Annotated in this window: 109 protein-coding genes, 1 tRNA gene and 2 pseudogenes (2 of these 112 cut by a window edge); 68 read left to right on the top strand and 44 right to left on the bottom strand. The window is 63.1% G+C overall.

Going from position 1 to position 112,910, the window contains the following annotated elements:
- The 6 genes from clpX to HNQ40_RS14080 form a co-directional block, all read right to left on the bottom strand.
- On the bottom strand, positions 1-685 hold the 5' portion of the coding sequence (gene clpX / locus HNQ40_RS14055) for an ATP-dependent Clp protease ATP-binding subunit ClpX (RefSeq protein ID WP_184678463.1). 674 nt of this gene lie to the left of the window's left edge; only the first 685 of its 1,359 coding nucleotides appear in the window; its start codon is at positions 683-685; the stop codon falls past the left edge of the window.
- Between the two features lie 261 nt (positions 686-946).
- On the bottom strand, positions 947-1,510 hold the full coding sequence (locus tag HNQ40_RS14060; RefSeq protein ID WP_184678465.1) for an SHOCT domain-containing protein: 564 nt from the start codon (positions 1,508-1,510) through the stop codon (positions 947-949).
- Positions 1,511-1,515: 5 nt separating this feature from the next.
- Positions 1,516-2,916, bottom strand: a complete 1,401-nt coding sequence (gene tig, locus HNQ40_RS14065) for a trigger factor (RefSeq protein ID WP_184678466.1) — start codon at positions 2,914-2,916, stop codon at positions 1,516-1,518.
- 192 nt (positions 2,917-3,108) lie between these two features.
- A complete protein-coding gene (locus HNQ40_RS14070) occupies positions 3,109-4,047 on the bottom strand; it encodes a putative 2-dehydropantoate 2-reductase (RefSeq protein WP_184678468.1) in 939 nt (312 codons plus the stop codon).
- A 34-nt stretch (positions 4,048-4,081) separates the two neighbouring features.
- On the bottom strand, positions 4,082-4,813 hold the full coding sequence (locus tag HNQ40_RS14075; protein ID WP_184678469.1) for an outer membrane protein: 732 nt from the start codon (positions 4,811-4,813) through the stop codon (positions 4,082-4,084).
- 162 nt (positions 4,814-4,975) lie between these two features.
- The gene (locus tag HNQ40_RS14080) at positions 4,976-5,848 is read right to left on the bottom strand and encodes a PEP-CTERM sorting domain-containing protein (RefSeq protein WP_184678470.1); all 873 of its coding nucleotides are present in this window, start codon (positions 5,846-5,848) and stop codon (positions 4,976-4,978) included.
- Between the two features lie 458 nt (positions 5,849-6,306).
- Here HNQ40_RS14080 and HNQ40_RS14085 point away from each other — a divergent pair, with 458 nt between their 5' ends.
- Positions 6,307-7,113, top strand: coding sequence for an Fpg/Nei family DNA glycosylase (locus HNQ40_RS14085; RefSeq protein ID WP_184678471.1), 807 nt, complete (start codon positions 6,307-6,309; stop codon positions 7,111-7,113).
- Between the two features lie 23 nt (positions 7,114-7,136).
- On the opposite strand, the gene HNQ40_RS14090 is transcribed toward HNQ40_RS14085, so the two are convergent.
- Positions 7,137-8,255, bottom strand: a complete 1,119-nt coding sequence (locus tag HNQ40_RS14090) for a hypothetical protein (protein WP_184678472.1) — start codon at positions 8,253-8,255, stop codon at positions 7,137-7,139.
- A gap of 147 nt (positions 8,256-8,402) precedes the next feature.
- On the opposite strand from HNQ40_RS14090, the gene HNQ40_RS14095 reads away from it, so the two are divergent.
- A tRNA-Arg gene (locus tag HNQ40_RS14095) sits at positions 8,403-8,476 on the top strand.
- Between the two features lie 34 nt (positions 8,477-8,510).
- Here the strand turns inward: HNQ40_RS14095 and xylA are convergent.
- Together xylA and HNQ40_RS14105 are read right to left on the bottom strand one after the other, a co-directional pair.
- Positions 8,511-9,848: a xylose isomerase gene (gene xylA, locus HNQ40_RS14100; RefSeq protein WP_184678473.1), complete on the bottom strand. Its 1,338-nt coding sequence runs from the start codon at positions 9,846-9,848 to the stop codon at positions 8,511-8,513.
- Between the two features lie 65 nt (positions 9,849-9,913).
- Positions 9,914-11,395, bottom strand: a complete 1,482-nt coding sequence (locus tag HNQ40_RS14105) for a xylulokinase (RefSeq protein ID WP_184678474.1) — start codon at positions 11,393-11,395, stop codon at positions 9,914-9,916.
- Between the two features lie 139 nt (positions 11,396-11,534).
- Here HNQ40_RS14105 and HNQ40_RS14110 point away from each other — a divergent pair, with 139 nt between their 5' ends.
- Positions 11,535-12,449, top strand: coding sequence for an AraC family transcriptional regulator (locus tag HNQ40_RS14110; RefSeq protein ID WP_184678475.1), 915 nt, complete (start codon positions 11,535-11,537; stop codon positions 12,447-12,449).
- Here HNQ40_RS14110 and HNQ40_RS14115 read toward each other — a convergent pair.
- A complete protein-coding gene (locus tag HNQ40_RS14115; protein ID WP_184678476.1) occupies positions 12,434-13,573 on the bottom strand; it encodes a glycerate kinase in 1,140 nt (379 codons plus the stop codon). The genes HNQ40_RS14110 and HNQ40_RS14115 overlap by 16 nt on opposite strands.
- Positions 13,574-13,628: 55 nt before the next feature.
- Here HNQ40_RS14115 and recN point away from each other — a divergent pair, with 55 nt between their 5' ends.
- Positions 13,629-15,377, top strand: coding sequence for a DNA repair protein RecN (gene recN, locus HNQ40_RS14120; RefSeq protein ID WP_184678477.1), 1,749 nt, complete (start codon positions 13,629-13,631; stop codon positions 15,375-15,377).
- 3 nt (positions 15,378-15,380) lie between these two features.
- On the opposite strand, the gene HNQ40_RS14125 is transcribed toward recN, so the two are convergent.
- The 5 genes from HNQ40_RS14125 to HNQ40_RS14145 all read right to left on the bottom strand — a co-directional run bounded on the left by HNQ40_RS14125 (position 15,381) and on the right by HNQ40_RS14145 (position 21,320).
- On the bottom strand, positions 15,381-16,505 hold the full coding sequence (locus tag HNQ40_RS14125; RefSeq protein WP_221435538.1) for an adenylyltransferase/cytidyltransferase family protein: 1,125 nt from the start codon (positions 16,503-16,505) through the stop codon (positions 15,381-15,383).
- A 124-nt stretch (positions 16,506-16,629) separates the two neighbouring features.
- A complete protein-coding gene (locus HNQ40_RS14130) occupies positions 16,630-17,202 on the bottom strand; it encodes an NADH-quinone oxidoreductase subunit B (protein ID WP_184678479.1) in 573 nt (190 codons plus the stop codon).
- An 84-nt stretch (positions 17,203-17,286) separates the two neighbouring features.
- On the bottom strand, positions 17,287-19,005 hold the full coding sequence (locus HNQ40_RS14135; RefSeq protein ID WP_184678480.1) for a sensor histidine kinase: 1,719 nt from the start codon (positions 19,003-19,005) through the stop codon (positions 17,287-17,289).
- Positions 19,006-19,047: 42 nt separating this feature from the next.
- The gene (locus HNQ40_RS14140) at positions 19,048-19,518 is read right to left on the bottom strand and encodes a GtrA family protein (RefSeq protein WP_184678481.1); all 471 of its coding nucleotides are present in this window, start codon (positions 19,516-19,518) and stop codon (positions 19,048-19,050) included.
- The gene (locus HNQ40_RS14145) at positions 19,515-21,320 is read right to left on the bottom strand and encodes a hypothetical protein (protein ID WP_184678482.1); all 1,806 of its coding nucleotides are present in this window, start codon (positions 21,318-21,320) and stop codon (positions 19,515-19,517) included. Before HNQ40_RS14145 ends, HNQ40_RS14140 begins: the two co-directional genes overlap by 4 nt.
- A gap of 267 nt (positions 21,321-21,587) precedes the next feature.
- Here HNQ40_RS14145 and HNQ40_RS14150 point away from each other — a divergent pair, with 267 nt between their 5' ends.
- The gene (locus HNQ40_RS14150) at positions 21,588-22,571 is read left to right on the top strand and encodes a glycosyltransferase family 2 protein (protein ID WP_184679257.1); all 984 of its coding nucleotides are present in this window, start codon (positions 21,588-21,590) and stop codon (positions 22,569-22,571) included.
- 11 nt (positions 22,572-22,582) lie between these two features.
- Here the strand turns inward: HNQ40_RS14150 and HNQ40_RS14155 are convergent, their stop codons facing one another.
- From HNQ40_RS14155 to HNQ40_RS14170, 4 genes are all read right to left on the bottom strand, one after another.
- On the bottom strand, positions 22,583-23,032 hold the full coding sequence (locus HNQ40_RS14155) for a YhcH/YjgK/YiaL family protein (protein WP_184678483.1): 450 nt from the start codon (positions 23,030-23,032) through the stop codon (positions 22,583-22,585).
- Between the two features lie 24 nt (positions 23,033-23,056).
- On the bottom strand, positions 23,057-23,854 hold the full coding sequence (locus HNQ40_RS14160; RefSeq protein ID WP_184678484.1) for an AAA family ATPase: 798 nt from the start codon (positions 23,852-23,854) through the stop codon (positions 23,057-23,059).
- Positions 23,855-23,857: 3 nt separating this feature from the next.
- Positions 23,858-24,469, bottom strand: a complete 612-nt coding sequence (gene ilvN / locus HNQ40_RS14165; protein ID WP_246402877.1) for an acetolactate synthase small subunit — start codon at positions 24,467-24,469, stop codon at positions 23,858-23,860.
- Between the two features lie 360 nt (positions 24,470-24,829).
- Positions 24,830-26,581, bottom strand: a complete 1,752-nt coding sequence (locus tag HNQ40_RS14170) for a S26 family signal peptidase (protein WP_184678485.1) — start codon at positions 26,579-26,581, stop codon at positions 24,830-24,832.
- A gap of 127 nt (positions 26,582-26,708) precedes the next feature.
- Here HNQ40_RS14170 and HNQ40_RS14175 point away from each other — a divergent pair, with 127 nt between their 5' ends.
- Both HNQ40_RS14175 and HNQ40_RS14180 read left to right on the top strand, forming a co-directional pair.
- On the top strand, positions 26,709-28,037 hold the full coding sequence (locus HNQ40_RS14175; RefSeq protein WP_221435541.1) for a complex I subunit 1/NuoH family protein: 1,329 nt from the start codon (positions 26,709-26,711) through the stop codon (positions 28,035-28,037).
- Positions 28,038-28,153: 116 nt separating this feature from the next.
- Positions 28,154-28,504, top strand: a complete 351-nt coding sequence (locus tag HNQ40_RS14180) for a DUF3467 domain-containing protein (RefSeq protein ID WP_184678487.1) — start codon at positions 28,154-28,156, stop codon at positions 28,502-28,504.
- Between the two features lie 62 nt (positions 28,505-28,566).
- Here the strand turns inward: HNQ40_RS14180 and HNQ40_RS14185 are convergent, their stop codons facing one another.
- The gene (locus HNQ40_RS14185) at positions 28,567-29,769 is read right to left on the bottom strand and encodes a ZIP family metal transporter (RefSeq protein ID WP_184678488.1); all 1,203 of its coding nucleotides are present in this window, start codon (positions 29,767-29,769) and stop codon (positions 28,567-28,569) included.
- Positions 29,770-29,877: 108 nt separating this feature from the next.
- Here HNQ40_RS14185 and HNQ40_RS14190 point away from each other — a divergent pair, with 108 nt between their 5' ends.
- The 4 genes from HNQ40_RS14190 to pgl all read left to right on the top strand — a co-directional run bounded on the left by HNQ40_RS14190 (position 29,878) and on the right by pgl (position 35,255).
- Positions 29,878-32,001 (top strand): tRNA uridine-5-carboxymethylaminomethyl modification enzyme MnmG/GidA, encoded by a 2,124-nt coding sequence (locus HNQ40_RS14190; RefSeq protein WP_184678489.1) that lies wholly within the window; start codon positions 29,878-29,880, stop codon positions 31,999-32,001.
- Positions 32,002-32,073: 72 nt separating this feature from the next.
- On the top strand, positions 32,074-33,600 hold the full coding sequence (gene zwf, locus HNQ40_RS14195; protein WP_184678490.1) for a glucose-6-phosphate dehydrogenase: 1,527 nt from the start codon (positions 32,074-32,076) through the stop codon (positions 33,598-33,600).
- A gap of 74 nt (positions 33,601-33,674) precedes the next feature.
- Entirely contained in the window at positions 33,675-34,382 is a 708-nt protein-coding gene (locus tag HNQ40_RS14200) for a hypothetical protein (protein ID WP_184678491.1), read from the top strand.
- 117 nt (positions 34,383-34,499) lie between these two features.
- Positions 34,500-35,255 (top strand): 6-phosphogluconolactonase, encoded by a 756-nt coding sequence (gene pgl / locus HNQ40_RS14205; RefSeq protein ID WP_184678492.1) that lies wholly within the window; start codon positions 34,500-34,502, stop codon positions 35,253-35,255.
- A 78-nt stretch (positions 35,256-35,333) separates the two neighbouring features.
- On the opposite strand, the gene HNQ40_RS14210 is transcribed toward pgl, so the two are convergent.
- The 4 genes from HNQ40_RS14210 to HNQ40_RS14225 all read right to left on the bottom strand — a co-directional run bounded on the left by HNQ40_RS14210 (position 35,334) and on the right by HNQ40_RS14225 (position 39,741).
- Positions 35,334-36,110, bottom strand: a complete 777-nt coding sequence (locus tag HNQ40_RS14210; RefSeq protein ID WP_221435542.1) for a PEP-CTERM sorting domain-containing protein — start codon at positions 36,108-36,110, stop codon at positions 35,334-35,336.
- Between the two features lie 186 nt (positions 36,111-36,296).
- The gene (locus HNQ40_RS14215; RefSeq protein WP_184678494.1) at positions 36,297-37,538 is read right to left on the bottom strand and encodes a lysophospholipid acyltransferase family protein; all 1,242 of its coding nucleotides are present in this window, start codon (positions 37,536-37,538) and stop codon (positions 36,297-36,299) included.
- A 41-nt stretch (positions 37,539-37,579) separates the two neighbouring features.
- On the bottom strand, positions 37,580-38,464 hold the full coding sequence (locus tag HNQ40_RS14220) for a class I SAM-dependent methyltransferase (RefSeq protein ID WP_184678495.1): 885 nt from the start codon (positions 38,462-38,464) through the stop codon (positions 37,580-37,582).
- Positions 38,461-39,741 (bottom strand): esterase/lipase family protein, encoded by a 1,281-nt coding sequence (locus HNQ40_RS14225; RefSeq protein WP_184678496.1) that lies wholly within the window; start codon positions 39,739-39,741, stop codon positions 38,461-38,463. Before HNQ40_RS14225 ends, HNQ40_RS14220 begins: the two co-directional genes overlap by 4 nt.
- A 201-nt stretch (positions 39,742-39,942) precedes the next feature.
- Here HNQ40_RS14225 and ilvC point away from each other — a divergent pair, with 201 nt between their 5' ends.
- Entirely contained in the window at positions 39,943-40,965 is a 1,023-nt protein-coding gene (gene ilvC / locus HNQ40_RS14230; protein WP_184679259.1) for a ketol-acid reductoisomerase, read from the top strand.
- Here the strand turns inward: ilvC and HNQ40_RS14235 are convergent.
- Both HNQ40_RS14235 and HNQ40_RS14240 read right to left on the bottom strand, forming a co-directional pair.
- Complete coding sequence (locus tag HNQ40_RS14235) at positions 40,962-41,681, bottom strand: hypothetical protein (protein ID WP_221435544.1); 720 nt, start codon at positions 41,679-41,681, stop codon at positions 40,962-40,964. The two genes, ilvC and HNQ40_RS14235, sit on opposite strands and share 4 nt — an antisense overlap.
- 23 nt (positions 41,682-41,704) lie before the next feature.
- Positions 41,705-42,865 carry a 6-phosphofructokinase gene (locus HNQ40_RS14240; RefSeq protein WP_184678498.1) on the bottom strand — a complete coding sequence of 387 codons (1,161 nt, stop codon included), beginning with the start codon at positions 42,863-42,865 and terminating at the stop codon, positions 41,705-41,707.
- Positions 42,866-43,077: 212 nt separating this feature from the next.
- On the opposite strand from HNQ40_RS14240, the gene HNQ40_RS14245 reads away from it, so the two are divergent.
- Entirely contained in the window at positions 43,078-45,024 is a 1,947-nt protein-coding gene (locus HNQ40_RS14245) for a CRTAC1 family protein (protein ID WP_184678499.1), read from the top strand.
- Between the two features lie 134 nt (positions 45,025-45,158).
- On the opposite strand, the pseudogene HNQ40_RS18745 reads toward HNQ40_RS14245, so the two are convergent.
- Positions 45,159-45,245, bottom strand: a pseudogene (locus tag HNQ40_RS18745) (YqaE/Pmp3 family membrane protein); the annotation flags it as partial.
- A 203-nt stretch (positions 45,246-45,448) separates the two neighbouring features.
- Here HNQ40_RS18745 and HNQ40_RS14255 point away from each other — a divergent pair.
- A complete protein-coding gene (locus tag HNQ40_RS14255) occupies positions 45,449-46,843 on the top strand; it encodes a sulfatase family protein (protein ID WP_184678500.1) in 1,395 nt (464 codons plus the stop codon).
- Between the two features lie 149 nt (positions 46,844-46,992).
- Entirely contained in the window at positions 46,993-48,591 is a 1,599-nt protein-coding gene (locus HNQ40_RS14260; protein WP_184678501.1) for a sulfatase, read from the top strand.
- 9 nt (positions 48,592-48,600) lie between these two features.
- Here HNQ40_RS14260 and HNQ40_RS14265 read toward each other — a convergent pair whose 3' ends face one another.
- Positions 48,601-49,278, bottom strand: a complete 678-nt coding sequence (locus tag HNQ40_RS14265) for a hypothetical protein (protein WP_184678502.1) — start codon at positions 49,276-49,278, stop codon at positions 48,601-48,603.
- Positions 49,279-50,097: 819 nt separating this feature from the next.
- Here HNQ40_RS14265 and HNQ40_RS14270 point away from each other — a divergent pair.
- The 3 genes from HNQ40_RS14270 (at position 50,098) to HNQ40_RS14280 (ending at position 53,370) form a co-directional block, all read left to right on the top strand.
- Positions 50,098-51,201, top strand: coding sequence for an inorganic phosphate transporter (locus HNQ40_RS14270; protein ID WP_246403266.1), 1,104 nt, complete (start codon positions 50,098-50,100; stop codon positions 51,199-51,201).
- 18 nt (positions 51,202-51,219) lie between these two features.
- The gene (locus HNQ40_RS14275; protein ID WP_184678504.1) at positions 51,220-52,047 is read left to right on the top strand and encodes an MIP/aquaporin family protein; all 828 of its coding nucleotides are present in this window, start codon (positions 51,220-51,222) and stop codon (positions 52,045-52,047) included.
- A 78-nt stretch (positions 52,048-52,125) separates the two neighbouring features.
- The gene (locus tag HNQ40_RS14280; protein ID WP_184678505.1) at positions 52,126-53,370 is read left to right on the top strand and encodes a methyltransferase domain-containing protein; all 1,245 of its coding nucleotides are present in this window, start codon (positions 52,126-52,128) and stop codon (positions 53,368-53,370) included.
- A 42-nt stretch (positions 53,371-53,412) separates the two neighbouring features.
- On the opposite strand, the gene HNQ40_RS14285 is transcribed toward HNQ40_RS14280, so the two are convergent.
- Entirely contained in the window at positions 53,413-54,096 is a 684-nt protein-coding gene (locus HNQ40_RS14285; protein WP_184678506.1) for a TetR/AcrR family transcriptional regulator, read from the bottom strand.
- 121 nt (positions 54,097-54,217) lie between these two features.
- On the opposite strand from HNQ40_RS14285, the gene HNQ40_RS14290 reads away from it, so the two are divergent.
- Positions 54,218-55,036 (top strand): SDR family oxidoreductase, encoded by an 819-nt coding sequence (locus HNQ40_RS14290; RefSeq protein WP_184678507.1) that lies wholly within the window; start codon positions 54,218-54,220, stop codon positions 55,034-55,036.
- Between the two features lie 51 nt (positions 55,037-55,087).
- Positions 55,088-56,155: an NAD-dependent epimerase/dehydratase family protein gene (locus HNQ40_RS14295; protein ID WP_184678508.1), complete on the top strand. Its 1,068-nt coding sequence runs from the start codon at positions 55,088-55,090 to the stop codon at positions 56,153-56,155.
- 32 nt (positions 56,156-56,187) lie between these two features.
- Here HNQ40_RS14295 and HNQ40_RS14300 read toward each other — a convergent pair whose 3' ends face one another.
- The 9 genes from HNQ40_RS14300 to HNQ40_RS14340 form a co-directional block, all read right to left on the bottom strand.
- Positions 56,188-57,525: a sulfatase family protein gene (locus HNQ40_RS14300; RefSeq protein WP_184678509.1), complete on the bottom strand. Its 1,338-nt coding sequence runs from the start codon at positions 57,523-57,525 to the stop codon at positions 56,188-56,190.
- Between the two features lie 49 nt (positions 57,526-57,574).
- The gene (locus tag HNQ40_RS14305) at positions 57,575-58,240 is read right to left on the bottom strand and encodes a TPM domain-containing protein (protein WP_221435545.1); all 666 of its coding nucleotides are present in this window, start codon (positions 58,238-58,240) and stop codon (positions 57,575-57,577) included.
- A gap of 12 nt (positions 58,241-58,252) precedes the next feature.
- Positions 58,253-59,068, bottom strand: a complete 816-nt coding sequence (locus HNQ40_RS14310; protein ID WP_184678511.1) for a TPM domain-containing protein — start codon at positions 59,066-59,068, stop codon at positions 58,253-58,255.
- A 64-nt stretch (positions 59,069-59,132) separates the two neighbouring features.
- A complete protein-coding gene (locus HNQ40_RS14315) occupies positions 59,133-60,761 on the bottom strand; it encodes a Na/Pi cotransporter family protein (protein WP_184678512.1) in 1,629 nt (542 codons plus the stop codon).
- 227 nt (positions 60,762-60,988) lie between these two features.
- Positions 60,989-61,594 carry an IMP cyclohydrolase gene (locus HNQ40_RS14320; protein WP_184678513.1) on the bottom strand — a complete coding sequence of 202 codons (606 nt, stop codon included), beginning with the start codon at positions 61,592-61,594 and terminating at the stop codon, positions 60,989-60,991.
- 55 nt (positions 61,595-61,649) lie between these two features.
- On the bottom strand, positions 61,650-62,768 hold the full coding sequence (locus HNQ40_RS14325) for a PQQ-binding-like beta-propeller repeat protein (protein ID WP_184678514.1): 1,119 nt from the start codon (positions 62,766-62,768) through the stop codon (positions 61,650-61,652).
- A gap of 181 nt (positions 62,769-62,949) precedes the next feature.
- On the bottom strand, positions 62,950-64,002 hold the full coding sequence (locus HNQ40_RS14330) for a transaldolase family protein (RefSeq protein WP_184678515.1): 1,053 nt from the start codon (positions 64,000-64,002) through the stop codon (positions 62,950-62,952).
- 48 nt (positions 64,003-64,050) lie between these two features.
- Complete coding sequence (locus HNQ40_RS14335) at positions 64,051-64,668, bottom strand: thioredoxin family protein (RefSeq protein WP_184678516.1); 618 nt, start codon at positions 64,666-64,668, stop codon at positions 64,051-64,053.
- Positions 64,669-64,746: 78 nt separating this feature from the next.
- Positions 64,747-66,000 carry a serine/threonine protein kinase gene (locus HNQ40_RS14340; protein WP_184678517.1) on the bottom strand — a complete coding sequence of 418 codons (1,254 nt, stop codon included), beginning with the start codon at positions 65,998-66,000 and terminating at the stop codon, positions 64,747-64,749.
- 290 nt (positions 66,001-66,290) lie between these two features.
- On the opposite strand from HNQ40_RS14340, the gene HNQ40_RS14345 reads away from it, so the two are divergent.
- The 33 genes and pseudogenes from HNQ40_RS14345 (at position 66,291) to HNQ40_RS14505 (ending at position 89,327) form a co-directional block, all read left to right on the top strand.
- Positions 66,291-67,313 (top strand): polyprenyl synthetase family protein, encoded by a 1,023-nt coding sequence (locus tag HNQ40_RS14345; RefSeq protein ID WP_184678518.1) that lies wholly within the window; start codon positions 66,291-66,293, stop codon positions 67,311-67,313.
- 214 nt (positions 67,314-67,527) lie between these two features.
- Positions 67,528-69,225 (top strand): response regulator, encoded by a 1,698-nt coding sequence (locus HNQ40_RS14350; protein ID WP_184678519.1) that lies wholly within the window; start codon positions 67,528-67,530, stop codon positions 69,223-69,225.
- 173 nt (positions 69,226-69,398) lie between these two features.
- Positions 69,399-70,667, top strand: coding sequence for a transcription antitermination factor NusB (locus HNQ40_RS14355; protein WP_184678520.1), 1,269 nt, complete (start codon positions 69,399-69,401; stop codon positions 70,665-70,667).
- A gap of 62 nt (positions 70,668-70,729) precedes the next feature.
- Positions 70,730-71,152: a bifunctional nuclease family protein gene (locus HNQ40_RS14360; RefSeq protein WP_184678521.1), complete on the top strand. Its 423-nt coding sequence runs from the start codon at positions 70,730-70,732 to the stop codon at positions 71,150-71,152.
- A 198-nt stretch (positions 71,153-71,350) separates the two neighbouring features.
- Entirely contained in the window at positions 71,351-71,659 is a 309-nt protein-coding gene (rpsJ, locus tag HNQ40_RS14365; RefSeq protein ID WP_184678522.1) for a 30S ribosomal protein S10, read from the top strand.
- Between the two features lie 103 nt (positions 71,660-71,762).
- Positions 71,763-72,446 carry a 50S ribosomal protein L3 gene (gene rplC / locus HNQ40_RS14370; protein ID WP_184678523.1) on the top strand — a complete coding sequence of 228 codons (684 nt, stop codon included), beginning with the start codon at positions 71,763-71,765 and terminating at the stop codon, positions 72,444-72,446.
- A gap of 224 nt (positions 72,447-72,670) precedes the next feature.
- Positions 72,671-73,330, top strand: coding sequence for a 50S ribosomal protein L4 (gene rplD, locus HNQ40_RS14375; protein ID WP_184678524.1), 660 nt, complete (start codon positions 72,671-72,673; stop codon positions 73,328-73,330).
- A gap of 4 nt (positions 73,331-73,334) precedes the next feature.
- Complete coding sequence (rplW, locus tag HNQ40_RS14380) at positions 73,335-73,622, top strand: 50S ribosomal protein L23 (RefSeq protein WP_184678525.1); 288 nt, start codon at positions 73,335-73,337, stop codon at positions 73,620-73,622.
- A gap of 70 nt (positions 73,623-73,692) precedes the next feature.
- Positions 73,693-74,550: a 50S ribosomal protein L2 gene (rplB, locus tag HNQ40_RS14385; RefSeq protein ID WP_184678526.1), complete on the top strand. Its 858-nt coding sequence runs from the start codon at positions 73,693-73,695 to the stop codon at positions 74,548-74,550.
- Positions 74,551-74,607: 57 nt separating this feature from the next.
- The gene (gene rpsS, locus HNQ40_RS14390; protein WP_184678527.1) at positions 74,608-74,898 is read left to right on the top strand and encodes a 30S ribosomal protein S19; all 291 of its coding nucleotides are present in this window, start codon (positions 74,608-74,610) and stop codon (positions 74,896-74,898) included.
- Positions 74,899-74,947: 49 nt separating this feature from the next.
- A complete protein-coding gene (gene rplV, locus HNQ40_RS14395) occupies positions 74,948-75,277 on the top strand; it encodes a 50S ribosomal protein L22 (protein WP_184678528.1) in 330 nt (109 codons plus the stop codon).
- An 80-nt stretch (positions 75,278-75,357) separates the two neighbouring features.
- Positions 75,358-76,065 carry a 30S ribosomal protein S3 gene (rpsC, locus tag HNQ40_RS14400; RefSeq protein ID WP_184678529.1) on the top strand — a complete coding sequence of 236 codons (708 nt, stop codon included), beginning with the start codon at positions 75,358-75,360 and terminating at the stop codon, positions 76,063-76,065.
- A 68-nt stretch (positions 76,066-76,133) separates the two neighbouring features.
- Positions 76,134-76,553: a 50S ribosomal protein L16 gene (gene rplP, locus HNQ40_RS14405; protein WP_184678530.1), complete on the top strand. Its 420-nt coding sequence runs from the start codon at positions 76,134-76,136 to the stop codon at positions 76,551-76,553.
- 47 nt (positions 76,554-76,600) lie between these two features.
- Positions 76,601-76,810 carry a 50S ribosomal protein L29 gene (gene rpmC, locus HNQ40_RS14410; protein ID WP_184678531.1) on the top strand — a complete coding sequence of 70 codons (210 nt, stop codon included), beginning with the start codon at positions 76,601-76,603 and terminating at the stop codon, positions 76,808-76,810.
- A gap of 3 nt (positions 76,811-76,813) precedes the next feature.
- Positions 76,814-77,158, top strand: a complete 345-nt coding sequence (gene rpsQ, locus HNQ40_RS14415; protein ID WP_184678532.1) for a 30S ribosomal protein S17 — start codon at positions 76,814-76,816, stop codon at positions 77,156-77,158.
- 70 nt (positions 77,159-77,228) lie between these two features.
- The gene (gene rplN / locus HNQ40_RS14420) at positions 77,229-77,615 is read left to right on the top strand and encodes a 50S ribosomal protein L14 (protein ID WP_184678533.1); all 387 of its coding nucleotides are present in this window, start codon (positions 77,229-77,231) and stop codon (positions 77,613-77,615) included.
- Positions 77,616-77,644: 29 nt separating this feature from the next.
- Positions 77,645-77,995 carry a 50S ribosomal protein L24 gene (gene rplX / locus HNQ40_RS14425; protein WP_184678534.1) on the top strand — a complete coding sequence of 117 codons (351 nt, stop codon included), beginning with the start codon at positions 77,645-77,647 and terminating at the stop codon, positions 77,993-77,995.
- Positions 77,996-78,053: 58 nt separating this feature from the next.
- On the top strand, positions 78,054-78,626 hold the full coding sequence (gene rplE, locus HNQ40_RS14430; protein WP_184678535.1) for a 50S ribosomal protein L5: 573 nt from the start codon (positions 78,054-78,056) through the stop codon (positions 78,624-78,626).
- Positions 78,627-78,677: 51 nt separating this feature from the next.
- Complete coding sequence (gene rpsN, locus HNQ40_RS14435; protein WP_184678536.1) at positions 78,678-78,947, top strand: 30S ribosomal protein S14; 270 nt, start codon at positions 78,678-78,680, stop codon at positions 78,945-78,947.
- 108 nt (positions 78,948-79,055) lie between these two features.
- Positions 79,056-79,454 carry a 30S ribosomal protein S8 gene (gene rpsH / locus HNQ40_RS14440; RefSeq protein ID WP_184678537.1) on the top strand — a complete coding sequence of 133 codons (399 nt, stop codon included), beginning with the start codon at positions 79,056-79,058 and terminating at the stop codon, positions 79,452-79,454.
- Between the two features lie 71 nt (positions 79,455-79,525).
- The gene (gene rplF / locus HNQ40_RS14445) at positions 79,526-80,077 is read left to right on the top strand and encodes a 50S ribosomal protein L6 (RefSeq protein WP_184678538.1); all 552 of its coding nucleotides are present in this window, start codon (positions 79,526-79,528) and stop codon (positions 80,075-80,077) included.
- Positions 80,078-80,151: 74 nt separating this feature from the next.
- Positions 80,152-80,508, top strand: coding sequence for a 50S ribosomal protein L18 (gene rplR / locus HNQ40_RS14450; protein ID WP_184678539.1), 357 nt, complete (start codon positions 80,152-80,154; stop codon positions 80,506-80,508).
- Between the two features lie 103 nt (positions 80,509-80,611).
- Positions 80,612-81,100: pseudogene (gene rpsE / locus HNQ40_RS14455) on the top strand (30S ribosomal protein S5); the annotation flags it as partial.
- Positions 81,101-81,460: 360 nt separating this feature from the next.
- Positions 81,461-81,955, top strand: a complete 495-nt coding sequence (gene rplO / locus HNQ40_RS14460) for a 50S ribosomal protein L15 (RefSeq protein WP_184678541.1) — start codon at positions 81,461-81,463, stop codon at positions 81,953-81,955.
- Positions 81,956-82,011: 56 nt separating this feature from the next.
- Positions 82,012-83,442, top strand: a complete 1,431-nt coding sequence (gene secY / locus HNQ40_RS14465; protein WP_184678542.1) for a preprotein translocase subunit SecY — start codon at positions 82,012-82,014, stop codon at positions 83,440-83,442.
- Positions 83,443-83,563: 121 nt separating this feature from the next.
- Positions 83,564-84,352, top strand: a complete 789-nt coding sequence (gene map / locus HNQ40_RS14470; RefSeq protein WP_221435546.1) for a type I methionyl aminopeptidase — start codon at positions 83,564-83,566, stop codon at positions 84,350-84,352.
- A gap of 51 nt (positions 84,353-84,403) precedes the next feature.
- Complete coding sequence (gene infA, locus HNQ40_RS14475; RefSeq protein WP_221435633.1) at positions 84,404-84,604, top strand: translation initiation factor IF-1; 201 nt, start codon at positions 84,404-84,406, stop codon at positions 84,602-84,604.
- Between the two features lie 80 nt (positions 84,605-84,684).
- Positions 84,685-84,798 (top strand): 50S ribosomal protein L36, encoded by a 114-nt coding sequence (rpmJ, locus tag HNQ40_RS14480; protein ID WP_184678544.1) that lies wholly within the window; start codon positions 84,685-84,687, stop codon positions 84,796-84,798.
- A gap of 133 nt (positions 84,799-84,931) precedes the next feature.
- Positions 84,932-85,315, top strand: a complete 384-nt coding sequence (rpsM, locus tag HNQ40_RS14485) for a 30S ribosomal protein S13 (RefSeq protein WP_184678545.1) — start codon at positions 84,932-84,934, stop codon at positions 85,313-85,315.
- 183 nt (positions 85,316-85,498) lie between these two features.
- The gene (rpsK, locus tag HNQ40_RS14490; RefSeq protein WP_184678546.1) at positions 85,499-85,876 is read left to right on the top strand and encodes a 30S ribosomal protein S11; all 378 of its coding nucleotides are present in this window, start codon (positions 85,499-85,501) and stop codon (positions 85,874-85,876) included.
- Between the two features lie 199 nt (positions 85,877-86,075).
- Entirely contained in the window at positions 86,076-87,071 is a 996-nt protein-coding gene (locus HNQ40_RS14495) for a DNA-directed RNA polymerase subunit alpha (RefSeq protein WP_184678547.1), read from the top strand.
- Positions 87,072-87,255: 184 nt separating this feature from the next.
- Complete coding sequence (rplQ, locus tag HNQ40_RS18750) at positions 87,256-87,927, top strand: 50S ribosomal protein L17 (RefSeq protein WP_184678548.1); 672 nt, start codon at positions 87,256-87,258, stop codon at positions 87,925-87,927.
- Positions 87,928-88,082: 155 nt separating this feature from the next.
- Entirely contained in the window at positions 88,083-89,327 is a 1,245-nt protein-coding gene (locus HNQ40_RS14505; RefSeq protein WP_184678549.1) for an NnrS family protein, read from the top strand.
- Positions 89,328-89,375: 48 nt separating this feature from the next.
- Here the strand turns inward: HNQ40_RS14505 and HNQ40_RS14510 are convergent, their stop codons facing one another.
- From HNQ40_RS14510 to HNQ40_RS14520, 3 genes are all read right to left on the bottom strand, one after another.
- Positions 89,376-90,842, bottom strand: coding sequence for a sulfatase (locus HNQ40_RS14510; protein ID WP_184678550.1), 1,467 nt, complete (start codon positions 90,840-90,842; stop codon positions 89,376-89,378).
- 95 nt (positions 90,843-90,937) lie between these two features.
- Positions 90,938-92,110 (bottom strand): aminofutalosine synthase MqnE, encoded by a 1,173-nt coding sequence (gene mqnE / locus HNQ40_RS14515; protein ID WP_221435547.1) that lies wholly within the window; start codon positions 92,108-92,110, stop codon positions 90,938-90,940.
- A 9-nt stretch (positions 92,111-92,119) separates the two neighbouring features.
- Positions 92,120-92,398 (bottom strand): hypothetical protein, encoded by a 279-nt coding sequence (locus HNQ40_RS14520; protein ID WP_184678552.1) that lies wholly within the window; start codon positions 92,396-92,398, stop codon positions 92,120-92,122.
- Positions 92,399-92,412: 14 nt separating this feature from the next.
- Between HNQ40_RS14520 and HNQ40_RS14525 the strand changes: the two genes are divergently transcribed.
- The 5 genes from HNQ40_RS14525 (at position 92,413) to HNQ40_RS14545 (ending at position 95,707) form a co-directional block, all read left to right on the top strand.
- Complete coding sequence (locus tag HNQ40_RS14525) at positions 92,413-92,709, top strand: hypothetical protein (protein WP_184678553.1); 297 nt, start codon at positions 92,413-92,415, stop codon at positions 92,707-92,709.
- A 35-nt stretch (positions 92,710-92,744) separates the two neighbouring features.
- Positions 92,745-93,140 carry a holo-ACP synthase gene (gene acpS, locus HNQ40_RS14530; protein ID WP_184678554.1) on the top strand — a complete coding sequence of 132 codons (396 nt, stop codon included), beginning with the start codon at positions 92,745-92,747 and terminating at the stop codon, positions 93,138-93,140.
- A gap of 127 nt (positions 93,141-93,267) precedes the next feature.
- The gene (locus tag HNQ40_RS14535; RefSeq protein WP_184678555.1) at positions 93,268-94,137 is read left to right on the top strand and encodes a hypothetical protein; all 870 of its coding nucleotides are present in this window, start codon (positions 93,268-93,270) and stop codon (positions 94,135-94,137) included.
- Between the two features lie 23 nt (positions 94,138-94,160).
- Positions 94,161-94,361: a small basic protein gene (locus HNQ40_RS14540; protein ID WP_184678556.1), complete on the top strand. Its 201-nt coding sequence runs from the start codon at positions 94,161-94,163 to the stop codon at positions 94,359-94,361.
- A gap of 191 nt (positions 94,362-94,552) precedes the next feature.
- On the top strand, positions 94,553-95,707 hold the full coding sequence (locus tag HNQ40_RS14545; RefSeq protein WP_184678557.1) for a pyridoxal phosphate-dependent aminotransferase: 1,155 nt from the start codon (positions 94,553-94,555) through the stop codon (positions 95,705-95,707).
- On the opposite strand, the gene HNQ40_RS18400 is transcribed toward HNQ40_RS14545, so the two are convergent.
- Positions 95,704-96,495, bottom strand: coding sequence for a type II secretion system protein (locus HNQ40_RS18400; RefSeq protein ID WP_184678558.1), 792 nt, complete (start codon positions 96,493-96,495; stop codon positions 95,704-95,706). The genes HNQ40_RS14545 and HNQ40_RS18400 overlap by 4 nt on opposite strands.
- 156 nt (positions 96,496-96,651) lie before the next feature.
- Here HNQ40_RS18400 and HNQ40_RS14555 point away from each other — a divergent pair, with 156 nt between their 5' ends.
- Positions 96,652-98,997: a thioredoxin domain-containing protein gene (locus HNQ40_RS14555; RefSeq protein ID WP_184678559.1), complete on the top strand. Its 2,346-nt coding sequence runs from the start codon at positions 96,652-96,654 to the stop codon at positions 98,995-98,997.
- 40 nt (positions 98,998-99,037) lie between these two features.
- Positions 99,038-99,838 carry a TatD family hydrolase gene (locus HNQ40_RS14560; RefSeq protein ID WP_184678560.1) on the top strand — a complete coding sequence of 267 codons (801 nt, stop codon included), beginning with the start codon at positions 99,038-99,040 and terminating at the stop codon, positions 99,836-99,838.
- Between the two features lie 61 nt (positions 99,839-99,899).
- Here HNQ40_RS14560 and HNQ40_RS14565 read toward each other — a convergent pair whose 3' ends face one another.
- The gene (locus HNQ40_RS14565; protein ID WP_184678561.1) at positions 99,900-100,316 is read right to left on the bottom strand and encodes a PilZ domain-containing protein; all 417 of its coding nucleotides are present in this window, start codon (positions 100,314-100,316) and stop codon (positions 99,900-99,902) included.
- 140 nt (positions 100,317-100,456) lie between these two features.
- Here HNQ40_RS14565 and HNQ40_RS14570 point away from each other — a divergent pair, with 140 nt between their 5' ends.
- Complete coding sequence (locus HNQ40_RS14570; RefSeq protein ID WP_184678562.1) at positions 100,457-101,998, top strand: polysaccharide biosynthesis protein; 1,542 nt, start codon at positions 100,457-100,459, stop codon at positions 101,996-101,998.
- Here the strand turns inward: HNQ40_RS14570 and HNQ40_RS14575 are convergent.
- Entirely contained in the window at positions 101,940-103,385 is a 1,446-nt protein-coding gene (locus HNQ40_RS14575) for an alpha/beta hydrolase (RefSeq protein WP_184678563.1), read from the bottom strand. The two genes, HNQ40_RS14570 and HNQ40_RS14575, sit on opposite strands and share 59 nt — an antisense overlap.
- Positions 103,386-103,417: 32 nt before the next feature.
- Here HNQ40_RS14575 and rph point away from each other — a divergent pair, with 32 nt between their 5' ends.
- The 7 genes from rph to HNQ40_RS14610 all read left to right on the top strand — a co-directional run.
- Positions 103,418-104,188: a ribonuclease PH gene (gene rph, locus HNQ40_RS14580; RefSeq protein WP_246402879.1), complete on the top strand. Its 771-nt coding sequence runs from the start codon at positions 103,418-103,420 to the stop codon at positions 104,186-104,188.
- On the top strand, positions 104,185-105,717 hold the full coding sequence (locus tag HNQ40_RS14585) for a PQQ-dependent sugar dehydrogenase (RefSeq protein ID WP_184678565.1): 1,533 nt from the start codon (positions 104,185-104,187) through the stop codon (positions 105,715-105,717). Before rph ends, HNQ40_RS14585 begins: the two co-directional genes overlap by 4 nt.
- A 54-nt stretch (positions 105,718-105,771) precedes the next feature.
- Complete coding sequence (locus HNQ40_RS14590) at positions 105,772-107,433, top strand: LptF/LptG family permease (RefSeq protein ID WP_184678566.1); 1,662 nt, start codon at positions 105,772-105,774, stop codon at positions 107,431-107,433.
- 46 nt (positions 107,434-107,479) lie between these two features.
- The gene (locus HNQ40_RS14595) at positions 107,480-108,622 is read left to right on the top strand and encodes an LptF/LptG family permease (RefSeq protein ID WP_184678567.1); all 1,143 of its coding nucleotides are present in this window, start codon (positions 107,480-107,482) and stop codon (positions 108,620-108,622) included.
- A 139-nt stretch (positions 108,623-108,761) separates the two neighbouring features.
- Positions 108,762-109,580, top strand: coding sequence for a tryptophan synthase subunit alpha (gene trpA, locus HNQ40_RS14600; protein ID WP_184678568.1), 819 nt, complete (start codon positions 108,762-108,764; stop codon positions 109,578-109,580).
- A gap of 155 nt (positions 109,581-109,735) precedes the next feature.
- Complete coding sequence (locus tag HNQ40_RS14605) at positions 109,736-112,084, top strand: hypothetical protein (protein WP_184678569.1); 2,349 nt, start codon at positions 109,736-109,738, stop codon at positions 112,082-112,084.
- A gap of 44 nt (positions 112,085-112,128) precedes the next feature.
- Positions 112,129-112,910, top strand: partial view of a hypothetical protein gene (locus HNQ40_RS14610; RefSeq protein ID WP_184678570.1) — the 5' portion only. The gene runs 541 nt beyond the window's last position; only the first 782 of its 1,323 coding nucleotides appear in the window; it begins with the start codon at positions 112,129-112,131; the stop codon falls past the right edge of the window.

Here is a 112,910-nt window from a genome sequence, read left to right on the forward strand (position 1 = left end):
TGACGTTCTGCGAGGTCTTGCCGATCTTGTCGATTTCATCGATGTAGATGATGCCGCGCTGGGCGGCTTCGAGGTCGTAGTCGGCCGACTGCAAAAGCTTGAGCAGCAGGTTCTCGACGTCTTCGCCGACGTAGCCCGCTTCGGTGAGCGTGGTGGCGTCGCCGATGGCGAAGGGCACGTTGAGCGTGCGGGCCAGAGTCTTGGCCAGCAAGGTCTTGCCGGTGCCGGTGGGGCCCAGGAGCAAGACGTTGGACTTGTCCAGCTCGACCGGGGTGTCTTTCTCGGCCGCGGTCAGTCGCTTGTAGTGGTTGTGCACCGCCACGGACATCGCCCGCTTGGCGAGGTCTTGGCCGATGACGTATTGGTCGAGGAATTCCTTGAGCTGACGCGGCGAGGGGATGCTGCTGAAGCTCGGCCGGCCGGAGTGCACGCGGCGGCGTTCCTGCTTGAAGATGTTCTGGCACAGTTCGGTGCAGTTGGCGCAGATGTAGACGTCGTTGGGGCCTTCGACCATGGGGCCGACTTCCCGCGACGACTTGCCGCAGAACGAGCAGGTGGTCACGCGTCGGCCCTTGAAGCCGCCGTCGCCGGAGCCGCCTGTTTTGCCGAGGGCATCGCCGCCGAAGGTTTCTTCACCTTCGTTGCCATCGTTGCCGCCTCGACCACCGTTCTTATTGTTGGACATATGAACTCTCTAACATCCGTTGGTTCGACGGACCAGCCGACGAAAACTGAAATCTGGCCGGGGGAGCGAGCGGGTCGGCCCGGGCCGTGGAATCGGACGGGGATAGCCCGTCATGGTGAAAATCGTCCAGATCGAGAGGCACCCTTAGGAGCGGTTTGCAGGTCGATCCGAGTTTGTTGCTTTCGCGGCAGGGCTAAGCCAAATAACGTCTCACCAGCCCCAATTATAGCCGCGGCATCTGTTTGAGGAAGTCCGCCGTGGTTACCAATGCTTCGGCGGTTTGGGCAGCGGAGGCGGCTCGTCCGGCGGCGGGGGCTCGTCGTCGGGGTCGTCGTTTTTATCGGCAGGCGGCTCGTCGGAAGGTGGGGCGGGCGGCTCTGCTTTATCGGGCGAGGTCGCTTGGGTCAGGTCGCCGAGGTCCGTGATCTCGGGCTCATCGCCTTCGGGGACGCTGTCGGCGTCCAATTTGGCCTTGGCTTTGGCGATCATTTTTCGCTTGGCGAACTCGAATTCGTCGTCGCTGATCTGCCCTTGGGCGTGCATGTCGCGGAGGTCGGCCAGAGTAAAACCCATCGGGTTGCCCGTGCCGGCATCCTCGTCCATCGAATTCAATCGCTTGCGGAGAATGAAAAACGCGAGCCCGAGAACGATCGCAGCACCCAGCAGCACCGAGCTCCAGAACAACACCTGCCCGGAGTTTTCGGCGAATGGGTTGCCCCCGGGCGCCTGGCCCAACGACCGACCCGCCCAACCGAGACAGACACCCGCCGCTGCGGCGTACCGCAACGGGGCCATCGAGTTCAGCCGGGCGGGGCGATGGACCATGGGGATCACTCCCCGTCCTTGGCTTCCACTTCGGTCACCGAGGCCTGCTCGATGATCTTGTCGAGCGTCTTCTGCTCACGGATCGAGAGGTAGAGCTGTTCGAGCTCGCCACGCTGACGCATCTCGTTACGCAGCTTCTCGGGGCGGCGTTGCTGCTGCATCGCCATCATCGCGATACGGCCGTTGATCTCGTTCTCGGTGACTTCGACTTCCAGCTCCTTGGCGGCCTTGTCGAGGACGAAGAAGGTCTTGAGCTGACGCACGGCCTCGGCTTCGCCCTGGGTGCGGGCCTCGGCGAGTTCTTCTTCGATCTCCTCGGGCTGCTTGCCGGAGTAGAGCAGTTCCATCTGCTGACGCTGCAGGGTCCGCTCGATCTGACGGCCCTTGAGGCCCTCGGGCAGGTCAAGCTCGACGGCTTCGACGATCTGCTCGGTGGCCTGCTTGTGCATGTCGGCCTGCTGGGTCTGCTCGTTACGCTGCTCGAGCATGGTCTTGACGCGTTCCTTGAGCTCGTCTTCGGTCTGCATGCCGAACTGCGGGAGCAGGTCTTCGACGGCCGCGGGCTCGAGGCGGTGGACGTGGGTCAGGGCCATCACGAGGGTGATCGGCTGGCCCTTGATGCCTTCGTTTTCGTGGCCTTCGGGGCCGGTCATCGAGATCGACACGGTGTCGCCGACCTTCTTGCCCGCGAGCTGCTTGCCCATATCGTCGACGAGGATGCCCGCGACGTGGCCCTTGAATTCCTTGTCTTCGCCGTGCACCAAGGTGTAGGCGGCGGGGTGCTCGTGCACGACTTCGGCGTCGTCACCGGCGTTTTCACCGGCCAGGACCTTGACGTCCGACTGCACGTAGTCGCCTTCAGCGACGGTGGCGTCTTCCACGGCCGACATCTGGCCGTAACGCTCACGGTACTGCTCGATCTCGGCGTCGACGTCGGCGTCGGTCACGTCGAAGGTCTTCTTCTCGACCTTGATGCCATCGAACTTGGGAAGCTCGAAGTCGGGGGTGACTTCGACTTCAACGGTGTAGGTCAGCGAGCCCGACTCGGGCACTTCCAGTTCATCGATGTCTTTCACGTCCGGCTCGCCGATGACGTCGAGGCCTTCATCTTCGAGGGCCTGGTGGTACGACTCGCTCAGGAGCTGGTTCTTCACGTCGCCCTGGATCGATTCGGCGAAGCGCTTTTCGAGCAGCCGACGGGGGGCACGGCCCTTGCGGAAGCCGGGGAGCACCGCGTCGTTGCTGAGGTTGGTATAGGTGTCTTCGATCTTGCCCTTGATGCGGGACTCGGGCAGCTCGATGGTCAGACGCTTCAGGGCCGGGCCCGCGTCTTCGACTTTCACGGTCTGCTCGGGGCGGGCTTCTTCGGCATCAGGGGCGTCAACGACAGCGGATTCATCGGCCATGGCGATTCAATCTTTCTATGGGTGTTGGCGTTCGCCAACGGGTTGCAGTGAAAGGCACGGGAGTGCAACAGTGCGTCTGACTGGCGGATTGAAGGTTCCGCGAGCGATCCACCGACCCGCGCCAGGCTCGCTCCCGTGGGGCGGCCGGTATCTCGGTGGAGCACAGCATTATGCGAATATCTGAGGGTAAAGTCAATCGTTCGCGGCTTTTCGGAGCCCCGAATAGACCTCTTCGATGTGGGGGATTGCTTGACCGGCGGCCTTGGCGGCTTGGCACGGATCGCCAACGATCGCCTCGATCTCCATCGCTCGTCCCGCCTCGTAGTCCAGCATCATGCTGGTCTTGTAGGGCTCCATCTTCGCGGTGTAGTCGAGCATCTTCTGGATGAAGGCGTCTTCGATCACCTTGCCGTCCACCGCGAGGGCGGCGGCCTGGACCTCGTGCATGAGGGCTTCGATCCGTCGGCGGGTGCCCGGGTCGGCCATCATGACATCGGTGGTCTGATTCAGCACCACCGACAGTCCGTTGTAGGGGATGTTCCAGACGAGCTTCTTCCAGCGGGACAGCCGCAGGTCGTCCACGTTGATGGTCTCGATGCCAGCGGCGTTGAAGTCCTCCACGACGCCGGGGAAGTGCCGGGCGGCGAGGGAGTTGGCGGCCTCGGGCTGATACACGCCCATGTGGATGTGCCCGTAGTCGAGGTGCTGGATGTGCCCCGGTCCGATCTTGTTGGAGCAGAGAAAGCAGAGCCCGCCGAGCACCCGGTCTTCTCCCACCAGGGCCGCCGCGTCCGTTTCGGGGTGCAGCCCGTTCTGCAGCACCAACACCACGCCATCCGGCTTAACGCAGTTGGCCAGCAACTCGGGCAGTTGCTCGTTTTGCGTGGTCTTCAGGCACACCACTGCGACGTCGCACGCGGGCAGGTCCGCGGGGTCGCCGTAGGCTTGGACCTGATCTGCGGATAATGTGAAATCGCCGCGGATTGACTCGACGGTCATCCCGTGGTCACGGACGTGCTCGTAATCGCTGCGCAGCAGAAAGTGGGTGTCGAACCCGGCTTTGGCGAGCAGGCCGCCGTAGTACCCCCCGAGGGCGCCGGTGCCGAGGATAGCGTAGGTGTTTTTCGACATGAACCAAAGCGTCGCGGTGAAGGCTCAAGGTTCGTTAAAAGTCGAAACGTACCCCGACCTCAAAAGTGTTGATGTGGTGTTCACGGAAAATCAGGCCTGACGCGATATCGCCATTACCGCTTTCCGTAAAGCCGCGGAAGCGGTAGCCGCCCGTGAGCGTGACGTTGTCTGCAACCCGGTAGCTTAGGCCAGCCATGAGCTGGTAGGTGAAAGTCGTGAACGTATCGTCGATGGAGTCAATCGCGGCGGTGGTGGTGATGCCGTCGATCGTGACCGAGTTGATGAGCGTAGAGTCGAGGTCGGCGTCGGATTGGACGACACTGAAGCCGATCCCACCCCCGAGATACAGATTAAAGTCTTTGGACCCGAGGGGGATGTCGTAATAGATATTGCCCAGGCCAGAGAGATACGTGATGTCGCCGTCGGCATTGATATCGAAGGCGAGAAACTTCACATCGGTATAGTCGGTACGGAAGTAGTTGGCTTCAAATTCGAGTCGCCAATTATTCAGGTACACCCCAAAAATTCCCGAGTAGGTGAAGTCTTCATCAAAGGCAAACTCCAACTCATTGGATGAGCCGATGATGTCGTTACTGGTGATGTCATACTCGAGCTGCCAGCCCACTAGGCCACCGACGTACAAGCCATGCCGTGGCTCAAACATGAAGTCTTCAAAATCCTCGAGATCGTCGGCCAATGCAACAGGGCCTGCGGTGAGTGCGAGGAGGAGAACGAGCCTTGGGATCAACTTCAGGATGACATTCATGGGGGGAATTTAATTAGGAGAAAAACTGATAGGTAAAATGTCGAATATAGCGGCGACCCAGGTGCGTTGCCTTGAGGGGCAAAGAATCGCCAGTTTCGTTTGGAGTGAGTGTGTGGTCTCTTGTCAGCCCAGGACCCAGAACTTATCGCTCAGGTGATTACTTCAGTTGGGATGTGTGGCATCGACAGCGGAATGCACGTTAGGCCGTCGGCGACGGCGCACGGTCAGAGCCCCAGCCGTGAGGGCGAAAATGGCCGCCGATGTGGGTTCGGGGCTGACCATCACGTTGTCGATAAGCAACGCACTGTTGACGATGGTGTCGCTGACATCCACCACGCCGAAACCGAAGGTGTGGACGCCGGGGTCGAGATTAACCATAAAGGTTTGGTAAGGGATCACGCCATCGAACCCGGTGGTAAAGGAAAGCATGGTGAAGAGGCTGGTATCTTCCAGGTTACCAAGCAGGAACAATTCGCCGTTAAGGGCGAAGAATGCGGTGTCGCTGAAATCGCTGGGTTGATCCAGTTCATCGGTAATGAATGCGTAATCAAAACTCAGCGTGGTGGGGGCAAGCACCTCGATGGTTTGCCGAGCCGCCGAACCCTCGGTTGCGCCCTCGGATTGGTTGTCGAGGTCGGTGACGCCGACGAAAGCATCGATGTCGCCCGGGTTCAAGCCGAGAAACACGTCCAACACGATGTCGACGGAAACGGTCGCGGTGTAGGGGTTTTCGAGGAAGTTATCGACGGTGCCGGTAGTTTCGAGAAACAGTTGTTGTGTACCTTCGGTCGGGCTCAACAGGGCGCTGCCGCCGACAGTGCCGGTGACATTTGCTTCTCCCGTGGTCGAGAAATTACCGATGCCTGTCTCGAATCCGCCCAGCATGATTCCCACGCCAGTGGGGATTCCCAAGTCTTGGGTCGGCACAACAATTGGCAGGAGTTGTGCCTGCGAAGTTGAAGCAGTTGCGAGCACGATTGCTGTGGCAGCAAGCGAATACACTTTACGCCCTAGATACCCTGTGGAAAAATTCATTTTTGCTGGAGCCCGTGAATGAAAGTCAGAAAGAAAGTGCCTCGGAAGGGAACACCCCATCAAATGCTGACTATAAGATAACTGGGACCCACTTAATGTCAACGAGTTAATACATTTAGCATTAAACAGGTGTCAATTGGTCGCAGTTTTGGGGCAAATTAGCTGTAGTGCTCTTGAGCAAGATGAACTATTTGTTGCAGACTTGGGCATTGGCGATTCCATCGGTCTTGTACTTCGCGAAGAAGGTAAGCCCATCGCTTTTTTGATCGGTACGGTCCTTGGTGCGAGTTCTGCGCCATGATCTATGCCGACAGTACTGTACCTGTTGCCTAGAGTTGTCTGGCTGGTGCTTGTACATCGGAGTCGGTGATGTGCAGCATAGATGGATCACTCGTCCATCTAATTAGCAAACCTCGATAGCCCTGTTAATTGGGGCGATCCAAGAGAACTGACCCGTCATGCCCGAATTGCCCGAAGTTGAATGTTGGGGTCGCCGAGTCGCGGAAAAGCATTGCCTGGGGCGGTCGATCCGTTCGGTCTACGCCAAGCCGGACGAACGCATCGTGATCGACGGCGTTACCCCACGGAAGCTCGCTTCGGCGCTCAAGGGGCGGACCGTCGAGGCCTGCCACCGGCGTGGCAAACAGATGTGGTGGACGTTGTCGGGGACCGGGGGGAGCCTGCTTTGGCACTTTGGGATGACTGGGGGGTTTTGCAGTTATGGGAAAAAGACCGATCGGCCCAAGTTTCTCAAAGTTGAGCTGCAGCTTGATGATGGCCGGTACTTCGGTTTTACCGACCCGCGGAGGTTCGGGCGTATCCGATTGGCCGCCGACCCGCTGAACGAGCCGCCGCTGTCCGAGCTCGGCCCCGATGCCCTGCTGGATCTGCCCGGCCTGGCGTGGTGGACGCAGGAATTGGCCCGGCGGAAAACCGCGATCAAGGCTTTACTGCTCAATCAATCCTTCCTGGCCGGGGTGGGCAATTGGATCGCGGATGAAGTCTGCTATCAGAGCAAGATCGCGCCGCAGCGGTTGGCCCGGGACCTTTCGCCCGCTGAGGTCAAACGGCTCCGGGCCAAGCTCAAACACGTCTTGCAGAAAGCCTGCGATTGGGAGGCGGACTACCGGCGGTTCCCCAAGACTTGGCTGTTCCACCACCGCTGGGGCAAAAACGAAGACGCCCTGACCGGCCGCGGGGAGGAGATCGAGTTCGACACAGTCGGCGGGCGGACCACCGCATGGGTGCCCAAGGTTCAGGTCTGAAAAGCCAGCTACTTGGATACGGCTCAGTCTTCGATTTCGCCGGGGGCCACGCCCTGGGGGTTGGATTCAACCTGGCGTTTGTCGCCCGCGGCGTATTCGCCGCCGAACCGGATCGTGGCGAGTTCGCGGGAGCAAACCAGGTCGACCCGGCGTGTGCGGGTGACCTCGATGGTCGGCGGGGTGTCGCCGGGCAGATTCAGCGACAGGTGCGTGCCGCAGATCAGCGTCGCGTCGGGCTGGGCGAACACTTCCTTGGCGTGCAGGCTGCGGAGAACGATGAGGTCCGGCCCGGTGCAGGTCAGGGTGAATCGGCCCTTGACCCACGACGCGGTGAACCCTTCGTGTTCGCTCTCGCCGTCGATCGTGAGCTGATGGGTATCGATCGGGTCGTGCTCGACGTTGAAGATGGCCAGGAACTTGTCCGAGTAGTCGACGAGGTACCCCGGGATGTCGAGCTTCTCCCCCGCGGGGGCGTTGGGGTACTGCACCTCCGCCACGACGGGTTGGCCGATGTGGCGTTCGAGTAGTGGCTCGTATGCGTTGGCGGCGGCGCCGAGCAGGTCATCGCCGAGTTCCTGGACGTGTCCCTGGTTGCTGGAGATGGAATCGTTTTGCGTGTGCTGGGCGATCTGCCCGATGAACGCGGTCAGGGCTTTGCTGAACGCGTCACGGAACGTGTTGACGAGGTTTTGGAAGCCGCGCCGGGTTTTGCGGATCGGCCCGGGCCGGAAGCTGCGGCGGATCTGCTTCATCCGGCGACGCGATTCACGGTGGCTCAGCCCCTCAGCGATCCGCGCCACCGCCACGCAATCCTCCATCTGCTTGGGGTAGATCAACGCGCTGGTTTTCTCAATCCCATGAGAGCTTTCGTAGGACGCATCGAACACCAGCTCGAGCCCCTTGGAATACACGATCAAATCGCCCCACATCGATCGGCCGTTCTTGTTCAGGTAGGTCGCGTGGTAGCGGTTCAGCAGCTTCAGGCACTTGTCCTTGCGCCACTGATTCACCAGCACGCTGACCAGCGCGACCAGGAAGATCAGGACGATCGTCAGCCCGAACGCCTGTTCGATGATCAGGTGCCACCACGGAGTCTTCTCCGCTTCCTGTGCTAAAAGTACGACCCCGATACCAGTGTTCATGCTCCGTTTGTAGAACACCGCCGCATCGGCGTCAACGCGGCGTCTGCCGGTCTGCATTGACCCTGCCCGGGCACCCACGGATAATGCTCAGTCAAACCAAAACCCCGCGAGAGCTTTGAATACTCTCACGGGGTTGAAGTTGGGGCTGCCCGCGTAGCTCAGTTGGATAGAGCACGGCTTTCCTAAAGCCAAGGTCGCAGGTTCGAATCCTGCCGTGGGCATTTCGGGATCGCGATCCGAAAAACGTTTCCGTGATCAGATGAACCGGTTCAGGATCGACTCGAACAGTTCCTGCTTGCCGCTGATCTGCGCGGGTTCGCCCAGGGCCGCGCCGAGGTCGGCGAGTTGGGGCAGGGACAGGTCGCCCGATTCGAACTTCGCGCCGTCGCCGCTGTCGAAGCTGGCGTAACGCGTTTGGCGGAGCTTCTTGTAGTCCGAGTTTTCGAGGATGGCTTCGGCGGTGATCGCGGCACGGGCGAAGGCGTCCATGCCCGCGACGTGGGCGATGAACAGGTCTTCGAGGTCGGTCGAGTTGCGGCGGGTCTTGGCGTCGAAGTTGATGCCGCCGCCCTGGAGGCCGCCCGCTTCGAGGAAGACGAGCATGCACTCGGTAAGTTCGTAGAGGTCGACGGGGAACTGGTCGGTGTCCCAACCGTTCTGGTAGTCGCCGCGGTTGGCGTCGAGGCTGCCCAGCAGACCGGCACCCGCTGCGACGGCCATCTCGTGTTGCATGGTGTGGCCCGCGAGGGTGGCGTGGTTGAACTCGAGGTTGAGCTTGAAGTCACCCAGGAGATCGTGCTCGCGGAGGAAGCCGATGACGGTCGCCGAGTCGAAGTCGTATTGGTGCTTGCTGGGCTCGCAGGGCTTGGGCTCGATGAAGAACGTGCCGGTGAAGCCCTGGCTGCGGGCGTAGTCCTTGGCCATGTGCAGGAAGCGGGCGAAGTGGTCTTGTTCGCGCTTCATGTCGGTGTTGAGCAGCGACATGTAGCCCTCACGGCCGCCCCAGAAGACGTAGTTCTCGCCGCCGAGCGCGATGGTCGCGTCGAGCGCCCCCTTGAGCTGGGCTCCGGCGTAGGCGACAGTGCCGAAGTCGGGGTTGGTCGAGGCGCCGTTCATGTAGCGCGGGTTGCTGAACAGGTTGGCGGTGCCCCAGAGCAGCTTCACGCCGGACTCGGCCTGCTTGCCCTTGAGGTATTCCACGATCGTCGACAGCCGGTTCTGCGATTCGGCGAGTGTCGGGCCTTCCTGCACGAGGTCGAAGTCGTGGAAGCAGTAGTAGGGCACGCCGAGCTTGGTGATGAACTCAAACGCGGCGTCGGCTTTGGCCTTCGCGGCGGTTTCCCAATCGCCCGAAGCGAGCGCGGCGTCCCAGGAAAAATCTTTCGTGCCCGGCCCAAACGGGTCGGCTCCCGTGCCACAGAAGCTGTGCCAGTACGCCACGGCAAACTTGAAGAGTTCCTTCATTGGCTTCCCGGCGACGACGCGGTTCTCGTCGTACCAGCGGTAGGCCAGCGGGTTGTTCGAGTCGGTGCCTTCGAAGGCGATTTTCTCGATGCCGGGGAAGTAGGTTGTGTCGCCGAGGGTGACGCTCATGGAGGAGTCCTTTGGAGAGTTGAGGTGTGAGGTTTGAGGGGTGAGTCTTGAGAAGAGCGGGCTTGTTAGAGCAGAGCCTGCAAATACTCCGACCAGCGCGTGTACGCGTCGCGGGTCTGTGTTTGTTCGTCTGAGTTTGGATCGGTCCCGCCGACACGTTCGAGGTTGGCGAAGGCGTCTTCGGGGGAGGCGTAGATGCCCGCTCCGATGCCCGCGCCGCGGGCGGCACCGACCGCGCCGTCGGTTTCGTAAAGCTCGATCTGGCAGTCGGCAATGTTGGCCAGCGTTTGGCGGAACAGCGGGCTGAGGAACAGGTTGGCCCGGCCGGCCCGGATGACGCCGAGGTCCACGCCGGTCTCGCGCAGGATGTCCATGCCGTAGGCAAAGGAGAAGGCGATGCCCTCCTGCACCGCGCGGGCGATGTGCTCGCGGCCGTGCCGGTTGAAATCCGCAAAGCCCAGGTGACCGCCGACCTCGGCGTTGCCCAGCATGCGTTCAGCTCCATTGCCAAAGGGCAGCACACTCAAGCCGTCGCTGCCGACCGGGGCTTGCTCGGCCAGGTCGTTGAGTTGCACGTAGTCGAGATCGCCGCCCACCATACGCTTACCCCAGGCGTTGGCGATGCCCGTGCCGTTGATGCAAAGCAAGAGGCCCAGCCGCGGGTCGTCGTCGGCGTGGTTCACGTGGGCGAAGCTGTTGATGCGCGACTGCGGGTCGTACTTCACGGTGTCCGCTACGCCGTAGACCACGCCGGAGGTCCCCGCCGTTGCTGCGATCTCCCCGGCGTTTAGCACATTCAGAGACAGCGCGTTATTCGGCTGATCGCCCGCTCGGTAGGTCACGGGCGTGCCCGCGCTGAGCCCAAACAGCTCGGCGGATTGAGCGGTCAGCTCGCCCTGCAAGCCAAACGTCTGCACTCGATCCGCCAGCATGTTTTCGGGCACGCCGTAGTGATCGAGCAAAACGCTTGCGGGTTGCTTGTCTTGGAAGTCCCACAGCATGCCCTCAGACAAGCCGGACACGGTGGTCACCGTCTGCCCGGTCAGGCGAGATGCGAGGTAGTCGCCCGGCAGGCAGACCTTGTCGATCTGTTCGAAAAGCTCCGGCTGGTTTTGCTGTACCCAGCGCAGCTTCGAGGCTGTGAAGTTGCCCGGCGAGTTGAGCAGCCGCGGCAAACACGTCTCGGAACCCAGCGCTTCAAACGCGTCGTTTCCGATCTCCACCGCTCGGCTGTCGCACCAGATAATGCTGGGCCGAAGCGATTGGCCCGCTTTGTCCAAGCAGACCAGCCCGTGCATCTGGTAGGCGACCCCGACGGCCTTGACGTCACCGGCGGCGATTCCCGCGGTGCTCATTGCGCTGCCCACCGCCCGCCGCGCCGCGTCCCACCACGTCTCGGGGTCCTGCTCGGCCCAGCCGGGCTGAGACGCATCGATCGCCATCTCGGTGGGGGGGTACTGACCGGTCGCGAGGATCTGGCCGGTGTCTGCCTGCACCAGCGCTGCTTTGACGGACGAACTGCCGAGATCGATACCGAGTAGAACCATGGTCGGGGCCGTGAGGGAGATGAAGGAAGCTGATCATGAATAGCGCATCACGCGCTACGGGTTAGAGCCATGGTATTGTGCCACATGGCTTCATGGAAACCTTGACGATCCGGGCAATTGGTAGCACGATAGGCGCATCATGTCGGTGCAAGCCCAAGGCCGCCACTATTTCAACCCCCAAGCCTGCCCCGTCGGCGGGGTGCGCGTCGCTGCGCCCAAAGCCACCGGACGCAAGAAGGCCGCCCACCCACACGACCTCACCGAGGTTGAGCACGACCACGACTTCAACGAGCTGGTCATCGTCACGGCCGGCCGAGCGCTGCATCACCTCAAGGGGTTTACGTACCCCATCGCGATGGGCGACGTGTTCTTGCTTCAGCGCGAAGACCGCCACTACTACAGCGACCGCGACGGGCTGGAGCTGATCAACATCATGTACGACCCGGCCTTGCTGGAGATGCCCACCGATGAGCTCCGGCAGATCCCCGGGTTCAACGCGATGTTCCTCTTCGAGCCGATGTACCGTCGGCAGCACCGCTTCGAAAGCCGCTTGCACCTGGCCCCCGTCGACCTCCAAAGCACGACACGCCTGGCGTCCACCATCCTCGACGAGGTCGAGCAGCAACGCCCCGGCTACGCCATCGCCGCCAAGACCAAGCTCTTCGAACTCATGATTGCGCTGTCCCGTCAGTACGACCGCACCGAGACGACCGAGGGGCAATCGCTGCTCCGGTTGGGCAGCGTGATCGGCGAGTTGGAGAACAGCTACGACCAGCCGTGGACCCTCGAAGACATGGCCGAGGCCGCCCACCTCTCGCCGAGCCAACTCGTGCGTGTCTTCCGCAAAGCCACGGGGCAGACACCGCTGAACTACCTGATCCAACTGCGCATCCGCCAAGCGACCAGGCTGCTCGAAGACAGCGACCTGAACATCACCCAGATCGCGCACCAGGTGGGCTTTACCGACAGCAATTATTTTTCGCGTCAGTTCCGCCGGTGCATGGACGCCACGCCCACGCGGTACCGCCGGGCCCATAACTACCTAGCCCGTTGAGCGATCCAATCACGCACGACTGATTCGGTCTTTTCGGCCAAGAGTATTGAGGCGTGTTGCATGGCGTAGTGGATGGGGTGCCCGGACGAAATGGCGTGACAAGCGTGCAGTTCACGCTCGTGCAGCGGGGCGGTGTCGCCTTCGATGGCCCCCGCCAGCGCGATCGTTGGTACGCCCCGTTGCTTTGCGGTTTGCGCAACGCCCGTGACCGCCTTCCCGGAGAGCGACTGGGCGTCGAGACGTCCCTCGCCGGTCAGGCAGAGGTCACACGATGCGACACGTTGGGCGAATCCGGTTGCGTCTAAAACAAGATCAATGCCCGGCAACAGAGTCGCTCCTGCAAAAGCGATCAATCCCGCGCCGAGCCCGCCCGCGGCGCCAGCGCCGGGGATGTGCTCGACGTCGATGTCCAGTTGTTCGCGGATGAGTCGCGTCAGGTGTTGCAGACCATCGTCGAGGACCATGACCTGATCGGGCGTTGCTCCTTTCTGCGGGCCGTACACCGCCGAGGCACCGCTGGGTCCGGTGAGCGGGTTGGTCACGTCGCAAGCGGCCTGGATGACAACGCCGGACATGTTCGGCATGACATGGTCGATGTCGATGCGTGCGATCTGTGCGAGCAGACCGCCGCACATCGGCCCGGGTATGAGCAGACCGTTACTGTCGTAGAAGCAGACCCCCAAGGCTTGGGCCATCCCCGTACCGCCGTCGTTGCTGGCGCTACCCCCCAGGCCCACCAGGATGCGTTGGCTCCCACGGTCTAGTGCCTCAGCGATCAAGTGGCCCGTGCCTAGCGTGGTGGTCCGCAGTGGGTTGCGTTGAGACTCGGCCAGTCGCTCCAGGCCCGACGCGGCGGCCATCTCGATCAATGCGGTGTGCTCGGATAGCGTCGCCCACCTCGCCTCAACCGCCTGGCCCCGCGGGCCTGCGACTGTCGTTTCGTGTTGGTGGAATTGATCTGCCGACCCGAACGCCGACACGAACCCCTCGCCCCCGTCGGCCACCGGACAGCGGTCGATTTCGATCGTCGGATCGACGCGGGCAATCCCCACGGCCATGGCGTCCGCGGCGGCCCGGGCCGATAACGATTCCTTGAAACTGTCCGGGGCTAGCATGATCCGCATCGCGTGGTATGCTACCTCAAACGAAACCCAAACATTAACCGAGCGAGGTGCACGGATGCTCCGCGAATTGCATATCTCCAACCTGGCGGTGATCGAAGACGCAACGGTCGAGTTCGAGCCCGGGCTCAACGTCTTCACCGGGCAGACCGGGGCGGGGAAATCACTGGTGATCGGGGCGTTTGAAGCCCTGATCGGCCTCCGCAAAGCCACCGACATGATCCGCCCCGGGGCCGACGAGGCCCGGATCTCCGGCGTGTTCGAGGCCGACACCCCGGCCTTGGCCGCGGCCCTCACCGCGGCGCTCGACCAGACCATCGAGCCGGGCGACGAGATGCTCATCACCCGCAAGCTCTTCGCGTCCGGCCGATCGTCGCTCTCCGTCAACGGCCAGCCCGCCACCGCGGCGATGATGCGCCGCGCCGCCGACCTGCTCGTCGACATCCACGGCCAGTACGACCATCAGTTCCTGCTCAAGCCCTCCAACCAACTCACCATCCTTGACGCCTTTGCGGGCTGCGTGGCACAGCGTGAGAAGTTCGCCGTGGCCTTCGCCGAGCGGCGTGAGCTGCGGATGGAAAAAGAAGAACTCGCCGCCTCGGCCACGCTCCGTCGGCAGCAGCTCGAACTGTACGAATTCCAGGCCGAGGAGATCGATACGGCCGAGCTCCAGCTGGGCGAGTTCCCCGAGTTGCAGGCCCGCGAGACGGTGCTCGGCAACGTGCAGAAGATCAAGGGCGAGGCGAGCGCCGCGCACAGTGCGCTCTACGACGCCGAGGGTTCGGTGACCGAGCGGCTGCAGGCGATCACGCACCTCATGATCGATCTGGCCGAGCTCGACCCCGGGCTCGCCGAGGTGACCGATCAGGTCCGCACCTGCACGCTCAGCCTTCAGGAAGCCGCGTTTGAACTGGGACGCTACGTCGATCGACTCGAGCACAACCCCGAGGAAGCCGCGGAGGTGGCCGAGCGGTTGAACACCATCAACCGCCTCGTCCAGAAGTACGGCGACGGCGTGCCCTCGCCCGACCCCGTCGAGTCGGTCCTGAACTTCCGCGACGAACTCGGCGAACAACTCGACCACCTACGCAGCCAGAACCACGACCAGTCCCGCATTGACGAACGCATCGCTCAACTCGACAAGCAACTCGCCCAGCTCGGCGAAAAGCTCACGCTCGCCCGGCGGAAAGCCGCGAAGAAACTCACGCCGCAGATCGAGAAACAGCTCGCCGACTTGGGGATGGCCGAGGCGAAGCTGTCGGTCGCCTTCGACCGTATCGACGATTCGCCGACGGGGTTCGACGCCGTCGAGATCATCGTCCAGACCAACCCCGGCCAGGAGGCCCGCCCGATCCGCAAGATCGCCTCGGGCGGCGAGTTATCCCGCACCATGCTCGCGATCAAGTCCGTCCTCGCCACCACCGGCGACGGCCAACGCATTAGCGTGCTGGTCTTCGACGAGATCGACGCCAACATCGGCGGCCGCCTCGGCAGCGTCATCGGCAGTAAACTCCGTGCCCTTGCTAAGCCGCAAGCGGCGGGCAAGAGCAATCGCCAAATCGCGAAATCACCCAATCACCAAATCCTCTGCATCACCCACCTCCCGCAGATCGCCGCTTTCGCCGACCGCCACTTCCACATCGTCAAGACCGTCGTGGGCAAGGGCAAAGCCAAGCAGACCCACACCACCGTCGGCACCCTCGAGGGCGACGCCCGCGTCAACGAACTCGCCGAGATGATGGCCGGCGAGAAAGTCACCGCGACCAGCAAGAAGCAGGCGAAAGAATTGCTCAATCAGGCGATGTGAGAATCAGTCTGCGCCGCGCAGACGTGGCTGTGATGCGTCGGCGATGGGTTGTTCACTGAAGAAGATCACATAACCGCCGCCGCCCGCGCCGCTGACCTTGTACCCGAGCGCCGAGTCCTCGTGCTCGGCGATGGCCGCATCGATCGCGTCGTTGCGCATCAAGGGGAACATCGCGGTCTGCGCATCGAAGCTCCGGGTCATCGCCTCGCCAACCCCCGAAGCATCTTTGCGATGCAGCGCGGACCAGAGTCCTTCGGATGCCTCGGCCAGCCTCTTCGTATCGGCGGGGTTGGGGTTTCGCTCGTCGAGCACATTGAAACTGCCGGGGCGGGCACCCACATACTTCACGTACAGCCGGTCCTGGAGGAACTGGATCAAATCGTGGTCGACGCAGTTGTCGATCTGCGTCGGCCAGTAGCCGCCGTCGTAGTGCATCCGCGTGATCCCGGGGTAGACGATGCTGATGGCGTCCTGGCTCCCGGTGACGTCGCCGCTACCCGGCGGGTTTTCGAAGGCGAACAAAACCTTCGCAAGATATTCCGGGTCGTCGACCGGCAAGCGGCGTCCCCAGAGTTTCACTGCGGTGGCCCGGGTCGAGCTGGCCATGCCGCTTCGGGTGTCGTAGCGGTCCTGGTGATCGATCGAGCAGCCGATGACCGGGCCGGGGTGAAGCGAGTTGATGAAAGGTTGGTCGAGCCAGCCGCCCGCCAGATCGATGCGGTGCGGGATGAAGTCCTGGTCGCGCAGGCTGGTCGTGCTGCGCTGGGTGAGGCCCGGGTGGGGGCGACGCTCGGAAACCAGGTATTGCACGCCGTGCGCTTCGATAGCGTCTTGCTTCTCTTGGGAGTGGCCGTCGCGGTTGACGAAGAAGATGTCGGGCTGGATGTCTTGGATCTCGGGCAGGAAGTCGAGCAGGCCGTCGCCTCGGGAAACGCGGACTTCGTGGACCCCTTGGATCGCCCGCACCATGTACGCCCGTTCGCGCTCGTCGGTGACGGGGGAACGCCCCTTGAGTTTGAGCACCGTGCTGTCGCTGCCGAGGCAGACGTATAGCTCGCCCAGCTGCGCGGCTTCAAGCAGGAAAGCGACGTGACCCGAGTGCAAGAGATCGAAGCACCCGCTGATCATGACTCGTGTGTTGGGTCGATCCAATCGTTCCTCCGGCTCCGAGTCAAGACGGTCTGTTGGACTGGGAGCACCCCGGATTCAAATTTAGATTCGCGATCGAAGAAACATTGATCGAGAAAGGCGGTTAGCTCTGGCCCACGGTCAACGAGGTCGGCTGGCTACCCACGGTGTGCGTCGGTTCGACGGTGATGTTCAGCGGACGGCGGAGGCCGTCGGGGCCGGTGGGGGGGATGCCGTCGTTGTCGATGATGCGTTGGATGGCCATGATGCCCTCGATCAGCGTCTCGGGACGGGGTGGGCAGCCGGGGACGTAGACGTCGACGGGGATGAACTGGTCGATGCCCTGGACGGTGGCGTAGGTGTCGAAGACGCCGCCGGTGCTTGCACAGGCGCCCATGGACAGGACCCACTTGGGCTCGGTCATCTGCTGGTAGATGCGTTGCAGCACGGGCAGCATTTTTACGCTGACCCGGCCGGCCACGATCATGAGGTCGGCCTGGCGGGGGCTGAACCGCATGACCTCAGCACCAAAACGGGCCAGGTCGTAGCGGGACGACGCGGTGGCCATCAGTTCGATACCGCAGCAGGCGGTGGCGAAGGGCATCGGCCAGACCGAGCTCCGGCGTGACCAGTTGATCACTTTCTGGAGTTGGGTGGTGAGGATGCCTTCGGCGGGGAGTGCGGCTTCGATGCCCATGGGGTGGACCTTGGTACGGGGTGACAGACGTTACAACTCTATTCTAGGGCCGTGGTGCGTCGCGTCCAACGCCGCGGGCCGGTCTTATTCCGATGCGGGCTCAGCGGGAGCGGGCTCACCGTCTACTGCCTCTGCTTCCGTTTCGTCGGTCTCGGGCAGCGGTTCTTCCTCGATCTCGGTCACGATGGGCAGGGTGATACTGAACGTCGCGCCGCGGCCGGGGGCGGATTCGACGTTGAGCGTGCCGCCGAGCATATCGGTGAGTTCCTTGGCGATCGTCAGACCCAGTCCGGTGCCGCCGTGGGACTTGGTCACACTGGGGTCGAGCTGGGTGAACTTGTCGAAGATGCGGTCTTGGTCTTCCTGGTTGATGCCGGGGCCGGTGTCGGCGACGGAGATGCGGACGTACGCCGCGTCGGCCGGATCGATCGACACCGCAGACGCCGAGCGATCCAATTTGCGATTCGGATCGAGCACCTCGGGCGGCGGCGGGGCGCTCTCGGCCCGGAGGGTCACGGTCCCGCCCGCGGGGGTGAACTTCACCGCGTTGGCCAGGAAATTGAACACCACCTGCTGCAGCTTGCCCGGGTCGGTCTCGATCATCGGCAGGCGGGGCGAGACCTCAACGAACAGCCGGACTTTTTTCTTATCGGCTTGCGGCCGGATCAGTGTGACCAGGCCCTCGAGTGTGTCGATGACCGATACCGTGGCGAGACGCAGCTGCATCTTGCCCGCTTCGATCTTGGCGATGTCCAGCAGGTCGTTGATGAGTTCGAGCAAGCGTCGGCTGCTCACGATGATGTTCGAGGCGTAACGCTTACGCTTGTCGTCGATCGGGCCGGTGCGGTCGGCCAGGGTTTCCTGCAACACCTCGGCAAACCCGATGATCGAGTTCAGCGGCGTCCGCAGCTCGTGTGACACGTTGGCGAGGAACTCGCCCTTGACCTTGTTGGCCTCGAACAGGGCGACGTTGGACTCTGCCATGTCCATGAGCTTCATGTCCAGGGTTTTGTTGGCCGACTGGAGCTCGTCCTGATTGGCCTTGATGCTCTCGAGCATGGTGTTGAACATATCCGAGAGCTGCTCGAATTCGTCGCCGGTGTTGATGTCCGAGCGGATGAGGATGTCGCCTTCGGAGACGCGCTCGGCATAACCGCGCAGCACCCGCACCGGCGAGAGGATGATGCGGGTCGTGATGTAGTAGAACACCGCGATCGCCAGCAGCCCCGCGAACAGCCCGGCGGCGACGATGTAGATGCGGTTTAGCGTCTGCTGCATCGCCGCTTCCTGGTCGCGGAGTCGGACGAGCAGCACCTGTTGTAACGGGTCGGCGAGGCCGGCCGCGTCGAGCCCGGCCTCGAACGTGCCCTCCATCCGCGCCACGTCCGACGCCCGCACCGCCCGGGCGTAGCGGAAGGTGAGTTGGCCGTCGTCGTCGCGCGAGGCGTCGAAGAACTCCGAGGCGGCGGGGGTCTGATCGAAACGCTCGATCGCCTGCTCGAGGAAGGGGTCTTCGGCGGAAGTGGATTCGAGTTCGTCTTCTTCGATGAGGGTGAGCAATACGCCGGTGGTGAACACGGGGTTGTCGGTTTCATCCACGCGTTGCACGGGCTCGCCGAAGGTGATCTGCTCGGCCAGCCACATCTCGGCGAGGTCTTTGGCGCGGCGCTGCGGGGCCTGTTCGACCAGCGTCTGCATCCGCCAGCCCACCACCGTGAGCGCGGCGGTCATCACCAACACCACGGCGAGGCCGAAGAGCAACTGACACTTGTTGGCGAGGCTGATGCGGATGCCCTTGAGCATCGGATCAGTTTATCCGGTCGGCGGGACGGTTGCGTGCGGGCCTCACGCCTCGGCGGGCTCGGCCTTGGCCTTACGGTTAAACAGCCAGCCGCCGTACACGAAATACTTGATGACGAAGGTTGTGCCCTGCACCAGGATGATCGCCAGCAGGTAGTACACGCCCAGCTTTTCGTGGAGCAGGCGGAAGACGAACCACTCGCTGACGCGGAAGACGACCGAGGTGCCCGCGAACGTGGCGAGCTGCTTGCCGGGCTGGTCGGTCCGCCCGTCGAAGACGTAGTAACGGAACAGCAGGAAGTTCATCACGAATACCGTGACCAGCGCCACGGCATACGAGGTGGCTTCGCGGACGCCGAAGGCCTCGTGCAGCAGGGCGGTGAGCCCGAGGTTCACCACAAAGCTCAACCCGGTGTTCACGAGGTAGCGGAAGAGCTTGCGGAAGCGGGGCGTCTCGGCCGGGGCTTCGGCGGTCTCTTGCGGGGGCAGGTCGGTGGTGGGGGCGCTTGCGCTCATGGCTGATCCGCCTCGCGTTGGACGGTGGGGTTTTGGTCCAGCCGATAGCTTACGTCGCTCTCGTCGTCGACGATCTCGTCACGCACCACGCGGTAGATGTAGATCGGCTCGACGGGCACGACCGCGGGTTCATGGTGTTCGATGGTGTCGACCAACTCGAAGCCCGCGACCTCGCCGCCGTCACGGAAGGGCTCGGACAAGTGAGCCCGCTGCCAGTGGTAGTAGTGCATGTCGCGGTTGTAGTTCAGCTCCGACTCGTCGGTGGGTTTGCGCAGGGTCTGCGTTTTGATCAGGTAGTCCACGCCCAGGCGATCGAGGTCGGCGAAGAAGGCAGAAGCGTCTTCGGAATTGAATTCGGTGATGTCATACACCGTGGCGGGGTCGAAACGGTCGCGCCAGTAGAGCAGCGAGTGTCCGCGTGGCACGGCGGCGGTTTCGCCGGGGGCGAGGTTGGTTGCGATCCAGTCGACGGCGTATCGGTGGCGGATGTTCGCGTCGTCGTAGTAGCCCTGCTCGCGGGCACGGACATCCGCGGCGAACAGCAGCGGCCCGGTCGCGAAGCCGACGATGCCCAGGGTGATGCCGACGCGGACGATCGCCGAGCCGCGCAGGGCCATCACGCCCGTCACGCCCAGGACGATCATGAGCAGCACCGCGAGCCCAAGGAAGTCTTCCTTGTGTTGCCAGGGCATCACATCGAACCGGCCGAAGTCCATCCAACGGTTGCCCGCCCACGCCAACGCCATCAGCCCGATCACGACGGCCCCTGCGGCGCGTAGTTTCGGCTTGTTCTCGGTGATCGAGCCCATCCAGGCCAGCAGCCACTGCCCACCGGCCGTGGCGAACAACGGTACGACAAAGAGTACGGGGTACGCGTAACGCAACCGGTAGACGCTGAACACGATGTGCACGAGGTTGTAGAACGCGAAAAACCCCAGCAGCATCAGCGCCATCTTGGGCCAGCGTTTCAGTCCGACGACCACGCCGATGGCCGCGAGGAGAAGCAGCGGGCCCTGGAAGATGATGTGGGCATCGGGGAAGGGTTCGAGCATCAGCCAGACCTTGCTCCACTCGATGTGCCAGCCCATGCCCGCCATCTCCTGGACGTAGGCATCGGCTCCGCCGGTGAGTTGCCCGGCCCATCGTTTGAACAGCATCCAGGTCGCCAGCGGCAGGCCCGCGACGAATGCCTTGGCGGTGTGCTTCAGCCAACCCTTGGGCTGGTCCCACAGGTTCACCGCCCAGACCAACGGCACCAGGATCGCGCACTCCTGCCGACACAGCGTCGCCCAAGCCGCCGTCGCATATGCCCACTGCGAGCCTCGGCCCGACAGCCAGAACGTCGCGAGGATCAGCATCCCCATGAACGCCTCGAGCATCGTCTGGGTCGACATCAGCGAGAACAGCGGCGTGCCGAGCAGGGCGATCACCGGGATCAAAGCCGCCCGGCCGACCAGCCGCTTGGAGATCAGGAACATCAGCACCAGGCTTGTGGCGGAGCACGCCAGCCCGAGGATCATCGAGGCGTGGACGAACGGCCGATCGCCGGGGATCAGCATCGCCACCAAGCCCAAGGCGAACGGGTAGCCGGGCATGCGTTTGAGCGTGCCGGGCAGGTGGAGTCCGAAGATGGCCTGGGCCATGTCCACCATCCCGAAGAAGTCGGGGTTGGGCATCTCAAAGCTCATGTAATACCGGGCCCAGCTCAGCAGCCCGCCCAACATGAGGACCGCGAGCAACCCCCACTCCCAACCCGCGACGCGGGGGCGTTCGGATAATTCAGCAGCGGGGTTGTCGTTCACAGGATCATCTCGCGGTTGGGGACGCAGTGTGGGTTTCGGGGGGCGGCGCCACAGGTGGATCAATGGTCACTCTGTGGCGGCGAACTCCTACCTATTTCGGCAGTTTCGGGCTCCGGGTAATGAGAATCCGTGGCGGAACCCACTACGGACTGTATTTCACGGCTCACCGAGAATTTATCAACCCCGCCGGGGGGCTGGCCGATGGGTAGATATCGCCAGTGGGCGTGGAACGAACCGGTCGAGGGCCCGCAAAGCGAGACGCTGGCGATGAAACTGATCATCCAGATTCCGTGTTTAAACGAAGAAGAAACCCTGCCCGAGACGCTGGCGGACCTGCCGCGTGAGGTGGAGGGTTTTGATGAAGTCGAGTGGCTGATCATCAACGACGGCTCGACGGACCGCACCGTGGAGATCGCCAAGCAGCACGGCGTGGATCACGTGGTGTCCCATGTGGTCAACCGTGGCCTCGCCGCCGGGTTCTTATCGGGCCTGGACGCGGCGATCAAGGCCGGGGCGGACGTGATCGTCAACACCGACGCGGACAACCAGTACAACGCCCAGGACATCCCCGCTCTGACCGCGCCGATTCTTGAAGGTTCGGCCGACATGGTCATCGGCGCCCGGCCGATCGCCGAGACCGAGCACTTCTCCCCGATCAAGAAGTTCCTGCAGAAGTTCGGCAGCGGCGTGGTCCGCATCGCCAGCGGGACCGATGTCGCCGACGCCCCCAGCGGGTTCCGCGCGATGAGCCGCGACGCCGCGATGCAGTTCAACGTATTCAACCCGTACACGTACACGCTTGAGACCATCATCCAGGCCGGGCAGAAGCATATCCACGTCGTGAACGTGCCGATCCGCACCAACGGCCCGACCCGCCCGTCGCGTCTGGTGAAGAGCATCCGTGCCTATGTGACCCGCTCGATGGGCACGATCCTGCGGATCTCGATGCTCTACCGGGCCAAGATGTTTTTCACCTGCCTGAGCCTGCTGCCCCTGGGGCTGGGCCTGCTGCTTTATGCTCGATGGGTGCTGCTGTACTTCATCGAGGATGAATACCGCAGCCGCGTGCCGAGCCTGGTGGTCGGCACGGTTTGCCTGCTCATCGGCGTGCAACTGCTCGTGTTCGGCTGGCTCGCCGACTTGCTCGCCGCGAACCGGCGGATCGTCGAGGATTGTCAGCTTCGTCTGCGTCGTCTTGAGGCCGATCACTTCACCGAACAGATCGAGTCGCAAGACAAGCCCACGGCCTGAACCGCGTCGGCTTAGATCCGCACCTTCGCCACGACTTTTAAAACTTCCGAGGACCCACCGCACTCGCAGACGGGCTTGTGTCCGTCTTCGGGGAAGAAGATCGCGAAGTCGCCCGGCTGCAAGTCCAGCCGAGTCTCGTGTGGCCCGGTATAAAACGCGACATCACGCTCGGCGTCGAAAGGCTCGGTCACGTCCAACCGCTCAATCGGTTCAACGTAGATCGACTCACGCCCGGTGAAAATCGCCTGCACATCCAGGTAGGCCCGGTGCGATTCAAACCGTCGATCCTCGGCGGGCTGGGTGGTGTACCGCTCGACGTTGAGAAACAAGTCGTCGCCGCGGATTTCGATCTTCCCGTCGGGGGTGGTGAGGTCAAACGAACGCAACGCAACAAACGCTTCGCCCAGCAGCGGGTGCAGCTCGGCGTAGCGGTCGGCGTGTTCAGCAGGGGTGTAGATCATTGCGTTAACTCATCATGTGGCGTTTTACGTGTCATCGTGTTGCGAGTCTTCGCGGAGATGCCGCCAGTAGCGTTCGGGTTGTTCGAGGATGCCACGGGTGATCTGATAATGAGCAGTATCTTCGAGTGTTGTTTTTTCGAGACGCCCATCATCAAAGCTGTAGATCGTGGCGTTGGGGTATGTCAGGAGTATCGGGGAGTGGGTCGCGATGATGAACTGGCTTAGCCCAGAGCGTGCTCGGTCGTGCATCAGCGCCAAAAGTACGAGTTGGCGCTGCGGCGACAGTGCAGACTCGGGTTCATCCATCAGGATCAGGCCACTGTTGATTTGGGACTGGAGGATTTCAAGAAAAGCTTCGCCGTGTGACCGGGTGTGCAGTGACCGGCCGCCATAACGTTCATAGGCGATTCTTCCGAACTCCGGGTCGGCTGCTCTTTCGTCCAGCAGTGATGCGAAATGGGCTCCGAATTCTGCCCGCAGAAAGAAACCGTCTGTGGGCTTCTGCGTGAATGAAGGCAGCAGGGATGAAGAGAGCATGCTGCGATCTTCGGGCCCGTGATTAGACTGGGCTTCGTTACGACCGCCCCCCGAAACAGGCAGATCACTCAGATCAGCGATCGCTTCAATGAGTGTCGACTTGCCGCTGCCATTTTCGCCAACCAGAAAAGTGACGGGTCCGTCGAAGGCGATTGGTAGCTGGGTAAGCCACGGGAGATTAAACGGGAAGGCGTCGCCTATTTGAAAATCAGGGTCGCGGAGGACGACCTGATGAAGATAAGGCGGTCCATCGGTGATGGCCCGGGGTTGACGCCTCTTAGCCATGCTTTATCCCGGAGGCAGTTCGCTGGCGTCCATGCCGGTGCCGTCGTCGGCGGCCGCGGCGGCTTTGGCCAGGGCGATGCGGCGGAAGGCGCTGGCGTTGCCGCGACGCATGGCGATGACGCCGGTGCGGGCCAGCTCGATGATGCCGTAGGGCTCAAGCAGTTCGAGGAACGCGGCGAGCTTCTCTTCGCTGCCGGCCATCTCGATCATGATCTGATCGCTGGCGACGTCGACGATCTTGGCGCGGAACAGGTTGGCCAGCGTGATGATCTCTTCGCGCTTGTCGGCGTCGCCTTGCTCGGTCTTCGTCGAGACCTGAACGAGCACGAGGTCACGCTCGACATAGGCCACGTCCTGATAGTCCACGACCTTGACCACGGGGACGAGCTTCTGGAGCTGCTTGCGGACCTGTTCGAGGACCGAGGAGTCGCCGTTGACGACGATGGTCATGCGGGAGAGCTCGGGGGTCTCGGTCCGGCCGACGACGAGGGAATCGATGTTGAACCCGCGGGCGGCGAACATGCCGGCCACCTGGGCCAGGACGCCGGGCTCGTTGGTGACCAGGGCGGCGATGACGTGGCGCATCACCAGATCGGTGGAAGAGGAGTCATTCATGGGCGGCATGATACCCGCGTCGTGCATCGGGCGGGCAGGTGGGATCGCGAGGCCGGAAAATGGTCTGGGGATAACCTGTGCAACAAGTGATCTGTGTTCAGAAGTGAGGGGTGAGGGGCTGGGAGTGGGGCGCTAAGATCGTGTTAATCCAGGGAGATTGGCTAATTCAATAGCGCGATAAACCTATATTTATCATTGCGATAGACAACAATTGGCGTCCGTTTCATGGGTGGCGGGTCAGGTGTGGGCCGAGGCATCGGGGGATTCCCTCTGTGAATGATGCCGTGATGTGGAAAACCTGCGGTGGTCTTTCGGTTTTAACCGTTGCCTAACCGATGTTTATGGTACTTCAGCAGAAGTTCAATGCACGAATCGCATATCGCCGAAGTTGGGCAGCAGCTGTTGTCCCCCGGGGCTGACGGCGTAGGGGGCGGGGAAGTAGATGAAAAACGCCCGGCCGACCATCAGGCCGCGCGGAACGACATGGGCGTAGTCGCGGGCAAAGGGGTACCCCGGGACCGGTTCCCAGTCGTCGGCCTCCTCGAACATCCGCTTCTCGATCCAGGGCTGTACATCGCCCCAGAACCGGCCGTCGCTGCTGATCGGTGAGTTGTCACCCAGCACGAAATACCGTCCTGGGCGGATCGGGATCGGCGGGACTTCCCGCAGCGTTCCATTGGCTGCGCGACGCATCGCCCCGAAAGTCGCGACCTGGGCGTTGCTGCTGAGTGAGGGGGTGTAGGCGATATCGCGGTCCAGTTCCACGCCGTGCAGGGTGGCCGAGCCGCCGATCACCCGGATGGTAACCTCGGGGCGGTCCTGCGGCGGGACGCGCAGCTTGAGTGTGTCCATCGGCAGGTCAAACGCTTTGCGAATCACAAGCTCGCCATCGACCCAGACCAGTAGTTCCTGGTCCACGATCCACAGTTCCAACTCGTAGGCTCGGGGCGGATCGGGCCATGCCTTGGACTGACCCAAGGCCAGGGTTGTCCGGCCCGAGTCGTTCTCTCGGAGCAGTTCGACTTTTCCATCGGGATTGAATCGCGCGACGACCGTTTCAACCTCGTGTTCGAGTCGCGTGGTGGCTACGAATTCGATACTGAGGTCTTCGTTTGCGCCGCGTTCGACGGTGGCGGCGAGCCGTATGTCTTCGATGGGTTGCCGCCCGAACACCCCGCGTCCGCCGGTGAGGGTGTTGTAGGGATAAAACGTTCCGCGGCCGTGGTACTCGGCCCAGTTGAATCTCAGCTCACCGAAGGTGGATGATGAAGGGGAGCCGCCCGTTGCATTGGCCGTCGGGTTGAAACTGTACGAGCGTTTCCAGCCTTCCTCGGCATTCCCGAGGTCCCATGCTCCGACCTGTTCACTCGGCGGCACCCAGGGGCAGTCCCAGTCGAAGCGTCGTCCGCGCGTGTAGCGGTTCGGGTTGTCCTCCCCGGGCGAGGGCAAAGCTCGGCCGTGATCGAGCGGGACGTATTGGCTGTGATAGATCGGCTGCCAGACGGCCCGCTGGATCTTCTCCCAGTGGCGGTTTTCCTTCGGGTCGGTCTTGCGGGCGATGCGCCAGGGGGCGCTAGGTTGGTCGAAGGGGCGGACGTAGACGTTGCCGTCGATCAGGTGCAGCGATTCGTTGGGTAGGCCGACCAAGCGTTTAATGTAGTTGGTTTTCGGGCCGGGGGATCCGTTGTCGTTGAGGCGTTGGGGGTTCTTGAAGACCACGACGTCCCAGCGGGTGGGCTCGGCGACGTAGTAGACGTACTTCTGGACCAGCAGGCGGTCGCCGGTCTGGGTCGGGCTGCTCAGGGGGACCGGCTGCGGGTACTTGCACATCGGGCAGGTGGCGGTTTGCAGCTGATTGCGTGTCATTCGGTTGGGCTGGCCGGACTGATCGACGGCGAAGTCGTAGCCGCACTGCTCGCACCGCAGGGCGGCGTGTTCGCCCAGGAGCGTGGGGGCCATGGAACCGGTGGGGATGATGAAGGCTTCGACGACGTAGGCCCGGAAGATGAACGCGAGGATGAACGCGATCACGATCGACTCGAAGGTTTCCTTGATCGTCTCGTCGGTCGATTTCGGATGACGGGCATTGGATTTCGAGTGGGGTTGCGACACGGGCTTCCTTGCGTATAAATCGTCGGCTCAGATTGTACGCGCTAGCGAGATGGGGCTAAACTCAGTGCCGAATGGCCCGCAGCGATGCCGGGTATTCCGATCCGAAATCCGAAATCCGAACTTCGAAATGCTCTCAGCTCAATTCTTCGTCAGCGGTCTGGTCATCGTGGTCCTGCTCCACGCCATGCTGCTGTCCACGGCCTACCTGATCCTGCTCGAACGCAAAACCGCGTCGTGGGTTCAGGACCGCACCGGCCCCAACCGCACGAACTTCTCGTTCGGCCTGGACGACCTCTGGAAGAAGCTGGGCATCAACGGCCTGTTCGAAGGCAAGAAACACCTCGGCCTCGGTCAAGCCTTGGCCGACGGCCTGAAGCTGTTTGTAAAGGAAGACTACACCCCGCCGGGCGTCGACAAGGCGCTGTTCATCGCGGCCCCGGCCCTCGCGGTCATCCCGGCCCTGATCGGCTGGGCGGTCATTCCGTGGGGCGGCCTGTGGGACTTCCCGGGCATCACGATGTTCGGCACCGAGCTGGTCAAGGCGGGCACGGTCAGTGTCGCCGTCGCCCCGGTGCAGATCGGCGTGATCTACATCCTCGCGGTCAGCTCGCTGGCGGTGTACGGCGTGGTCGTCGGGGCGTACGCCTCGAACAACAAGTACTCCTTCCTCGGCGGCCTCCGCGCGACCGCCCAGATGGTCAGCTACGAGATCCCCATGGGCTTGTGCGTGCTGATCATGATCCTGACCTACGCCACGCCCGACACGCAATTGCTCACCAACCTGCAGACCGCGGGCGCCGGGGGCGTCTGGGGCATCGTGACGCACCCGCTCCTGGCGATCATCTTCTTCATCTGCATCCTGGCGGAGTGCAACCGCGCCCCGTTCGACCTCGCGGAGACCGAGCAGGAACTCGTCGGCGGCTTCCACACCGAGTTCTCCTCGATGAAGTGGGCGTTGTTCTTCCTGGGCGAGTACATGCACATGATCGCGGGCAGCGCGTTCTTCTGCGTACTGTTCCTCGGCGGGTGGAGCCTGAACCCGGTGGGCGGCTGGATTCCGCTGGAGCTGCCGGTCAGTGCGGAAGGCTGGCTGGCGGGGATTTTGATTGTGTCGCTGAAGATTGGCGTCTTCGCGGGCAAGGTGTTCCTGCTGCTGTTCCTCATGATGTGGGTGCGCTGGACGCTGCCGCGTCTGCGGTTTGACCAGCTCATGAAGCTGGCCTGGCGCGGCCTGATCCCGCTCATGCTGCTGATGCTGCTGCTGTCGGGGTTCATCATCTTCCTCGACCTCCCGGCCGAGAAGTTCTGGCTGTTTGTGGCCAACATCGTGTTGCTGCTGGTCGGCATGTTCGTGGGCCCGCGGCTACCCCAAGGCCCGCCGGTCAACCGCCGGATCCCGCTGGCGGGTTCGCGTTACAGCCCGCTGGAATCCGAGGCGACGCCCGACCCCGCGTAAATCTCATCAACCGCTTACCGTTTGCTCATCCACAGGCGTCATGGTGTGTCACCTTGAGAAGGTGGCTCATCGCCACGCCGCTTCTTCCGGACTTCCTTTAGTTAAGAGAGATTCACATGTCTGACCCCCACGGCCAAGAGTTCAAGCCCCTCGACCCCAACCAAGCCGGTGCCGACGGCCAGCGTCAGGTCCGCGTTCAATTCAACGAAGCCAACGTCGACACGCTCTACGCCAACGCGTTCCGCACCAACCTCGGCAACCAGGAAGTCTTCCTGGACCTGGGAATCAACCGCTTCCTCGGCCAACAACCCACCGAGGGCGGCGACGGCCAGCCCGTCGGTTCGTTCCGCTTCGACGTTTCACACCGCGTCGCGATGAACCTGACCACGGCCAAGCAACTCGCCCAACACCTCAACCAGGTGATTCAACAAGTCGAGCAAAACGCGGCCGCTCAGAATCAGGCCTGAGCCCAGCCTGCTCATCAGTCAAAGAAACTGCACCGCGGGGTGGGCCAGGCTCACCCCACCTTTTAATGCGCGTGGCCTTCGTGCGATCCGTGGTCGTAGCCTTCGTGGGGATCGGGTTTCGGCGCTTGGGCGGGGGCGTGATCTTCGTGGGTGTGGCCCTCGTGATCGGTATGGCCGTGTCCCGCGTGTTCGCCGTGATCGTGTCCTTCGTGCGGATCGATCTTTAACGCTGGTGGTTCGGCATGGCCGGGGTGGTCGTGTTCATCTTCATGGCCATCGTCCGAGTGCTCGTGTCCGCTGTGGTCGTCGTGATCGAGGTGGCCGCTGTGGTGGTCGTGTCCGCCGTGGCCATGGTCGTGGTCGTGCATGGAGTGTTCGGCCGTGGCCATCGCGTAGGCCAAGACCACGCCCAGGATCAGCGCCGCGGTCAGCTTGCCCCGGTCGTGCGAGTGGAAGTGCAGCTCGGGCAGCAGGTCGCTCAGTGAGATGCAGAGGAACGTGCCCGCCGAGAACGCCAGGGCGTAGGCCACAAACCCGCCGGACTCCGCCAGCTCGGATTGTCGCAGCCCCAGCCCGAACAACACCACACCCACCGGGACCGCCAGGGCGAACAGGCCGTTGATCAGGTGACGGGTCGGTTTGGCGAAACCTGCGGAGGCGGTCAGGGTGATCACGGTCAAGGCGTCGAGCGGCTTGTGCAGCACGATCACCATAAACACCGCCAGCCCCGCGATCGCAGCCGAGGTGTGGCCGCTGTGCCCGCCCGCTTCACTCGCCACCGCCGAGGCCAGAGCGATCCCGGCGATGATGCTGTGCAGGCTCAGGCCGATCGCGGCGCCGGTCCACGAGAGCTTGTTGCCGGGGGTGTGGCCGGCCATGCTGTGGGCGTGCGCGTGGTCGTGGTGGTGAGCGTGTTCCTTGGGGTCGTGCTCGGGCAGGTCTTGGGCTGAGGTCAGCACCTTGCCCTCGTCGTCGAGCTCGGCGACTTCGTGGGTGTGGAAGCTGAAGAACCGCTCGATAAAGAACATGACCAGGAAGCCGACCAAAGCCCAGGTCATGACGCTCATCGGCGCGACGCCGGGGGCTTCCACCGCGTGGGGGATCATGTGCAGGATCGCCACGCCGAGCATGAACCCCGCGGTGAGGCTGATCGCGATTTGCAGTCGGGTGTGCGTCAGGCGGATCAGGATCGGGACGAGGCCGCCGAGGACTGAGGCCGCAATGATGGCCAGGCAGTAGACGATGAGGAGGGCGGTGGTAGACATATTGAGAGTACGTTATCACACCCGTGCGAGTTTGTAGCAGTTCCGACAAGTCCTTAGACGGTTGGGACATTCCGAGTTAAGCGATCCGCGGTGGGTATACTTCCCGCAATGCGAACGGATTACGACATCCTCATCATCGGCGGCGGCCACGCAGGCGCGGAAGCGGCGTGGGCGGCGGCGAACCTGACCGCGCCGACCGGCGGTCGCGTAGCGCTGATCACCATGGACCCGTCCAAGACCGGGGCGATGTCGTGCAACCCCGCGATCGGCGGGCTGGCCAAGGGACAGATGGTCCGCGAGATCGACGCGCTCGGCGGGCTGATGGGCCTCGCCGCCGACGCGACGGGCATCCAGTTCCGCGTGCTCAACATCAGCAAGGGGCCCGCGGTCCAAGGGCCGCGCTGTCAGAACGATAAATACGCCTACGCCGCCGAGGTCCAACGGCTGCTGGGCACCCGCGAAAACCTCGACATCCTGCCCGGGCTGGTCGAAGACTTCGTGGTCGAAGACGGCCGATGCGTCGGCGTCGTCTTCCGCGGCGGGCACGGCCAGGGCCACCCCGAAGAAACCCAGGATTGCTGCGGCGAGTTCTGCGCGATCGACGCGGTCGACAAAACGATCACCCTGCGAGCCGGAGCGGTGGTGCTGACCACGGGAACTTTTATGCGGGCGCTCATGCATGCCGGGGAACAGAAAACCGAAGGCGGCCGGATCGGCGAAGGCTCGGCCGTGGGCATCAGCGGGGCGCTCACCAAACTGGGCCTCGACCTGGGCCGACTCAAGACCGGCACCCCGCCGCGTTTGGCGGCCGAGTCGATCGATTTCTCGGGCTTGGAGGTGCAGCCCGGCGACGAGCACCCCACGCCATTCAGCGAGATGACGTGGAGCGGCGATGGATCGGTTTCCGAAGGAAAGCCCGCCGATGCGAAGCTTCGGCGCGGCTCGGACGCCCCGAACGATACAAGCCTCGCGGCAGTTCCGCAGCCGCGGGCTTTCGAGGGTGCGTATGACAAAGTCGCGAACCGCTTCCCCGTCGCCGAGCAGCGTGTCTGCTGGATCACCCACACCAACGCCGAGTCGCACGACCTGATCCGCAACAACCTCGACCGGGCTCCGATGTACAACGGCCAGATCGAGACCGCCGGGCCGCGCTACTGCCCGTCGATCGAAGACAAAGTCGTGCGTTTTGCCGACCGCACCTCGCACCACGTGTTTCTCGAGCCCGAGTCGCTGTCGACCAACGAGATCTACTGCAACGGCATCAGTACCTCGCTGCCGATCGATGTGCAGAAAAAGATCGTCCATGCGCTGCCGGGCTGTGAGAATGCGGTGATCCTCAAGCCAGGCTACGCCGTGGAATACGACATGGTCTGGCCGCACCAGATCGACGCGACGTGCATGACCAAGCGGGTGCCGGGCCTGTTCCTCGCCGGGCAGATCAACGGCACCTCGGGCTACGAAGAGGCCGCGGGCCAGGGCCTGATCGCCGGGGTCAACGCGGTGCGTTACATGCGTGGGCAAGACCCTTGGCGGCTGCGCCGGGACGAGGCGTACCTCGGCGTGATGATGGACGACCTGGTCACCAAGACACCACGCGAGCCCTACCGCATGTTCACCAGCCGGGCTGAGCACCGGCTGCTGCTGCGGAGTGACAACGCCGACGCCCGGCTCACCCCGGTGGGGCGAGACCTGGGCACCGTCGACGATGCACGCTGGTCGGTCTTCGAAGCCAAGCAGCAGCGGATCGCCGAACTCAACAAGTGGATCGACAGCACCCAAATCGACGGCAAGCCCATGAGCAAGTGGGTCAACAGCGCGGGCGTCGGACTCGAACAGGTGTGGACCGAGCTTCGAAAGCCCGCCGATGCGCAGCTTCGGCGCGGCTCTGACGCCCAAGGCGACGCGAGCTGCGCGGCAGCTCCGCAGCCGCGGGCTTTCGACGACGGTGGGGACTTGGAGGCGTTGCGTGAAGCCCGTGCCCTCCGTGCAGTGCTCGCCAACCGCCAGTACGCGGGCTACATCGACCGTAGCCGCCGCGAGATCGAACGGCTGTCCGAGAGCGAGAGCATCCCCGTGCCCACCGACTTCGACTTCAACGCTGTCCCCGGCCTACGAAATGAAGCCGCCGCCGTCCTCGACAAGTTTCGCCCAACCACACTCGGGCAAGCCGGACGCCTGGCCGGCGTGAACCCCGCGGACGTGATGATCGTCAGCGTCGCGTTGGGACGCTAAACGTCCATTTGCGCGAGATTAATGTCCCGATCCGTTTGCCCCGGCACGCGCTTTCGTGTCTATTGTGATCCCATGCCCCACTCCACCACCCTCCAACGGCCCGACGACTGCCTCATCGTGATCTTCGGCGCGTCCGGCGACCTGACCAAACGCAAGCTCCTCCCCGCCCTCTACTACCTCTGGGACCGCGGGATGACGCCCGAAAACTTCGGCATCCTCGGCGTGGCCCGGTCGAAGTACGACGACGACGCGTTCCGGAAGATGATCTACGAGTTCAACCCCGACGGCTACGACGACGCCAAGTGGGCCGAGTTCTCCAAGCACGTCCACTACGAGGCCAGCGACTCGACCAACGCCGAGGCCTGGCCCGACCTGACCACGCGGATTAAGGGCCTCGCCCAGGAGCACGGCACGGGCACGAACATCATGTTCTACCTGTCCATGGCCCCGCAGTTCTTCGAGCCGATCATCCAGAACGTCGGCGCGAGCGGACTGGTGATCGACGGCAAGCGGATGGTCCCGCTCAACAAAGAAGACCCGACCTGGCAGCGCATCATTATCGAGAAGCCCTTCGGCAAAGACCCCGAGTCGGCGGTCCAGCTCAACAACACGCTCGGCGACGTGTTCTGGGAAAACTCGATCTACCGGATCGACCACTACCTCGGCAAAGAGCTGGTCCAGAACATGCTCGTGCTGCGGTTTGCCAACACGATCTTCGAGCCGTTGTGGAACCGTGAATACATCGACCACGTCCAGATCACCGCCAGCGAGACAGTCGGCGTTGAGGGACGCGGCAGCTACTACGACAGCCCCGGCGGCGGCGCGATGCGGGACATGGTGCAGAGCCACCTGCTGCAGGTGATGTCACTGGTGGCGATGGAGCCCCCGGTGAGCATGCACGCCGAGGACATCCGCACCGAGAAGATCAAGGTGTTCAAGGCCCTGCGTGTGCCCAAGGAAGAAGACATCCCGCAGATCGCGGTGCGTGGCCAGTACGGCCCCGGCGCGGTCAAGGGCGAGGCCGTCATCGGCTACCGCGAAGAAGACGGTGTCGATCCCGAGTCGCAGCGCGACACCTTCACCGCGATGCAGTTCAACGTCGACACCTGGCGGTGGGGCGGCGTGCCGTTCTACCTGCGGTCGGGCAAGGCGATGGCCGCGAAGAAGACCGAGATCGTCATCTACTTCAAGCCCACGCCTCACATCCTCTTCCGCGACCAGGCCCGCAACCAGAAGCCCAACCAGATCGTGATCTCGGTCCAGCCCAACGAAGGCATCCGCATCCGATTCGAAGGCAAGGAGCCAGGTGTGGGCATGAAGATGAACGAGGTCGTGATGGACTTCGACTACATCAAGCAGTGGGAGGTCGATCCGCCGGACGGCTACGCGACGCTGCTGCACGACTGCATGCGGGGCGACCAGACGCTGTTCAAGCACCGCGACGAGATCGAGAGCTCGTGGTACGCCTGTCAGCCCGTGCTGGACTACTGGGAAGAAAACCCCCAGCCCGACCTGCCCAACTACGCGGCCGGCACCTGGGGCCCGCCCGCGTCGGACCTCATGATGCAGCGCGACGGGCGGTATTGGCGAAACGACTGAGTTTTTTGCGACACTTCGGGTAGGATGGCGACCCTCGCGTTTCCTTTCTGTTCCCATCTGTATGGAGTGTCACGATGAATTTCAGTTTTAAGTTCGGCGCGTTGGCTTTTGTTTCGGGTGCGTTTTTCTGTCAGGCGACCGTGTCGGCAGACGAAGTTGAACCCGTGGCGGTGGAGAAGGGCGGCATCGTCGCGGTCGAGGCCGAGGACTTTGTCGAGCAAACCAAGGATGAAATCCGGGCGTGGTACCGCGTGGATGAATCGACGACCCCGGACGTGACGCCCGACGGCGACCCGCCCCACGTAGAAGGCGCCAGCGGCGGCGCGTACATCGAAATCCTGCCCGACACCCGCCGGACCCACGGCGACAAGCTCATCCGTGGCGAGAACTTCAGCCCCGAGCCCGGCCACCTCGCGATCATCCACTACCCCATCGAGTTCGAGACCGCGGGCCGCTACTACGTCTGGGCCCGCATCTACTCGACCGGCTCGGAAGACAACGGCATCCACGTCGGGCTCAACGGCGAATGGCCCGCCGCCGGTCAACGCATGCAGTGGTGCCAGGGCAAGCACGGCTGGCGCTGGGAAAGCCGCCAACGCACCAAAGAGCAGCACTGCGGCGTGAAGCACAAAATCTTCATCGACATCCCCGAGCCGGGCGTGCACACCATCAGCTTCTCCATGCGGGAAGACGGCATCGAGTTCGACAAGTTCATCCTGGTGAACGAACAGCACGAAGCGATGGAGGGCACCTCGCCCGAAGAAAACCTCGCTCAAGAATAGGCTTCAGCTTTTGATCAAATGTTGACGCTATAGCCCTCCGTCACCGGAGGGCTTTTTTCTTGAGGATACGGATAGCGCCCGGATGCAAACCCGCCCTAGGCCCGGTACCCTGCTGCCATGATCAAACTCCCCGGCACCGTTGTTGTGAAACCCGATACCGAAGCCCTGTTCGAAAAGCTCGGCGCTGACCTCTTGCACTCGGCTGAGGTGGCGGTCGAGAAGCGGGGGGTGTTCCATCTTGCCCTGTCCGGCGGCGGCACACCCGAGCCGTTCTACGTCCGGCTCGTGACCGATCCGCTGTTCCGCGGCATCCCCTGGGCCCAGACGCACATCTGGATCGTGGACGAACGCTGTGTCCCCGAGGACCACGAGAAGTCGAACATCAAGATGATCCGCGAAGCCATGACCGACCACGCGGGGATCCCCGCGAGCCAGGTCCACGCAATGCCCGTCCTCGCCGACGACCCCGCGGCCGAGTACGAAGCGACGCTCGCCGAGGCCTTCGGGATCACCGACGCGCCCAGCGACTCGAACCACCCCGTGCTCGATTTCATCCTCCTGGGCATGGGCGGCGACTGCCACACCGCCAGCCTCTTCCCCGAGTCGCCCGCGCTGCACTCGACCCGCTGGATCGACACGAACGACGGCGAGAAGGTCGTCCCGCCCCCGCGTGTCACGATGACCTACCCGCTGATCAACGCCGCCCGCCACGTGGGCGTCCTCGCGGTGGGCGTGGGCAAGACCGCGGCGCTGCAGAGCGTCGCCGACCAGGCCGCGTCGGGATCGCCCGACATCGAGCAGATCCCCATCAGCGGCATCGCGCCCAAGAGCAGCGACCTGATCTGGTACCTCGACCAGGCCGCGGCGGGCTAAGAAGCTCATGCGACAAAATAAAACGGGTCTGCAGCGTAAGGCCGCAGACCCGTTTTTGTTATTTGGATTCGCGGACGTTTACGCTCGGCGTCGGACGGCCAGGCCCAGGCTGGCAAGACCCAGTAGGGCCAGCGAGCTGGGCTCGGGGACCACGACGCTGATCCCCACGGTTTCGAGTGTGGAGCCGTCGAGGAGACTGATGACCTCGATCGAAAAGCTGTATTCGCCGATCGCTTCGGGCGAGAAGGCGTTGACCGAGGTCGGCGGCATCACAATGTTCGGAATCCCTGTTTCCAGAAAGTTAAACAGCAGGTTTTCTGAACCTTCCGCGAGGCTGGTGACGGGGGTATTACCTTGGATGGCCGCAGCGATAGCCCCGTTGGTGATGTTGATTCGGCCCTGTTCGCTGGTTGGTGTATTCACGCCCGGATCAAAGTCGTAAAGCAGATCGATCTGGAAATCCGCCAGTGTGGGGTCCGAGCCATTAATCCCCTCAACGAGGATGTAAAAGTTGAAATTCCAAGTGGCACCCTCCAATGACGAAGAGGATTGGTCCAGAGGATTCAGCGGATTACCGAAGTTGCTGCCGGGCTCTGCGAAGAAAGTTCCGAAGCCATCGTTGGTGACCACGTCGTTGCTGAATCGTTGGGTCGTGTTCATCGCCAGGGTGATCTGGGCGGATTGGCGGCCGGGCTGAGCATCAAAGTCGGCAACGAATTGCGTGGACGCAGCCACGCTGTCGTTGGGGATGCCAACCCCGCCAAAAGTCGCGTTGGGGAAAGGACCAAACTGGTCAAAGGTCGGAACCGCGTGGGATGGGCTGGTCAGCTGGAGCGTAGCGATCGCGCAGCCCAAATAGAGGATCGTTTTTGTCTTCATCTTTTGACCCGGTTTACAAATTTCTCCCGCCTCGGTTGCTACGCACGTAGGCAAATCCCCTAAGGCGTTTCCTCACTCTAGGGCAGGTCTTGGTAAAGGCAAGCGTTTTGCCTTGAATTTCCGAGATTTTCTTGATTCAGTAGCACCGCGCCAGGGCGATTCTCACCACATCTGCCCGCCGGGGTGGGGGTTGTGGTGGTTGAGGTGGTCGATGCCCGCCTGGACCGCGGCTTCGGTCTGCGAGGTGAATGCGCCCACCGCGGCCCGCAGCTTGGGGTGTTCGGTCAGCAGATCGGAGACGTCGATGGGGGCGTTGAAGTGCACATAGGCGTGCCGTCGGCACATGGGTGCGGGCATGCGGGTCAAGAGGTCCTCTTCCAACTTCTCGACGGTCTCGCTCACGCGGTCGAGCGTCGGCTTCTCGGCGGCGTAGCCCATGGGGTAGCTGGCGATCCGGTACGCCAGCATCGCTTCGTCCGCCCAGGTCGCAGCGGCGGCGTGGTCCACCGCACGCTCGGGATCGATACGCACCTCGTGGATCAACCGGCGGGCCGAGCGTACGCGGTCGAGCAGCGAGTCCTTGGGTTTGGGCGTGACTTCGAGCTTGGCTTCGAGGCGTTCGAGGACGTTCGTCGCGGCCTGCTCGACCAGCGAACCCAGGTCCGGGGCGTCGGGCACATCGAGCCCGCGTTGCTTGAGGTTGCGGTGCAGCGCGATCTCGGCCGCCTGATACACGGCCTTGATCGGCTCGGCGTGAAAGTCCGCCTCGACGCCGAGCTGATTACCCAACGGCTCGAATCGCTGGGTGACTTTCATCCGGGCGTTGGTCAGGTGGGTCGCTTTGATCGACACCGGCACCGCGAGGATGCGCCCCGAGGTGTCGTCGGCCTTCTGCAACGCCTGCTGCGCCTTGAGCGCGATAAACGCCGCGCCATCCATGAACGGCGTCACCCGGTCGTTGGTCAGATACACGTTCCCCTCGGGGAAGATCGATAGCGCGTGCTTGCCCGCTTCGAGCGTGGCGAGCGCCTGCTTCATCGGCTTGGGGTCGCTGCCGTCACGATCCACGGCGAACGCGCCCATGCGCTGCATCGTGAAGCGGTGGACCCGGCCGCGGAGGAACACGTCGTAGGCCGCCATCAGCAGGCTGCTGATGCCGAGCTGCCGCAGGGCTTCGAGGAAGATCGCCGCGTCGGCGTGGGTCGAGTGGTTGGGCAGGAACACGAGCCGATCGCCGGGCTTGAGTTGTTCGAGCAGCTCGTCGTGGCCCGAGGGGACGACCTCCATGATCTGCTGCGTCCCGGGCAGGTGGCGGGTGCGGTTGTGGTAGAGCAGCAGGGCCGACCAGAAGCGGGAGTGCTTGGGCGGGAAGTATTGGTAGGGCTGGTCAGAAAAATCGAGCATAGCGCGTTATCTACGCGATCGGTTGTTGGGGCCTGCGGGGTTTAGGCTTTTCGTCGCAGGATGCACTCGATGCGGTGGCCGGTGTGCGTGGCGCGGGCGATGTGCGAGACGATTTTTTCGTAGGAGCGGGCGACGCCGTTGATCTCGTTCTCGTCGCGCTGCGGCCGGGGGCGGAAGCCGCGGGTGGTGCGGAACACGAACTCCAGGCCGCAGTGCTCGAGGTAGTGGTCGAAGCTCAGACGCGTCGGCACGAACTGGTGGCCCAGCGCAAAATAGATCCAACCCGTCGGCTGGGCGTGGAGCGACAGACACTGGGCGTTGAGCGTTTGCAGGTAGATCACGCCGCCGGGGCGGAGCGCTTTTGCTGCGGTGTGCAGCACGTGGCGGGGGCGGGTGAGGTGCTCGAAGAGGTTGTCCATGATGACCAGGTCGTAGGCGCCTTCTTCGAGCTGCATCTCCTCGGCCGGGCCGACCTGCACGGGGATGCCGGTGCGGGCGGTGGTCTGCTCGGCGGCGTAGGGCGAGAACTCGATCCCCTCGGGCTGCCAGCCCATATCGCGGGCGATCTCGACGACGGGGCCCAGGCCGGTCGCAATCTCGAACATCCGGCCGTGGGTGCGGTAGGGCTCGAAACGCTCGAGCAGTTCGCGGGCCGAGCGTTTCTGACGGTCGGTGGGTTCGCCGCGCTCGACCATCTCTTTCCAGTGCCCGTCGTACTCGTGCGGCTGCGGCGGGACCTGGACCGTGTGCTCGAGCTGGCCGGTTTCGGAGCAGACCCAGTAGTCCCCGCCGTCGGTCTTCACGAGGCGGTGCATTGTGGGGTGGTCCAACGCGTCGGAGGTGCGCATCGTTTCCGAAGACGGTTCGGTCAGCGACCACAAGCGGGTCAGCGTGCGGGGGAAAGTCGAGGTGGGGCGTCGGCTCATTCGGCGGGGCGGTTGTCGGCGTACTCGGCGAGCAGGCCGTTGAGGGTTTCAATGGTCTGCGGGTCACGCAGTGTACCCATATGCGTGGCGTAGTTGCTGTGTAGCGAGGTCGTTTGCGCGACGGCCGAGCGTTGCAGCTGGCTGTCGAGCGAGACGGTTTCGTCGTTGAACGCGGATGGGTCTACCTTGGCGAGCTCCGCGTCGAGTGTGTCCTTGGGAACGGGAAGAGAGACCTCTTGCCCTTCGACCACCCCGTAGAACAAGTGATACGGAATCGAAGCGGGAAGCGGTTCTTCGTACACCGTCGCGATGAACTCGCTGCGCGGATCCAGGTCGATCCAGCAGTTCATCACGACCGGCGCGTGGTCCACGCCCGCAGCCGCGCTCGACATCCCGCCGAGCGGCGAATGGATCGTGACGAAGAAATCGATGTACGGCGTGGGGCTCTGCTTGAGGTGCGCCCGAACCCCCGCCCACGACACCAACCCGCCCATGCTATGGCTAACGATCGCGACGTTCTTGTAGCCGTGCTCCGCCCGCATACGGTCGAGGCAGACCTGCAGGTAGTCGCCGAGCTCTTGCAGCCGCATCGCCGAGGGGTAGTAGAAGACCCAAGGCTGAAAACGCTCGCGGTCCATCTGCTCGATGATCGTGGTGAAGTGCCGGGGCGAGCCGCCGATGCCGTGCACGAAGACGACCGGCTTCTTGGCCGGGTCGTATTCCTCGAGGACGTACATGCCCGCGTTGTTGCCGTGGATGAAGTGGGCGGGCTGCCACATCCCGGTGCGGGCGACCTCGCGCTCGAAGCGTGGGTCGTCGAGGGTGATGAGCTTCCCGAAATTCGCCAGCCGCTCCGACACCTCGACCCCGCGCTCCTGCAACGCCTTGGGCGTCCACAGGTCCGGCATCACCGCCACGTCCAGCGACAGCGTCAGGTCTTCGATCACCCGGCCCGCCCAGAGCTCGATCGGCTCGGGTTGGCCGTAGGCCGCGAACGGCTCGGACTCGTCGTACTTCTTGTTCTCGTTGACGTCCTGGAACGCCACCACCAGGTAGTTGCCCTCGGGGGCCCGCAGCTCGATCTGCTGGCTGCCCGGCATGACCCCGTAGGTCTCGACGGTCACGGCCATCATGCTGTCCCCCGGCTCGCGGACCAGCGCCGCGTACACCGGGTGATCGGCAAACCGCTCGCCCTCGACCCGCAGCTTGACCCAGCCCGCCCGGTCGATCTCCTTCTGATCCCGGTTGAGGTCCCGAAAAGCACACCCTTGAACCATCAAAATCAGCCCCATGGCCACGGCCGACCACCCGATTGTTTGTACCACCCGACCCATCTGAACCCTTTCAATTGACCCGCCGACCGTTTGACCGGCCCGTGGCGCACCATTAGATTACTCGGCTCGGCTCACGCCGAACAACCTCAAAACCCTTTTTTCGCCCCCTTTACGCCCCGCGACCGGAGTTCCCGCCCCATGGCCATCGAAACCCTTTACGACAAAGACGGCAGCCTCGCACCCCTCCAAGGCAAGACCATCGCCGTCATCGGCTACGGCTCGCAGGGCCACGCCCACGCCCAGAACCTCCGCGACTCGGGCCTCACCGTCATCGTCGCCAACCGCAAAGAGTCCACCAACGGCAAGCTCGCCATTGAGCACGGCTTCGACCCGCTGCCCGTCGATGAGGCTGTGAAGCAAGCCGACCTGATCGCCATTGCGTTGCCCGACGAAGTGCAGCCCGATGTCTACGAAGCCTCGATCGCCCCGAACCTGACCGCGGGCAAGACCCTGCTGTTCACCCACGGCTTCAACGTCCACTTCGGCACCATCACCCCCCCGGAAGATGTCAATGTGGTGATGGTCGCTCCCAAAGGTCCGGGCCACACCGTGCGTTGGGAGTACGAGCGAGGCGGCGGCGTGCCCACCCTTATGGCCGTCCATCAAGACGCCACCGGTGACGCCAAAGACCAGGCTCTCGCCTACGCCATCGGCAACGGCGGCGGCAAGGGCGGCATCCTCGTCACCAACTTCAAAGACGAGTGCGAGACCGACCTCTTCGGCGAACAGGTCGTCCTCTGTGGCGGCCTCAGCGAATCGATCAAGAAGGGCTTCGAAGTCCTCACCGAAGCCGGCTACCCCCCCGAGCTGGCCTACTTCGAAGTCTGCCACGAGCTCGAGCTGATCATCAACCTGATCAAGCGCGGCGGCCTGGACTACATGCGTTACAGCATCTCCAACACCGCGGAGTTCGGCGACTACTACACCGGCCCTAAGATCTGCGACGACGACACCAAGAAGCGCATGGAAGCCGCCCTCAAGCACATCCAGGACGGCAGCTTCGCCAAGGCCTTCCGCGACGACTACGCCAACGGCTTCAAGTGGTTCAAGCAGCAACGTGCGGAGAATGCGGGTCACGGCGTCGAAAGCGTCGGCAAAGAACTCCGCCGCATGATGCCCTGGCTCAAGCCTGTCGAGCTGAGCGACGGCGGCCCGGTTGAGGTTTAATCCGACAAATACGATCCATAGATTTTTGACATAACATCGTCGAAATCGAAGGTTTCATTGCTGATGGGCTGGAATTCTCCGAATTCCTCCCCATATCTGTATGTTTCGCAGCTGCATTCTGCTTCGCCTTCACCGCAATCAAGGCATATCGGATTACAGTACTCGATCATTTGGTCGATTGGATCTTCCTCCTCGAAAGGTGAATGGTCGGGTGGACCCCAATCCCCAAAGGCGAATTCTCTGACCTGATCTAAATCATAGAATTCAACGTCGATTAGCGATTCCAGAATTGGGCGGATAACGACTCTCGAGTAATCGAAGCGATAATTGGCGAGTTGGCAGAAGATTGTTTTGTTCTGTTCTGAGAGACAACGGAACGTGATTGGGCCATATTTTTGGATCAGTTCTTGGTATCGCTTAGAGTCTAGCTTGATGTGTTTCAACGCATTGTTGGTAGCGTCTATGAGTCGAAATTTTCCATTCAAAAGCTTGGCACCTTCGATATAGAAAACTTCATCGAAACTCTTGACGAATTGTGTCCTTGTTATTGAATCTCCGTGTGCCTGCCGAATTGCAATTAAGTAGTCGATTGCTTGGCCTGTAAATGTGCTGATGCTGAAAGCTTGGTGTAGTTGAGTTGATTCCGACTCCATCGATAGTCGATATGACTCCGCAGCTGGACGCAGGATTGTGTCTAAATAAATTCTGTAATCCATGCAGGCTGCTTGGCACGTTTTATTCATATTGATAGTGACCTATTGTGGCTTGGTGCTGCTGATTCATCCCCAAGGCACGTCCCCACACGCCGGGCGGTTTCGAGCCAGGGGTGGTCGAGGGGGACGAGTTTGCGGTTGCCGGCTACTTCGGTGAGCGGGACCGGGACGGCGTCGTGTCCACGGGCGGCGATCATGACGCCGAACTGTTCTTCGTTTAAACATTCGGCGGCCTTGGTGCCGAGTTGGGTGGCGAGCAGGCGGTCGGCGGCGCTGGGGGTGCCGCCGCGCTGGAGGTGGCCCAGGATCGTGAGCCGTGCTTCCATGCCGACCAGTTCTTCGAGCAGGTGGGTGAGGTGGACGGTGTGATCGCCGCGGGCTCGGTCGAGGCTGGCCAGCTCGGCCTTGATCTTCTGCTTGGTCTCTTTGTCCGGGGCTTCCTGCTTACGTTTCTTGGCCGCGGCGAACTCGGCGTGTTCCTTGGTCGACATCGCGCCCTCGGCGACAGCAACGATCGAGAAACGCTTGCCGGACTTGGTGCGTTTCTTGATCGCCTCTGCGACCCGTTCGAGGTCGTAGGGGATCTCGGGGATCAGCACCACGTCGGCCCCGCCCGCGACGCCCGCGCCCAGGGCGAGCCAACCGGCGCGGTGGCCCATGATCTCGACCACGATGATGCGGTGGTGGCTGGTCGCGGTGGAGTGGAGCTTGTCGATCGCGTCGGTGGCGATCTCGAGCGCGGTGTCGAAGCCGAAGGTGATGTCGGTCAGGCCCACGTCGTTGTCGATGGTCTTGGGCAGGGTGATGACGTTGAGGCCTTTGTCCATGAGGAGCTTGGCGTTTTTCTGTGTGCCGCCGCCGCCGAGGCAGATCAGGGCGTCGAGGTGGTGGCGGTCGTAGGTCTCGACCATGACGTTGGTCATGTCCAGGACCTGGTCGCCGACGGGCATCTTGTTGGGCTTGTCGCGTGAGGTTCCCAGGATCGTGCCGCCTTGGGTGAGGATGCCCGAGAGCAATTCGTCTTCGAGGCGGAGCGTGCGGTCTTGCATGAGCCCACGGAAGCCGTCGCGGAAGCCGATGGCTTGGAAGTCGAAGCGGTTGATGGCGGGCTTGCACACCCCGCGGATGGCGGCGTTGAGCCCGGGGCAGTCGCCCCCGGAAGTGAGGATGCCGAGGTTGCGAGACATAGGGACGGTCCTTTCCCAAGATGTGTGAATCAGTCCTCTGGCCAGTGTGCGCGGGGAGATGCGGTAACGCAACAACTCGATGGCTCTGAAGATCAGTGGCGCGGGGTACACGCTGCGGCTAGCGTGCTGAATGAGTTCCGATTGGAGGTTGGGGGGAGTTAGAGGTTTGCGCAAATTATTGCCTTGTTTGCGCGATTGCGTAAAATGTCTGCATGAAGCCTGCCCAACCCGTTCTGTCGTGCCTGTTTGCTTGCTCGCTTAGTTCGTCTCCTGCGCTCGCGGAGGTGGTGCTGTCGGATGAACGGCCGGTGCTGTTCTTCGATGTCTCGGCACACGTCGGGCTCATCACGCAGCCCAACACGAAGTACGGCGGGCCGTCCATCGCGGACTTTGACAACGACGGGCGGTACGACGTGGCGGTGTTCGACCACAATCAGACGCCGGTGATGTTCTTCCGCGGGCATGAGGACGGGCAGTTCACCCGCGAGAAGGATATGTTCCGGGTCGCCGACATCCACGGCGTGGCGCCGGGTGACTTCGACCGCGACGGCGACCTCGACGCTTTGATCTCGTTGGGCGGGGGCAGCGGTGCTAAACCGCAGCCGCCGCGCATGCTCCGGAACGACGGCGAGGAAGGCTTCACCGACGTCACCGAACTCGCGGGTATCTCAGCGATGGGCGCACGCGGCAGGGCGGTGCGGTGGCTGGACCTCGACCTCGACGGGTATCTCGATTGTGTCACGGTGAACGCGCCGCAGACCATCCGCCCCGATTGGCCGCGCAACATCATGTACCGCAACCTCGGCGACGGTACGTTTGAGTACGTCAAGAACGAGGTCTTTGAGAACATCCATGCAGAGAAGTCTTTGGTGACAGACTTCGACGGCGACCATCGGCCGGACCTGCTGACGTTTGGCCCGCACGCAGGTTTTTCGTTTTACCGTGGCCTGCCGGAGATGGGGCTGGAGGATGTGGGCGAGCAGGTGTTACCCGAGGCGCTGCGTGACATCAGCGGGGTGAACGCGGCGGCGTACGCCGACATCGACGGCGATGGCGACCTGGATTACTACCTCGCCCGGGGCGGGCTGATCCACGACATCGCGATGTGCGAGGACGGCTGCGATCGGCTGGACGTGGCATTCAAGCTGTGGGAGAAACAAACCCAATCGCTGACGTTTGAAGCGGGCAACACGCTGCACCTGACCGACTTCTCGATCGTGGACCGCGGACACAAGATGCCCGACGGGATGCCGATTTTCCTCGGAGCCGAGAAGAAGAAAATGAACCCGCCGGATCGGCTGAAGAAGTGGGTGTGGGGCCACGAATCCCAAGGCTTCCCCGAAGAGATGGACCAGAACGGCTGGTACCTGGGTTACCTGGGCGATCGCCAATGGAAGCTGGCGTACTTCATGGAGAGCACGAACCTGGCGTGGACCATGCAGGGCTCGATCCGCGGCATCGATTCGTTTGAGCCGGGCTGGGAGATGAACGATCCCAACCTGCCGGACGTTCTGCTACGGAACGATGACGGCGTGTTCACCGATATCTCGTCGGTACTCCCGCCCGAGACCGGCGGGATCAGCCGCGGCGTGACCCCGGGCGACTTCAACAACGACGGCCTGGAAGACTTCATGGTGTTTCGCTACGGCGGGCTGAGCACACGCGTACCCGATGTCGTGTTGCTCAACCGCGGCGACGGCAGTTTCGAATCGTTCACCAACCACGGCGGCAACGACCTGGGCGCGATCGCGCACGGCGACATGGGCGTGGCCTTCGACTACGACTTCGACGGCGACATCGATGTGGTCGGCGGCGACGAGGGCGGGTCGTGGCGGCTGTTTGCCAACCGCTTGCGGGACGAAGTGGCCGACCCGGAGAACCACCACTACATCCTGATCCACGTCGGCTACTCGGCCGAGACCGGCATGGACCCCATCGGCGCCAAGCTCTCGCTGACCTCCGCCTCCGGCACGCAGACCCGCGTCGTCGGCTCGGGCGCGACCGCGTTCTCCCAGAGCCTGCTCAACACCGCACACTTCGGCTTGGGCAGCGATTCGCAGGTCGAGAGCGTGAAGATCGTCTGGCGGGACGGCTCGGAGCAAGCCGTCAGCAACCTCCAAGCCAACCAGAAGATCGAGGCCGGTAAGGATCGGCCTTGAGGCAGAGTTGAATGTGGCGGGGGCGTGTCACCCAGCGGCCGGCATGCCGGGCGGGAGGGCGGTCGCTTTTTGATGATCACCCACAGCGCATGGATCGTGCCCGGCAGGAAAAACAGCAGAGCCAGGATCAGGTTGATGACAAACGTCATCCCCAGGCCCTTGTGCAGGAACACCGCGAGCGGGGGGATGAAAATCGCGAGGATGATTTTGAGCAGGTCCATCTTCCGAGTATAGCCCTGGGCAGGGTCGCTCTAAATCATGGCTTCCAGCAGGTTTCATTCGCTTTATCCCTGATGATCGGTGGGGTGAAGTGGCATTTCTGCCCCATAGGTGGGGTGAATTGTTGCCGAAATCCACTGGCCAATTGACGGAAAAAATGTAAAATGTTGACAAATTGCGTCATCATCCGTCACGGAGTCTCATCATGTTCAAATGGGTCACACTGTCCTTGATCGTCTTAACGCTTTGTTTTTCAGGCTTTGCGTCTGCTGAAAAGCCCAATATTGTCCTGATCTTTGCCGACGACATGGGCTACGGCTGTGCCGGGTCCTACGGCGACACGGGGCTGGTGCCCACGCCCAACATCGACCGCCTCGCCGCCGAGGGCGTGCGGTTCACCGACGGCTATGTCACCGGCCCGGCGTGTGCCCCTAGCCGATACGGCCTGCTCATGGGTGCCTACCAGCAACGCATCGGTGTGCAGGGCACCTGGGACGCCTACGTCAATCTTCAGGACGGCAAGCCACGCGATACCCCGGAGAATAACCGCGTGCCCAGCACCCACAAGATGGTGCACCAGACGCTGTCGGGCGCGGGCTACCGCAGCGCGGTGGTCGGCAAGTACAACCTGTCGAGCTACCCCAAGACGACCTTCGACGAGGGCCACTCGGTCATGATGTTTGCCGGGGACTACTTCCCCGATGAGACCGGCTACTACGGCGGGGTGGGTTACATGCTCGCGCCCGGCACCTACAAGCGCATCCTCTGGGGGCCCGAACGCCCCGGCGACGAATACCTCACCGACCGGCTTGGCCGACAGTCCGTGGAGTTCATGGAGCGTGAACACGAGAGGGGACGCCCGTTCTTCCTCTACCTCGCCTTCAACGCGCCGCACAGCCCGATGCAGGCCAAGAAGGAAGACCGCAAAGTCGTGGAACACCTCGAGACCGAGGCGACCAAGATGTACGGCGCGATGCTGCACTCGATGGACGAGAACATCGGAAAGGTGCTCGATGCGCTCGACCGTATGGGGATCGCAGACAACACGATCGTGGCGTTTGCCAGCGACAACGGGCCGTCGTTTGCGTACCGGGTCGATTGGCCCGAAAACTGGCCGCGCGAGCTGCTGGGGAGCGCTGGTCCGCTGCGGGGCCACAAAGGCATGTTCACTGAGGGCGGTATCCGCGTGCCCTACATCATCCGCTGGCCCGACGGCCTCCAGGCCGGTCAGGTCTACGAACGCCCGGTCAGCACCATGGACTTGTATCCCACGTTCTGCGCCGCGGCGGGCATCCCCATCCCCGAGACAACCAAGCTCGACGGCGTGAACCTGCTGCCGTACCTGCGCGGCGAAGTCGAGGGCGACCCGCACGACGTCCTGTACTGGAGCATCCGCAACCGCGGCGCGGTCCGCCAAGGCGACTGGAAGCTCTACGTCGATGGCAAACCCCAGCTGTACAACCTGGCCAACGACATCGGCGAAACCACCGACCTCAGCAAGCAACACCCCGAGATCACCCGGGAACTCAATCAGAAGTTCCAGGCCTTCCTCGAGATGCAGCCGCCCAAGCTCTACAAGGGCAAGACGCCGTTCGATTAAGGCGTTTTGTGTAGGTCAGGCATGCCTGCCTGACAAGTTTTTTCTCGCCAGCGTCAGGCAAGCATGCCTGACCTACGCATCATCCGATTCATTTTGCGGGCCGTTGCAGTTCGCCCCAAACCCGACACCAGTCTCCCCCGAGGACTCTCATGCCGCGCTACATTCTCGCACTCTTCGCTGCCACGCTGATGCTAGCCCCCACGCTCCACGCGGCCGAACCCGGCAGCCAGCGTCCCAACGTCATCTTCATCATCACCGATGACCTCAACGACATGATCGAGGGCTACGACGGCCACCCGCGGGTCATCACGCCCAACCTCGCCAAGCTCGCCGCCACCGGCACGAGCTTCACCCACGCCTACTGCACCACCGCCATCTGCGCCCCCTCGCGGACCAGCATGATGACCGGCATCCACGGCCACAACTCCGGCAGCCTCTGGTTCGACACCTGGTGGAAGAACGAAACGCTGGCCAACTCCCACACCATCGGGTCCTTCTTCCGTGAAAACGGCTACCACACCGCGGGCTCGGGCAAGGTCTCCCACGTCCCGCACCACAAACGCTGGGACGAGTGGCACAAAGACCCCAACTACGGCCCCCACGCCTGGAACGGCAAAGAGCGCGTGGGCAACCCCCACCTCCCCGCGCCCTTCAACACCCTCGGCAAAAACAACGGCGGCTTCGGCCCGACCTCGCTCGTCCCGTGGGACGGCGAAGATGGCAAGGGCTGGGTCGCCTCGCCCGGCAGCACCCCGCCGCTTTGGCGTTACGTCAACGAAGACGACCGCGACCCCACCCCCGACGAGGCCAACGCCCAGTGGGCCGCCGACTTCCTCGACGCGTATCCCTCGCGCGACATCGATAAGCCGTTCTTCCTCGCGGTCGGCCTGATCCGTCCGCACTCGCCGACGCACGCTCCCGACCGCTTCTTCGACATGTACCCGCTCGAAGACGTTGAGCTCTTGCCCAACAAGCCCAACGACATGGACGATACCGGCTACCCCGCGGTCTTCCCCCTCGACAAACGTGGCTACCACATCGCCTACCAACACCTCATCAATTCATACAGCACCGCGGCCGAAGGCCTGCAGCGCTTTGTTCAGTCCTACCTCGCTTGTGTGACCGCGATGGATGAAAACGTCGGCCAGGTCCTCGACGCCCTCGAACGCAGCCCCTACCGCGACAACACCATCGTCATCTTCACCAGCGACCACGGCATGCACCTGGGCGAGAAAGACCACCTCTTCAAGCTCACCTTGTGGGAAGAAAGCGTCCGGATCCCGCTGATCGTCTACGCGCCCGGCCTCACCCCCGCGGGCTCCAAGGCCTCGGCCCCGGTCTCGCTGATCGACCTGTTCCCGACCCTGATCGACCTCTGCGACCTGGAAGGCGATACCCGCATGTCCGACAAGGGCCTGCCGCTCGACGGACACAGCTTCAAGCCGCTGCTCAAAGACCCCGAAAACGGCACGTGGGACGGCCCCGACGCGGCGCTGTCGTTCCTCTACTCCGGAGGCTGGGCTGAGGACAGCCACCACAATTGGTCGCTGCGCACCGAAGACTTCCGCTACATCCGTTACCGCGACGGCGGCGAAGAGCTCTACGACCACCGCGTCGACCCGCAGGAGTGGACCAACCTCGCGTCCGACCCCGAACACGCCGACACGATCGAAGCGTTCCGTGCTCGCCTCGAAGAGCAGGTGCCCGAGGCGTGGGTGCCGATGCTGCCTAAATCGGCGAGAAACTAAACGGCGGATTTACTCCGGCTCAGTGACCGGCGTTTCGTTTTTGCTGGTGATCGAGAAGCCGCTGAAGCCCGCGTAGTCGTCGGGGTTGCCGTAGTTGATGGTCACCTCGTCGACGCCGTCGACCTTCGTGAAGGTGAACGTGGCGAAGGCCTCGGCCTGGGGGACGCCGTGGACGACGGTTTGCTTCGAGGACTCGACGCCGTCGTAGGTGATCGAGAAGATCGTGTCCTGTCCGGGCTTGTCGCCGCCGCCCCAGGCCGCGACGGTGACGGTGGACCCCGCTTCGATTTCTTCGAGGCTGCTCACGGTGACCGACGAGGAAGTCTTTTGGACATAGAGGTAGGAGTTGAGGATCGGCGTCTTGCCGTAGTCTCCGCCGAACGCGCCGTAGCCCACCAGGCGTTTGAACGTGACCTCCGCGACGATGCCCACGCCCTCCAGCTCGGTGTCGTTGTCCTTGGCACGTGCGGGGGCCATGTTAAGGAGCATGTTGTTGACCTGGGCCTGCGGGTCCACCTGCGGGTCGGCGAGGGCGAAGTCGTCCGTCGACGCCTGGGGTTTTTTCTGGTTGCCCGCGTTTTTGTCGCCGGTCTTGAACGGCCCGAAATCCACCAGCAGCGTGACCCCCGCCGACGACGTGCCGCAGATCATGGAAAGACTCAGAATCGCAAAAGCAAAAAGACGCATGGGACGTGACCTCGGGGGTAGAAAGAGCGAAGTGGGGATCGTTGCCTTCGGTTTTATCGACGCTCAGGCGGTATTCGATTAACGACATTGTAGCCCAACGCCCGCCCGGCCCGGGCAACGGGGGCGGGGTGATGAGGAGGCCGCGACACGTTGGTGCGCACAGAACCTCGGCGTCTGATCCGAAAAATCGGAAAAACTTAAAAATGATTTTGCCGGTGAAAACGCGAGGTTTTTCGTGGGTGGGCCACCAACAGCGACGAGCCCGTGCGCACCGCCCAAGCGCCGGGGCCCATGGTGTCGGCCCCCGGTGGTATTCCAGGCGTGAAGGTTGCACAGGCAAGGCGCCAAGCACGCCCATATCCGGGAGCGCCGGGCTGATGGCCCGAGCGGACGTGGCGATGCCATGGGTACCACCTTGCCGGGAACCCCATGGGTCGGAGCCGTGACGGGAAGGCGGTCGAGGGTTTGGATTCGGGAAGGCGGTTTCATCCACCGATTAAGACGATTGAAACCAGATTCCAAGGTAGTAATTCCGTGTTTTTAATCTTGCTCCAATCGTCTTAATCGGTGGATCAAATGTCTTTCACCCGCTGCACCACGCGTGCCACAACGTGCCCCGCCACCGGAGACGGACGGGGATCGAGGTGCGGCGGGGAATCTGAAGCCCGCTCTTTGACAATCGAACCTTGCGCACCAACCGAGGACCAAGGCGAGTCCGCAGATTTGTTAGCAAAGTGCTAGATTTATGGGATTAATGAGGTTCGTAAGCGGGTTGGCTGGGTATCTCAGTTTTGCTACAAGGAGCGTGTCTTGCTGGAAATGGTGTTGATCGGGGTTGTGGTCGGAGCGGCAATCGCACTGGCGTTTGCTAACGGAGCCAACGACAACGCCAAGGGTGTCGCCACGCTCATCGGCAGCGGGCTGGTCAAGATCAAGCCCGCGGTGGTCTACGCCGCGGTGACGACAGCGATGGGGTCGGTCGCGGCGATCTGGATCGGCGCGGAACTGGCCAGCAAATTCAAAGGCAAAGGCATCGTGGCCGACGCGATCTGGCAATCGGGCAGCTTCGCGGCCTGTGTCGGTTTGGCGGCGGGGGGGACGGTCTTGCTCGCCACCCGGCTGGCCCTGCCGATCTCCACCACCCACGCGATGGTTGGCTCGATCATCGGCATCGGCGCCGCGGGCGGCGGGCTCGAATGGGCCGCAGTGTGGAAGAAGTTTTTCTATCCGCTGATGGCTTCGCCGTTCATCGCCCTGGCGTTGGCGGCGCTGCTCTACCTGCTATTCACCGGGATCCGGCGGCTGGCCCGGATCAATCGAGAGACGTGCCTGTGCGTCGGCCAGGAAGTCGTGCCCCTGTCTATTGGCGGGGACGGCACGCTGGCGATGGCCAGCACCGGCGTGACGCTGACCGCCGACCAGGCCGAGCAGTGCGAACAGCGGTACACCGGCCGGTTCCTCGGGATCAGCGCCCAGACGGTGCTGGATCGCTGCCACTTCCTCACGGCCGGGGCGGTGAGCTTCGCCCGCGGCCTCAACGACACGCCCAAGGTCGCGGCGCTCATGATCGGGCTGAGCTTCATGACCGACTGGCAGGCGGTGGTGGTCGTCGGTATCGGCATCGCGGCCGGCGGCTTGCTGGCGGTCCGCCGTGTGGCCCAGACCATGAGCCACCGCATCACGGGGATGAATGACGGCCAGGCGTTCACCGCAAATCTGAACACCGCGTTTCTCGTGATCGTCGCGAGCAAGTGGGGCGTTCCCGTGAGCACGACGCACGTGAGCTGCGGCAGCCTGATCGGCATCGGCGCGGTCAGCGGGCAGGGCCGGTGGAAGATGATCGTTACAATTGTGTTAGCGTGGGTCGCTACCCTGCCCGTGGCGGCGGTTTTGGGTGCACTGTGCTGGACGCTGTTGGGATGATCCGACACAATCCCCCGCGTGAATGATCAGAAACCATACGGGCGGTGGATCGCGGAAGCGGTGGGGACCTTTCTTTTGGTGCTCTTCGGTACGGGCGTGGTGCACGTGGCGGTGTTCAGCGGCGCGTTGCAGGGGCTTGGCCAGGTCGCGGTGGCGTGGGGTATCGGGATCGGCTTGGCGATCTACGCGACGGCTGCCGTGAGCGGGGCGCACCTGAACCCGGCGGTGACTTTGGCGCTGGCGATCTGGCGGGGGTTCTCTTGGAAGCAGGTCGGGCCGTATGTCGCGGCGCAGTTCGTTGGGGCGTTTGCGGCGGCGGCGACGTTGCACGGTTTGTTCCACAACTGGATCGCTCACTTCGAGACGGCCAACAACATCACCCGCGGCGAGCCGGGCAGCCAACGCTCGGCGATGGCCTACGGCGAGTACTTCCCCAACCCCGACTTCGGCACCGACGCCGAGGCGTTCGAGTTAGTCAGCCACGTCCAGGCCTTCGGGGCCGAGGCGTTGGGAACGGGGCTGCTGGTGTTTTTCATCTTTGCGTTGATCGACCCCCGCAACCGTAACGCGCCTTTGGGCAGGGCGGTCGCGTTCCCGATCGGGCTGGTGGTCACGGTGCTGATCTGCCTGCTGGCGGTGCTGACCCAGGGTGGCTTCAACCCGGCCCGGGACTTCGGGCCGCGGGTATTCGCGTTCCTGGCCGGCTGGGGCGAGATCGCCATCCCCGGGCCACGCGGCGGTTTTTTCACGGTGTACATCCTCGCCCCGCTGGTGGGGGCGGTGATCGGTGGAGCGGCGTTCGATTTCCTGATCCGCCCGCACCTGCCCAAGGCTGAGCAAGACTAGTGGGAATAGAATTGGTGAGCGTACGGTTAATCCCGTACGCTGATTTATGCCTGTAACCCTCTGTCTTGGAATCAACCTGTGAATAAACCCGCTGCCGACGCTCCCGCCCGCCCGACCTCTTCGACCGGCGAGACGCCCCGTTCATCCGATTCGGCATCCGGCGATCAGCCGTACAACGTCGAGCAGGAAGTGGTGACCCGCTACGCCGCCGGGGCCGAGGCGGTGGAGGCCGCGTTGTGCTGCCCGACGAGCTACGACCCTAAGTACCTCAAGATCCTGCCCCAGGAAATTATCGAGAAGGACTACGGCTGCGGCGACCCGTCGGAATACGTCGGTGAAGGCGAGGTCGCACTGGACCTGGGCAGCGGCGGCGGCAAGATCTGCTACATCCTCTCGCAGAAGGTCGGGGCCGAGGGCAAGGTCATCGGCGTCGACATGAACGACACGATGCTGGCCCTCGCGGAGAAGTACAAAGACGAGATGGCTGAGAAGATCGGCCACGCCAACGTCGAGTTCCGCAAGGGCCGTATCCAGGACCTCGGGCTGTCGTGGAACAAGGCCCAGGCGTACATCGACGCCCACCCGATCACCGACATGGCGGGCGTGGCGAGCTACGAGGCCGAGTGCGACCGGCTCCGCAAGGAAGAGCCACTGGTCGAGTCGGACAGCGTCGATGTGATCGTCAGCAACTGCGTGCTCAACCTCGTGGCCACCGAGCAGAAGAAGCAGCTGTTCAACGAGATGTACCGCGTGCTCCGCAACGGCGGCCGCTGCGTGATCAGCGATATCGTCTGCGACGAAGACCCCACCCAGAAGATCCTCGACGACGGCGACCTCTGGTCGGGCTGCATCAGCGGCGCGTTTCGCGAGGACCTGTTCGTCAAGATGTTTGCCGACGCGGGCTTCCACGGCATCGAGATTCTCAAGCGCGAAGAAGAGCCTTGGCAAACGATCGACGGCGTCGAGTTCCGCTCGATGACCATCCGGGCGTACAAGGGCAAGCAGGGCCCGTGCTTCGAGCGCATCCAGGCCGTGGTGTACAAGGGCCCGTGGAGCCAGGTGCGCGACGATGACGGTCACGTCTTCAACCGTGGCGAGCGCATCGCGGTGTGTGACAAGACCTTCAAGCTGCTGACACGGGGCGAGAGTCCTTACGCAGGGCACCTGATCCCGATCGAGCCGTTGGAAAGTATCCCGCTCGAGGGCGCCGAGCCGTTCAACTGCAGCCGTACAGTCAAGCGCCACCCGCGCGAAACCAAGGGCCAGGACTACGACGCGACGACCGAAGCCAGCGACTGCTGCGGCACCGATGGCTGCTGCTGATCGCTTGGCATCGGACTTTCAATCAGAAGTAATTACGAACGCCTAAGTATCGGCGGAGTTTTCGCGCACGCCGTTGCGTAGCAACGCGATCGCCATGTCGCGGATCATGGTTTGGAACTCGATGCCCATGTGGGCGAGTCGCGGGTCTTTCAAAGCTTCCGCGACGGGGTGGCTGGGGTGGCCGTGCGGCCAGGCGCCCGCGACGGCGATGCCCCATTGCCAATAGATCGCCATCGCGGCTTCGGTCGGAATACCGAGTTTGTCCGCCATCGCTTGGAGCAGCGGGGCGGTCGCTTCGTGGATGGTCAGCTTGAACGTGATGATGGTCTCGGTCGAGACGTTGCGTTCGAGCACGGACGCCAGGCTGTGTAGCAGCTGAGCGAGGCGGGGCTGGGCGGTCAGTGTGGCCGCGAGACGGTCCGCGATCTCCAGGCAAGCGGCGTCCGCGTCGGACGGCGACAGGGCCCCTATCTCTTTGGCGGTGGGCTCAACCCATCGGTCGTAGTCACGCAGCACGAGCTCTAGCAGCACGGCCTCCCGGCTCTCGAAATACAGGTACAGCGTCGGCTTGGACAGCCCGGCCTGACGCGCGATCGCGTTGAGGCCGGCGTTCTCAACACCGCCTTCATCAAGGAGTTGCGCCGCAGCGTCGAGGATCGCTTCGCGTCGCTGGGCCCGCTGTTCGTCGCTGCGGGCTCGCTGCCAGGTGGGGTCGGATTCGGTCATTTCTCAGAAAATCATACCTTGTGGGTTGACATGTTACCAGTGGAATATTATTATCCTACCAGTGGTAAATAATCGGTCGGCTAAGCCCGTCAATTCACCCCAACCCGAAAGCGAGAACCCCATGAACACGATCATGATCACCGGCTCCTCCAGCGGCATCGGCAAAGCCACCGCGATCTACTTCCAGCAGCAAGGGTGGAACGTCATCGCCACGATGCGTAAACCCGAGAACGAAACCGAGCTCACCGAACTCGACAACGTGTTGGTGACCCGGCTGGACGTGTTGGATCAAGCCTCGATCGACGCCGCCGTGGCCGCGGGCATTGAAAAGTTTGGCCGGATCGATGCGCTACTCAACAACGCGGGCTACGGCGCGTACGGCCCGCTGGAAACCTTCCCCATGGAAAACATCCGACGCCAGTGGGACACCAACGTCCTCGGGCTCATCGCGGTGACCCAAGCGGTGCTCCCGCGCATGCGGGCGAACAAGTCGGGCGTCATCGCCAACGTCTCGTCGGTCGGCGGCCAGGTCACCTTCCCCCTCGGCGCGTTGTACCACGGCACAAAGTTCGCGGTGGAGGGCTTGTCCGAATCCTTGCACTACGAACTCGAACCGCTGGGCATCAAGGTCAAGATCATCGAGCCGGGCGCCATCGCGACGGACTTCATCGATCGTTCGTTCGATTTTTATCACGACGAATCGATCGAAGAGTACCAGCCGATCGTGCAGAAGATGCTCTCGAATTTCGAGCCGATCATGGACACCGCTTCGCCGTCGTCGGACTGCGCGGAGGTGATTTACAACGCCATCACCGACGGCACGCCGCGGATGCGTTATCTCGCCGCCGGGGGTGCTGAGGAATTTATGGCTCTGCGTGAGGGCGTTGACGACGCGGCGTTTTTCGCGCGGATCAAGGAAATGATGGGCTTGCCTGCCTAAACCGTGATCGAAATAACCCTGCCGATGGTGGGACCACTCAGGAGATGAATCATGTTGCAATACCCCGAAAACAAAACGGCTCTGGTCACCGGCGCGACCGGCTACGTCGCGGGCTGGGTGGTGAAACGCCTGCTCGAAGAAGGCTTCACGGTCCACGCCGCGGTGCGTGACCCGCAGAAGATCGACAAGCTCCGCTACCTCGATGCGCTGGCGGAAGAATTGCCCGGCAGCATCAAGTACTTCCGCGGCGAACTCACCACCCCGGGCTCCTACGCCGAGGCGATGGATGGCTGCTCGGTGGTATTCCACACCGCCTCGCCGTTCGCGATCAGCGTGGATGACCCGCAGAAAGACCTGGTCGATCCCGCGCTCCTTGGTACTCGCAACGTGCTGGAGCAGGCGAACCAAACGCCCAGCGTGAAACGCGTCGTGGTGACCAGCAGCGTCGCCGCGATTATGGGCGACAACATCGACGTGAAGAAAACACCCGACGGCAAATTCACCGAAGAGCAGTGGAACACGACGTCGTCGCTGGACTACAACCCCTACCTGTATTCCAAAACGGTCGCGGAAAAGGAAGCCTGGAAGATCGCCGAGGCCCAGTCGCAGTGGACGCTCGGTACGGTGAACCCGTCCTTCGTGCACGGGCCGGCAATCAACCCGCACGCCGGTGGCGAGTCGATGGAGTTCATCCGGCAGAACGGCGACGGCACCATGAAGAGCGGCACGCTCCGCCTCGGGATGGGCGTGGTCGATGTCCGCGACGTCGCGGAGATGCACATGCGGGTGGCGTTCCACCCCGGGGCCAACGGGCGGTACATCGCCTTGGGCCACAACACCGATTTCTTCGAGATCGCACAGGTCCTCCGCAAGGCGTTCGGCGAGGGGTATCCGTTCCCGAAACGCGCGGTGCCGAAGTGGCTGGCGTGGCTTGTCGTGCCGTTCGTCGACAAACGTATGACCCGGACCATGATCAGCCGCAACGTCGACGTAAAGTGGATCGGCGACAACAGCAAGAGCCAACGCGATCTGGGTATGACGTATCGCGACCTCGAAGACACCTTGCGTGATGCCTTTCAGCAGCAGGTGGATGCTGGCGAATTGAAGCCCGCAGCATGAGTTGAGTCGCGGAAACCAGCAGGTCGATGAGATCAGCTGCGATCGCCGCAAGACGCCAGCATCTGCTCGGCGGTGTCATCGCCGTAGCGTTGGGCAAAGTGCGAGAGGTGTTTTCGGTGTTCAGCGAGAACGCCACCGTAATCACCATCTTCGGCCAGGTTTTGCATCTCGCCGGGGTCTTGCTCGAGGTCGAACAAGGATTCATACCGCGGCCCGACGCTGTAGAGGCAGTATTTGTACCTCGCGGTACGGACCATGCGTCCGTCCGGTGCGAAGGGCTGGTCGAAGATGTCTGCGCCTTGGACCGCCTTGTTCTCGCAAACCAAGTACTCCGCCGTTTCGGTGGCAGTCCCGTGTGCGGCGTTTACGAGGCTCATGCCAGGTAGGCCTTGAGGCAGCTCAACCCCGGTGAGTTCACCCAAAGTGGGCAACGTATCCACGCCGAAGTTGACCAGGGCGTTGGATCGACCCGGCGACAATCCGGGGGCGTTGAGGATATAGGGCACGCGGGTGGATTCTTCGTAAAACACGGTTTTCTGGTTCCACCCGTGGGCGCCTCGGCATTCGCCGTGATCGCTGAGGAGCAAGATGATGGTGTTGTCGTATTCACCGGAGTCGTGTAGCGCGGTGAGGACTTCGCCGATGCGTTGATCGACGAGTTCGATCATGCGGTAGTAGGCCCAGACGAGTTCTCGCCATTGGGCTTCGCCATAATCACCGACCGGAAACATGGGGTTGGCTTGATAGGCTTGCTTGGCGAGGCTGACGGCAGTGGCTTCGCTTTGCGTCTCGGCGAGATTGGAGCGCAGGGGAGGGCACTGGTGTAACGGAGGCGGCGTGCCGACATCACCGTCGGGCAGTTCGCGGTCGCCTCGCGCCCACTCACAGATGTTGTGGGGGTTGTTGAACGAAGCGACCAGGAAGAAAGGGGTTTCGCGTTTGGCACGGATGAAAGACGCGGCGAGTTGTGGCGTGATCAGGTCGATGCCGTTGGCGGGCAACGTGTCGGAGACAGCTTGAAATCCGTGCAAGGAAGTGTCGGCATAGGGGAATTGAAGGTGCCACTTGCCGAAATACGCGGTGTCGAAACCCGCGTCGCGGAAGTAGGTGCCGAGGCAACGGAAGCGATTGGGTTCTTGGGGGACCGAGTTGGTCTGCAGCCCGATCTCGTGCGGGTAGCGCCCCGTGAAGAGCGAGGCACGTGCGGGAGCGCACAGGGGGTTGGGCGTGTAGGCCCGGTCAAACACCACCCCGCTTGCGGCCAGCGCGTCCATATTTGGAGTGTGCAGATGCTCACGGCCGAGCACGAAGCTCATGGCCTCGGCGGACTGTTGATCGGTCATCAGGATTAAGACGTTGGGGGTGGCCATCACGCTATCTTCACCGAAAAGTTCGTCGCCCATGGCTTTCGACTATTGCTCAGTCGATCAACACCAGCGTGTTGGGGTGTTCGTTGGTGTCGTCTTCGTCTCGGGGCAGTGCCTCGAGGTGCTGCCCCGCGCGGCGGATGGTTTGGCACAGGGCTTCGGCGGCGTCGGTCTCGGCGAGCAGTTTGGTGAGGTCGCGGCAGAGGGTGTCGAGGGTGGTTTGCGATAGCGCTTCGAGCACGGCTTCGTCGGCGAGGATGACCGCACGGCGTTCGTCCATCGAGAGGTAGATCAGCAGCCCCGTGCCTGCGCGGGTGTGGTGTAGGGATTGATCGAAGAACGCGGCGCTGGCGGCGTGGCTGACGTTCTCACGCTGCTCGGACTTGGGGACGAACGGGCGACGCAGGGGCCAGGCGTGCGAGGCCCACACGGTGCCGAGGACGAAACCGCCGAGCACGGCGAGTGCCATGAAGGCGATCTTGGTCGTGGGGGTGTAGCCCGCCCAGGTGTCGCCGCCGGGGACCGCGTCGGGCAGGAAAATCCAGACAAGCCCCGCGGCGATCATGCCCAGGAGCAGGCCGAAGATGTCCTCGGCCCGGTCGTATCGGCCCGAGGATGCGGCCGCGACACACACGATCTCGGCCGAGGTGATTTCCTCGACCTCGCCGATCGCGGTGTTGACGCGTTGGACGTCCTGTTCGTCGAAATGGCGTTGCATCCGTGACATGACTTACCAGCTCCCGCTCGCGCCGCCCCCGCCACCGAAAGATCCGCCGCCTCCGCCGAACGAACCCCCGCCGCCACTGCTCCACCCACCTCGGTCGGAGGAAGACCAACCCGACGCAGTCCAACGGCCGTCCGGCCTCTGGCGTAATCGAAATAGCACGAAGCCGATGAACACCAGCACCGTGCCCCAGAACAGCCAGGCCCAGCCGGAGCTGCCTCGCCTGAACAATGACACCACCGTAAAGATCGCCAGCCCCGCAAACCCCGCCCACCAGATGTACGTGCTGCGTGACACCGGCCGGGCGGGCACCGCTTCGCCCCGGGCCATCTTGTCTAACGCGTTGACCCCGGCCACAATCCCCGCCGCGTAGTCCCCGGCCCGGAACGCGGGCAAGAGGTGCTGGTCCATGATCCGACGCGACGCGGTGTCCTTGCTGCCGGCCCAGGTGCGTCCGAGCTCGATCCGGGCGGCGCGGTCGTCCAGAGCTATCACGAGGAGGATGCCGTTGCGCCAGTCGTGGTCCTGGTTGAGCGGGTGGGCGTCGCCGATCTCTTCGAAGAGGGTGCGGGCGAAGGTTTCGATGGTCATGCCCTTGCCGCCGTGATTGCTCATGGCGTCGATCGTGAGCACGAACATCGGGACGCTGGTGTCGTTGAGCAGGGTTTCGCAGCGCTGGTGGAGCTGGCGGACTTCGCCCGGCGAGAGGACGCCGACGGTGTCGCGGACGAACTCGCGGTCGTCGGGTCGGGCGATCGTGAGCGGCGAGGCGGTGGCTCCCACGGCGAACAGGAGCAGCAAGATGGAGACGAGTCGCTGCATCGAGAGCTTTATCGGCAGTGGGGCGGTGAAGACTCCGCTTTAGGTTGGCTGCAGCGAACAGGGTTTAGGCCGGCTCGGCCTGGCTCTGCACGATCGCGTAGGCGACGTGGGTCACGCAGCTGTTGATTCGACGCAGGTGCGTGAGGATGTCGAGGTGGACGGAGCTCGACTCGTGAGACTGGGTCTGGCCCTGACGCAGCCGGGTGAAGTGGCTGTCGCGGAGCTGTCGCTCTTCTTCGCCCAGCGCCTGCTTGTGACGCAGGAGGCGTTGGGCAAGGATCTGATCGCGGGTGGCGAAGGCGGTTTCGGCGATGAGCAGGTTCTCCGCGACCTTCTTGTAAAAACTGTCCAGCTCGGCCCAGCCGTCGTCGGAGAACCAGATGTCTGTCTCCGCGCGCTTCACGACCAGCTCGGCGAGGTTGCGGTCGATGATGTCGCCGATGGTTTCCAATTCGTTGGTGTAGCGCAGCTGGGCCATGACCTCGGCGGACGTATCGGCGTCGGCGTCTTCCCCGGCGATGCGAGCGAGGTAACGCTTGATCTCGCGGTCCAGCAGATCGACCTGGTCGTCGCGTTCTTGAACCGACTGAGCGAGTTCGGGGTCGCGCTTCTGCAGGGCCTGCCACAGGTCGTCGAGCATCCCGCGGACCATGGCCGAGACACGCATGATCTCTTGGCGGGACTGGCCGGTGGCGATCGCCAATCCGTCGATGTGTCGGTTGTTCAGGAACCGTGGGCCGAACTCCCGTTGCTGGGCTTCGGGGGGATCGGGGGCGATTCGATTCACCAGGTAGTACACCGGGTTGACCAGCGGCAGGAAGCAGGCGGCCATGACGAGGTTGAACCCGCTATGCGACACCGCGATCTTGCGGTCCAGGTTCAACGGCAGCCCATCCACGAAACGGATCACCCAGGCCGACAACGCCAGGAGCATCACCGCGGTTGTGAGTTTGCAGATCAGGTTGCCCAACGCCAGCCGACGCGCCGCGGGTTGCGAGCCCGCGATGATGAGCAGGGTGACGCCAACCCCGACGTTGGCCCCGATGACCACGGGCACGGCAAACGACATCGGGTTGAGCTCGCCCAGGTCCGCCGCCGCCAAGCCCATCGCCAGGCCGATCGATGCGGTTGAGGATTGCAACGCGATCGCCAGGACCGCCGCGATCGCGGCGAGCAGGAAGGGGTAACGCGCGGCGAGCGTCAGCAATTCGAGCAGGTCCCCGTCGGGCTGGACCGAGGACGCGGCCGAGGAGATGGTCATGATGCCCAGGAAGATAAAACCAAGGCTGAGGACGACCTGCCCGATGCCCCGGCTCCGGCTCGACCGAGTGAACTGAAACAACGCAACGCCGATGGCCACGAATCCCGCGGCGTATTGATCCAAGCGCAACGCGATGAGCAGGACCATCATCGTGAGTCCGATGTCGGCCCCCAGGATCACGGCCAAAACTCTGCGCGGGGGCAGGTGCCCGTCGCGCACCGTCTGAACCGCGAGGACGGACATGGTGGTCGAAGACGGGGCGATCACCGCCACGCCGATGCCTGCGAGAAACGCCTTGATGCGAGACCTCGCGAACCGTTGCATCACCGGGCCCAGCCGATCGCCGAGCAGGCGGTCAAGCCCCTTCCGCAGGAACCGGACACCGAACAGAATCAGCGCCACACCCCCCGCGATATTCAGCAGTAAAACCATATCTCGACTCTCTGGCGCCCTCATCCATGTATGAGCGCAAGAGGCCATCCTAACAAAAGATTAGGGAATTGTAAGTTTTATGAGAGTATTTGAGCGTTCATCGGCTCTGCGTCCCACGCCATTGCATTGAAAAAGCGCCACGGTCGGGTGGCGTTATTCGGGACAGATATTTTGGGTTTTTTGCGGCCGCGATGCCTCAGAGGGGCACCGACGTCACGCCGATCGGATCACTTGAACCGGGTGGTGAGCCAAGTGGAGATCGCGGTGTCGTATTCCGCGGTGCGGGTGAAGGCGGCGGCGGCGAGGTGTTGACGCAGGGCCAGGGTGGTCGCGCCGTCGTTGGCCTTCAGGGCATTGGTGACGGTGTCGTACTGCTTGGGGTCGGTGACGATGGTCACGTAGCGGTGGTTCTTCGCGGCCGAGCGCACCATGGACGGGCCGCCGATGTCGATCTGCTCAATCGCTTCGGGCGTGCTGACCTCGGGGTCGGCGACGGTACGCTCGAAAGGGTAGAGGTTCACCACGACCAGGTCGATCGGGGTGATGTCGTGTTCTTCGAGCGAGGCGGCGTGGTCGGGCTTGTCGCGGAGGGCCAGGAGGCCGCCGTGGACCTTGGGGTGCAGGGTCTTGACGCGGCCGTCCATCATCTCGGGGAAGCCGGTGACTTCTTCGATGCCGGTGACGGGCAGGTCGGCCTCGGCCAGGGCTTTCTTGGTGCCGCCGGTGGAGATCAGCTTCACGCCCAGCTCGTTGAGTCGGCGGGCGAAGGGGATGAGGTCGGTCTTATCGGAGACCGAGAGCAGGGCGGTCTTGATGGGGATCGCTTGGTCCATGGGTATAAATGGTTGTTGCTCGGCTCAACCTGCCGAGAGGGTGGAGACTTAAGACTCAGGGCCGGGGGTCGATCCGCATGATCTCGCCGCTGGGGGTGACCATGAGCAGGCTTTGTCCGGGGCCGGGCTCGAAGATTTCGATCTCGCGGGTGGGCACGGTCTGGATGACGTCACCGGTTTCCGGGTTGATCTTGCTGAGGGTTTGGTCGGCGTAAGCGACGACCTTGCCACCCACTTCGGCGATGGGCTGCATCGACGCTTCCGACTTCCACAGCGGCTTGCCGGTCCGGGCGTTGATCGCGGTCAGCCCGATGCCCGGCTCAACCACGTAGATCACATCGCCGAACGCGGCGGGTGTCTGGCTTAGGGGGACTTCGGAGCGGTAGACGGGCCAACGGTATTCGCCGGTGTTGGCGCGGAGGCTATAGAGGGATTGGTCGTCGCTGGCGATGACCACGTCCAACGCGTGACGGATGGGTTCTGAAGACAGCTGGCCGTAGGTGGCGCCGCGCCAACGCAGGTCACCGGTCTTGGCGACGAGCATGGCGTAAGAGCCATTGGAGTCGGACACGAAGACCGATTCGCCATCACTCAACGGCGTGGACATGATGCGGCCATCAAGGCCGTACATCCACTTGCGGTAGCTGTCGACGACGTCGTAGCCGTAGACGTTACCGTTGATCGAGCCGAAGACCGCGATGTCATCCACGAGCAGCGGGGACATCGTGACCGGCAGGGGCAGGTCGTAAACCTGCGCGATCTGGCCGTTGCTGCGGAAGAGCTTGAACAGGCGGCGGCTGGAGTTGACGAAGATATAGTCGTCGTTGCCAAACGCGGCGTAGAACGTTTCCAGGGGTTCGCCGATCACCGCTTTCCAAGCGAGCGAGCCGTCGTCCGCATTGAGGGCGGTGATGAAGCTGCTGGGGCGTTCGACGGTGACAATCAGGTCGCCGATCGTCCGGACCGCGTAGATGGATTGCTTCTTGGACAACTCCAGCGAGCGTGCCCAGCGGTGGGAATAGCCGAACTGGTGGGCGTAGCCGGGTTCAAAGGGCAGCCCGGTACGGAACTCGGCCCCGGGTGGTACCAAGCCGCTGGTTTCGGATTTCTTCGCGGTGGAACAACCCACCATCACGAGGGCGGCCAACAAAACTAAACACCGGCTAACGTTCATTCGCAGTCACTCCGAGAGGGGGCGGGGAGAGCAAGTATCAAGCAGCGCCGGGGCTGGGTCAAGCGTTGTGTCGCATCGGGGGGGATTCCCCGGGAGCCGGATGACCCCGAGGCGAGAAAAAAGGCCACGCCTGGTGGCAGGCGTGGCCCATGGGGTATCGACAGAGTTTGGCCGAGGACGCTCAGGCGCCGGCCAGCGCGCTGCGCTTGTCGGCGATGGTTTGGATGAGCGCCTTGTGGGGGTCGGCGAATTTCGCGGTGCCCTCAGCCATCAGCTGGTCTTCCATCTTCTGGATGTCAATCGTGGCGAACTCGTCGAGGATCGCTTGGTCGGGCAGGGTGCGAGAGGTGGGTTCGTAAACCCGGCCGATCTCGTCGAGCGCGGCGTTGGTGGCGGGGGGGTTGGTCTGGATGTCCGAGCCGGCCAGTGCGTCGACGTAGAAGTCCTTGGGCAGCTCGGGCTTCTTGGTGCCGGTGGAGGCGAAGATCATCTCCTGATCGAGCTTGAGACCCTTGTCGGCCCAGAACTCGTGGTTCTTGAGCCCGATGAGCTTGGCGTTGAGGATGCCGACTTGGCCCTGCAGGTCCGCGCTGAGTCCGGGGAGTTCTTTCTCGGTGTAGACATCGACGCGGGAGACGAAGATGGAGTACACGCTCTTAAACTCGTCGAGCTTGCCGTAGCGCTGCCGGCCCTTCCACACCGCATCACGGGCGGCGAGGTACTGGCGTTCGCTGAAGATCAGGGTGACGTTGAGCGTGATGCCGGCGGCGGCGAGCTCTTCGAGTGCACCGAGGCCCGCTTCGGTCGCGGGGACCTTGATCATGCGGTTCTGGTGGCCTTCGTTCCACTTCTTGCCGAGCTCGACGTATTTGGCCGAGCGTTCTTCGACCGACAGCGGGTTGGCGGTGTCTTCGAGCAGAGGGTCGAGCTCGAAGCTGATCCAGCCGTCGTTGCCCTGGGTGTCCGCCCACACGCCGGTGTACTCCTTCTGGGCTTCGACGACGAGATGGTCGGTCATGGCCCAGGTGAGGGCTTCGTCGTCCAGGCCCTGCTCGATGAACTCGTTGATCTTGTCGTCGAATCGTCCCGACTGCACGAGGTCCGCGATGATGCTGGGGTTCGAGGTGCAACCCGTGACGCCGGCGGTCTTGTTTTTGATGACTTCTTCGGGGTCGACGGAGTCGAGCCAAACGCGGGTGCCGGAGTCGATGAGCGAACGGAGGCCGGTGGGCATGGGGGTGATCCTTGAGCGGGGGGATAATCGAAAAAGCTGGCCGAGTCGTCAGTTTATCGATTCCATGTGAGAAATGGGTAATCCCCCTGAGGTGTCATCGGCCGGCTGTGCGCCGGATTCGATCTGCTCCCACTGATCCCAGCCCCGGTCGAGCCATTCAAGGAAATCCTGGGCATCGACATCCCGGTCGAGCCGGGCGAGTTCTTGGCCGTTTGCGTCGGTGATCAAGAGTGTCGGCAGGTAGGCGATCCGGTAACGGTCGGCGATCACGTTTTCATCGACGCCGGGGGAGGTGAGGTCCACGCTGTAGGCGTCAAAGCGGTCGTGGATGGCGTCCGCGACGTCGTCCTTGGAGAACACCCGCTTACTCATCGAATTGCAGGGCGGGCACCAGTCGGCGGTGAAGCGGATGAGCCGAGGCCGGTTGTCCGGGAATTCCCGCGCGGCGGAAGCGTAGGCCGACGACACCGGGTCGATGTGGCGGGAGGGCGTCTCGGCAGGGGTGAGCGTGGCCCACTGGACCTTCTCGGAAATCAGCGCCTGCCGACCCAGATCGATGATCAACGCCGAGCCCAACCCGATCAGCACCACCAGGGCCCACCGGGACGCAACCCGGGCCGGCGATCGGCGGTTCGAGGGCGGGTTTGTTTCAGACGTTGCCTGCATGGATCAACAACGTCCGGCGCAGGCAGAATGTTCCCGAAAAAGACGGGATTCGCCGGAAGCCAAGCAGAAAAACCGCGATTAGAGCATGGCGTTGGCCAGGAGCAACGCGATAAACATCATGACCGCTACAACCCAACCCGAGAGGGCCAGCCAGAACTCAGGCAGGGCGGTTAGGGGGTCTTCCTCAGGGATGGCGTTGACCTGCTCTTCTTCGGTGGAAGCGAGGGTCGCCAACGCTCCGACATCGAAGACCTTGCGGGCCTGCATGGGGGCTTCGCCCCGCTGGATGGATTGCAGGTCTTCGAGCATGTCCGCGGCCGAGGCGTAACGCTTGCTCCGGTCCTTGGCCATGCAGACTTCGATGACTTCGGAGATGCCGCTGGACAGCGACTTGTTGAGGTGATCCGGGGGCACCAGCGCGTTCTTGAGGTGCTTGTGCATGACCGTCGAGGGGTTGGCCCCGTCGAAGGGCACCTGGCCGGTGACCATGTGGTACATCGTGGCGCCCAGCGAGTAGATGTCGGCGCGGGCGTCGACGTCAACCTCGCCGCGGATCTGCTCGGGGCTGATGTAGTACGGCGTGCCGTAGGCTTTGCCGGCCTCGGCCTCGGCGGCCTCGACATCCGACACCGCACGGGCCAGGCCCATGTCGGCCAGCTTCGAGCCGTTGTCGGCGTTGGCCATCATGATGTTCTTGGGCTTCACGTCCCGGTGGATGAAGCCCTGCTTGTGGGCGTGGTCCAGCGCCTTGGCACACTCGATGCCGATGCGGACCGCGTCTTCTTCGGAGTAGACACCCTGTTCGGTGATGTCGTCGTAGACGGTGCGGCCGTCCACGAATTCCATCACGAAGTAGTGGTAATCGCCGCTCTTGCCGACGTCGAACGCCTGGACGATGTTGGGGTGGTTCAGCTTGGCCGCGGCTTTGCCTTCGGCGTAGAACCGGGCGACGAAGTCGGGGTTGTTGGTGAATTTCTGGGGCAGCACCTTGATCGCGACCATGCGGTCCAGCGAGATCTGCTTGGCCAGGAACACCCGGGCCATCGCCCCGGCCCCGAGCTGACGGATGATCTGATACCCCGGGATCTGGGCCCCGGCCCGCCGCTCCTCGAGCTCGGGCTTGAGACGATCCAGTTGCTTCTGCGTGACCAGCCCCTCGGCGATGAGCATGCTCGCCAGGCTGCCTTGTTTCGAATCGCCCGATGCCCCGCCGATCGACGACCCTTGCTTCACCCGCTCGAGCAGGCGGTTGACGTCCTGCTGGGCCGCCAAGCCTTTTTCGACGACCAGGCGGCCGACGGTCGAGTCCAGGTTGCTTTGGGTCTGTTCCACGGTGGAAGAAATCCGAGGGCGAGTGAGAAAACGAACAGGTCAGACGCAGCGCGGAAGTTGCGCCTCCACGCGAAGTGTAACCGCATTATGTCGTCTCGGCACCTAAAAACACCGCCGAGACGCGCGGACCCGTTGCTTCGCGGCGACGCAACGCCGAGAACCTTCCGATAACCGATCGCCTCGGTCCGGTCCGATCACTCTGTTTCTATCGAGCGTTGTCCGAGGCGACTTGACTCGGGGTTATGCCCATTGGTGTCACAAAGCCGAGGAAACGCCTAAGCTACAGAGACATGCTTTTACTGTCCCCCAACGACGGCGAGATCCACGCCACCCTGACGCAGCGACTGGCCCAGGTCGAATCCCGGTTCCGGGCCGAGCTGCTCAGCGACTTGCCGAACGTGAACACGCTCGCCGAACATGTCGAGCGCTACCGCGGCAAGATGCTCCGGCCGACGCTGGTTCTGGTCTCGGCCATGGCCGCCTACCCCGAGCGGGACGAGGACGAGCAGTTTCAGGACTGGGTGACCACCGTCGCCACCGTCGCCGAGATGGTCCACATGGCCACGCTGGTGCACGACGACATCCTCGACGAGGCCGAGATGCGTCGCCGCGGGGCGACGATCAACCACCTGCGCGGCAACGAGGCCGCGGTGATGCTCGGCGACTACCTCATCAGCCACGCCTATCACCTGTGCAGCGCGATCCCGCTTCCCGCCGCCTCGCGGGCCATCGCCGCGGCGACCAACACCGTGTGCGAGGGCGAGCTGCTGCAGCTGCACCACCGCGAGGACTGGGAGCTCGGCGAGCGCACCTATTTCGAGATCATCCGCCGCAAGACCGCGAGTTTGTGTGGGGTGTGCTGCCAGATGCCCGTCGTGCTGGAGACCGGCCAGGTCGACAGCGGCGCCGCGGTGGGGCAGACCCTCTTCGAATTCGGGCAGAAGCTCGGCGTGGCGTTCCAGATCATCGACGATGTGCTGGACCTCACCGGCAACCCCGAGGAAGTCGGCAAGACCCTCGGGCGGGACCTGGCCAAGGGCAAACTGACTCTGCCGTTGATCCACCACCTCGCTTCGGTGGGGGCTTCGGAGCGGGAAGCACTCGTGGCTGACCTGAAGCGGGGTGTGGACGACGATGCGGTGGCCCGTCTGCGTGAAGCAATCCGCGAAGGCGAAGGGCTGGATTACGCCAGGCAGTGGGCCGAGCGTTTGGTCGGCGATGCGAAGAGTTCGATCGAGATGCAGCTGCCGCCTTCAGACGCGAGGCAGCTGTTGGTAGGGATGGCCGACGCGGTGATTTCGCGGCGTTTCTAGGGTTTTTTGGAACAGAATCTGGAACACTGGGGTATTCGCCGTATATCGTTTGAGCCGATAAAAATTTGGCAACTGTTTCATTTTTTGTAATACGAAACCTCCTATCATATTCTCCATAGGTGCTCGGCTTCGGTCGATACCTGTAGTACCGCCGCGACGTGCGGCAAATATGGCTGAATTACCCTGAATCGAGGCCGGGGGTGGATCTCGAGCCATGAGCGATTCCAGAAAACGAGTCCTGATCTTCGGTAGCGACGTCTCGGCTAACGTGCCGGTGACGCAGATGCTGTCCGAGCACTTCGATGTCACCGCGACCGAGTCGATCGATGAGGCACTCGCGGCGCTTCGAGCCGACGAGTACCACGCGGTGTTTGCCGAGGCGGGGGACTTCCTGCCGCTCGAGCGCGGTCTGGTCGGCGACAAGTCCAGCGTGATCCTGAACACCATCGGCGAGGGCGTGTGCATCGTCGACGCCGACGGCCGGATGAGCTGGTCTAACAAGACCATGCGGGGCTTCACCCCCGAGACCACCGAACACACCAAGCGCATCTGCCGGCAAGCCCTGCAGATCTTTAAGTCCCAGGTGAGCGCGGCCGGCGAAACCTCGCAGCGCCGCTCCAAGAAGTTCACCTTCCAGGACAAAGAGAACTACTACGAGATGATCTGCTCGCCGGTCATCAACGACCGTGGCGAGGTCGAGCAGGTGGTCGCGGTCGTGTGGGACGCCAGCAGCGGCAAGCGTCTGCAGAGCAAGATCGACGCGATCGATGCCTCGGGCCGGGAACTCGCCCGCATCCAAGGCGAAGCCGTCGCCAGCAAGACGCCCGCCGAACGGCTGAAACTGCTGCAAGAAAAGATCATCAAGTACTCCAAGGACCTGATGCACTTCGACCACTTCGCGATCCGCCTGCTCGACAAGCGGACCAACAAGCTCGAAGTCGTCATCGCTGAAGGGCTGCCGCCCGAAGCGCTCGAAATCGACCTCTACGCCCAGCCCGAAGGCAACGGCATCTCCGGCTACGTCGGCGCGACCGGCCGGTCGTACATCTGCCACGACGTCGAGAAAGACCCGCGTTACGTCCTGGGCCTGCAGCACTCCAAGAGCTCGCTGACCGTGCCGCTCATGCTCTTCGACGAAGTCATCGGCGTGTACAACGTCGAGTCCGAAGAGATCGGCACCTTCAACGAAGACGACCGCCAGTTCGTCGAGATCTTCGGCCGATACGTCGCGATGGCGCTGAACATCCTCGACCTGTTGGTCGTCGAACGCTTCACCACCAGCAACACCATCACCGACAGCGTCATCCACGAGATCGAGGGCCCGCTCGATCAGATCGTGACCGAGTCGCAGAACCTGATGGAAGAGTACATCGGCGACGACGCCATGCGTGCCCGCCTCAACAAGGTGCTCTCCGGCGTCGAATCGATCCGCGACTCGATCAAGAACGTCAAGGCCGGCCCCGCCGCGGTCATCGGCTGCGACAAGGTCGAAGAAACCCAGACCGATCCGCTGCTCCACGGCAAGCGCATCCTCATCGCCGACGACGAGCCCAACATCCGCAAGACCGTCAAGGAAGTTCTCTCCAAGTTCGGCTGCGTCTGCACCACCGCGAAAGACGGCTACGAGGCGTGCAGCCTGCTTGACCAGGACCCGTTCGACCTGGTGATCTCCGACATCAAGATGCCGTACCGCAACGGCTACGAGATCTACGCCTCGGCCCAACGCGCCCGCGAAGGCATGCCCGTCGTCCTCATGACCGGCTTCGGCTACGACCCGCACCACTCGATCGTGCGTGCGTCGCAGGAAGGGCTTTCGACCGTGCTCTTTAAGCCGTTCAAGGTCGACCAGTTCCTCGAAGAGGTGCGCAAAGCACTCGACCCGGCGACGCAAGACGCCGCAACGGTGGAATGATTCAACTGAGCAAACGGACCGAATAGCCGGGACCTAACAGGTCCCGGTGCCGCGGCTACGGTCTACACCTAAGCGCGAGTTTGAGCTGCGGCCCCGGGGGCTGTTAGCCCCCGGCTGTTTTGTTGTGCGTATTGATTTCAGTATTCGCAACGCTCTGACGCTATCGTGTGCCCATGTCTCGTACCGCACGTTCTGCCGCCATCCAAGCTTTGATCCCCGCGGTTGAGCGGTTTCCCGATCTGCCGCTCGTTGAGCCGGACCTCGAAGGGCTGTCGCCTGCGGATGCGCGGTTGGCCACGGCGATCCACCGCACGACGATCCAGCGTTGGCTCACGCTCGAACATCTGCTCAAACGCCACCTCAAGCAGCCCATGCGGAAGATGCCCGCGGAGACCGTGGCGATCCTGCTGGGCGGGGCGGCGCAGCTCGTGTTGATGGATCGCCTGCCGGCGTATGCCGTGATCGACGAGAGCGTGCGGCTGACGCATGTGTTCGAGGTCAAGCGGACGTCGGGTGTGGTCAACGCGGTGCTGCGCAAGATCAGCGATTCGGTGGTGGGGCCGAGCGACGAGCCGTGGGCCGCGGCGCCCGATGGCTTGCCCGCGGCGGACGGCACCACGATCAAGCTCAAGGGGAAACTGCTGCCCAAAGCGGACAACTTGCTCGCGCACCTCGTCGTGGCGACAAGCCATCCGATGCCGTTGCTCCAACGCTGGTTCAAGCAGCACGGCCGCGAGCGTGCGACGGCCATCGCCCTGAATAGCCTGCAGAACCCGCCGACGTTTGTCGTTGAGAACGAGGCGTCGCAGCGGTGGGGCGGTTCGCACGCCGAGTTGGTCGACTGGCTGGCGGAAGATTCGAGCCGTCGCGTGCAGGACCCCGCGTCGCTGGCGTCGGTCGCGGCGTTGAATGGGCTTGATTTCCAGCCGCGCACGATCTTGGACCTGTGTGCAGGCCGGGGGACCAAGACGCGTCAGCTTCAGCAGGTTTATCCCGAGGCGGCGATCACCGCACACGACCCGGACGACGATCGCCGGGCGGACTTGGAGCAAGTCGAGGGCGTCTCGGTGGCCGAGCCCAAGCCCGGGCATCTGTTCGATTTGATCGTGCTGGACGTGCCGTGCTCGAACACGGGGGTGCTGGCCCGCCGCCCCGGGGCCCGCTACCGGGCGACCGAGGCGAATCTGAAATCGCTGGTGCAGTTGCAGCGAGAGATCGTCACCCGGGCCCTGGGCCACCTCGCCCCCGGCGGACGGCTGCTGTATTGCACCTGCTCGATCGAAGCGGAAGAAAACGACCAGCAGGCCCGCTGGATCGTCGACCAGGCCCCGGGGCTTTCGCTGGATAAGGAATCCACGATTTTGCCAGAATCCAGCATCCAGGGGGGGTCGGATGGCCATGACGGCAGCTATCATGCGGTGGTCGGCCACACACCGTCCTGAGTCTAATCAGGCCTCTTCGCCCGTGTGCTGTGCTTTTCGGCCGAGATTCAAAGGGACGTTCGATGCAGATTCAGATGGAACTCGCCCGCATCCTGATCAGCGAGACCGAGGACACCCACTACCTCGAGCTCCGCGAAGTCGAGCCCGCCTCCGGCGAGCCGCGCAAGTTCCCCATACTCATCGGTTTCAACGAGGCGGCGGCCATCGAACGCCGTCTGATGGGCCAAGTCCCGCCCCGGCCGCAGACCCACGAGCTGCTCGCCAGTGTGGTGGAAGAACTGGGTTACGAGCTGGAGCGGGTGGAGATCAGCGATCTCTCGGATCACACGTTCTTTGCCAAGCTGCACTTGCGTTCGATTTCCGATGAAAACGACGTGCGGGAGGTCGATTCTCGGCCGTCGGACGCGATTGCACTGGGCGTGGCCAATTCCGTGCCGATTTACGTCGCCGAGGCGGTTCTGGACGAGGTTTGCCGGACGCCGTAACCGGATGCGGCGGGGCGGTTTGGGGCCGCGGTCGGGGGAGGGTTGGAGTTTTCCCCAAAACGGGCTCGGGGGATGAATTTTTTGTTCACGTCCGGTTTGACAGAGGGCTGAGGGTCTGTACACTGTGCGGCTCGCCTCAATCGGCTCGTGCCGACCAGAGGTATCCGTACCGCTACTTGCTCAGGGCAAACGACAAGCATGGCTGCAGGACAGATCCGAATCCGAATGGAAGCTTACGACCACCAGGCGCTCGACGCCTCCGCCAAGGAGATCGTCGATCACGCCAAGCGTACCAACGCCAAGGTCGCGGGCCCCGTGCCGCTGCCCACCCGCATCGAGCGCTACACCGTGCTCCGCTCGCCGCACATCGACAAGAAGTCGCGTGAGCAGTTCGAGATCCGCACGCACAAGCGGATCATCGACATCAAAGAGCCCAACGCCCGTACGGTCGAAGCTCTGAACCGCTTGGTGGTCCCCGCCGGTGTGTTCGTCAAGATCAAGGCGTAGTTGAAGTAACGAATCGTTTTAGAACTCAATTTGCTCAAACAGGGACTCGGTCCTCTGCCCCAAAGCAAGACCGGCTGAAAAGCCCTCCCCGGAGATCAGAACCATGCCGAAAGCAATCCTCGGCCGCAAAATCGGAATGACCCGCCTCTACGACGGCGAAGGCGCCAACGTGCCCGTCACCGTCATCGAAGCGGGCCCGTGTTTCGTCAGCCAAGTCAAGACGCAAGAGACCGACGGCTACGACGCCATTCAAATGGCGTTCGAAGACGTCAAGGCTCGTAACTCGACCTTCCAGGTCATCGGTCACGACGCCAAGGCCGGTCTGGCTCCCAAGCGTTTCCACAAGGAAGTCCGCCTGGACGAGTCGGAAGTCGCTGAATACGAAGCCGGTCAGGAAATCAACGTGGAGTCGTTTGAGTCGACCGTGTTTGTCGACGTCACCGGCACCAGCAAGGGCAAGGGTTTTCAGGGCGGCATGAAGCGTCACGGCTTCGCCGGTCAGGAAGCCAGCCACGGCGTTGAGCGTAAGCACCGCTCGCCCGGTTCGATCGGCGGCCGTTCGTCGAACCTCGGTACCGGTAAGCCCAAGAAGGGCATCCGCATGGCGGGCCACATGGGTGCCGAGCAAGTTACCGTCCGCTCGTTGAAAGTGGTCGGCGTTGATAAAGAAAAGAATCTCCTGCTGGTGAAGGGCCCGGTCCCGGGTCCGAAGCAGGGTTTGATCTTCATTCGGGAGGCCAAGCGGCTTTACAAAGGTAAAGCCAAGCTCGCTGCTGCGGCAGGATAAGTCGGGTGAGGTGTGAGGCATAAGGGCCGAGGTTTGAGTTTGTTGCTCAACCCTCACTGCTCAAGCCTCAGTCCTCCGAATCGAAACTGTCTTGCCAAGACAACTGGGCCTCACCGAGTTCTCCAGGAGCTCAAACCGACCACGGCGGATGCCGCGGCGGGGCGGCTTCTTCACCGAGGGCGAAAAGCACGCAGTTGCAACACCGCAACCCGTAGGTAACGAAAATGATCGAAATCCCCATCTACAACACGTCGGGCGACCAAACCGGCACGTACACCATCGATCCGAGCTTGCTCGGAGGCGAGGTGCGTCCTGCGTTGCTCAAGCAGGCCTTTGTCCGCTTCCACGCCAACCGCCGCTCGGTCAACGCGACCACCAAGTCGCGCAGCATGGTCAACGGCTCGGGCAAGAAGCTCTACAAGCAAAAAGGCACCGGCAACGCTCGTCGTGGCGACAAGAAGGCCAACATCCTCCGCGGCGGTGGTAACGCCCACGCCAAGGTCGGCCACTCGTGGCGTCAAGGCATGCCGACCAAGATGCGTCGCCTGGCCAACCGCAACGCTCTCTTGGCCAAGGCCGTCGACGGCGAAATCAAGCTGATCGACGACGCGGGCAAGTTTGAAAAGCCCAGCACCAAGCAATTCGCCTCGCTCCTCTCCGCCCTCAAAATCGACCGCACCTGCCTGGTCGCCCTCGCCGATGTGACTTCCGCCGAAGCCAAGTCCGCGAAGAACCTCGACAACATCGACACCACTCAGATCGACCGCCTCAACGCGTTCGACCTGCTCAACCACCGCTACCTTGTCGCCCACAAGGACGCTTTCGAAGCGTACGTCACCAAGGTGACCCAGGGTGTCAAGGCTCACACCGTGGAGGCTGCGTAATCCCATGGCATACATTGAAGCCACCGACATCGTGAAGAAGCCGCTCATCACCGAGAAGACCACCTGGGAATCCGGCGACCGCAACCGCTACTCGTTTGAAGTGGCGATGAAGGCCCGCAAGCCCCAGATCAAAGCGGCCATCGAGAAGCTCTACGGCGTCCGCGTCGAGCGCGTCTCGACCCAGATCCGCAAGGGCAAGTACTTCCGCACCCGCTTCGGCCCGGCCAAGAGCTCGGACTGGAAGAAGGCCACCGTGCAGCTGCACGAAGAAGACCGCATCGAACTGTTCTAATTAATCCGTTAGCCCTGGGCTCTGCCCAGGGACGTCCCCGGGCAAAGCCCAGGGCTAAAGGGCACTTACCATGGCCATTCGCAACTACAAACCGACTACGCCCAGCCGGCGCGACGCTTCGGTCAACCTCTACTCCGAGGTGACCAAGACCAAGCCCGAGAAGACGCTCCTCTCCAAGAAGCGTAAGTTCGGCGGTCGCAACAACCAGGGCAAGATCACCGTCCAATCGCGCGGCGGTGGCAACAAGCAGCGTTACCGTCGGATCGACTTCGCTCGCAAGAAGGACGACATACAGGCGACCGTGGTCGGCATCGAATACGACCCCAACCGCTCGTCCAACATCGCTCTGCTCGAGTACGCCGACGGTGAAAAGCGTTATATCATCGCTCCCATCGGCCTGACCGACGGCATGACCGTCGTCTCCTCGGCCGAGAAGGCTGAGCCGGTCGTGGGCAACAGCATGCCGCTGGGCAAGATCCCCACCGGTCTGAACGTGCACTGCATCGAGCTGGTCCCCGGCAAGGGCGCTCAGCTCTGCCGCTCGGCGGGCACCTACGCTCGCCTGACCAACCGCGAAGGCCAATGGGCCACCCTCGTCTTCCCCTCGGGCGAAGTTCGTCAGGTGTCGGTCGAATGCCGGGCCACCCTCGGCCAGGTTGGCAACACCGACCACAACAAGACCAGCCTGGGTAAGGCCGGTAAGTCCCGCCACCTCGGCAAGCGTCCCCACACCCGTGGTATGGCCAAGAACCACCACGAACACCCCATGGGCGGTGGTGACAATAAATCGTCGGGTAACCGTCCCCCCGCTCAGCGGTCCGGCACCCTCGCGAAGGGCGGCCGCACCCGCAAGAACGGCAAGGCCTCGAACAAGCGGATCATCCGCCGCCGTGTCTCGAAGCGTTACGGTCAACTGAAACTCAAGTAATCGGAAGCAAACCCGGTGTTTGGACGTTGAGCCAAACGCCTTCTACGGAACACCACCATGCCACGCAGCCTCAAAAAAGGTCCCTACGTCGACTTCAAGCTCTACCGCAAGGTCGAGAAGCTGAACCAGATGGACCGCAAAGAGCCCATCAAGACCTGGGCCCGCAACTGCACCATCGTGCCCGAGTTCGTTGGCCACACCTTCCTGGTCCACAACGGCAAGGCTCACCTGAACGTGTTCGTCACCGAAGACATGGTCGGCCACAAGCTCGGCGAGTTCAGCCTGACCCGTATGTTCCGTTCGCACACCACCGGCACCAAGGCCCAACGGGCCGCCATGGGTCGTTAATCACACTGGAAACCACTTGCCGCTTGCGGCTTAGCCACGAGAACAAGCAATGCCTTACACCAACGTCCACCGCATGGCCCGCATCAGCCCGCAGAAAGTTCGACTTGTCGTCGATCAGATCCGCGGCAAGAGCTACGCCGACGCCCTGACCACCCTCGAGCTCTCCAAGCTCCGTGCCGCCGTCCTGGTCAAGAACGCTCTGGTCGCCGCGTACAACAACGCCGACCAGGCCGAGGCCAACACCCGCAGCCTCAAGGTCAGCGAAGCCCGCGTCGATGCCGGCCCGACCATCAAGCGGTTCCAACCCAAAGACCGTGGCCGCGCTCACCCCATCCTGAAGCGCACCAGCCACATCACCGTGAGCGTCGACGAAGCGTAAACCGACCCGGACGTAAAAGAACCTGATCCCGTTTAGCCGTCGATCGCAGATCGACGCTCCCGAAACGAAAGAGACCCACCATGGGACAAAAAGTACACCCCTTCGGCTTCCGCGTCGGCATCACCGAAGCTCACCGCAGCCGCTGGTACGCACCGACCAAGGCCTTCTACGGCGAACTGCTCATCGAGGACCAGCGCATCCGCAACTACCTCGACAAGCAACTCAACCGTAAGCCCCCGTTCGCGGCCGTGTCCGACATCCACATCGAGCGCACCCGCGAAGAGCTGAAGATCATCATCAAGACCGCTCGCCCCGGCTTGGTCATCGGCCCCAAGGGCGCCGAGATCGACCGCCTCACCGGCGACCTGCAGCACCTGACCGGCCGTAACGTGTCGATCAACTGCATCGAAGTCAGCAACCCCGACGCCGACTCGAAGCTCGTCGCCGAGTCGATCGCCGAGCAGCTCGCCAAGCGGGCCAGCTTCCGCCGCGTCATGAAGATGAAGGCCGAAGCCGCGATGACCGCCGGTGCCAAGGGTGTGAAGATCATGCTCTCGGGCCGCCTGGGTGGCCACGAAATGAGCCGCAGCGAAGACATCCGCATGGGTGCGATTCCGCTGCAGACCCTTCAGGCTGAGATCGACTACGGCTTCGCCGAGTCGAACACCACCTACGGCATCATCGGTGTCAAGGTGTGGATCTACAAGGGCATGTACCACGAAGTCGCCGAAGGCGAAATCGAATCCAAAGCCGCCGGTGCCCGTCCCCGTGCCCGTGGCCGCCGTTAATCGAAACTGAAACGAACCGAATTGTTTAGTCGTCGATCATTGATCGACGCTCCCAACGGAGCAACCCGATGCCTCTTCTTCCCAAACGCGTCAAATTCCGCAAGCAGCAACGCGGCACCCTCAAGGGCAACGCCCAGCGTGGCAACAAGGTCTCGTTCGGCGACTACGCCCTGCAAGTCACCGAAGGTGGCTGGCTGACCGCCCGTCAGATCGAGGCCGGCCGTATCGCCGCTCGTCAGTACGTCGCCCGTGAAGGCAAGCTGTTTGTCCGCGTCTTCCCCGACAAGCCGATCTCCAAGAAGCCTCTGGAGCAACGGATGGGTAAGGGTAAGGCCGAGCCCGAGTACTGGGTGGCCCGCGTGAAGCCCGGCACCGTGGTGTACGAGCTGGCCGGCGTCCCCCGCGACATCGCCAAGAAGGCGTTCGTCCGCGTGGCTCACAAGCTGCCGTTCAAGTGCCGCTTCGTGGAGCGTCGTAACCACCTTTGATCCCTGCATAAAGCCGCGGATGCCATCCGCGATCTTGGAACCGAACCATGAAAGCCAACGAAGTCCACAAAATGAGCGACGCCGAGCTGGTCGAAACCGTCGGCCAACTGCGCAGCCGCCTCTTCGAGCTCCGCACCCAGTCGGTGACCGAGAAGCTCGAGAACCCCAAGGAGCTGGGCAACATCCGTCGTGACATCGCCCGTGTGCTCACCGAAAAACGTACCCGCGAAATCGCATCGACCCAGGAGTCGAACTAAGCCATGACCACCGAAACCCCCACCAACGATCGTCCGCTGCTCGGTACCAAGGTCGGCGTCGTCACCAGTGATAAGCGTGACAAGACCCGCACCGTGGCCGTGGCCTACAAGGTTCAGCACCCCAAGTACGGCAAGTTCATCAAGAAGACCCAGAAGTTCCAGGTCCACGATGAGCAGAACGACTGTAAAGAAGGCGACCGCGTCCGCATCGCCCGCTGCCGTCCGCTGAGCAAGACCAAGAGCTGGCGTCTGGTGGAAGTCGTTGAGTCGGCCCTCCCCCCGGTCACCAACGTGCCCGCCCCCGAAATCGAAGAACTCGCCCCCGCCGCCGAAGAGTCGGCTGAGTAAGCAACCCTTAACGTTTAGCCGTCGATCGACGATCGACGCTCTCCCCGGCAAGACCGGCAGGAAGTAAGTCATGATCCAAGTTGAATCCAGAGTCGATGTGGCCGACAACTCCGGCGCCAAGATCGCTTACGTGATCCGCGTCCTGGGGACCTCGACCGCCCGTGGCAAGACCACCCGGCCGACCGCGACCGTGGGCGACAAAGTCGTCTGCTCGGTGAAGAAGTCCCTGCCCGGCAGCGACATGAAGACCGGCACGATCGTCAAGGGTGTCGTCGTCCGCACGAACTACCCCGTGCGTCGTAAGGACGGCAGCTACGTCCGCTTCGACAAGAACGCGATCGTCCTCATCGACGACGAAGGCAACCCCCGCGGTACCCGCATCTTCGGTGCGGTCGCCCGTGAGCTGCGTGAACAGAACTACATGAAGATCGTTTCCCTCGCGACGGAGGTCGTGTAAGCCCTTAGCGGTTTTACGAAAGAACAGCCATGCCAAGACACATCCGCAAAGGCGACAACGTGATCGTTCGCACCGGCAAGGACAAGGGCCGTACCGGCGAAGTCCTCCGCGTCCTGACTGACAAGCAAGACCCCGGCGCCGAGCGCGTCGTGGTCAAGGGCGTCAACGTCCGTGTGAAGCACATCAAGCCCAGCCAAGCCAACCCGCAGGGCGGCACCGTCAGCCTGGAGATGCCCATCCACATCTCCAACGTCAGCCCCGTCGACAACGCCGGCAAAGCCACCCGCGTCCGCTACGAAACCAAGGACGACGGCAGCAAGATCCGCGTCGCCGCGACCACCGGCGAGCAGATCGGCCCCGAACTGAAGAAGGCTAAATAACCAGACACCCGTTTAGCCGTCGATCGTTGATCGACGCTCTCAAGAAAGAGAACACACCATGCCTCCTCGCATGCAAGAAAAATTCAACGGCCCCGTGACCGAGAAGATCAAGGCCGAGTCCGGCATCACCAACCCCATGGCGATGCCCAAGCTCGACAAGATCGTCGTCAGCGTGGGTATGGGTAAGCTCATCGAGGGCACCAAGCTCAACGCCCGTGCCAAGGAACAGGTCGTCAAGGACCTGGCCCTGATCACCGGCCAGAAGCCCATCATGACCGTCGCCAAGAAATCCGTGGCGAACTTCAAGGTCCGTGCGGGCTACGAGAACGGTGCGATGGTCACCCTCCGCGGCCCCCGCATGTGGGAATTCTTTGATCGCCTGGTCAGCCTGGCCATGCCCCGCATCAAGGACTTCCGCGGCTTCAAGGACAAGTCGTTCGACGGCCGTGGCAGCTACTCGTTCGGTCTAACCGAGCAGGGCATCTTCCCCGAAGTCGACATGGCCAACGCCCAGCACACCTTCGGCATGCACATGACCCTGGTGTTCAAGAACTCCACCGATGAGATCAGCCGCGTGGCTCTGGCCGAGCTCGGCTTCCCCTTCGTCAAGCCCGAAAAGAAGAACGGCTGAACCGAACCTGATTTTTAACCGCCGTGACGCACGGCCGAATGAGACAAGACTATGTCCTCAAAATCCACCATCGTCCGCAACGAACGGATCGCCAAGACCGTCGCCAAGTACGCCGAGAAGCGTAAGCAGCTCAAGAAGGAAGGCAACTACGCCGCCCTCGCGCAGCTGCCCCGCGACGCGAGCCCGACCCGGCTCCGCAACCTGTGTGCCCTGACCGGCCGCAGCCGCAGCGTCTACCGCAAGTTCAAGCTTTCCCGCATCAAGCTGCGTGAACTCGCCCTCGAAGGCAAGGTTCCCGGCATGCGTAAATCGTCCTGGTAAGTCCGCAAGGAAACTCCCAGGTTCACCCGCCGATCAATGTGAATCGGCGACCCAACGTTTAGCCGTCGGCCAATGACCGACGCATCCCTCAGAACGAGAAGAACAAGTATGGCTCTCAGCGACCCTATCGCCGACATGCTCAACCGCCTCCGCAACGCCTCGCGCAACGGCTTCGCCACCGTCGACTGCCGCAACTCGAAGGTCTGTGCGGGCATCGCCGCCGCTCTGCAGCACGAAGGCTACGTCAACGGCCACACCGTCATCGACGACGGCCGCCAAGGCATCCTCCGTGTCGAACTCCGCTACGGCCCCAACGGCGAGAAGCTGTTCCACACCATGAAGCGCGAGTCGAAGCCCGGCTGCCGCGTCTACACCAAGGTCGCCGACCTGCCCCGTCCCCTAGCCGGCCTGGGCGTCTGCATCCTCACCACCCCCAAGGGTGTGCTGTCCGACCGTCAGTGCCGCGAACAAAACGTCGGCGGCGAGATGATCTGCACCGTCGAGTAATCCAAATTATTCAACCCACGTTTTGCATTAAGGCGAAACATACAGACGCCTGAAAGAAACGAGAGAACACTATGTCACGTATCGGTAAAAAACCTGTCGACCTCGCCGGCGCCACCGTCAAAGTCAACGGCCGTGAAATCTCGGTCAACGGCAAGGGTGGCACCCTGACCATGGAACACCGCCCCGAGGTGTCGGTCCGCGTCGATGAAGAAGCCAAGCAAGTCGTCGTCGAGCGTGACGGCGACTCTCGCACCGCCAAGGCGATGCACGGCCTGACCCGCTCGCTGATCGCCAACATGATCGAAGGCGTCACCAAGGGCTACGAAGTCAACATGGAAGTCCACGGCGTGGGCTACGGCGCCACCGTCCAGGGCAACAAGGTCAACCTGAAGCTCGGCTTCGCCGACACCCGTGTCGTGCCGATTCCCGCAGGTGTCACCGTTGAAGCCAAGAGCAGCTCGAACCTCACCGAGGTCAGCGTCAAGGGCATCGACAAGCAGCTCGTCGGCCAAACCGCCGCAGCGATGCGTCAACACCGCAAACCCGAGCCCTACAACGGCAAGGGCGTCCACTACAAGGGCGAGCAGATCATCCGCAAGCAAGGCAAGGCCTTCGGCAGCTAATCAAAACGATATTTTTCTCCTCCAAGCCGTGGGCTGCGGAGCAACCCGACAACGCCCCGGATCGGATATCAATCATGGAAAAGAACAAACTCAAAACCCTCCGCCGCACCCGCCGCAAGACCGGCATCCGCAAGCGCATCTTCGGCAGCCCCGAGCAGCCGCGCCTGTCGATCTTCCGCAGCAGCAAGCACGTCTACGCCCAGGTCATCGACGATTTCGCCGGCAAGACCCTGGCCGAGGCCAGCACCGTGTCGGCCAAGCTCGAGAAGGGCTGCACCACCGAAGCCGCCGCTGAAGTGGGCAAAGCCATCGCCGAGAAGGCCAAGGCCGCCGGCATCGAAACCGTCGCGTTCGACCGCAACGGCTTCCGCTACCACGGCCGCGTGAAGGCCCTGGCCGACGCCGCCCGTGAGGGTGGCCTGAAGTTCTGATTTTTCCGGACGCCAACGCGTCTAAACATTCACAGAAAGCCCTGCGTCAGAGACCAGGCAAGTCCGTCCCGGCGAATGCTGGGGAAACCAAGAAAGAAACCCAATGGCTGAATTCCTCGAAGATTCCAACGCACTCGAATCGACCACCGTCGCGATTAACCGGACCGCCACCACGGTCAAGGGCGGCCGCCGCATGAGCTTCTCGGCCCTCGTGGTCGTGGGCGACCGCAACGGCAACGTCGGCGTCGGCTACGGCAAGGGCCGTGGCGTTCCCGCCGCGATCGAAAAATCGCAGAAGGACGCGAAGAAGAACCTCTTCGCCGTCAAGCTCCGTGCCGGCACCCTGCCCCACGAAGTGAAGGGACGTTCGTGTGCGTCGTCCGTCAAGCTGATCCCCGCCGCGCCCGGTACCGGTGTTATCGCCGGTGGTACCGTCCGTGCGGTGCTCGAGATGGCTGGCGTGAAGGACTGCCTGACCAAGGCCTACGGCTCGACCAACAAGATCAACCTCTGCCGTGCGGTGATCGATGCCCTGAAGCACCTGCGGACCCGTGAAGAGATCGCGGCCCTGCGTGGTGTGGACATCGAGTCCAGCACCGTCGACGAAATGCTCTCCGCTGCGAAGCGTTTCATGACCGAGGCCGAAACCACGACCTCGAAGACCAAGGCCGTCGCCCCGACCAACACCGTGGGCAAGGGCAAGGGCAAGGGCGGTCGTCGCGACCGCAACGACCGCGGCGGCAAGAAGCCCGAAGCTGCACCGGCCCCCGCCGAAGCTGAAGGCGGCGTCGCCGTCGCCGAGGCTCCCGCCCCGGAAGCCGCTCCCGAAGCCCCGGCCGCCGAGGCTCCCGCACCCGAAGAAAAGTCTGAGTAAGTTCTCGTAATTGCAACCCGCCGTTGGGCTAAGCTCAACGCCACCCCGGCACGACGCCGGCCCCCGGAGTAATCCGCCATGATGATCCACGAAATCACCGAAAAAGTTGGCCGCCACAAGCAGCGTAAGCGCATCGGGCGCGGCGTCGGCTCGGGCTACGGCAAGACCGCTGGTCGCGGCCACAAGGGCTACGGCGCCCGTGCGGGTAACAGCAACCCCCACGAGGGCGGCGCGATCCCCATGTGGAAGCGTTTCCCCAAGCGTGGCTTCTCCAACGCCGAATTCATGACGCACTACGCCGTGGTGAACATCAAGGCGATCGAAGCTCGCTTCCAGGACGGCGAAGAAGTCAACGCCGAATCGCTGGCCAAGCTCGGCCTGATCCGCGACACCAAGCTCCCGGTCAAGGTCCTGGGCGAAGGCGAACTGACCAAGAAGGTCACCGTCACCGCGGACAAGTTCAGCAAGTCCGCTTCTGAAAAGATCACCGCTGCGGGCGGCTCCGTGACGGTCATCGAACCCGTCGGCCGTCGCCCCAAGGGTGTGAAGAAGGCCGACGCGAAAGCGGAGTGATCCGTCACCGGCAGGACGCCTGATCGCGATCAACCCCAACCCCGGTTCAGCTCACCATGCTCCAAGCTTTTTTCAACATCTGGCGGATCAAAGAGCTGCGTAACAAGCTGCTCTTCACCATGTCCATGCTGGTGATCTACCGCATCGGCTTCTTTATTCCGCTGCCCGGGGTCGACCAGTCGGCGCTCAACGAGTGGGCCGAGTCTGCCGCGAGCGGGGCGGTGGGCAACCTGATCAGCTACGTCGGCATCTTCACCGGCGGCTCACTATCGCAATCCACCATCTTCGGTCTGGGCATCATGCCCTACATTTCCGCGGCGATTATCTTCCAGCTGCTCGCCTCGGTATCCGAGCGTCTCAAGGCCATCCAAAAAGAAGGCCCCGCCGGTCGGCAGAAGATCCAGGAATATACCCGTTACGCCACGCTGGGCCTCTGTTTGGTGCAGTCGGCGTTCTGGCTGAGCTTCCTGCAGCAGGGCGGCGAGGGCGGTTTGGTTTACGCGAACTACCGTGGCACGGCCGTGTTCTGGGCGTGTGGCGTGCTGGGTCTGACCGCGGGCACCATCTTCCTGATGTGGCTCGGTGAGCAGATCGACAAGTACGGCATCGGCAACGGTATCTCCCTCATCATTACCGCGGGCATCATCGCCTCGATGCCCGGCGCGATTACCCAGATCGTTACCGGTTTCTCGGTCAGCGGTGGCGACGCCGCGAAGCCCTACGGCATCGACACGGTGATCTTCCTGGTCGTGGCGTTCATCGTCGTGGTCGCGGGCTCGATCGTGATCACCCAGGGCCAACGCCGTATCCCGATCCAACAAGCCAAGCACACCCGTGGCCGTCGCGTCTACGGTGGTCAGAAGAGCTACCTGCCGCTGCGTGTGAACCACGGCGGCGTGATGCCGATCATCTTCGCGTCGTCGCTGATGATCTTCCCGTCGATGCTGTTCAACTGGACCGGCGCGGCGATGCCTCCTAAGGAAGACGCGGGAGCGGTTTACGGCTTCTTCGCGGGTTTCCTGACGCTGCTCCAGAGCGAGTTCGCGAACATGAACGGCTACCTCTACGCCCTGATCTACATCGGGCTGATCTACTTCTTCGCCTACTTCTGGACGACCGTCCAGTTCCAGCCGAAGGAGATGGCCACACAGCTACGTGACAACGGCAGCTTCATCCCCGGCCTGCGGCCCGGCCCGCGGACGGCGGACTACCTCGAAATCGTGATGGAACGCATCACCTACGTCGGGGCGGGCTTCCTGGCGGTGATCGCGGTCATCCCGACCATCGTGTCGGGCCTCTTTGGCATCCCGTTCACGGTGACCCAGTTCCTCGGCGGCACCGGCCTGCTCATCGTGGTCAGCGTCATGCTCGACTTCGTCCAGCGGATTGAAGCCAACCTGATGATGCGAAACTACTCGGGCTTCCTCGGCGGCGGCGGCCCCGGCGGCGGCGGCCCCAAGATCCGGGGGGCTCGTGGCGGGGCGTGATCGGGCTGCCCGACGCCTTTCGCGAGTTTGTCAAGATGGCGGAACAAGCGTATAATCATCGATTCACCGAGATCGGCTCGGTTGGCGGATTCTCTAAGTCTTTGTGCCGGGAGATGTTCCGGTGAAAAAGGCAAGTATCCGTCTGAAATCCAAAGAAGAGATCGAGAAGATGCGCGTCGCGGGTCGCATCGTTCGGCAGGTTCACGACATGTGTCGTGAGATGTGCAAGCCGGGCGTGACGACCCAGGAAATCGACGACGCGGCCGACGCACTGATTCGTGAAAAGGGCGGCATCGGGTTGTTCAAGAACTACCCGACCTATCGCCCCGGCGAAGGTTTCCCCGCCACCTTGTGCATCAGCGTCAACGACGTGGTCGTGCACGGCATCGCGGATGATCGGCCGATCGAAGACGGCGACGTGGTCGGGATCGACTGCGGCGTCAAGTACGACGGCTGGTGCGGGGACGCGGCGAACACCATCTTGGTGGGCAACGTCGACGAAGAAACCCGGAAGATGTGCGAAGCGACGCAGCACTGTTTGCAGATCGCCATCGACCAGATCAAGCCGGGCAAGCGTTGGAGTCAGATCGCCCGCCTGATGCAGAAATACGCCGAGGACCGCGGGTACGGCGTGGTGAAAGATTTTGTCGGGCACGGCATCGGCTCGAACATGCACGAAGAACCCAAGGTCCCCAACTTTGTCAGCCGGGACCTGATCAAAAACGACATCCTGCTGAGAGAAGGCATCGTCCTTGCCATCGAACCGATGCTCAACCTCGGCACCCAGGAAGTCAAAACGCTGAAAGACGGCTGGACCGTCGTGACCATGGACGGGAAACCGTCGGCCCATTACGAACACACCGTCGCCGTGACCGCCGACGGAGCCGACGTCCTGACCGACGGCCGGTAGACCAAACGACCCGAACGTAACCCCACAGAGATCCACGTGCCTAAAGAAGACATGCTCCAGTTTGACGGCGAAGTGCTCGAATCATTGCCCAACGCAATGTTCCGGGTCAAGCTGGAAAACGACCACGAGATCATCGCCCACATCTCCGGCAAGATGCGCAAGTTCTACATCCGCATCCTCCCCGGCGACCGCGTGACCGTGGACATCAGCCCCTACGATCTGACCAAAGGCCGCATCACCTACCGCCACTGATCCATTGAGAACCGAACAACAATCACGCCGACGCTGAGCGAGGTCTTCCCAGCGAGGCGTCAGGTACGAAAGGTAACCCCATGAAAGTCCGCTCCTCCGTTAAACGCATCTGCGAAAACTGCAAGATCATCCGCCGCAAGGGCGTCGTCCGCGTCGTCTGCACCAACCCCAAGCACAAGCAACGCCAGGGTTGATCCGCTAACGATTTTGCACTGAACCGTACCACACCGCGATCGTCCTTCGCGGTCTACAAAGAACCACCCCCGAAGCCAGGTTCCCGCCACGCTGTGTGGAAAGTGGAACCGCCTCAACTTCAAGGAAACGATTATGCCCCGTATCGCCGGTACCGAAATCCCCGACAACAAGCCCAACCGCATCGCGCTGACCTACATCTACGGGATCGGCCCGAAGTTCTCGATGGACATCTGCAACGAGCTCGGCCTCGACCCGCAGCAACGCGCTAAAGAGCTGAACGAAGACCAACTCGCTGCGATCGCCAACCTGCTCGAAGCCAAGTACGTCATCGAAGGTGCCCTGCGTCGTCAGGTCCAGCAAGACATCGCCCGTCTGCGTGACATCCGCAGCTACCGCGGCGACCGTCACCGCCGCGGCCTGCCCGTGCGTGGTCAACGCACCCAGACCAACGCCCGCACCCGTAAGGGCCGTAAGAAGACCGTGGCCGGCAAGAAGTCGGTCAAGGGCATGAAGTAACACAACGTGTTACTCGACGCGCACGCGTCGGGTTGCAACGCAACCCGTTAACCGTCGATCTTGAATCAACGCTCTTCACACTAGTACCAACTCCCGCACGACCCACCTCGTGCCACCCGAAGCCAGATTCCCGCCGCACCGTGCGGAGAGCGGAATCGCCACCAACTTCAAGGAACCCGTCCGATGGCCAAGAAATCCAAGAAAGTCCGCAAGAACGTGACCCGCGGCATCGCCTACATCAAGGCGACCTTCAACAACACCCTCGTCACCATCACCGACGTCAACGGCGAAACCCTCTGCTGGGGCTCGGCCGGCACCGTCGGCTTCAAGGGCTCGCGGAAGTCCACCCCCTTCGCCGCCACCCGCGCCGCTGAAGAGGCAGCCGGCCAGGCCAAGAAGTACGGCATGGTCGAGCTCGAAGTCCGCGTCCGCGGCGCCGGCCCCGGCCGTGAGTCGGCCGTCACCGGTCTGGCCCACTCGGGCATCAAGATCACCGCGGTCGAAGACCACACCCCCATCCCGCACAACGGCTGCCGCCCCAAGAAGAAGCGTCGCGTGTAAGTCGATTTCGGATTGGGGAATTCGGATTTCGGAATCCCCAGCCGTATCGCTTTGAATACTCGGACGATTGTTCCGAAATCCGCAATCCTAAATCCGAAATTCCCCCCGGTTCAGAAGCCACGCGGGCTATGCAGCAAACCCGTTACGAGCGTGAAGCCGAGGACAGTTTCCCCCAACCGCTGCACTTTTGGAGATAGCTATGCGTATTCGCTGGCGTGGCCTCGAACTTCCCCACCGCGTGACCCTGGACCAGGAAACCGCGTCGGACACCTACGGCAAATTCACTGTCGAGCCCTTTGAACGCGGCTTCGGTACCACGGTGGGCAACTCGCTCCGCCGTATCCTCCTCTCGTCGCTCGAAGGCGCCGCCATCACCGGCGTGAAGATCAAGGGCGCTCCCCACGAGTTCACCAGCCTCGAAGGCGTTCAGGAAGACGTCACCGACATCATCCTCAGCGTCAAGAACATGGTCGTGTCCTCCGAAGCCGACGGCGAAAAGACCATGCGTCTGCAAGCCGAGGGCCCCGGTGAAGTGACCTGCGACCTGATCGAAGCCGACACCTCGATCACCATCCACAACAAAGACATGATCCTGGCGACGTTGACCAAACAGGTCGACTTCGACATGGAGTTCATCGTTGAGAAGGGCCGTGGCTACGTCCCCGCTTCCGAGCAGTACGACGCCAACGAAGACCAGGAAGTCGGTCTGATCCCCGTCGACGCGACCTTCTCCCCGGTCACCCGCGTCCGCTACAAGGTCGAAGACACCCGCGTCGGCCAGAAGACCAACTACGACAAGCTGACCCTCGAGGTCTGGACCAACGGCACCGTGACGCCCGAGATGGCCGTCGTCGAAGCCGCCAAGATCCTGCGTAAGCACCTTAACCCGTTCGTGCAGTACTTCGAGCTGGGCACCGAAGTCGCCAGCGAGTCGGCCGCCGCCGCCGCCCGCGTCGACGAAGAGTTGATCCGCAAGCTGCAGATGTCGCTCAACGAACTCGACCTGTCGGTCCGTGCGAACAACTGCCTCGAGTCGGCCAAGGTCACCAGCGTCGCCGACCTGGTCAGCCGTCAGGAAGCCGACCTGCTGAAGGTCCGCAGCTTCGGCAAGACCAGCCTCCGCGAAGTGAAGCGTAAGCTCGCCGACCTGGGCCTGGAGCTGGGCATGGAACTGCCCACCGAAGTCGAAATCTAAGTCGAATCCAAACGCCGAGCGGTGAAAGCCGCCCGGCGTCTTTTGCGGCCCCCGATAGCCGCGGTCCGGCGTACGGACCTACATTTGCCACCCGAGTTCGCCGCTTGCGGCTTAGCAACGGGTGAGTGGCAAGACCCACCGGCCGTTTCACCGAGCGGGTCACGTCAAGAAAAGGAGACTCAACATGAAACACGGCGTCTACGGTCGCAAACTCGGCCGCAAAACCAACCACCGCATCGCCATGTGGCGTAACATGGCCACCGCGCTGTTCACCCACAACCAGATCACCACGACCATCCCCAAGGCCAAGTCCTTGCAGCCGTTCGTGGAGAAGCTCATCACCGCCGCGAAGAAGGGCGACCTCGCCTCGCGTCGTCGCGTCATCGCCAAGCTCGGCGGCGACACGATCATGATCCGTGACGAGGACGACGAAAACGTCGAACGCAACAAGTACGGCGAAGTCACCGGCGGCACCAAGATCGTCAAGCACCTGTTCGACGAGATTGCCCCGCGCTACGCCGACCGCAACGGCGGCTACACCCGCATCATCAAGCTGGGCATCTCCCGTATCGGCGACGGCTCGGACCTCTGCGTGATCCAGCTCGTCGGCACCGAAGAGGCCGGCCCGCAGGTCTCCGGCAGCAACTCGCGTCGCCGTGACAAGGCCAACAAGCGGATGGAATTCGCCGCGAAGCTCCGCAAGGGCGACGCCGAAGAGGCCGCTGAAGAAGAAGCTCCCGCTGAAGAAGCCACCGCCACTGCGGTCGCCGAAGCCCCGGAAGCGGAAGCCCCCGAAACCGAAGCCCCTGCTGAAGAAGCGGCGGCCGAGGAAACCGAAGAGAAGAAGGGCGAGTAAGCCCGGACGCTTCGATCCAAAATTGAATCTAAAAGCCGGCCTGGAAACAGGCCGGCTTTTTTACGCGCGCCTTGCTCTGAGGTCCCGGTGAGTTCACCCGGAGAACATCCAATCAATCAACATGAAAAATGGATAAATTAGTCTATAATTACCCCATGATCGAGCTCACCGTATTGGGACAAGGCGAAAACCAGGAAAAACATGGCCCGGCGATCTGGGACGCGGGGTTCCGCCCGTTCTTCTTCGGCGCGGCGGCCACGGGCGTGGTGAGCATCTTGCTATGGGCGTGGGTCTACGCGGCGGGGGGGCGTGTGCCGCTGCAGGGGATGACCAGCTTCGACTGGCACGGCCACGAGATGGTGTACGGCTACACGCTGGCGGTCATCGCCGGGTTCCTGCTGACGGCGGTGGAGAAGTGGACGGGCGTGCCGCTGGCAGTGTTGGCGGGGCTGTGGCTCGGCGGTCGGCTCTGCATGTTGCCCGGCACAGCGCTGATCGCGTTTGCCGTGTTCTTCGACATGCTGTTCGTGTTCGGGCTGTTTGGGATGATCCTCTGGCCTATCGTGCAAGCGCAGGCCTGGGCCAAGTGCGACATCCTTGGCAAGCTGGCCGTGTCTGTGGTCGGGCAGTGCGTCTTTTCCTTCGGGGTCTTGCTGGACCGGCCCGACTGGGTTCGCTTCGGGTTGTGGGCGGGGCTGCTGATGTCGGTGGGGCTGACGATCGCGGTAGCGCGGAAGATCGTGCCGATCTTCATCAAGTACGGGCTGGAGAACGCCAAGCCGGTGCGCAACATCCGGGCCTTGGACTGGTCGTCGTTGTTGTTGTTCACGGTGTACTTTGTCGCGGATTTAACGCGGGCGAGCGGAGCCTGGATCGCCTGGCCTTGTCTGGCATTGTTCGTCGTGCTGACAGCGCGACTGCTGCTGTGGCACCAGTTCGGCATCTGGCGCAAGCCGCTGCTCTGGGGCATCTGGCTGGGGCTGCTTTGGATCAACGTCGGCTTCCTGCTGCGGGCGCTCGGAGCCTGGGGCATGGTCATCCCGGCGCTGGCGATCCACGCCTGGGCGTACGGCGGGATGGGCCTGACCATCCTGGCGATGATGGGGCGGGTCAGCCTGGGACACACGAACCGCAGTGTCCACCGCCACCCGGTACTCACCGGCTGGATGATCGCCGCGCTAACCCTGGGCAGCGTCGTACGAGTCGTGTTCCCGATGGTGTGGATCGAGCACTACCTGACCTGGGTCGTCGTGGCGCAGGTGTTGTGGGTGGTCAGCCTCGTGTTCTTCCTGATCGCCTACGGCCCGATGCTGTGGCGGCCCGATGCCGAGAGCGACGCCCACATCCCGAAACGCTCTTGCGGGGCCAAGCCGGTGGGCAGGTTCGGCGTGGCGACGTAAGCGGACGCGCGGGATGTTCTTGCGGTGACGAGTGATCTTGGTGAAAGGTCACCGGTCACGGTTGCGCCGCCGCGGCTGATCCGCAGTGTCGGGATCGTAGTCTGGGTTGGCGGCGGGTACGTCGGCGTCGGTGGCCTTGAGCCATTTCTCGAGCTCACGCTCCAGTGAACGAACCGTCGTGGTTTTCGACTTGGCAAGGTCTTTGGACTCACCCAGGTCGTCAGCAATGTTGTAGAGCTCGGATTCCTTGCTCTCGAAATCGTAGAGCAGCTTCCAATCGCCTTTGCGGACAACGGCACGCGGGCCGTGCGAGATCGAGCCGCGGGGCGTGGTGCTGTAGGTGGGGATGTACCAGACCAGGGGCCGGTTCTCGTTGAGTGATGATTGGCCTTCGAGTATGGGACGCCAGCTTTCGCCGTCCACCGCTTGCTGCCGCGGTGCTTTGGCCCCGGAGAGATCGAGGAACGTGGGGTACAGGTCGAAGAGCAGCACGGGCTCGTCGGTCTTGCGTCCCGCCTCCACGACGCCGGGGTAGTGCACGACGCAGGGGATGCGCACGCCGCCTTCGTACAGCGATCCCTTGCCGCTGCGGAGCGGGGCATTGTTGGTGGTGCGATCGCTGCCGCCGTTGTCCGAAACGAAAACCACGACGGTGTTGTCCGCTAGGCCTTGGGCATCAAGCGACTCCATGATCCGCCCGACGCTGTTGTCCAGCGAGACCAGCATCGCGGCGTACTCGGCGTTGTCGTGTTGCTCATCCGTGGGCCAGCGGTTCACGTCTCTGAGCACGGCCGGATCGGGTTCGATGGGGTTGTGCACCGCGTAGTGCGCGAGCCAGAGGAAGAACGGCCCGCCTTTGTTTTCTTCGATAAAGCCAACCGCTTCGTCGGTGAGCCGGTCGGTGATGTACTCGCCGTCCTTGGCGGTCTCGTCGAGGTCGGCGATGCCGTAAGGGGCATAGTAGGTCCGCGTGCCGCCGCCGCGGGAGGCGCCGACGCTGGTGTCGAAACCATGCGACGTCGGCCCAGTGCGTCCCGAGGTACGGCCCAGGTGCCACTTGCCGACGTGGCCGGTGGTGTAGCCCGCTTGCTGCAGCGCCTCGGGCAGCGTGGTGATGTCCGAGTCCAATGACGATTGATTGCGTGGCGTGGTCAGCGCGAGTTTGCTGAGGTCAGGCCCGTCGGATTGCCCGCGTCCGCCGCCACCGCCAACGGTGTACACCCCGGTGCGTGGGCTGTACATCCCCGAGAGGATCGCGGCACGGGTGGGGGCGCACATCGGCGCATTGGCGTAGGCCTGGGTGAACACCAGCCCTCCGGACGCGAGACGATCGAGGTGGGGCGTGCGGTGGTAGTCGCTGCCCATGAACCCCAGGTCCCGCCAGCCGAGGTCGTCGGCGACGATCACAATGAAATTAGGCTGATCCTTCGCGGCGGCGTTTGAGATCGGCAATGCGGCGAACAGAACAGCTAAAGCTAAAAGGCATGCCCAGGGGCAGCGGGAGTCGTATTTCATGGATGCACAACGTCTGGGATGTGAGGCTATTGCAGCACGACCCTTCGACTTCGCGGAAGTCGTGGAAACGCTGTGCCGGATATTGGGCTTGTGGATTAAGCCGTCACCGCTTGTCCTGCATCTTCCGCGACCTTCCACATCGCCCCGTCCCGTTCAACGTGGCGGTACAGCGTGTCGCGTTCGACGGGGGTGTAGCCCGCTTCGTGGATCGCGCGTTTGAGGTCGGACACGGTGACTTCCTGGTGGGTGTCGGTGCCTTCGACTTTGGTGATGTCGTACCAGACGACGGTGCCGTCGATGTCGTCGGCGCCGTGGTCGAGCATGACCTGGGCCATGGGCAGCGTTTGCATGATCCAGAAGGCTTTTACGTGGGGGAAGTTGTCGAGCATGAGTCGGGCGACGGCGATCATGCGGAGGTTGTCGACGCCGGACGGGCCGGGCAGGTGCTGGAGTTCGCTGCCGTCCGGGAAGAACGGAAGGGGGATGATCGTTTGGAATCGGCCCTTGAAATTGTTCTCGATCGCGTGGTCTTGTTCCTCGCGGAGCATGCACAGGTGGTGGATGCGGTCTTCGAGCGACTCGACGTGGCCGTAGAGCATGGTGGCGTTGGTGAACAGGCCGAGCTCGTGGGCGGTGCGGTGGACGGTGAGCCATTCGTCGCTGCGGATCTTGCCGCGGAAGGCCTCGTCGTGCACGCGGTCGTCGAAGACTTCTGCACCGCCCCCGGGCATCGAGCCGAGGCCCGCTTCGATCAGGTCTTCAAACACCGCACGCACCGCCCCGGCAAAATCCTTACGGACCGCGCGTTTGCTGATGCGCGCGAGGTGCACGATCTCCACGGCGGTGAACGCCTTGATGTGGACCTGCGGCGCGGTCTCGCGGATCGCGCTGAGCATGTCGGTGTAGTAGGAGAAGGGCAGCTTGGGGTGGAGCCCGCCGACGATGTGCATCTCGGTGGCCCCGGAGTCGACGGCGGTTTGGGCCTGCTTGCGGATATCGTCGAGGGAGTACTCGTAGGCCCCGTCCTGGCCGGGCTTGCGGTGGAACTCGCAGAACTTGCACGAGAGGATGCAGAGGTTCGAGTAGTTCATGTGGCGGTTGACGTTGTAGTAGGCCGTGTCGCCGTGGAGGGAACGGCGGACGAAGTTGGCCAACTCGCCGAGCGTGTGCAGGTCGCGGGTCTGCAGGAGCACCATCCCGTCCTCGGCGCTGAGGCGGGTTCCGGCGTAGACCTTTTCGGCGATGGGGGCGAGGGCGGGGTCTTGCATAGCCATATGTTAGGGCTTCTGCGTGGGCTTTTCGGCCTGACGGCGTAGGGAATACTTGAAGAAATCCCACAGCCCTGCGAAGCGGTAGTCCGGATCGACGTAGTGCTCGATCACGTAAAACGCGAAGTAGTAGAACCGAGCGAAGCACCAGACGGCCAGGCCCAGCAGCAACGCGGTTTTCCAGTGGAAATGTTCAATGAGCAGAGCGGCCGAGGCGAGGAGGCCGCCAAGAAGAAAAAGCCAACCCTTGAGCAGGATCAGAATCTTGCTTTGGAGGTCGGGTCCCATGATTGGATTTTAACTTGAGCCGACCGCAGCTCCGCCAAGAATCAGAAGACGAAAACGAGCAGTGGGAGCAGCGAGACAAGCAGCTGGATCGCCACGATGATCACGACCAGGCGGATCGCCATTTTGCTTCTTCGTTGGCGTTCAGCGGTGCTCAGGGGCGAGGCATCGAAGGCGGTGCCGCACTCGGGACACGTGTCTCGGTCGAGGCCCTTTTTGGGGTAGTGGCAAGCGGCGCAGTGAGTCGGATCGACGCTTGCCTCGAGGACAGCGTCGGCCGGGGGGTGGCCGCGTTGGGGGATTGGGCGAATTGAAACAGGTGGCGACTTCACTTCGCTAAACTCTAGGCATGCGAATCATCGGCCACGGCGTGGACATTGTCGAGAAGTCTCGGATCGAGCACATGATCGAAGATCATGGCGAGCGGTTCCTTAATCGCTGTTTCACCGAGGCGGAACGGGCGTACTCGGATGGCAACACCAAGCGGCGGATGGAGCACCTGGCGGGGCGGTTCGCGGCCAAGGAGGCGATCCTCAAGGTGCTGGGCACCGGCTGGAGCGGCGGGATCGCGTGGACCGACGCGGAGGTGGTCCGCGAGCCATCGGGCCGGCCGACGGTGGCGCTGCACGGCAAGTGTGCCGAGGTGGCGGCAGAGCTGGGCATCACCGAGTGGTGGCTGAGCATCTCCCACATCGAGACCCATGCGGTGGCCAGCGCGATCGGTGTCGCGACGGGCGAGTCGTGAGCTCGGCGGGGCAAAAACCGCAATCTGAGAGAAAAACGCCGGCCCCGCCTTGACGCGGCCCGGTTCATCGGGCATTTTTGCAAACTATTCGTTCCAGGATCCGGGTAAGCCCGATAAAGTAGAAGCTATGGGTCGCAGACAAGGACGGACGCCGCCTTACGAAATCATGCAGAACGTGGGAAGCGGTACGCCGTTGCCCCGTTCGGGCGTGAGACGTGTGCGTGGCGGGAGCGTCGGCTTGCTGGGATTAACCTGGGGAGGGATCAAGTCCATCGGCGGGTGGTTTGCGGGATTGGGCGGTTTTATCGCCGATTTCCGAGGTTTTTCGTCCATTTCTGAGCGATTTGGAGGGGGACGGGGCACAAATACGGTTGAAGTCCGCCTCCCGTGGCCGGTGCTGGTGCTGCTGGGTGTGGTGGGGCTGGCGGCGATGGGCTTGATGTTCCAGATCGGGCACCACGTGGCGGGGCGGTCGGCGGTGCCGGCCGAACAGCAACAGGCTTCGGCGCAAGACGAGCAACAGCAGGCACTTGCTGTGGAATCAACGATCGAGGGTGGCATGAACCAGGCCGAATCCCTCGGGCCGGTGGTCGAGATGGGCTCGGCCCCCGTTGAGCCGGTTCAGCCGCTGGGTGGGGCCAAGGCCCAGGACCCGCGTCTGAAGGGCTTGAACTACTTCGTCCTGGCGACGGTGCGTCCCAGCGAGGTCACCAGTGAGGTCAACGGGATCTGGGCGCTCCAGGAGTTTCTCGCGGAGCACGGGGTTGCAACTTTTCTCGATAGTACTAATAATGATGCGTTCCGCGTGCTGGTGGATGTCTCACGCGGATACACCGCCGAAGAAGTGCGGAACGTGGCCTACGCCGAGCACGAACACTACCTCCGGTCCTTGGGCCGTGAGTGGAAGAAACTGCAAGGCGGCATCGGCACCGATCTGAGTGACATCTACCGGGACCGCTACGAAGGCGGCCCTTCGACCCCAACCGACCCCCAATAAACCCTCTTCACTGAGAAACCATCATGAGCCTCGATGCATCCCTGAAATCCGGCGGCGGCCTCTCGCGTCACCGCAACGTCCTGACCCGTGCCGAGCGTATCGCCAAGCTGGCCGAGAACGGCGAGTTCGATACCGAGCAAGACAACCCGCTGGGTATCCGCAAGGTCGGCAACCGCAAGCTGGTCACCGGCAAGAGCTCGAAGAAGAAGAAAGAAGCGGAGTAATTCCGCTCGGCTGGTCTGCCATACGGTTCGGCTAGCGCTCTTTCTCAATGCTCGACGAAAACGAATTGGCCCACCCGGTGTTTACGGGTGGGTTATTCTTTGGTTGATTTGTAACGCGGCGATTCAAGATCGCCGGCTAACGGGTAAATCGTGACACCGGTTTTACCTATCTGTTTGAATTGGATCACACGATGCTTAACCCTGATCGCTTCATCACCGACCGACTCCGCGCTATCGACGCCTCGGGCATCCGACGCGTCTTCGACTTGGCCGCACAGCTCGAGGACCCGATCAATCTGTCGATCGGTCAGCCCGATTTCGACGTGCCCGAGCCGATCAAGAAGGCGGCGGCGGACGCGATCGATCAGGGGTTCAACCGCTACACGCAGACCCAGGGCATCGCCGACCTGCGGGCCAAGCTCACCGCGGACCTCTCTGCCGAGTTCCCCGAGACTCTGGGCCAGGCGCTCACCTCCGGCGACGCGTCGCTGCTGATCACCTCCGGCGTGTCCGGCGGGTTGATGCTGGCGATGATGACCTGCGTCGGCCCGGGCGACGAGGTACTGATCCCCGACCCGTACTTCGTGATGTACAAGCACCTGGTCACGCTGGCGGGCGCGACGCCGGTGTTTGTCGATACCTACCCCGATTTCCAGGTGACGCCCGAGCGGCTGGCCGAGAAGGTGACCGAGCGGACGAAGCTGGTGCTGTTCAACACGCCGAGCAACCCGACGGGCGTGATGGCAACGGCGGAGATCTGCGAGGCGGTGACGCAGTTCTGCGCCGAGCGTGAGCTGCTGCTGCTCAGCGACGAGATCTACGACGTGTTCCAGTACACCAGCGACGCGACCATGCCTTCGCCGGTGCGTTCCTCGGCGGATGCGCTGCTGATGCGTGGCTTCTCGAAGACCTACGGCATGACCGGTTGGCGGTTGGGATATGTCGCGGGGCCGACGCCGATCGTGGAGCAGATGACCAAGCTGCAGCAGTACAGCTTCGTGTGTGCGCCGTCGATGACGCAGCTCGCGGGGACCCTGGCGCTGGATGTGGACATGAGCGAGCACGTCGCGGCGTATGCCCGCAAGCGTGACCGTGTGGTTGAGGTGCTCAGCCCGCACTTCGAGCTCGCCGTCCCCGGCGGGGCGTTCTACGCCTTCCCCAAGGTGCCCGAGCACCTGGGCTTGACCGGCACGCAGTTCGTCGAAGCCGCGGTCGCCCGGAACCTGCTCATCATCCCCGGCAACGTGTTTTCGCAACACGACACCCACTTCCGTTTGAGTTACGCCTGCGACGACGCGACCCTGGAACGGGGGTTGGAGATCCTGGTGGAGTTGGCGAAGACTTAAGGCAGCTGCGGGGCGTTTTCGAGCGTGCCGCCGTCTTGTGCGTGGTCGAACCGGATGAGGATGTTGTCGGTGCGGGTCAACATTCCTTGGAGTGTTGGGTAATCGGACTTCCGGAAAAGGACGTGCTCTTCCTCGTAAGGAATAGACTCGGCGTGACCGTCGATGTAGAGCGAGTTTGTCACGGTGCCTCTGTGATTGAGATTGAACTGCTCGGGTATGCCGAAGACGTTCGTGGCGGGAACATCCATCGCGACATCCCACATCAACATTGATGCCCGTCCGCCCAATTGATTGGTCCCAAGATCTTCAATCTTGTCGTTGGTTGTTTCGTCAAGGTTGCGGAAGGTATAGGCGACCGCGACGACGGCCCCGGGAGTACCGATGTCTTCAAGTGTGCCGGGGGTCATTTTGGGCTCGGGCCCATCGGGGCAATCAAGGACTTCCGGGCTGGAGACATAGTCATTGGTAATGAGCACCCCATGTGATGCATAGGTACTGATAAACCAGAGGTAATTGTTGGCGGTATTTTCAAGTGTAACGCCCGGGGCCCCCAAGTTGACCGCACTGCTGCCCCTTGGAATAGCACCGTCGTGGTCTGCGGCGTAGGCGAAAAGACCGATGCCGACCTGCCTTTGGTTGGACAAGCATTTAGTCGCGAGTGCGGAAGTTCGAGCTTTGGCCAACGCGGGCAGCAGGATGCCGATGAGCAGCGCAATAATGCTGATCACGACCAGCAGCTCGATCAGGGTGAAGCCCGGAAAAAGCGTTGGCTTGCCAGAATTTCTCATAGGAATAACCGGATTCCCCTCGGCGATGACATCATATCGACCGAGGGGTTCAATGTCTGCTAGTTTTATGCTTTCAACGCGGCGAAACGTTCATCGGTACCGTGAGCGGGCGATGGTTAGTTTCAATTAGGGGTTTTGGCCCGGATAGGCAATACGATGGCGGACTCACCACATCACGCGGAGTTGATCAACGAGGACGGCTCGTGGAAGTACACCAACGCGCTGGCCATGGAAACCAGCCCGTACCTTCGGCAGCACGCCCACAACCCCGTGGATTGGGTGCCGTGGGGCGAGGCGGCGTTTGCGGAGGCGGCCCAGCGCGACGTGCCGATCTTCCTGTCGATCGGGTACTCGACCTGCTACTGGTGCCACGTCATGGAGCGGCAGGTCTTCGAGAACCCCGCGATTGCGAAACAGATGAACGAGCAGTTTGTCTGTGTGAAGGTCGATCGCGAGGAACGGCCGGACGTGGACGACATCTACATGACCGCGACGCAGCTGCTCACGGGAAGCGGCGGCTGGCCGATGTCGGTGTTCCTCACTCCCGCAAGTCCAGAAAGCGAGGCAGGCGGCCTGCTCCCGTTCTGGGCCGGGACGTACATCCCGCCGACGCCCGCCTACGGCCGACCGAGCTTCCCGCAGGTGATGGACGCGATGAGCGGGGCGTGGCGCGACGAGCGTGACCACGTCATCGAGCAGTCTCAGCGTGTGGCCGATGCGGTCCGGCAGCAGGTGGCTCAGGGCGGAGCGAGCAGCAGCGGCGGGGCGGTGAGCTTGGAGATGGTCGAACGCACGGCCGGGCAGCTCCGCCAGCGCTACGACCCGACCCACGGCGGCTTCTCCGGCAACGACGGCCCCAAGTTTCCCACCCCCAGTACCGTCGCCGTCCTGCTCGATGTCTATCAGCAGGAGCCCGACGAAGAGCTGGCGGAGCAGATCCGGCACACGCTCGACCGGATGGCCCTGGGCGGGATGTACGACCAAGTCGGCGGCGGGTTCCACCGCTACAGCGTCGACGAGAAGTGGCTGGTCCCGCACTTCGAAAAGATGCTCTACGACAACGGCCAGATGCTTGAGCTATACGCCCAGGCCTACGAAGAATGGCAAGGCGAACGCGCGGCGGCGCTGTACGCCCGGGTGATGCATGAGACGGCGGACTACCTGCTGCGGGAGATGCTCGATGCGACCGGCGCGTTTTGGTCGGCCCAGGACGCCGAGGTGAACACCAAAGAGGGCGAGAACTACGTCTGGAAACCCGAGCAGGTCGGCGAGGCGTTGGCGGACGAAGACGACGCTGAGCCGCTGACCGCGTTGGCCATGGCGATGTATGGGCTTGACCTGGGCACCAACTTCCAGGACCCCCATCACGCGGATGCCGAGGCGGTAAACGTGTTGTTCATGCCACGCACGATGTCCGAGCTCGTGGGGTTTGCCGACGGGGATATGGGCGGGGTGATGCGGATGCGCGAGCGGATCAACGCGGCGCTGCTGAAGGTGCGCGACACCCGGGACCAGCCGGGCACGGACGACAAGGTGCTCACCTCCTGGAACGGTCTCGCCATCGCGGGGCTGGTCGAAGCGGGACGGCTGTTGGAAGAGCCCCGCTTCATCGACGCGGCGCGGAACGCCGCGGACGCCGTGCTTCAGCACATGAGCGAATCGGGCGGCGGGTTGCTGCGGTCCATGCGCGGCGACGAGGCCAAGATCCCCGCCTTCCTCGAAGACTACGCGTTCTTCATCCACGGGCTGCTCAAGCTGCACCAAACCCAGGAAGATTCCCATGGTGACCGCTACCTGGCCGAGGCGGCGCGTCTGAACGAAGTCGTGCAGGACCGTTTCGCGGCTGCCAATGGCGGGTATTTCGACACGCTTGAGGACCAGGCCGACTTGTTCGTGCGGACCCGCTCGACGTACGACGGGGCGATTCCGTCGGGCAACAGCCAGATGATCCACAACCTGCTGGCGCTGCACCAACTCACGGACGACGAGGCCCACGCCCGGCGGGCGGTATTGGACCTGCGTAGCTTCGCGTCCCCTTTGGCTGAGAGCGGCTTGGGGATGACGCATATGCAGCGGGCGGCGCTTCGGGCGCTCAGCGACCTGCCCGCGGAATGGGCGTCGGCCCTCGAAGAGGACGGCCCGGCCGAGGCGAGCGGCGGCCGGCCGGTCGTGGTGCAGGTCCGGCCCATCGAGGGCGAGGCGAATGCCTACCGCGTGGTGCTGTCGATCGTTGAGGGGTATCACATCAATGCCAACCCCGCGTCGATGGAGGGGCTCGTGTCCACCGCGGTTTCCGCCGAGGGCGTGGAGTTGGAGGTCACCTACCCGTCGCCGATGACCGAGACGTATCTGTTCACGGACGAGCCCTTGTCGGTTTACGAGGGCAGGGTGGAGATTATCGTGCGGGCGGATCAGCCGATCGAAGCGTTGACGCTGCAATACCAGGCCTGCACCGACTCGGCTTGCCTCGAGCCGGTGACGCGGTCGATCAAACTGCGGTAAAGTCCCGGCTCGGCTCCGCTCCTAACGCGTTCACCCGATCATGATCGACACCCACTGCCACCTGACCTACGACGGCCTGCACGAGCGCGTTGATTCCGTCATCGAAGCGGCTCAACGCAACGGCGTCGATCGCATGATCACCGTCGGCACCACCCCGAACGACGCCGCCAAGGCGGCGGCGCTGGCCGAACGCTTCGACAACGTGTTCTTCACCGCGGGGCTCCACCCCGGCTACAGCGGCAATGTGACGGACCACGCTGCGTTGAAAGACGGCCTGCGGCAGCTGCTGGCCCACCCACGCGTCGTCGCCGTCGGCGAGATGGGGCTGGACCAGCACTACCCCGACCCGCCGATGAGCAGCCAACGGCCCGCGTTCGCGGCGCAGCTCGAGCTCATGAACGAGCATGCCGAGCAAGGCAATCCGTTCCCCGGCGTCATCCACAACCGCAAGGCGACGGACGAAACCCTGGCGATGATCCACGACCACGGGGTGCCCGGAGAGCGTTTGGTGTTCCACTGCTTCACCGGCTCGGTCGAGGAAGTCGAACAGATCCTGGCGATCGGGGCGATGGTAAGCTTCACCGGGATCACGACGTTCAAGGGCGCCGCAAGCGTGGCCGAGGCGTCGGACCGCGTGCCCCTGGATCGGCTGATGATCGAGACCGACAGCCCGTACCTGACGCCGGCGCCGTACCGCAAGGTGAAGACCAACGAGCCGAAGTTCGTACGCCACGTCGCGGAGTTTTTGGCCGAGCGGCGTGGGCTGTCGCTGCGTGAATTCGTCGCGGCGGTGGATGCCAATGCCGAGCGTTTCTTCCGCCTGCCTGAAGTCACTGCATAAAAACGCCCGGCATGCACTTGCACGCCGGGCGTTTGGTAAGGAGTAATATTGGGGTGTCGCTTTACGCGGCGATCTTGAGGCCGTGGTTGCCGAGGTAGCCGAGGAGGCGGTCCTGATCGACTTCGCTGTGGAACTGCTCGAAGACCATGCCCATACGGGTGGGGCCGAGTTCGGGTTCTTCGTCGTGGAAGCGGACGATCTTGCCGGTGGCCTGGAAGGTGACGTGTTCCTGCCCGGGGAGGATGCCGCGGACTTCGATGTCGGTGCCGGGCTCAAGGGGCTGGTCGAGTTCGAAACGCATGCCGCTGAGGCTGACGTCGTAGATGTGGCCGGTCCAGCAGTAGCGGTCGGCCCCGGCGGGGCGGACGCGGACGAGGCTGTACATCGCGGGGATCTTCAATCGGGGCTGCCGCCGCGCTTCGGTCTTACGGTCCGTGGAAGGGGTGGTGTCAGACGCAGGCAGGCGGAAGTCGGTCATGAGTCATCTCCGAGGGGCGATATGGTTTGAGCTACATCAACGACATCGACCCCCCGCATGACGGACTTAACCGTTGCAGACGGAAAAACTCGCCCACCCCAGTTTGGAGGCGCAGTCCGCCTAATGCCGATAACCCCAACATGGACCATACCGGCCGTTCCAACCCGCGAAGCCCGCTTTTTGCTGCGAAAAACAGCTCCATCAGCGCTCGAACGCCCCGTGAACGGCGCACCGGCCCGGGCACACTGCTCGTCGGGACGGCGCTCTGCGTCCGACAACTCCTGCCCAGCCTCCTCACCCTCGATCCGGCCCCGTCGTTATTGGGCTGTCTCCTGCCCAAGCCCGCGATCTTGCCGCTGCCGGTCCTGGGCGGATTCGACCAGCTTGAAGCCATGGCCCAGCGCCCCGAGGTGCAGCAGGTCCTCGTCAGCCTGCCCGCGGTGATGGACGATCAATTGCGGACCATCGCGGCCACGCTCGATCGCCTCGGCGTGACCTGGCGATACCTCCCGCCCCTGGCCGACCAACTCGCCGGGCACTCCACCCCCCGCAACCCCAAGCGTCGGACCGGCGGCGTCGATCCGACCCAGCTCATTGACCGTCAACCCCGGCCGCTCGACGAGCCCGCCATCCGGGCCGGCGTCACCGGCAAGACCGTGCTCATCACCGGAGCGGGGGGGTCCATCGGCTCGGAGTTGGCCCACGTGGTCGCCCGCTTCAACCCGTCGCGGCTGGTGCTGGTCGAACGCTCCGAAAACTCGCTCTTCGAGATCGACCGCCAGATCGCTCGCCGATACCCCGGCCTCGTCCGCGAGACGGTGCTGCACGACGTGACCCAGGCCGAGCGCACGCTGGACCTGGTCGAACGCATCGCCCCGGCGGTGATCTTCCACGCCGCGGCGCACAAGCACGTGCCCATGATGGAGAACCACCCGGCGGAGGCGGTGGAGAACAACTTCTACGGCACGCGCAGCATCGCCGACGCCGCCAACCAGGCGGGCTGCGAGCGGTTCGTGATGATCTCGACCGACAAGGCGGTCAACCCTTCGTCGGTCATGGGCGCCAGCAAACGCCTCGCCGAGCTGTACATCCGCCACCTCGACCAGGGCAGCGACACGACGTTCTGCATGGTGCGGTTCGGCAACGTGCTCGGCTCGGCCTGCTCGCTCATCCCGATCTGGACCGATCAACTCGGCCGCGGCGGCCCGATCACGGTGACCCACCGTGAGATGACCCGCTACTTCATGACCATCCCCGAAGCGGCGGGGCTGGTGCTCCAGGCCGGGGCGTACGCCGAGGGCGGCGAAGTCTTCCTGCTCGATATGGGCAAACCGATCCGCATCCTCGACATGGCCGACCGGTTCCTGCGGCTGCAGGGCTTTGCGCCTGATGTGGATGTGAAGATTGAGATCACCGGCCCGCGTCCCGGGGAAAAACTCTTCGAAGAACTCGCCTACACCGGCGAAGACATGCTGCCCACGCCGCACGAGTCGATCCGCATCTGGCGTGCCGCTCAGCCCGAGCCGGCGCAGATCCAGCAGATCATCTCGACCTTCGATCGCTTGCGTGACAAGTCCAGCGACGGGTCACGCCGGTGGCGCGACACCAACTCCGAGGCCATCGTCACGGCGCTGCGGTCGCTGCTTCCGGAGATGGTGAAAGCGGCGTCGGCGGCGGGTTGATCTCGCGGTCCGCGGTCGCCGTATCCTCAACCCCGGTTTCCGGATTCTCTTCGATCAACGGGTAGTACCGCTCGGCGATCTGTCGGACCGCCTCGCCGTAGCCCTTGGGGAAGCCCCAGACGTTGGTCTCGGGGGTGATCGCCAGCCCGCGTTCGGAGGGCGTGAGGTCGTGGGCGAGCAGGAGGAACAGGTCCGACGCCACGCCCGGGTTTTCGGTGTGGTGCGAGTGTCCGAGGCCGTAGGTTTTTTGGCCGGTGATATCGATGATCGAGACGTGGGGGTGGGACTTGAGCCACAGCCGCTGGGTTTCGTCGAGGTAGTCGCCGGTGATGCTGCCCGCCCGGATGATGCCGAAGAGCAGTCGCGTCGCCCAGGCCAGGGCTTTGTCGTCCGGCGAGGTGTAGATGGTCATCTGCCGGGGGATGTCGTGGAACCCCTCGCGGAAGAACCGTTTCTGCAGCACGTCCACGTCGATGTCGGGCGCGACCAGCACGACGTTGTCGATGCGGAAGCGTTGGTGGAGTTGCTCGGGCGACTTGTCGTAGCCGATAAGACGCATCTCCCGCAGCGTGTTCGAGGTGAGGAACGTGCCCATGGAGTGCGCGACGATGTTGATGCGCTCGGCGTCGGTGTGGTCGGCCAGGAAGACCAGCAGCTGGCGCAGGTCGCTCACGGCATACGTCGCCGACTCGCGGTCTTCCAGGTAGTCCAGCAGGTGTTTCTGCGAGGGCCAGGCGAAGGTGATGACCGCGCCGCGTCGGCCGTTGTAGTGGTGCAGGCTCGCGGCGGACTCGATGGCGTCGATAAACGAGTTGCGGTAGCCGTGGATGTAGACGTAGACCTCTTTGTGATTGGTGGCCTGCATCTCGGCGTTGAGGGCTTCGGCGAAGCGGAACGCGCCCCGGCCGGGGTCTTTGCGGTTGAGGAACCGGACTTCGATCTCGTCGCGATCGTCGCCGGTCGCATCCTTCACGACCCGGGGCGGGGCGGTGGTGAGCAGCGAGCCGTACTCTTCTGGGGGATCGACGGTGAGCGCCGGGCGTTTGCCGCCGAGCGGGCCGATGGTTTTCTCCATGAGCTCGTCCCAGGACAGGTCTTTGCCGAACTCGACGTTGAGCTGGCCGAGGATGAGCGAACTGGCGCGGGACCGGCCGTAGGGCCCCTCGGAGCTGCCGGGCGAGGCTTTGCGGTTGGTGGCGTAGAAGATCGTCGCGTTGCCGTGACGCTGGCTCTCGGGCAGGTTGCTGAACGGGTCGGCCCGCGACTGATCGAACATGACCGGGGCCCGCATGAGCGAGCGTTGGCATCCGGTCAGGACGAGTGGCAACACGACAAGGCCGAGCAGGAGTAACCGTTTGCCCCAAAAAATCGTGAAAGCGTGCGTCATGAACCGGCTCCGGCACCGTCTAGTAGAAGAAGATGGATTCTACCAATCAATCACGTGGGTTTGCGTTGGTCGGCGATGCCGGTTACCAATCCGGCATGAACCAACGCCCCGCCAACGAACTGCGTCCCACCACCATCGAACCCTTCCCCGCCGGTGCCCCCGGCAGCGTGGTCATCACCGCGGGGAAGACCAAGGTGCTATGCACCGCCAGCGTGCAGGCGGATGTCCCCCGGTGGATCAAGAAAGACCCCGAGACCGGCCTGCCGACCCACGGCTGGGTGACGGCCGAGTACTCGATGCTCCCGGGCTCCACACCCGACCGCAAGCGTCGCGGCACCGACGGCCGGAGCACCGAGATCCAGCGCCTCATCGGCCGGGCGCTGCGGGCCGCGGTCGACCTAGACAAGATGCCGGGCCTGGCGATCACCTGCGACTGTGACGTGTTGGTCGCCGACGGAGGCACGCGGACCGCGGCCATCACCGGGGCCTACGTCGCCCTCGGTCAGGCGCTCAACTGGGCCCGGGAGCAGGGCCGACTCGAGGGCGACCCCGTGGTCAGCCCGATCGCGGCGATCAGCGTGGGCATCATCGACGGCGTCCCGACGCTCGACCTGGATTACCCGCTGGACGTCCGGGCCGAGGTGGACATGAACGTGGCGATGAACGGCGAGGGCCAGTTCATCGAAGTCCAGGGCACCGGCGAGCAGGGCACCTTCGACCGGGTTCAACTCGACGCCCTGCTTGATCTGGCTCAGGACGGAATCAAAAGTCTCATGGCGATACAACAACAGGCTCTTTCATGAATCACATCTCCAACTGGGTCGCGGTCGGTGTCGGATTGTGGGCACTGACCGTGGGCGGGACGGCTCGGGCCGACGACGACGGCGTCGACGGCCAGGCGTTGATCCAGCAGGCCATTGAGCTTGGTGGACGAGAGCTCCCCGCCGACGCGGTCGAGGTGGAGATCTGGATGAAAGAGCCCATCGCTGCGCAGCGCGTGATCCAGCTGGGCAGCCAGTATTTCGTGTTGGAGGAAAGCACGGGCAAGGTCCGCCCGGGCTGGTCGGAGTCGCCGGGGAAGATCGAGGTGAGCAGCTGGTCGTCCGCGGAGAATCTGCTGGCGCAGCTGGCGCTCCCGCCGATGCCCGAGGCGCCGGAGGGGGTGGAGGTCCGCTCGATCTTCGTGCCGCAGGACCAGGGCATCCGCGTGACCGGCGACCCGACGGGGCGGTGGCTGTATGTGCTGGGTTTGAAAGGTGCCGTCGAGCGGTACGACACGGATACCGATCGGGTTGAGCTATTTGCCGACCCGAAGGTCTACCTGGCCGATCTCGATGAAGAGGTCAGTGTGATGGGCCTGTGCTTCGACGAGCAGCAGCGGATGTACCTTGTGGTGAACACCCGCGACGAGGATGTCGACCCGATCATGCACCACGTGGCGATCTACCGCAGCGCCCCGATCGAGCACGGCGGCGTACTCGGTCCCGAGCTCACGCCCTGGGTTGAGGTGTCCTACCCTTGGGGCGGCCACCAGTTCAACCACGGCGTCGCCCACATCCGGCAGGGGCCCGACGGGATGATCTACGTCGGCAGCGGTTCTCGCACGGATGCGGATGAAGATTTCGACGAGCCGAACATCGCCGACGGCGGCGAGGTCGAACTCACGTCCTGCATCTGGCGGATCGATCCGGCTAGCGACGAACCCCAAGTCGAGGTCCACGCGCAGGGCCTCCGCAACGCGTTCGGGTTTGATTGGGACGCCCAAGGCACCCTGTGGGCCAGCGAGAACGGGCCCAACAAGAACCCGCCCGGCGAATTGAACGTGATCGAAGCAGGCAAGCACTACGGCTTCCCGTACCGCTATTCGGATTGGGAAGAGAACCCGTATGAGCACGTCGCGGAGCCCCCGGCGGGCCTGAGTTTCGAGCCCCCGGTGATCAACCGTGGGCCAGCGGGGATGGGCGAGGGCTCGGAGTCACTCGCGACGTTTGATGCCCACTCGTCTCCAGCGGGTGTCGCATATCTGGGAGAGGCGTTCGGCGAGAAGTGGCGGGGCGCCTTGGCGGTGGCACGGTTCGGCAATATGATCCCCGGCGAGACCGTGGGCTACGACCTGCTGCTGGTCCGTCCGCTTCCTGCAGAACAGGCGGGAGGGCCGCGTGAGGTGCAGACCACGGTCTTGCTGGAAGGATTGGCCCGGCCGCTGGGCGTTTACGCGGCACCGACGGGGCGGTTGTATGTCCTGGAACACTCCCGCCAGGCGCCGGGGCGTCAGAGCTGGGCCGCAGCGGGCGCGGCGGGGCGGTTGTTGGAACTCCGGTTGCTGGACTGACGCACCCCGGCCAACCCCGCATAACGCCGGTCTGCGGTAAACTGTGGCGTACGGATGCCCTGGACGCTTTACAAATACATCTTGCGTGAATTGATCAAGCTGCTGGCATTGACCACGGTGGTGTTGGTCATCGTCATGAGTTTTGCGGCGGCGGTGCAGCCGATGAGCGACGGCAAGCTCTCGGCCAGCCTGCTGGTGAAGTTTGTGATGTTCATCGCCCCGACGGTGCTGGGCTTTGCTCTGCCGTTTGCCGGGGCGTTTGCCACCACACTGGTCTTCATCCGTATGGCCAGTGACAACGAGATCCTGGCGTGCTCGGCTTCAGGGATCAGCTACATGCGGGTCCTCGCTCCGGTGGTCGCGCTCGGCTTGGTACTCACCGGCGGCATGATGTATCTGTCGAACTACGTGGTGCCCAGCTTCCACCGCATGGCCGAGCGGACGCTGCAGAGCAACGTGATCAGCGCACTAGTGACCCAACTCAATCAGCAGCAGGCCTTCCAGTTCCCCGGGGAAGACATCGTCGTGTATGCCGACTCGGCGGTCGAGTTCGCCCCTTTGCCCACGCCCGACTCGGTCCTGCCCATGACCCAGCTCGTCCAGCTCAAGGGCATCGTGGTCGGAGAGACCGACGGAGACGGCCGCATCCTGCAGGACACCACCGCAAGCAACGCCGTGCTGCATATCTACGGCAGCAGCGAGACTGAGGATTCCTGGGGGGTGTTCGAACTCGAGGACGCCGTGCGCAACTCTCCGGCGACCGGCGTGATGATGTCGTCGGGCTTCTTCAAGATCGGGCCGGTGAAACTTGAGAGCCCGTTTGGCGACGACCCCGCCTTTCTCTCGGCCAAGGACCTGCGCAAGTACGAACGCGAGCCCGAACGTTCCAGCCAAATTCGGACGCGGATCCAGGGGCTGGCCTCGGCGATGGCGACCGAAAGCCTCCGCAAGGCGTTTGTCGTGGTCAAAGACCGCGCGGTGCTGCACGGCGCCCTCGACGGCGACCGTTACGTGCTCTCGGTCCCGAGCGTGGAAGAAGACGGCGAGATGCTTCGGCTCTCGTCGCAGATCGACCGACCGATCCGGGTGGAGTACTTCTCCAATGGCCTGATCGAGGGCACGCCTTCTCGAAGCTACGAGGCCGACTCGGCGTTGGTCCGCGTGAGGACCAACGCTTTGACGCTGGAGCCGTCGATCGACATCGTGCTCAACGATGTTCAGGTCAGTGCGGTCGGCGGCGGGCCGGCGATCGGCAACCCGACGGTGCGGTTCCGTCAGCTCACCTGGCCGGAGTTCCTGCCGGCCGACTTGAAAGAACGGCGGGCGGCGGAGCTGTTGGCCGAAGCGGGTGGTGAAGAATACGGCGCATCCAAATCGGTGGGCTACGCGGTGAACCTCTTGGAGAAGTCGCTCATCATCCTCCGCCGAAACATCGTGGGCCAGCGGCACGAACGAGCGGCCTCGGCGGTGTCGTGCTCGCTGCTCTTGCTGCTTGGCTCGGTCTTGAGTATCCGCCTCAACGGGCAGTCCCCGCTGGTGGTCTACTTCTGGAGCTTCCTGCTGGCGATCGTCACGCTGATCATCATCAACAGCGGGTTGAATCTTGCCGCAGGCAGCAAGGGGTCGCTGGTTGTGGGGATGTCAGTGGTGTGGTCGGGCAACGCGTTGCTGCTGGTGGTGTTGGTTTTGTCGTACCTGAAAATGTCCCGCAACTGATGAGCGATTGGATCATTCGGCGATCCGCCGAAGCATTGAAGATGTCATGAAAACCCTGGACCTCTACATCATCCGCCAGTTTTTAACGAACTTCATCATGTTGTTCGTGGTGGTGATGTTGTTATTCGTCGTCGTCGATTTCATTGTCGATGTGGACGAGTTCGTCAAAGCGGGTCAGGTCCACAAAGACTCGTGGTACGGCATCCCCGCGCTGGCGACGGTCGGGACCATCGTGGATTACTACGTCCCCGTGGTCTTGCTGGTCTACGTGTTCTTCAACGGCCTGATCGTGGTTGGCGCAATGGGGTTCACGATCGTCGGGCTTCAGCGTAAGCGCGAACTCACCGCCGTGATCGCCAGCGGGGTGAGCCTGTACCGCGTGGCGGCCCCCGTGCTGATCGCGGGGATGGTGCTCAGCGCGGTCACGCTCCCCGTGCAGGAATTTATTCTGCCGCCTTTGGCGCCGAAGTTGGTTCGGCCTAAATCGGCACTCAGTCAACCCAAGAAGGGGCTGGAGAGCAAAGAGGTGTTTTTCGCGCAGGCGGGCGGGGGTGACCTGCTCAGCGCGTCTCGTTTCGATGCCAATCGTGGTGAGCTTTCGGGGCTGCACATCATCATGCGGGACGAGACCGGCACGAAACACACGGAGATTAAAGCCGAGTCGGCGCTGTGGGACGACGCCCAGGCGGCTTGGGTATTCAATGAGGGGTTTGCCGAGAAGCCGCTGTCTCAGGCCGACGCGGAGCGAGCCACCACTCGGACGAAGTACCCCGTGGAGTCTTACGCCACGGACCTCTCCCCGACGGTGATGCTCGCGCGTCGGAACGCGTTGTTCGCCAGCCTGCTGTCGATCCGGACCCTCGAGGGGTTGGCCGACAACCAGGCGGTCAGCCCGGCCCAACGGGACAAAATCTCGCAGATCATTTCCAGCCGATTCAGCCTGATGGTGTTGAACGTCTTGTTGCTGGTCATGGCCCTGCCGTTCTTCCTGAAACGGCTGCCGGGAGACACGCTGAGTTCGTCGCTGAAGGCCGCGGGGCTGTGCATCGGTGCGTGGGGGGGCGGCCTGATGATGTTGCAGCTCTCGCCCGGCTCACTGCCGGTGGGTGGGGCGGCGTTGGTGGCGTGGTTGCCGGTGGCGATGTATCTGCCGGTGGCGGCGTGGCTGCTGCAGTCGGTGAAAACGTAGCGAGGGATCGGCTCAAATCCTGAGAACTCGGTTGGCTGAATCGCCTCGCCATCCAAAGCGGGGCGAGCCGTGTTATCGGTCGGTGAGGGCGCCCGTTTCGATTGCGGGGGGATAGCGGGGGGCTTAAGCTATGGGGCTCATGCAAGCGAACCGGATCGACACCATTTTCACTGATTTACGGGCTTCGGGCGGGAAAGCGCTGATGCCGTTTTTGACCGCGGGCGACCCCGACCTCGCGACGACCATCCGTATGCTCGAAGCGGCACAGGAAGCCGGGGCGTCGATCTGCGAGATTGGCATCCCCTTCAGCGACCCCATCGCCGATGGACCGGTGATCCAGGCCTCCATGTCCCGTGCGCTGGATCAGGGATTGAAGGTTGAAGAGGTTTTCGCCGCCGTGGCCGAGGCCCGTCCGCGTCTGTCGATCGGGCTGGTGGCGATGGTGAGCTACTCGATCGTCCACCGCATGGGTTTGAAGCAATTCATCGGGCGCGCTAAGGAGGCAGGCTTCGACGGGTTCATCTTCCCCGACCTGCCGCTGGCCGAGTCGGGTCCCGCCCGCGCCGCCGCCGCCGAGGCGGGGCTGATCCTGAGCATGCTGATCGCCCCGACCACGCCGATCGAGCGGGCCGAGCAGATCGCCGCCGCGAGCACCGGGTTTGTGTACGTCGTCTCGCGCCCGGGCATCACCGGCGCCCGGGCATCGCTTCCCCCCGAACTCCCGGCCCGCCTGGAACGGCTGCGGGGGGTGACCGACCTGCCCATGGCGGTGGGCTTCGGGATCAGCAGTGCCGAGCAGGTCCGCGAGGTGGTCAGCGTGGCGGACGCCGCGATCGTGGGCTCGGCCCTGGTCGCCCAGATCCACGAATACGCCCAGGAATCAGCCGACGCCGCGGTCACCGGTGCCGGATCGACCATCGCCCAACTCACACAGGGACTCACCTCCAACGCCCCATAAAAAACCGGCAGCGGACTTAACCGGCCAAGCGGTCGATGAGGATTGCATGTTGGCTCGCCCAACGATCCCCGACGGCCAAACCCGCGTATGACTCTCGGCCCGAGCAACGATCCGCCAGCCCGAATCCAATACCCAAAGGTCTGACCGTAATGAAAATGAGCCTACGACGAACCGCCTCGCCCGTCCGGCAGTTTTTCCTGACCGCGATCATTGCCGCGGTCTTGCTCGCCAGCTTCGCCTCGACCCACGCATCCGCCCAGCTGGCCAGCGACGAAGTCACGGGTGAGCAGCTCGTCGCCGACATGCTGCTGCGTTTGGCGATGCAGACGCTGAGCGACCCGCGTAATACTGGCGAAGAACTCCGGGAAGATCAGCTCGCTCAGTCTCAGGTCATGATGGACTTGGCGTTGGAACTGTCACCCGATGACGCCGATCTGTGGGCCAAGCAGATTTATCTGGCTGAGCTCGTCGGCGATAGCTCCGCGGTGCTGACGGCACTGCGTCGTTATGTCGAGCTGAAGCCAGAGCACGACGCGTTCCGCCTCCGCCTCACGCTGGCCGAGTTGTCCGAGGTCGAGACGCTCGACGGGCGGCTGGCGATCCTCGAAGACAAGCTCGCCGAGGCGCGGACCTTCGATTATTCCGATGCCTATGTGTCCCGCCTGGCTTCGGCGGCCGCTTCGATTGCCCGCGAGATCGGGAACAACGACGCCTTTCTGAAAAACCTCAAGACCGCCGTCCGGGCCGACTCGGCCAACGGCGAAGCCGCCATGCTCACTTATGAGCTCGCCCTCGAACGCGGGGCCAAGCCGTTGAACATCGGCGCCGCCGCGATCAACCTGGTCCGGGCGCGTCCGCTGGATTCCGACTCGCGATTGCTGCTGGCTGACGCGTTGTACAACCTCGGGGTCTACGACCGGGCGGTGCGTCAGTTCGAGGTCGCGGCCGAACTCCCGCGCGGCACACCGATCCCCCCCTCGGTCTGGTCCACGTGGTCGAGCAGCCTGATCGCTTCGGGGCAGACACGTGAGGCGGAAGACTTCATTGAACAGGTCGAGCAGGAACTCGCCAGGCCCGCCGAAGAGGGCGGGGCCGAGGCGGCCTTACCGCTTGAACTCGAATTGCACCGGCGCATCCTCCACGGCGATACCGAGCCGGGGCAGGCGGCGTTGAAGAGTGTGATGGATCAGCTTCAGGCCCGCATCGACGCGGGAGACAACGAGGCGAAACTCGAGCTGGCGTGGATCACTGCTTTGTTCGGCGAGGACACCGAGCCGGTCGGCCCGATGCTCGAGGGACAGGACCGCAACGATCCGCGTTACATCCGCGCGACGGGTTTCATGTTCATGCGTGAAGGCGCTGAGCGTTGGGCCCGCAACGCCTTCGAGCAGGTATCCGAAACCGACCCGATTTCCGCGTACGGCCTGGCGTTGCTGATGGGCCGTGACGACGCCGGACGGGCCCGCTTTGTCCGCAGCGTGGTTCACGACCACCCCGGCACCCTGGGCGGCCTGCTCGCAGCGAGCATGCTCCACGAGCTGCGTCGTGACGTCATGCCGGGCCCCAACGGCAAGGCGGTCGTCGATGCGATGAACCGGCTGCCCATCGCCCTCTGGCGTTTCGACATCGATCGCAACCCCTGGGTTTCCATGCGGGCCAACTTCGACTCGTCCCGGAGCCAGTTCCTGGAGACGATCGATGCGGAGCTCATCGTTCAGAACGGGTTGGATATCCCGCTGCCGATCGACCCGGCGGTGGGGCTGGGCAACCAGGCGTATATCTCGTTGTCTGGTTTTATTGCCGGACAATCCATCGGGCAGTTCCCGCCGATGATCATCGACATGCGTGGCCGGCTGACGCTCAACCCGCGTGAACGCTTGATTACCGACATCCGGATCGACCGCTCGATCTTCGGCTTGTTCCTCACGCGGTCCACGCCCACCACGCTGACTTACAACACGACCTTTACCACCGATCCCCGTTTCCTGCCCAACGGTGCGCTGGTGCCCGGCACGCTAGGTGGGATCGACACCGTGCGTTCGCTGCAGGCCTTCGTGCCCGCGATGGCGGCAGAGAACCTGACCAAGTGGGCCAGTGACGTGGCTTCCGGGGTTGGCTTGCCGCGTTACGTGGGTTTGAACCGCTTGGCCCGCGCGGGTGATGCGCTGGCGCCCAGCGCTCAAGTCGACCGCGAGCTTTCTCAGCTTTGTATCGAGACACTAAAAACCGCTTATGAAACGTCGGGACCCGTCGATCAGGCCTGGATCCTGCTGATGCTGACACCCGACGCGAACAACTCCCAATTCCAATCCATCCTGGATGAGGCCAAGCGTAGCGAGAGCGATCTGGTCCAGGTCGCCTTCCTCTCCGCGCACGCCAGCGGACCGGACGACACCGCACTCACCACCGCGATCCGCGACGGCTCGCCACGGGTGCAGCGCTTTGCCCAGGGTCTGCAGGAATTCCTGCGTCTGCCACCTGCCGAGGCGCCCGCCGCCCCCTGATCGTTCATAAGGGGTTGTGTGACGACGAACTTGATGGTGTTTGTATGAAACTACCGTGGTCGCCTGGAGTGGGGGAGGGTCTGAAGAAGCACCTGCGTGCTTGGGTCGGGCGCGATGCGATGGCTTTTCGGCTGTGTCGACAGAGCTTCCGTAATGAATCGGTCTTCCGGGATCAGACCAAGGCTTACGAAGACGCCGAGCTCAGCCAGCTCGAGGATTTTCTGCTTTGCGCCCACGGGCAAACGCCCGAGCCCGCGGATGTCTTCAAGCGGCTGCAGTGGGGCGGGCAGATACTGGCGATCGGCTCGGATGCCGAAGCGATCCGTCAATACGCCCGGGTCTTTGCCGCGCACGATTCTTTTGAGTTGGAAACCGCGCCGCGTTCGACGTTGGCGCAGGTCTGGGGGGTGCCCCTGCCCGGGTTGGGGCGCAAGCTGCACTACTTCGTAGTCCGCAAGGTGACGCTGATCCTTCCCAACGAGGACACCGTTCGCTTCACCTTCGACGTGCGGCTGGTGAAGAAGCCCGAGCTCGGCGACGAGTATGTGGTCATGAAGCAGGTGCCGCGTTACCGCAACGTCGTGAGCCGCCTGCACAGCCGGTTCCCCGAAGCGACTCAGCAGGTGTTGCTGACGCGGGCGGAAAAGTTGGTCAAGCGGGTGTTCCCCGTGTTCCTGACGCGTGAGGCGGGCTTTCTGCAGCTGCTCCATCGCGACCTCCCCGATGAGTTCAAGCAACGGATGCCGCAGGCGCTGGGCTTCGAGAAGGCCCCGGACGGAACCATCAAGCGGCTGTACATGTCCTGGCTACGTCTGGGCGGTGAGCC

This window comes from Algisphaera agarilytica (genome assembly GCF_014207595.1).
GTDB lineage: Bacteria > Planctomycetota > Phycisphaerae > Phycisphaerales > Phycisphaeraceae > Algisphaera > Algisphaera agarilytica.

Excerpts from the sequence above, each read along its gene's own strand:
- HNQ40_RS14075 (WP_184678469.1), bottom strand. The coding sequence starts at position 4,813 with ATGAATGTCATCCTGAAGTTGATCCCAAGGCTCGTTCTCCTCCTCGCA.
- HNQ40_RS14240 (WP_184678498.1), bottom strand. The coding sequence starts at position 42,865 with ATGTCTCGCAACCTCGGCATCCTCACTTCCGGGGGCGACTGCCCCGGG.
- HNQ40_RS14350 (WP_184678519.1), top strand. The coding sequence starts at position 67,528 with ATGAGCGATTCCAGAAAACGAGTCCTGATCTTCGGTAGCGACGTCTCG.
- rplQ (WP_184678548.1), top strand. The coding sequence starts at position 87,256 with ATGAAACACGGCGTCTACGGTCGCAAACTCGGCCGCAAAACCAACCAC.
- HNQ40_RS14175 (WP_221435541.1), top strand. The coding sequence starts at position 26,709 with ATGCTCTCAGCTCAATTCTTCGTCAGCGGTCTGGTCATCGTGGTCCTG.
- HNQ40_RS14295 (WP_184678508.1), top strand. The coding sequence starts at position 55,088 with ATGTTGCAATACCCCGAAAACAAAACGGCTCTGGTCACCGGCGCGACC.
- rpmC (WP_184678531.1), top strand. The coding sequence starts at position 76,601 with ATGAAAGCCAACGAAGTCCACAAAATGAGCGACGCCGAGCTGGTCGAA.
- HNQ40_RS14300 (WP_184678509.1), bottom strand. The coding sequence starts at position 57,525 with ATGGCCACCCCCAACGTCTTAATCCTGATGACCGATCAACAGTCCGCC.
- HNQ40_RS14060 (WP_184678465.1), bottom strand. The coding sequence starts at position 1,510 with ATGGTCCATCGCCCCGCCCGGCTGAACTCGATGGCCCCGTTGCGGTAC.
- HNQ40_RS14590 (WP_184678566.1), top strand. The coding sequence starts at position 105,772 with ATGCCCTGGACGCTTTACAAATACATCTTGCGTGAATTGATCAAGCTG.
- acpS (WP_184678554.1), top strand. The coding sequence starts at position 92,745 with ATGCGAATCATCGGCCACGGCGTGGACATTGTCGAGAAGTCTCGGATC.
- mqnE (WP_221435547.1), bottom strand. The coding sequence starts at position 92,110 with ATGCAAGACCCCGCCCTCGCCCCCATCGCCGAAAAGGTCTACGCCGGA.
- HNQ40_RS14130 (WP_184678479.1), bottom strand. The coding sequence starts at position 17,202 with ATGGGCATCGAAGCCGCACTCCCCGCCGAAGGCATCCTCACCACCCAA.
- HNQ40_RS14270 (WP_246403266.1), top strand. The coding sequence starts at position 50,098 with ATGGTGTTGATCGGGGTTGTGGTCGGAGCGGCAATCGCACTGGCGTTT.
- HNQ40_RS14220 (WP_184678495.1), bottom strand. The coding sequence starts at position 38,464 with ATGAGCCGACGCCCCACCTCGACTTTCCCCCGCACGCTGACCCGCTTG.
- HNQ40_RS14570 (WP_184678562.1), top strand. The coding sequence starts at position 100,457 with ATGGACCATACCGGCCGTTCCAACCCGCGAAGCCCGCTTTTTGCTGCG.
- HNQ40_RS14310 (WP_184678511.1), bottom strand. The coding sequence starts at position 59,068 with ATGCAGCGACTCGTCTCCATCTTGCTGCTCCTGTTCGCCGTGGGAGCC.
- HNQ40_RS14505 (WP_184678549.1), top strand. The coding sequence starts at position 88,083 with ATGATCGAGCTCACCGTATTGGGACAAGGCGAAAACCAGGAAAAACAT.
- rplP (WP_184678530.1), top strand. The coding sequence starts at position 76,134 with ATGCCTCTTCTTCCCAAACGCGTCAAATTCCGCAAGCAGCAACGCGGC.
- infA (WP_221435633.1), top strand. The coding sequence starts at position 84,404 with ATGCTCCAGTTTGACGGCGAAGTGCTCGAATCATTGCCCAACGCAATG.
- HNQ40_RS14605 (WP_184678569.1), top strand. The coding sequence starts at position 109,736 with ATGAGCCTACGACGAACCGCCTCGCCCGTCCGGCAGTTTTTCCTGACC.
- HNQ40_RS14595 (WP_184678567.1), top strand. The coding sequence starts at position 107,480 with ATGAAAACCCTGGACCTCTACATCATCCGCCAGTTTTTAACGAACTTC.
- rpsQ (WP_184678532.1), top strand. The coding sequence starts at position 76,814 with ATGACCACCGAAACCCCCACCAACGATCGTCCGCTGCTCGGTACCAAG.
- tig (WP_184678466.1), bottom strand. The coding sequence starts at position 2,916 with ATGGCCGATGAATCCGCTGTCGTTGACGCCCCTGATGCCGAAGAAGCC.
- HNQ40_RS14355 (WP_184678520.1), top strand. The coding sequence starts at position 69,399 with ATGTCTCGTACCGCACGTTCTGCCGCCATCCAAGCTTTGATCCCCGCG.
- HNQ40_RS14260 (WP_184678501.1), top strand. The coding sequence starts at position 46,993 with ATGCCGCGCTACATTCTCGCACTCTTCGCTGCCACGCTGATGCTAGCC.
- HNQ40_RS14245 (WP_184678499.1), top strand. The coding sequence starts at position 43,078 with ATGAAGCCTGCCCAACCCGTTCTGTCGTGCCTGTTTGCTTGCTCGCTT.
- HNQ40_RS14115 (WP_184678476.1), bottom strand. The coding sequence starts at position 13,573 with ATGCGGATCATGCTAGCCCCGGACAGTTTCAAGGAATCGTTATCGGCC.
- HNQ40_RS14330 (WP_184678515.1), bottom strand. The coding sequence starts at position 64,002 with ATGCCCACCGGCCTCCGTTCGCTCATCGACTCCGGCACCCGCGTTTGG.
- HNQ40_RS14345 (WP_184678518.1), top strand. The coding sequence starts at position 66,291 with ATGCTTTTACTGTCCCCCAACGACGGCGAGATCCACGCCACCCTGACG.
- rpsJ (WP_184678522.1), top strand. The coding sequence starts at position 71,351 with ATGGCTGCAGGACAGATCCGAATCCGAATGGAAGCTTACGACCACCAG.
- HNQ40_RS14585 (WP_184678565.1), top strand. The coding sequence starts at position 104,185 with ATGAATCACATCTCCAACTGGGTCGCGGTCGGTGTCGGATTGTGGGCA.
- rplC (WP_184678523.1), top strand. The coding sequence starts at position 71,763 with ATGCCGAAAGCAATCCTCGGCCGCAAAATCGGAATGACCCGCCTCTAC.
- HNQ40_RS14545 (WP_184678557.1), top strand. The coding sequence starts at position 94,553 with ATGCTTAACCCTGATCGCTTCATCACCGACCGACTCCGCGCTATCGAC.
- HNQ40_RS14255 (WP_184678500.1), top strand. The coding sequence starts at position 45,449 with ATGTTCAAATGGGTCACACTGTCCTTGATCGTCTTAACGCTTTGTTTT.
- HNQ40_RS14155 (WP_184678483.1), bottom strand. The coding sequence starts at position 23,032 with ATGATCTACACCCCTGCTGAACACGCCGACCGCTACGCCGAGCTGCAC.
- HNQ40_RS14215 (WP_184678494.1), bottom strand. The coding sequence starts at position 37,538 with ATGCTCGATTTTTCTGACCAGCCCTACCAATACTTCCCGCCCAAGCAC.
- HNQ40_RS14080 (WP_184678470.1), bottom strand. The coding sequence starts at position 5,848 with ATGAATTTTTCCACAGGGTATCTAGGGCGTAAAGTGTATTCGCTTGCT.
- rpsM (WP_184678545.1), top strand. The coding sequence starts at position 84,932 with ATGCCCCGTATCGCCGGTACCGAAATCCCCGACAACAAGCCCAACCGC.
- HNQ40_RS14070 (WP_184678468.1), bottom strand. The coding sequence starts at position 4,047 with ATGTCGAAAAACACCTACGCTATCCTCGGCACCGGCGCCCTCGGGGGG.
- rplE (WP_184678535.1), top strand. The coding sequence starts at position 78,054 with ATGCCTCCTCGCATGCAAGAAAAATTCAACGGCCCCGTGACCGAGAAG.
- HNQ40_RS14135 (WP_184678480.1), bottom strand. The coding sequence starts at position 19,005 with ATGCTCAAGGGCATCCGCATCAGCCTCGCCAACAAGTGTCAGTTGCTC.
- HNQ40_RS14265 (WP_184678502.1), bottom strand. The coding sequence starts at position 49,278 with ATGCGTCTTTTTGCTTTTGCGATTCTGAGTCTTTCCATGATCTGCGGC.
- HNQ40_RS14225 (WP_184678496.1), bottom strand. The coding sequence starts at position 39,741 with ATGGTTCAAGGGTGTGCTTTTCGGGACCTCAACCGGGATCAGAAGGAG.
- HNQ40_RS14520 (WP_184678552.1), bottom strand. The coding sequence starts at position 92,398 with ATGGGACCCGACCTCCAAAGCAAGATTCTGATCCTGCTCAAGGGTTGG.
- HNQ40_RS14235 (WP_221435544.1), bottom strand. The coding sequence starts at position 41,681 with ATGGATTACAGAATTTATTTAGACACAATCCTGCGTCCAGCTGCGGAG.
- HNQ40_RS14555 (WP_184678559.1), top strand. The coding sequence starts at position 96,652 with ATGGCGGACTCACCACATCACGCGGAGTTGATCAACGAGGACGGCTCG.
- HNQ40_RS14105 (WP_184678474.1), bottom strand. The coding sequence starts at position 11,395 with ATGGTTCTACTCGGTATCGATCTCGGCAGTTCGTCCGTCAAAGCAGCG.
- HNQ40_RS14495 (WP_184678547.1), top strand. The coding sequence starts at position 86,076 with ATGCGTATTCGCTGGCGTGGCCTCGAACTTCCCCACCGCGTGACCCTG.
- pgl (WP_184678492.1), top strand. The coding sequence starts at position 34,500 with ATGATCAAACTCCCCGGCACCGTTGTTGTGAAACCCGATACCGAAGCC.
- HNQ40_RS14305 (WP_221435545.1), bottom strand. The coding sequence starts at position 58,240 with ATGCAACGCCATTTCGACGAACAGGACGTCCAACGCGTCAACACCGCG.
- HNQ40_RS14285 (WP_184678506.1), bottom strand. The coding sequence starts at position 54,096 with ATGACCGAATCCGACCCCACCTGGCAGCGAGCCCGCAGCGACGAACAG.
- HNQ40_RS14190 (WP_184678489.1), top strand. The coding sequence starts at position 29,878 with ATGCGAACGGATTACGACATCCTCATCATCGGCGGCGGCCACGCAGGC.
- HNQ40_RS14180 (WP_184678487.1), top strand. The coding sequence starts at position 28,154 with ATGTCTGACCCCCACGGCCAAGAGTTCAAGCCCCTCGACCCCAACCAA.
- rplB (WP_184678526.1), top strand. The coding sequence starts at position 73,693 with ATGGCCATTCGCAACTACAAACCGACTACGCCCAGCCGGCGCGACGCT.
- rpmJ (WP_184678544.1), top strand. The coding sequence starts at position 84,685 with ATGAAAGTCCGCTCCTCCGTTAAACGCATCTGCGAAAACTGCAAGATC.
- rpsN (WP_184678536.1), top strand. The coding sequence starts at position 78,678 with ATGTCCTCAAAATCCACCATCGTCCGCAACGAACGGATCGCCAAGACC.
- HNQ40_RS14150 (WP_184679257.1), top strand. The coding sequence starts at position 21,588 with ATGAAACTGATCATCCAGATTCCGTGTTTAAACGAAGAAGAAACCCTG.
- HNQ40_RS14565 (WP_184678561.1), bottom strand. The coding sequence starts at position 100,316 with ATGACCGACTTCCGCCTGCCTGCGTCTGACACCACCCCTTCCACGGAC.
- HNQ40_RS14140 (WP_184678481.1), bottom strand. The coding sequence starts at position 19,518 with ATGAGCGCAAGCGCCCCCACCACCGACCTGCCCCCGCAAGAGACCGCC.
- HNQ40_RS14325 (WP_184678514.1), bottom strand. The coding sequence starts at position 62,768 with ATGAACGTTAGCCGGTGTTTAGTTTTGTTGGCCGCCCTCGTGATGGTG.
- HNQ40_RS14090 (WP_184678472.1), bottom strand. The coding sequence starts at position 8,255 with ATGAACACTGGTATCGGGGTCGTACTTTTAGCACAGGAAGCGGAGAAG.
- ilvN (WP_246402877.1), bottom strand. The coding sequence starts at position 24,469 with ATGAATGACTCCTCTTCCACCGATCTGGTGATGCGCCACGTCATCGCC.
- trpA (WP_184678568.1), top strand. The coding sequence starts at position 108,762 with ATGCAAGCGAACCGGATCGACACCATTTTCACTGATTTACGGGCTTCG.
- rplX (WP_184678534.1), top strand. The coding sequence starts at position 77,645 with ATGCCAAGACACATCCGCAAAGGCGACAACGTGATCGTTCGCACCGGC.
- HNQ40_RS14320 (WP_184678513.1), bottom strand. The coding sequence starts at position 61,594 with ATGGACCAAGCGATCCCCATCAAGACCGCCCTGCTCTCGGTCTCCGAT.
- HNQ40_RS14510 (WP_184678550.1), bottom strand. The coding sequence starts at position 90,842 with ATGAAATACGACTCCCGCTGCCCCTGGGCATGCCTTTTAGCTTTAGCT.
- rplO (WP_184678541.1), top strand. The coding sequence starts at position 81,461 with ATGATGATCCACGAAATCACCGAAAAAGTTGGCCGCCACAAGCAGCGT.
- xylA (WP_184678473.1), bottom strand. The coding sequence starts at position 9,848 with ATGAGCGTCACCCTCGGCGACACAACCTACTTCCCCGGCATCGAGAAA.
- rplW (WP_184678525.1), top strand. The coding sequence starts at position 73,335 with ATGGCATACATTGAAGCCACCGACATCGTGAAGAAGCCGCTCATCACC.
- rplF (WP_184678538.1), top strand. The coding sequence starts at position 79,526 with ATGTCACGTATCGGTAAAAAACCTGTCGACCTCGCCGGCGCCACCGTC.
- HNQ40_RS14290 (WP_184678507.1), top strand. The coding sequence starts at position 54,218 with ATGAACACGATCATGATCACCGGCTCCTCCAGCGGCATCGGCAAAGCC.
- HNQ40_RS14335 (WP_184678516.1), bottom strand. The coding sequence starts at position 64,668 with ATGCAGGCAACGTCTGAAACAAACCCGCCCTCGAACCGCCGATCGCCG.
- rpsS (WP_184678527.1), top strand. The coding sequence starts at position 74,608 with ATGCCACGCAGCCTCAAAAAAGGTCCCTACGTCGACTTCAAGCTCTAC.
- rplD (WP_184678524.1), top strand. The coding sequence starts at position 72,671 with ATGATCGAAATCCCCATCTACAACACGTCGGGCGACCAAACCGGCACG.
- HNQ40_RS14200 (WP_184678491.1), top strand. The coding sequence starts at position 33,675 with ATGAATTTCAGTTTTAAGTTCGGCGCGTTGGCTTTTGTTTCGGGTGCG.
- HNQ40_RS14560 (WP_184678560.1), top strand. The coding sequence starts at position 99,038 with ATGATCGACACCCACTGCCACCTGACCTACGACGGCCTGCACGAGCGC.
- rpsC (WP_184678529.1), top strand. The coding sequence starts at position 75,358 with ATGGGACAAAAAGTACACCCCTTCGGCTTCCGCGTCGGCATCACCGAA.
- rph (WP_246402879.1), top strand. The coding sequence starts at position 103,418 with ATGGATTCTACCAATCAATCACGTGGGTTTGCGTTGGTCGGCGATGCC.
- rpsK (WP_184678546.1), top strand. The coding sequence starts at position 85,499 with ATGGCCAAGAAATCCAAGAAAGTCCGCAAGAACGTGACCCGCGGCATC.
- HNQ40_RS14575 (WP_184678563.1), bottom strand. The coding sequence starts at position 103,385 with ATGACGCACGCTTTCACGATTTTTTGGGGCAAACGGTTACTCCTGCTC.
- HNQ40_RS14360 (WP_184678521.1), top strand. The coding sequence starts at position 70,730 with ATGCAGATTCAGATGGAACTCGCCCGCATCCTGATCAGCGAGACCGAG.
- zwf (WP_184678490.1), top strand. The coding sequence starts at position 32,074 with ATGCCCCACTCCACCACCCTCCAACGGCCCGACGACTGCCTCATCGTG.
- HNQ40_RS14315 (WP_184678512.1), bottom strand. The coding sequence starts at position 60,761 with ATGGTTTTACTGCTGAATATCGCGGGGGGTGTGGCGCTGATTCTGTTC.
- rplV (WP_184678528.1), top strand. The coding sequence starts at position 74,948 with ATGCCTTACACCAACGTCCACCGCATGGCCCGCATCAGCCCGCAGAAA.
- HNQ40_RS14540 (WP_184678556.1), top strand. The coding sequence starts at position 94,161 with ATGAGCCTCGATGCATCCCTGAAATCCGGCGGCGGCCTCTCGCGTCAC.
- rplR (WP_184678539.1), top strand. The coding sequence starts at position 80,152 with ATGGAAAAGAACAAACTCAAAACCCTCCGCCGCACCCGCCGCAAGACC.
- HNQ40_RS14535 (WP_184678555.1), top strand. The coding sequence starts at position 93,268 with ATGGGTCGCAGACAAGGACGGACGCCGCCTTACGAAATCATGCAGAAC.
- HNQ40_RS14125 (WP_221435538.1), bottom strand. The coding sequence starts at position 16,505 with ATGATCAGCGGGTGCTTCGATCTCTTGCACTCGGGTCACGTCGCTTTC.
- recN (WP_184678477.1), top strand. The coding sequence starts at position 13,629 with ATGCTCCGCGAATTGCATATCTCCAACCTGGCGGTGATCGAAGACGCA.
- HNQ40_RS14160 (WP_184678484.1), bottom strand. The coding sequence starts at position 23,854 with ATGGCTAAGAGGCGTCAACCCCGGGCCATCACCGATGGACCGCCTTAT.
- HNQ40_RS14085 (WP_184678471.1), top strand. The coding sequence starts at position 6,307 with ATGCCCGAATTGCCCGAAGTTGAATGTTGGGGTCGCCGAGTCGCGGAA.
- rpsH (WP_184678537.1), top strand. The coding sequence starts at position 79,056 with ATGGCTCTCAGCGACCCTATCGCCGACATGCTCAACCGCCTCCGCAAC.
- HNQ40_RS14185 (WP_184678488.1), bottom strand. The coding sequence starts at position 29,769 with ATGTCTACCACCGCCCTCCTCATCGTCTACTGCCTGGCCATCATTGCG.
- secY (WP_184678542.1), top strand. The coding sequence starts at position 82,012 with ATGCTCCAAGCTTTTTTCAACATCTGGCGGATCAAAGAGCTGCGTAAC.
- rplN (WP_184678533.1), top strand. The coding sequence starts at position 77,229 with ATGATCCAAGTTGAATCCAGAGTCGATGTGGCCGACAACTCCGGCGCC.
- HNQ40_RS18400 (WP_184678558.1), bottom strand. The coding sequence starts at position 96,495 with ATGAGAAATTCTGGCAAGCCAACGCTTTTTCCGGGCTTCACCCTGATC.
- HNQ40_RS14110 (WP_184678475.1), top strand. The coding sequence starts at position 11,535 with ATGTCGGTGCAAGCCCAAGGCCGCCACTATTTCAACCCCCAAGCCTGC.